General features: G+C 34.8%; 88 protein-coding genes, 1 tRNA gene and 1 other RNA gene (1 of these 90 only partly in view). 88 read left to right on the top strand and 2 right to left on the bottom strand.

Features of this window, described 5'->3' with window-relative positions; all coding sequences use genetic code 11:
• Nucleotides 1-161: 161 nt before the first annotated feature.
• From tig to pyrR, 25 genes are all read left to right on the top strand, one after another.
• On the top strand, nt 162-1,460 hold the full coding sequence (gene tig / locus P6940_RS02700; protein WP_277293124.1) for a trigger factor: 1,299 nt from the start codon (nt 162-164) through the stop codon (nt 1,458-1,460).
• A gap of 31 nt (nt 1,461-1,491) precedes the next feature.
• Nucleotides 1,492-2,085, top strand: a complete 594-nt coding sequence (gene clpP, locus P6940_RS02695) for an ATP-dependent Clp endopeptidase proteolytic subunit ClpP (protein ID WP_277293123.1) — start codon at nt 1,492-1,494, stop codon at nt 2,083-2,085.
• Between the two features lie 11 nt (nt 2,086-2,096).
• The gene (clpX, locus tag P6940_RS02690; RefSeq protein WP_028257157.1) at nt 2,097-3,323 is read left to right on the top strand and encodes an ATP-dependent Clp protease ATP-binding subunit ClpX; all 1,227 of its coding nucleotides are present in this window, start codon (nt 2,097-2,099) and stop codon (nt 3,321-3,323) included.
• A gap of 97 nt (nt 3,324-3,420) precedes the next feature.
• Nucleotides 3,421-5,736 (top strand): endopeptidase La, encoded by a 2,316-nt coding sequence (gene lon, locus P6940_RS02685; RefSeq protein ID WP_028257156.1) that lies wholly within the window; start codon nt 3,421-3,423, stop codon nt 5,734-5,736.
• Nucleotides 5,733-6,434, top strand: coding sequence for a ribosome biogenesis GTP-binding protein YihA/YsxC (gene yihA / locus P6940_RS02680; protein WP_028257155.1), 702 nt, complete (start codon nt 5,733-5,735; stop codon nt 6,432-6,434). The genes lon and yihA overlap by 4 nt, the downstream gene beginning before the upstream one ends.
• Nucleotides 6,431-7,399 (top strand): polyprenyl synthetase family protein, encoded by a 969-nt coding sequence (locus tag P6940_RS02675; RefSeq protein ID WP_038151872.1) that lies wholly within the window; start codon nt 6,431-6,433, stop codon nt 7,397-7,399. The genes yihA and P6940_RS02675 overlap by 4 nt, the downstream gene beginning before the upstream one ends.
• Nucleotides 7,400-7,401: 2 nt before the next feature.
• On the top strand, nt 7,402-8,271 hold the full coding sequence (tatC, locus tag P6940_RS02670; RefSeq protein WP_277293122.1) for a twin-arginine translocase subunit TatC: 870 nt from the start codon (nt 7,402-7,404) through the stop codon (nt 8,269-8,271).
• Between the two features lie 550 nt (nt 8,272-8,821).
• The gene (locus P6940_RS02665; RefSeq protein WP_277293128.1) at nt 8,822-11,482 is read left to right on the top strand and encodes a valine--tRNA ligase; all 2,661 of its coding nucleotides are present in this window, start codon (nt 8,822-8,824) and stop codon (nt 11,480-11,482) included.
• A 12-nt stretch (nt 11,483-11,494) separates the two neighbouring features.
• Nucleotides 11,495-12,805: a bifunctional folylpolyglutamate synthase/dihydrofolate synthase gene (locus P6940_RS02660; RefSeq protein ID WP_277293121.1), complete on the top strand. Its 1,311-nt coding sequence runs from the start codon at nt 11,495-11,497 to the stop codon at nt 12,803-12,805.
• 10 nt (nt 12,806-12,815) lie between these two features.
• A complete protein-coding gene (locus P6940_RS02655; RefSeq protein WP_277293120.1) occupies nt 12,816-14,126 on the top strand; it encodes an O-antigen ligase family protein in 1,311 nt (436 codons plus the stop codon).
• 379 nt (nt 14,127-14,505) lie between these two features.
• Nucleotides 14,506-16,014 carry an acetyl-CoA hydrolase/transferase family protein gene (locus tag P6940_RS02650; protein ID WP_028257149.1) on the top strand — a complete coding sequence of 503 codons (1,509 nt, stop codon included), beginning with the start codon at nt 14,506-14,508 and terminating at the stop codon, nt 16,012-16,014.
• A 27-nt stretch (nt 16,015-16,041) separates the two neighbouring features.
• The gene (locus tag P6940_RS02645; protein WP_028257148.1) at nt 16,042-17,688 is read left to right on the top strand and encodes an acyl-CoA mutase large subunit family protein; all 1,647 of its coding nucleotides are present in this window, start codon (nt 16,042-16,044) and stop codon (nt 17,686-17,688) included.
• Between the two features lie 30 nt (nt 17,689-17,718).
• Nucleotides 17,719-18,114 (top strand): cobalamin B12-binding domain-containing protein, encoded by a 396-nt coding sequence (locus tag P6940_RS02640; protein ID WP_028257147.1) that lies wholly within the window; start codon nt 17,719-17,721, stop codon nt 18,112-18,114.
• 71 nt (nt 18,115-18,185) lie between these two features.
• On the top strand, nt 18,186-19,124 hold the full coding sequence (meaB, locus tag P6940_RS02635; protein WP_038151868.1) for a methylmalonyl Co-A mutase-associated GTPase MeaB: 939 nt from the start codon (nt 18,186-18,188) through the stop codon (nt 19,122-19,124).
• Nucleotides 19,125-19,187: 63 nt separating this feature from the next.
• Nucleotides 19,188-19,610, top strand: coding sequence for a methylmalonyl-CoA epimerase (gene mce, locus P6940_RS02630; protein ID WP_028257145.1), 423 nt, complete (start codon nt 19,188-19,190; stop codon nt 19,608-19,610).
• 36 nt (nt 19,611-19,646) lie between these two features.
• A complete protein-coding gene (mmdA, locus tag P6940_RS02625) occupies nt 19,647-21,176 on the top strand; it encodes a methylmalonyl-CoA decarboxylase subunit alpha (RefSeq protein ID WP_028257144.1) in 1,530 nt (509 codons plus the stop codon).
• Nucleotides 21,177-21,258: 82 nt separating this feature from the next.
• A complete protein-coding gene (mmdD, locus tag P6940_RS02620; protein WP_028257143.1) occupies nt 21,259-21,582 on the top strand; it encodes a methylmalonyl-CoA decarboxylase subunit delta in 324 nt (107 codons plus the stop codon).
• Nucleotides 21,583-21,608: 26 nt separating this feature from the next.
• Nucleotides 21,609-21,785: a methylmalonyl-CoA decarboxylase subunit epsilon gene (mmdE, locus tag P6940_RS02615; RefSeq protein ID WP_169712401.1), complete on the top strand. Its 177-nt coding sequence runs from the start codon at nt 21,609-21,611 to the stop codon at nt 21,783-21,785.
• A gap of 86 nt (nt 21,786-21,871) precedes the next feature.
• Nucleotides 21,872-22,255 (top strand): methylmalonyl-CoA decarboxylase subunit gamma, encoded by a 384-nt coding sequence (gene mmdC / locus P6940_RS02610; RefSeq protein ID WP_277293119.1) that lies wholly within the window; start codon nt 21,872-21,874, stop codon nt 22,253-22,255.
• Nucleotides 22,256-22,334: 79 nt separating this feature from the next.
• Nucleotides 22,335-23,456 (top strand): sodium ion-translocating decarboxylase subunit beta, encoded by a 1,122-nt coding sequence (locus P6940_RS02605; RefSeq protein ID WP_028257141.1) that lies wholly within the window; start codon nt 22,335-22,337, stop codon nt 23,454-23,456.
• A 461-nt stretch (nt 23,457-23,917) separates the two neighbouring features.
• Nucleotides 23,918-25,183: an SLC13 family permease gene (locus P6940_RS02600; protein ID WP_028257140.1), complete on the top strand. Its 1,266-nt coding sequence runs from the start codon at nt 23,918-23,920 to the stop codon at nt 25,181-25,183.
• 889 nt (nt 25,184-26,072) lie between these two features.
• Nucleotides 26,073-26,237: an indolepyruvate ferredoxin oxidoreductase subunit alpha gene (locus P6940_RS02595; protein WP_028257139.1), complete on the top strand. Its 165-nt coding sequence runs from the start codon at nt 26,073-26,075 to the stop codon at nt 26,235-26,237.
• A 751-nt stretch (nt 26,238-26,988) separates the two neighbouring features.
• Nucleotides 26,989-27,417, top strand: a complete 429-nt coding sequence (gene lspA / locus P6940_RS02590; RefSeq protein ID WP_038151789.1) for a signal peptidase II — start codon at nt 26,989-26,991, stop codon at nt 27,415-27,417.
• Between the two features lie 286 nt (nt 27,418-27,703).
• Nucleotides 27,704-28,633, top strand: a complete 930-nt coding sequence (locus P6940_RS02585; protein WP_028257136.1) for an RluA family pseudouridine synthase — start codon at nt 27,704-27,706, stop codon at nt 28,631-28,633.
• Complete coding sequence (pyrR, locus tag P6940_RS02580) at nt 28,633-29,154, top strand: bifunctional pyr operon transcriptional regulator/uracil phosphoribosyltransferase PyrR (protein WP_038151786.1); 522 nt, start codon at nt 28,633-28,635, stop codon at nt 29,152-29,154. The genes P6940_RS02585 and pyrR overlap by 1 nt, the downstream gene beginning before the upstream one ends.
• 251 nt (nt 29,155-29,405) lie before the next feature.
• Here the strand turns inward: pyrR and P6940_RS02575 are convergent, their stop codons facing one another.
• Nucleotides 29,406-30,623 (bottom strand): tRNA(Met) cytidine acetate ligase, encoded by a 1,218-nt coding sequence (locus P6940_RS02575; RefSeq protein ID WP_277293118.1) that lies wholly within the window; start codon nt 30,621-30,623, stop codon nt 29,406-29,408.
• A 208-nt stretch (nt 30,624-30,831) separates the two neighbouring features.
• On the opposite strand from P6940_RS02575, the gene P6940_RS02570 reads away from it, so the two are divergent.
• From P6940_RS02570 to sufU, 63 genes are all read left to right on the top strand, one after another.
• Complete coding sequence (locus tag P6940_RS02570) at nt 30,832-31,374, top strand: hypothetical protein (protein ID WP_052076841.1); 543 nt, start codon at nt 30,832-30,834, stop codon at nt 31,372-31,374.
• Nucleotides 31,375-31,392: 18 nt separating this feature from the next.
• Nucleotides 31,393-32,601 (top strand): acetate/propionate family kinase, encoded by a 1,209-nt coding sequence (locus P6940_RS02565; RefSeq protein WP_038151780.1) that lies wholly within the window; start codon nt 31,393-31,395, stop codon nt 32,599-32,601.
• Between the two features lie 326 nt (nt 32,602-32,927).
• Complete coding sequence (locus P6940_RS02560) at nt 32,928-33,533, top strand: hypothetical protein (protein ID WP_038151777.1); 606 nt, start codon at nt 32,928-32,930, stop codon at nt 33,531-33,533.
• Between the two features lie 19 nt (nt 33,534-33,552).
• Nucleotides 33,553-34,116, top strand: coding sequence for a Maf family protein (locus P6940_RS02555; RefSeq protein WP_277293117.1), 564 nt, complete (start codon nt 33,553-33,555; stop codon nt 34,114-34,116).
• 218 nt (nt 34,117-34,334) lie between these two features.
• Nucleotides 34,335-35,090, top strand: a complete 756-nt coding sequence (radC, locus tag P6940_RS02550) for a RadC family protein (RefSeq protein WP_081936417.1) — start codon at nt 34,335-34,337, stop codon at nt 35,088-35,090.
• A gap of 81 nt (nt 35,091-35,171) precedes the next feature.
• Nucleotides 35,172-36,209 carry a rod shape-determining protein gene (locus tag P6940_RS02545; RefSeq protein ID WP_277293116.1) on the top strand — a complete coding sequence of 346 codons (1,038 nt, stop codon included), beginning with the start codon at nt 35,172-35,174 and terminating at the stop codon, nt 36,207-36,209.
• Nucleotides 36,209-37,126 carry a rod shape-determining protein MreC gene (gene mreC, locus P6940_RS02540; RefSeq protein WP_277293115.1) on the top strand — a complete coding sequence of 306 codons (918 nt, stop codon included), beginning with the start codon at nt 36,209-36,211 and terminating at the stop codon, nt 37,124-37,126. Before P6940_RS02545 ends, mreC begins: the two co-directional genes overlap by 1 nt.
• Nucleotides 37,123-37,614, top strand: coding sequence for a rod shape-determining protein MreD (gene mreD, locus P6940_RS02535; protein ID WP_277293114.1), 492 nt, complete (start codon nt 37,123-37,125; stop codon nt 37,612-37,614). The genes mreC and mreD overlap by 4 nt, the downstream gene beginning before the upstream one ends.
• An 18-nt stretch (nt 37,615-37,632) precedes the next feature.
• The gene (mrdA, locus tag P6940_RS02530; RefSeq protein ID WP_277293113.1) at nt 37,633-39,519 is read left to right on the top strand and encodes a penicillin-binding protein 2; all 1,887 of its coding nucleotides are present in this window, start codon (nt 37,633-37,635) and stop codon (nt 39,517-39,519) included.
• A gap of 29 nt (nt 39,520-39,548) precedes the next feature.
• A complete protein-coding gene (locus P6940_RS02525) occupies nt 39,549-40,580 on the top strand; it encodes a P-loop NTPase (protein ID WP_277293112.1) in 1,032 nt (343 codons plus the stop codon).
• A gap of 8 nt (nt 40,581-40,588) precedes the next feature.
• A complete protein-coding gene (gene rodA, locus P6940_RS02520) occupies nt 40,589-41,695 on the top strand; it encodes a rod shape-determining protein RodA (protein ID WP_038151770.1) in 1,107 nt (368 codons plus the stop codon).
• Between the two features lie 221 nt (nt 41,696-41,916).
• Nucleotides 41,917-43,800: a TIGR03960 family B12-binding radical SAM protein gene (locus P6940_RS02515; RefSeq protein ID WP_277293111.1), complete on the top strand. Its 1,884-nt coding sequence runs from the start codon at nt 41,917-41,919 to the stop codon at nt 43,798-43,800.
• Nucleotides 43,772-44,464: a TIGR03936 family radical SAM-associated protein gene (locus P6940_RS02510; protein ID WP_338116624.1), complete on the top strand. Its 693-nt coding sequence runs from the start codon at nt 43,772-43,774 to the stop codon at nt 44,462-44,464. Before P6940_RS02515 ends, P6940_RS02510 begins: the two co-directional genes overlap by 29 nt.
• A gap of 189 nt (nt 44,465-44,653) precedes the next feature.
• Nucleotides 44,654-46,081, top strand: coding sequence for an Rne/Rng family ribonuclease (locus P6940_RS02505; RefSeq protein ID WP_038151768.1), 1,428 nt, complete (start codon nt 44,654-44,656; stop codon nt 46,079-46,081).
• 115 nt (nt 46,082-46,196) lie between these two features.
• Nucleotides 46,197-46,757 carry a manganese efflux pump MntP family protein gene (locus tag P6940_RS02500; protein ID WP_277293109.1) on the top strand — a complete coding sequence of 187 codons (561 nt, stop codon included), beginning with the start codon at nt 46,197-46,199 and terminating at the stop codon, nt 46,755-46,757.
• Between the two features lie 348 nt (nt 46,758-47,105).
• Complete coding sequence (rplU, locus tag P6940_RS02495) at nt 47,106-47,417, top strand: 50S ribosomal protein L21 (protein ID WP_277293108.1); 312 nt, start codon at nt 47,106-47,108, stop codon at nt 47,415-47,417.
• A 2-nt stretch (nt 47,418-47,419) separates the two neighbouring features.
• On the top strand, nt 47,420-47,734 hold the full coding sequence (locus tag P6940_RS02490; protein ID WP_277293107.1) for a ribosomal-processing cysteine protease Prp: 315 nt from the start codon (nt 47,420-47,422) through the stop codon (nt 47,732-47,734).
• A gap of 12 nt (nt 47,735-47,746) precedes the next feature.
• Nucleotides 47,747-48,031 carry a 50S ribosomal protein L27 gene (rpmA, locus tag P6940_RS02485; protein ID WP_028257117.1) on the top strand — a complete coding sequence of 95 codons (285 nt, stop codon included), beginning with the start codon at nt 47,747-47,749 and terminating at the stop codon, nt 48,029-48,031.
• A gap of 868 nt (nt 48,032-48,899) precedes the next feature.
• Nucleotides 48,900-50,318: a [FeFe] hydrogenase H-cluster radical SAM maturase HydG gene (gene hydG, locus P6940_RS02480; protein WP_338116623.1), complete on the top strand. Its 1,419-nt coding sequence runs from the start codon at nt 48,900-48,902 to the stop codon at nt 50,316-50,318.
• A gap of 648 nt (nt 50,319-50,966) precedes the next feature.
• A complete protein-coding gene (recJ, locus tag P6940_RS02475) occupies nt 50,967-52,982 on the top strand; it encodes a single-stranded-DNA-specific exonuclease RecJ (RefSeq protein WP_277293105.1) in 2,016 nt (671 codons plus the stop codon).
• Nucleotides 52,969-55,206 (top strand): RelA/SpoT family protein, encoded by a 2,238-nt coding sequence (locus P6940_RS02470; RefSeq protein ID WP_277293104.1) that lies wholly within the window; start codon nt 52,969-52,971, stop codon nt 55,204-55,206. Before recJ ends, P6940_RS02470 begins: the two co-directional genes overlap by 14 nt.
• Nucleotides 55,206-55,655 carry a D-aminoacyl-tRNA deacylase gene (dtd, locus tag P6940_RS02465; protein WP_028257113.1) on the top strand — a complete coding sequence of 150 codons (450 nt, stop codon included), beginning with the start codon at nt 55,206-55,208 and terminating at the stop codon, nt 55,653-55,655. The genes P6940_RS02470 and dtd overlap by 1 nt, the downstream gene beginning before the upstream one ends.
• A 28-nt stretch (nt 55,656-55,683) precedes the next feature.
• Nucleotides 55,684-56,310: an MBL fold metallo-hydrolase gene (locus tag P6940_RS02460; protein WP_277293103.1), complete on the top strand. Its 627-nt coding sequence runs from the start codon at nt 55,684-55,686 to the stop codon at nt 56,308-56,310.
• An 11-nt stretch (nt 56,311-56,321) separates the two neighbouring features.
• A complete protein-coding gene (locus P6940_RS02455) occupies nt 56,322-57,386 on the top strand; it encodes an AI-2E family transporter (RefSeq protein WP_028257111.1) in 1,065 nt (354 codons plus the stop codon).
• Nucleotide 57,387: 1 nt separating this feature from the next.
• Nucleotides 57,388-57,879: a Fur family transcriptional regulator gene (locus P6940_RS02450; RefSeq protein WP_028257110.1), complete on the top strand. Its 492-nt coding sequence runs from the start codon at nt 57,388-57,390 to the stop codon at nt 57,877-57,879.
• Nucleotides 57,872-59,323 (top strand): coproporphyrinogen dehydrogenase HemZ, encoded by a 1,452-nt coding sequence (gene hemZ / locus P6940_RS02445; protein WP_277293102.1) that lies wholly within the window; start codon nt 57,872-57,874, stop codon nt 59,321-59,323. Before P6940_RS02450 ends, hemZ begins: the two co-directional genes overlap by 8 nt.
• 1 nt (nt 59,324) lies before the next feature.
• A complete protein-coding gene (gene hisS / locus P6940_RS02440; protein ID WP_277293101.1) occupies nt 59,325-60,599 on the top strand; it encodes a histidine--tRNA ligase in 1,275 nt (424 codons plus the stop codon).
• 4 nt (nt 60,600-60,603) lie between these two features.
• A complete protein-coding gene (gene aspS / locus P6940_RS02435; protein ID WP_277293100.1) occupies nt 60,604-62,403 on the top strand; it encodes an aspartate--tRNA ligase in 1,800 nt (599 codons plus the stop codon).
• 379 nt (nt 62,404-62,782) lie between these two features.
• Nucleotides 62,783-62,955: non-coding RNA, 6S RNA (gene ssrS, locus P6940_RS02430), on the top strand.
• Between the two features lie 251 nt (nt 62,956-63,206).
• Complete coding sequence (locus P6940_RS02425) at nt 63,207-64,517, top strand: replication-associated recombination protein A (protein ID WP_277293099.1); 1,311 nt, start codon at nt 63,207-63,209, stop codon at nt 64,515-64,517.
• 413 nt (nt 64,518-64,930) lie between these two features.
• A complete protein-coding gene (locus tag P6940_RS02420) occupies nt 64,931-67,852 on the top strand; it encodes an FtsK/SpoIIIE family DNA translocase (RefSeq protein WP_277293098.1) in 2,922 nt (973 codons plus the stop codon).
• 55 nt (nt 67,853-67,907) lie between these two features.
• Nucleotides 67,908-68,348, top strand: coding sequence for a helix-turn-helix domain-containing protein (locus P6940_RS02415; protein WP_028257104.1), 441 nt, complete (start codon nt 67,908-67,910; stop codon nt 68,346-68,348).
• A gap of 41 nt (nt 68,349-68,389) precedes the next feature.
• Entirely contained in the window at nt 68,390-70,336 is a 1,947-nt protein-coding gene (locus tag P6940_RS02410; protein ID WP_277293097.1) for a YgiQ family radical SAM protein, read from the top strand.
• 219 nt (nt 70,337-70,555) lie between these two features.
• Nucleotides 70,556-71,593, top strand: coding sequence for an ABC transporter substrate-binding protein (locus tag P6940_RS02405; RefSeq protein ID WP_277293096.1), 1,038 nt, complete (start codon nt 70,556-70,558; stop codon nt 71,591-71,593).
• A 1-nt stretch (nt 71,594) separates the two neighbouring features.
• On the top strand, nt 71,595-72,941 hold the full coding sequence (rimO, locus tag P6940_RS02400) for a 30S ribosomal protein S12 methylthiotransferase RimO (protein WP_038151733.1): 1,347 nt from the start codon (nt 71,595-71,597) through the stop codon (nt 72,939-72,941).
• A 20-nt stretch (nt 72,942-72,961) separates the two neighbouring features.
• Complete coding sequence (locus tag P6940_RS02395; protein WP_028257101.1) at nt 72,962-74,212, top strand: competence/damage-inducible protein A; 1,251 nt, start codon at nt 72,962-72,964, stop codon at nt 74,210-74,212.
• A gap of 1 nt (nt 74,213) precedes the next feature.
• Nucleotides 74,214-75,266 (top strand): recombinase RecA, encoded by a 1,053-nt coding sequence (gene recA, locus P6940_RS02390; protein WP_028257100.1) that lies wholly within the window; start codon nt 74,214-74,216, stop codon nt 75,264-75,266.
• A gap of 26 nt (nt 75,267-75,292) precedes the next feature.
• Complete coding sequence (locus P6940_RS02385) at nt 75,293-75,766, top strand: regulatory protein RecX (RefSeq protein WP_277293095.1); 474 nt, start codon at nt 75,293-75,295, stop codon at nt 75,764-75,766.
• Nucleotides 75,767-75,945: 179 nt separating this feature from the next.
• Nucleotides 75,946-77,496, top strand: coding sequence for a ribonuclease Y (gene rny / locus P6940_RS02380; protein WP_051211968.1), 1,551 nt, complete (start codon nt 75,946-75,948; stop codon nt 77,494-77,496).
• A gap of 351 nt (nt 77,497-77,847) precedes the next feature.
• Nucleotides 77,848-79,620 (top strand): DNA primase, encoded by a 1,773-nt coding sequence (gene dnaG, locus P6940_RS02375; protein WP_277293094.1) that lies wholly within the window; start codon nt 77,848-77,850, stop codon nt 79,618-79,620.
• A 48-nt stretch (nt 79,621-79,668) separates the two neighbouring features.
• Complete coding sequence (gene rpoD / locus P6940_RS02370) at nt 79,669-80,829, top strand: RNA polymerase sigma factor RpoD (protein ID WP_423839101.1); 1,161 nt, start codon at nt 79,669-79,671, stop codon at nt 80,827-80,829.
• 253 nt (nt 80,830-81,082) lie between these two features.
• Nucleotides 81,083-81,748, top strand: coding sequence for a hypothetical protein (locus P6940_RS02365; RefSeq protein WP_038151727.1), 666 nt, complete (start codon nt 81,083-81,085; stop codon nt 81,746-81,748).
• A gap of 110 nt (nt 81,749-81,858) precedes the next feature.
• A tRNA-Leu gene (locus P6940_RS02360) sits at nt 81,859-81,942 on the top strand.
• A gap of 56 nt (nt 81,943-81,998) precedes the next feature.
• Nucleotides 81,999-82,364 (top strand): holo-ACP synthase, encoded by a 366-nt coding sequence (gene acpS, locus P6940_RS02355; RefSeq protein WP_277293092.1) that lies wholly within the window; start codon nt 81,999-82,001, stop codon nt 82,362-82,364.
• Nucleotides 82,365-82,380: 16 nt separating this feature from the next.
• The gene (locus P6940_RS02350; protein ID WP_277293091.1) at nt 82,381-83,910 is read left to right on the top strand and encodes an NAD(P)H-hydrate dehydratase; all 1,530 of its coding nucleotides are present in this window, start codon (nt 82,381-82,383) and stop codon (nt 83,908-83,910) included.
• Nucleotides 83,911-83,927: 17 nt separating this feature from the next.
• The gene (locus P6940_RS02345; protein WP_277293090.1) at nt 83,928-84,911 is read left to right on the top strand and encodes a ComEC/Rec2 family competence protein; all 984 of its coding nucleotides are present in this window, start codon (nt 83,928-83,930) and stop codon (nt 84,909-84,911) included.
• A gap of 321 nt (nt 84,912-85,232) precedes the next feature.
• The gene (locus P6940_RS02340; RefSeq protein ID WP_038151721.1) at nt 85,233-86,339 is read left to right on the top strand and encodes an N-acetylmuramoyl-L-alanine amidase family protein; all 1,107 of its coding nucleotides are present in this window, start codon (nt 85,233-85,235) and stop codon (nt 86,337-86,339) included.
• Nucleotides 86,340-86,352: 13 nt separating this feature from the next.
• On the top strand, nt 86,353-86,928 hold the full coding sequence (locus P6940_RS02335; RefSeq protein ID WP_277293089.1) for a GerMN domain-containing protein: 576 nt from the start codon (nt 86,353-86,355) through the stop codon (nt 86,926-86,928).
• A 99-nt stretch (nt 86,929-87,027) separates the two neighbouring features.
• Nucleotides 87,028-88,011, top strand: a complete 984-nt coding sequence (gene thiL, locus P6940_RS02330; RefSeq protein WP_038151715.1) for a thiamine-phosphate kinase — start codon at nt 87,028-87,030, stop codon at nt 88,009-88,011.
• Nucleotides 88,012-88,218: 207 nt separating this feature from the next.
• Nucleotides 88,219-88,710, top strand: a complete 492-nt coding sequence (tsaE, locus tag P6940_RS02325) for a tRNA (adenosine(37)-N6)-threonylcarbamoyltransferase complex ATPase subunit type 1 TsaE (RefSeq protein ID WP_028257088.1) — start codon at nt 88,219-88,221, stop codon at nt 88,708-88,710.
• A complete protein-coding gene (gene tsaB, locus P6940_RS02320; protein WP_277293088.1) occupies nt 88,701-89,465 on the top strand; it encodes a tRNA (adenosine(37)-N6)-threonylcarbamoyltransferase complex dimerization subunit type 1 TsaB in 765 nt (254 codons plus the stop codon). The genes tsaE and tsaB overlap by 10 nt, the downstream gene beginning before the upstream one ends.
• Nucleotides 89,462-89,911, top strand: a complete 450-nt coding sequence (gene rimI / locus P6940_RS02315) for a ribosomal protein S18-alanine N-acetyltransferase (protein ID WP_028257086.1) — start codon at nt 89,462-89,464, stop codon at nt 89,909-89,911. Before tsaB ends, rimI begins: the two co-directional genes overlap by 4 nt.
• Nucleotides 89,908-90,933, top strand: a complete 1,026-nt coding sequence (gene tsaD, locus P6940_RS02310; protein ID WP_028257085.1) for a tRNA (adenosine(37)-N6)-threonylcarbamoyltransferase complex transferase subunit TsaD — start codon at nt 89,908-89,910, stop codon at nt 90,931-90,933. Before rimI ends, tsaD begins: the two co-directional genes overlap by 4 nt.
• 19 nt (nt 90,934-90,952) lie before the next feature.
• Nucleotides 90,953-92,356, top strand: a complete 1,404-nt coding sequence (locus P6940_RS02305; protein ID WP_277293087.1) for a sensor histidine kinase — start codon at nt 90,953-90,955, stop codon at nt 92,354-92,356.
• A gap of 1 nt (nt 92,357) precedes the next feature.
• A complete protein-coding gene (locus P6940_RS02300; protein ID WP_028257083.1) occupies nt 92,358-92,933 on the top strand; it encodes an ANTAR domain-containing response regulator in 576 nt (191 codons plus the stop codon).
• 407 nt (nt 92,934-93,340) lie between these two features.
• Nucleotides 93,341-93,622, top strand: a complete 282-nt coding sequence (groES, locus tag P6940_RS02295) for a co-chaperone GroES (protein ID WP_277293086.1) — start codon at nt 93,341-93,343, stop codon at nt 93,620-93,622.
• Nucleotides 93,623-93,721: 99 nt separating this feature from the next.
• A complete protein-coding gene (gene groL, locus P6940_RS02290) occupies nt 93,722-95,359 on the top strand; it encodes a chaperonin GroEL (protein ID WP_028257081.1) in 1,638 nt (545 codons plus the stop codon).
• Between the two features lie 294 nt (nt 95,360-95,653).
• On the top strand, nt 95,654-96,913 hold the full coding sequence (locus P6940_RS02285) for a diaminopimelate decarboxylase family protein (RefSeq protein WP_038151710.1): 1,260 nt from the start codon (nt 95,654-95,656) through the stop codon (nt 96,911-96,913).
• Between the two features lie 303 nt (nt 96,914-97,216).
• Complete coding sequence (gene sufC, locus P6940_RS02280) at nt 97,217-97,960, top strand: Fe-S cluster assembly ATPase SufC (RefSeq protein ID WP_028257079.1); 744 nt, start codon at nt 97,217-97,219, stop codon at nt 97,958-97,960.
• A gap of 13 nt (nt 97,961-97,973) precedes the next feature.
• Nucleotides 97,974-99,386: a Fe-S cluster assembly protein SufB gene (sufB, locus tag P6940_RS02275; protein ID WP_038151709.1), complete on the top strand. Its 1,413-nt coding sequence runs from the start codon at nt 97,974-97,976 to the stop codon at nt 99,384-99,386.
• A 9-nt stretch (nt 99,387-99,395) separates the two neighbouring features.
• On the top strand, nt 99,396-100,454 hold the full coding sequence (locus P6940_RS02270; RefSeq protein ID WP_277293085.1) for a SufB/SufD family protein: 1,059 nt from the start codon (nt 99,396-99,398) through the stop codon (nt 100,452-100,454).
• Nucleotides 100,455-100,475: 21 nt separating this feature from the next.
• Nucleotides 100,476-101,705, top strand: a complete 1,230-nt coding sequence (locus tag P6940_RS02265) for a SufS family cysteine desulfurase (RefSeq protein WP_277293084.1) — start codon at nt 100,476-100,478, stop codon at nt 101,703-101,705.
• 12 nt (nt 101,706-101,717) lie between these two features.
• Complete coding sequence (sufU, locus tag P6940_RS02260; protein WP_038151704.1) at nt 101,718-102,143, top strand: Fe-S cluster assembly sulfur transfer protein SufU; 426 nt, start codon at nt 101,718-101,720, stop codon at nt 102,141-102,143.
• Between the two features lie 379 nt (nt 102,144-102,522).
• Here the strand turns inward: sufU and P6940_RS02255 are convergent, their stop codons facing one another.
• On the bottom strand, nt 102,523-102,581 hold the end of the coding sequence (locus P6940_RS02255) for a (2Fe-2S)-binding protein (protein ID WP_028257074.1). Its footprint extends 166 nt past the window's final position; only the last 59 of its 225 coding nucleotides appear in the window; its start codon lies off the right edge, out of view; the stop codon is at nt 102,523-102,525.

Here is a 102,581-nt window from a genome sequence, read left to right as displayed (position 1 = left end):
AGAAAGACCCTTATAGGGTCAGAGCAAACCACCCGTTCTACGGGTGGTTATGATTATAGGTTTGAAAATTTGCAATCATATTCCTTTTATGATATGATGAGTAATGCATAATATACTAGAGAGATTTGGGCACTACGCCCTTCAAGGAGGACATATTTTAAATGAAAGCAACTGTAAATTCTGTTGACCAACATAAGGTAGAAATAACAATTGAAGTGCCTGCTACAGAAGTGGCAAAAGGTATTAAACAAGCATGTCAACGTATTGCATCTCAAGCTAATATTCCTGGTTTCCGTAAAGGTAAAGCACCTCGCCGTATTTTGGAAATGAACTTCGGTAAAGAAGCTATCATGGAAGAAGCATTTGAATTATTAGCGGGAACAAGTTATAACCAGGCTCTTAAAGAAAATGATATCATTCCTGTTACAGATCCAGAAATTGAAAGAATCACATTTGAAGAAGGTAAAGATTTAGTTTTTAAAGCTACTTTGACAAAACAACCAGAAGTAATATTAGGTGATTATAAAGCATTAAAAGCGACTAAACAAGATGCTACTGTTACGGACGAACAAATTCAAGAACAGTTGAAAAATATTGCAGAACAACAGGCTAAAATGGTAGTGGCAGAAGCGGGTGCAACACTTGAACAAGGTGACTTTGCAGTCATTGATTTTGCTGGTACTGTTGATGGCAAACCATTTGATGGTGGTGAAGGAAAATCATATCCATTACAAATTGGATCTGGCAACTTCATCCCTGGCTTTGAAGAACAATTGATTGGAGCTAAAGCTGGTGATGATGTAACTGTTAAAGTGACTTTCCCAGAAGAATATTTTGTTAAAGAATTAGCTGGCAAAGAAGCTCAATTTGAATGTCATGTACATGATATTAAACGTAAAGAGTTACCAGAATTAAATGATGAATTTGCTAAAGAAGCTTCCTCGTATGAAACTATAGCTGATTTAAAAGCGGATCTTCGTAAAAAAATGGAAGAAGATGCAGAACACCGTGCTATTGACGCATATAATGCTGAATTAATTAAACAAGCTGTTGAAAATGCAACTGTGGAAATTCCAGAAGTTATGATAGAACAACGAATCGATCAAATGATTCAAGAATTAGCCATGAACATGGAAGGTCGAGGATTAAAACTCGATGATTATTTGAAATTCTCTAACAAGACCGTTGATGAATTAAGAAAAGAATATGCTGACACTGCAGCAAAAAATGTTCGTACAGATTTAGTATTAGATGCAGTTGCGAAAACTGAAAATATTGAAGTGACTCCTGATGATATGAATCGTGAAATTTTTACTATGGCACAGAATTTCGGCGCAGATCCAAAAGAAGTGTGGGACATTATTACTAAAGAAGGCCGTGTATCTATGTTAGTTGGTTCAGTAGCGCGCAAAAAAGCAGCACGGTTTATTGTAGATAATGCTGAAGGTGCGACTAAATAATAATCTGATAGATATTGATTGAGGTGTAGTTATGTATGTGCCTATTGTAGTAGAACAAAGTGGACGTGGAGAACGGTCCTATGATATTTATTCCCGTCTATTAAAGGATAGAATCATCTTTTTAAGTGGTGAAGTTAATGATACAATGGCAAACAGTATTATTGCTCAATTGTTGTTTTTAGAAGCAGAAGATCCTGATAAAGATATACATTTGTATATTAATAGCCCTGGCGGTGTAGTTACAGCTGGAATGGCTATTTATGATACGATGCAGTATATTAAGCCTGACGTATCTACTACTTGTGTTGGTTCCGCAGCTAGCATGGCAGCCATTTTGTTAACGGCTGGTGCTAAAGGAAAACGTTATGCACTTCCCCATGCCCGTATCATGATTCATCAACCATTAGGTGGTGTTCAAGGTCAGGCGACAGATATTGAAATTCATGCTCGTGAAATTCTTCGCATGAAAGAAGAGTTGAATGGGATATTAGTATTACACACAGGACAGCCAATGGATGTTATTAAACATGATACAGAACGAGATAATTTTATGGATGCGGCAACGGCTGTTTCTTATGGATTGGTTGATAATGTACTAACGCGTCCTGGTGTAGCTAAAGAATAACGGAGGAGCTCTTGAAAAAAGACGAGAAAGAAGTTAGACGTTGCAGTTTTTGTGGACGTACTAGCGAGGAAGTTCGCAAATTAGTAACAGGACCGAACGTATTTATTTGTGATGAATGTATAGAAGTATGCCAACATATCGTTGATGTGGAATTAGAAGAACAAGAACATAACGAATTGGATCTAAAAAAGTTACCTAAACCAAAAGATATAAAAGAATATCTTGATCAATATGTAATTGGTCAAGATGAGGCAAAAATTTCTTTGTCAGTGGCTATTTATAATCACTATAAACGGTTGCAAACTGATAATATGGTAGATGATGTAGAACTACAAAAATCGAATGTTTTATTTATTGGCCCCACTGGGAGTGGTAAAACATTATTAGCACAAACGATTGCTAAGATGTTAGAAGTTCCCTTTGCTATTGCCGATGCAACGAGTTTAACAGAAGCTGGCTATGTAGGTGAAGATGTAGAAAATATCTTGTTAAAACTAATACAAGCAGCAGATTATGATATTGATCGGGCAGAGCGTGGCATTATTTATATCGATGAAATTGATAAAATTGCTCGTAAATCTGAAAATCCATCGATTACGCGTGATGTTTCTGGTGAGGGTGTGCAACAAGCATTATTAAAGATTTTAGAAGGCTCTGTAGCATCTGTACCACCGCAAGGTGGACGAAAGCATCCTAATCAGGAATTAATACAGATTGACACAACTAATATTTTATTCATTTGTGGTGGTGCGTTTGATGGTATGGATAAAGTAATATCGAAACGGACAGCCGTTAAAACATTAGGCTTTGGTGCTGATGTGAAAAAGAAAGAAGAAAAAAATATTTCTGAAATTTTGAAACAAGTTGTGCCAGAAGATTTACAGAAATTTGGCTTAATACCAGAGTTTATTGGTCGTTTGCCTGTTATGGTAACGCTTGATTCATTGGATAGAGATGCTTTGATAAGTATTTTAACAGAACCAAAGAATGCCTTGACTAAGCAATATGAAAAAATGTTATCGTTAGATGGTGTTAAACTTACCTTCGAACGAGAGGCATTAGAAGAAATTGCGGACGAAGCATTAAAACGTAATACAGGTGCCCGTGGTTTACGTGCAATTATTGAAAAAGTAATGAAACATGTTATGTATGAAGCTCCATCTGATAACACTATTAAGGAGTGTATCATTACTAGAGATTCTGTAAAAGGTCTAAGTGAACCAATACTCAAAAAATGAGTCGGACCAAGTATATAACTTGAAAGAATAGGTAAAGAAACTCATTTCGATTATTGGAATGGGTTTCTTTTATTAATAGGTAGGAAAAGGAGGGTTTATGAATTCTATTGATACTGTGATACCATTAGTTCCACTAAGAGGTTTGGTAGTGTATCCAAGTTTAGTGATCCATCTTGATATTGGAAGAGATAAATCAATAAGAGCCGTAGAACAAGCTATGGCGAATGATCGCATATTAGCGGTAACATCACAAAAAGATGATTCGATTGAGAATCCTGTATTATCTGATTTAGCATCTATGGGTGTTATAGTAAAAATCAAACAAATGCTTAGATTACCAGGTGGAGTACTTCGTATTCTCGTAGAAGGTCTTTCACGTATTCATGTTGATAATATTACTTCCATGGACCCCTATTATGAGGTTGCATACCATCAAGTTGATTCTCTTATGGGCGATGATATTGAATTGGAAGCATATCGACGATTGGTGCAATCAAAATTTGCTCTCTGGGCCGATGACTCTAAAACGATTGCAGAGGATGTGGCTACTAATATTTTGAATTTAACAGATCCATCTAATTTGGCAGATCAAGTTTCTTTTTTATTGCCAATAGGTAAGAAACAACATCAAGAATTATTAGATGAACTATCTGTAAGCAGTCGGTTAAATAAAGTCGTTGGTATTTTAAATATAGAATTGCAAATTAATGATTTAGAAAATTCTATTAATAATCGTGTGCGTCAACAAATGGAAAAAGCACAAAAAGAATATTTCCTACGTGAAAAAATTCGTGTTATTCATGATGAGTTAGGTGACAAAGGGGATCCTGACGCAGAAGCAGAAGAGTTACGACAAGAATTAAATAAATTAAATTTAGATACAGATATTCATGATCGAATTGATAAAGAAATCTCTCGTTACAGTCGTATGCCATCTATGATGCCGGAAGCTAATATTTTAAAAAATTATCTTGACTGGGTTCTTTCATTACCGTGGAAAAATTACTCGAAAGATTCGTTAGATATTAAAAAAGCAGAACAGATATTAAATGAAAATCATTTTGGATTGGAGCGTATTAAAAAACGAATTCTAGAATTTTTAGCGGTCCGTAAATTAAATGGTGGACAAGGCGGATCTATTCTCTGCTTAGTAGGTCCACCAGGTGTCGGCAAAACATCATTAGCAGCCTCTATTGCGGAAGCTTTAAATCGCAAATTTGTTAGAGCCTCATTAGGCGGCGTTAGAGATGAAGCTGAAATTCGTGGACATCGACGCACATATATCGGCGCTTTACCAGGGCGCATGATTCAAGGAATTAAACACGCTGGTACTAAAAATCCAGTGTTTTTACTTGATGAGATTGATAAATTAGCATCTGATTATAAGGGAGATCCTTCATCTGCTTTATTAGAAGTGTTAGATCCAGAGCAAAATAAAACATTTAGTGATCATTTTATTGAAATTCCTTTTGATTTTTCTGATGTATTTTGGATTACTACGGCTAATGTTGGAACCAATATTCCACAACCTTTAATGGACCGCATGGAAGTAATCCAATTATCCAGTTATACAGATGAAGAAAAGTTGCAAATTGCTAAGCGGTATTTAGTACCAAAACAAATTAAAGCAAATGGATTAGAATCGTATAAAGTTAAAATTTCGGATGCAGTATTGAAGAAAATTATTAGTGACTATATTCGTGAAGCTGGTGTACGGCGATTAGAAAAAGCAATCGCAAAAGTATGTCGCAAAATAGCCTACAAATTGGTTGAAGCCGATGAGTCAGTTACACCAAAAGTAACAGTTAAAAACTTACACACATATTTAGGAGCACCTATTTATTTAGAAGAAAAACGTGAAAAGGAAGCACAAGTAGGATTAGTATGCGGGCTAGCCTGGACATCAGTAGGTGGTGTTGTACTACCTTGTGAAGCCTCTACTATGGCTGGTAATGGTAAGTTAAGTTTGACAGGTAGCTTGGGAAAAGTTATGCAAGAATCAGGTCAAGCTGCTATGAGTTATATTCGTCATAATGCTAAAAATTTGGGAATTAAAGAAAATTTTTATAAAACTACAGATATTCACGTTCATTTACCAGAAGGGGCTACACCTAAAGATGGACCTTCAGCAGGTATTACGATGACATTAGCGATGATATCAGCTTTGACAGGAAGAAAAGTACGATCTGATATTGCGATGACTGGTGAAATCACATTACGTGGACGTGTATTACCTATTGGTGGATTAAAAGAAAAACTATTGGCTGCATTGGCATATGGCGTAAAAGAAGTTTTAATTCCTTATAATAATACAAAAGATATAGATGAACTACCAGATTCTGTAAAGAATGGTTTGACGATTACCCCTGTTAAAACAATGGAAGATGTATTGGCAAAGGCATTGTTAAAGTGATGAAAAGAAAAAAGAACACTAAAATATGGCAAAAAAAAACTAATTATGTAAGGAAAACATATGAAAACGGGCCAAGGATTATTGCTGCTAAGTATATTGCATCTGCGGTAAGAGAAAACCAATATCCTGAAGGTGATACTATAGAAATCGCCTTTTTAGGAAGGTCGAATGTAGGTAAGTCTTCATTGATTAATTCTTTGTGTAATCATCGAGGATTAGCTCTTGTTAGTGGATCGCCAGGTAAGACGAGAACTATTAATTTTTTTGACGTAGAGTCCAAAGAAATTATTTCTGAAGAGGAAGAGCGTAGATATCATTGGTTTTTAGTAGATTTACCTGGCTATGGATATGCAAAAACTGATAAGACGAATCGAAATATGTGGAGCTCTTTTATAGCGGATTACATACTACATTCTGAACGATTAATGTTATTATGTTTGTTAATCGATGGAAGACATCCTAATTTGCCGATTGATCAAGAGGCATTTCAGTGGTTACAAGATATGAATGTTCCGTTACAAATTGTAGTTACTAAGTCAGATAAACTTAACAACAAAGAACGTTCAAAAAATATATCAATTATTAAGGAATGTTTTCCAACAACAAATCCACCGATTCTATATAGTTCATTGAAACATAGTGGGCGCGAACTATTGCAACAACGAATTAATACAGTACTTTTAGGAGATAAAGAATGAGTGAATCACAACAAGAGGAATTGCTAGAGTCGGTTGCGTTTGATTTGATTCGTGTTGAATCATTTTTAGAAAAGGAATTGACAACTGGCTCTGAAGACTTTAATCGATTAATTGCGCCATTATCTAGTGCAGGAGGCAAACGATTACGAGCACAATTGTGTTTGCTAATTGCTTGTGCAGGACAGTCTGATGAAACAGAACGAATTCAGATTGCCGCAGCTGTTGAAATGTTGCATTTGGCCACATTAATTCATGATGATGTGCTAGACCAAGCAGACATACGTCGTGGAGAAACTACAATTCATTGCAAAAAAGGAAATAAGGTTGCTATTTTAAGTGGAGATTATTTGTTTGCTAAAGCATTTGAAATTGTATCTCGTATGTCTAATATGGAATACTTAAAGATATTTGCACACATTATAACTTGCTTGGTGGAAGGTGAGTTTATGCAAATGGAGGATGTGTATCGTCTAGATCAAGGTATTGATAGATATATGGCAAAAACTCAAAAGAAGACCGCTGATTTTATAGAGGGCTGTATGGAATTGGGGGCCATTCTTGGCAAGTGGAGTGCTAAGGATACAGCAGTATTGAAGAAATATGGTCATGCATTAGGAATGGCGTTTCAAATTACTGATGATATTATGGATTATAGAGAAACAGAAGCTACCACAGGAAAACCAGTGGGTAAAGATTTACGAGAAGGATTGTTAACGTATCCATTATTAAGTATTGTTAATGAGGATACTTACGATTTTTTACATAAAACTATCTGTAATATTCACGATGGAAATGAACGTGATTTAATCCAATACGTCATTAATCATGGAGGAATTGATAATACGTTAGTTGTAGAAAAACAGTATACCAATATGGCTGTTCATGCATTAAAGGAATTGCCTGATTTTTCTGGTAAAACTTTTTTGTATCAAGCCGTTGATGCCTTAGCTACAAGAAAGGTGTAATGATGAAATCATTTGATATACACCAATTTGAGTATCCCCCAAAAAAGCCTTCCATTAATAGCGTATTAGACTATAAAAAAAGATTAGCAACCATTAAAGAAGAACAGTTGAAAAATAAAACTACTAATTCTTCATCAGAGCCAATATATACTGATATTGAAGAAAAAATTATGAATGAAGCTGGAGATATGTCATTAGTAGGACATTTAACCGAATTACGACGACGTTTAATTGTTATGGTCATTGCTATTATTATTGGTGCGGCCATATCATATTACTATGTGGATACTTTGATCGCTATTTTAACAGCACCTGCAGGTAAGTTGTATTATATGAAACCTACTGAAGCTTTTTTTACATATTTAAAGGTTTCATTGGTTGGAGGTATACTTATTGCGATGCCTGTTTTACTGTATGAAATTTGGGCGTTTATCGTCCCAGCACTGACAAAGGGCGAAAAGAAAATTACTAATTTATATATTCCCATTGCACTTATTTTATTTTGTTTAGGAATTATATTTTCTTATTTTTTAGTATTGCCAGCGGCAGTTAAATTTTTTATTGGATTTTCTACTGATGAGTTGTTACCTCTTTTTTCTATTGGACAATATATTGATTTTGTTATTGCTTTTATATTGCCCTTTGGTGTCATCTTTGAGCTTCCCTTAATTGTCATGCTACTAGCACATTTAGGCTTAGTTAGTTCTCGTTTCTTAAAAAGTAAACGAAAACTATTTATTCTTATGGCTTTTATTATTGGTGCAGTTATATCACCAACACCGGATATGTTTTCTCAAACCATGATTGCAATTCCTATGATTTTGTTATATGAGGTTAGTGTATTCATTGTAGGTAAAATAATGAAAAAATAGAGATTTATTGACAATAAATTTATTTCTTTGTTATTATTAATATGGTTAATATGCAGATAGTAAAGACTTTGATAAGGAAAAATAATCAGAATATTTTACAGAGAGTCACAATGTGCTGAAATGTGATAAATAGAATGATTAGGGTAGCCTTGGAGTTAAAATAGTGAAGTTATTGTATTGTCATTTATACCTATGAAATATGTATAGATGTGTACTGATGATAATGCGTAATTATTTTCGGAACTCTCCGTTATAGAGTATAAAGTGATTATAACTATACGCTGAATAGTATTGATATTGTATGACGAGTATTAGTATGTGTTAACATATCTACTATTGTTTATGGTGTTATTTATAATAATATAGGTGGTATCGCGGAAGTAGAGCTCTTTCGTCCTAATGGGCGAGAGGGCTTTTTTTATAAAAATAGTATGATAGATTAGTGCTAACCATGATAGCCACAAAAGAGCAATGATTGTCTGTGAATGATTTTAACTAGCATCGTAAAAGGTGTACTCGTAATTATATATGTAGTGATGATAGGAGTAGTATAACCATGTATCAAAATTTAACAACCTATAACCCTGAAGAAATTGAAAGTAAACTATATGAAGAATGGGAAAGAAAAGGATATTTTCATGAGGAAGTAGATACAGAAAAAAAACCATTTAGTATTGTTTTGCCCCCTCCTAATGTTACAGGCATGTTGCATATGGGGCATGCGTTAGATAATACATTGCAAGATATTTTAATTCGATTTAAACGTATGCAAGGCTATAATGTTTTATGGATGCCAGGTACAGATCATGCTGGTATTGCGACGCAAATTAAAGTTGAAGAAATGCTGGCAAAAGAAGAAGGAAAAACACGTTATGATTTAGGCCGAGAAAAATTTATTGAACGTGTATGGCAGTGGAAAGAAGAATATGGAGATACTATTGTTAAACAGATACGATCATTAGGTGCATCTTGTGACTGGAGTCGTGAGAGATTTACAATGGATGAGCATTGTTCAAAAGCTGTTCGCGAAGTATTTTGTCAACTTTATGAAAAAGGGTTAATTTATCAAGGCGAACGTATTACGAATTGGTGCCCTCGTTGTCATACTGCACTATCTGATGTAGAGGTAGAACATGAAGATGAATCAGGGCATCTATGGTATATAAAATATCCAGTTATTGGAGAAAGCAATCGCTTTGTAACAGTAGCTACAACACGACCAGAAACTATGTTCGGTGATGTGGCTGTCGCAGTTAATCCAGAAGATGATAGATATAAAGATTTGATTGGTAAAAAATTATTATTGCCATTTGTTAATCGTGAAATACCTGTTATTGCAGATGATTATGTAGATTCTTCATTTGGTACAGGGTGTGTAAAAATCACACCAGCTCATGATCCTAACGATTTTGAAATGGGACAACGTCATTCTTTAGAATCAATCATTGTTATGAACTTAGATGGTTCTATGAATGATAAGGCAGGTCAATTTAGTGGCTTATCTCGTGAGAAAGCCCGTATAGCAGTTGTAGACGAATTAACTAATATGGGACTATTAGCCACTATTGAAGATCATAATCATAGTGTCGGACATTGTTCTCGCTGTCATACAACGGTAGAACCATTAACAACAAAACAATGGTTTGTGGCCATGAAATCATTAGCCGAGCCAGCTCTTAAGGTTGTGACAGACAAACATATTGAGTTTGTTCCTGAACGATTTACTAAAACATACACAAATTGGCTAGAATCGATTCGAGATTGGTGTATTTCGCGCCAATTATGGTGGGGACATCGTATTCCTGCATGGTATTGTGATGACTGTGGTGAAACTATTGTTTCTAGAGATGATATTGATGTTTGTCCAAAATGTGGTAGTATTCATATTCATCAAGATCCAGATGTATTAGATACATGGTTTAGTTCTGCTTTATGGCCATTTGCTACTATGGGGTGGCCTGAAGAAACTGCTGAATTAAAACAATGGTATCCAACAAGCGTGCTTGTTACTGGATATGACATAATTTTCTTCTGGGTCGCACGCATGATTTTTCAAGGATTGGAATTTAAAAAAGATATTCCATTTAAACATGTATTTATTCATGGGTTAGTACGCGATAGTCAAGGCCGTAAAATGAGTAAATCCTTGGGTAATGGGATTAATCCACTTGATGTTATTTCTGAATATGGTGCAGATGCATTACGTTTCACACTCGTTACTGGAAATACACCAGGAAATGACATGAGATTTTATATGGAACGTGTGGAAGCAAATAGAAATTTTGCAAATAAAATATGGAACGCTTCTAAGTTTGTTTTGATGAATCTAGATGACTTTGATGAACAGTTTACTCCTAATGATGAAGATTTAACATTAGCTGATAAGTGGATAATTGAAAAGTATAATGAAGCTGTTACTAATATTACATCTAATTTGGATAAGTTCGAGTTAGGTGAGGCGGCTAGCACAGTATATGACTTTATATGGAATACGTATTGTGATTGGTATATCGAGTTAGCTAAACCACGTTTATATAACAAACAAGGAGGTAGAGATCGTCAAACAGTTCAATATTTGCTTGTAACTATTTTACGTCATATGTTGGAACTATTACATCCATTTATGCCATTTGTAACAGAACATATTTGGCAACATTTGCCACATGAAGGTGAAAGTATTGTTATTGCAAAATGGCCTACGGCACTACACTTTAATGAAAATATAGAGGCAGCCAAAACGATGGAAATAGTTATGGATGCTATCAAAGGCATACGAAATATGCGTGCTGAAATGAATGTACCAATGGGAAAACGAAGTGAAGTAATTATATCTATTACTGATGAAAGCTTGCGTAAAACCATTACAGAGCATGATGATTATTTTATTACATTAGCATGGGCAGAAAAAGTCACTATATTAGATAAAGATGCAGTAAAACCTGAAAATGCGACTGTAACAGTTGTAAATGGATTAGAAGCATATTTATTGTTAAAAGATTTAATTGATGCAGATAAAGAAAAATCTCGCATTGTGAAAGATAAAGAATCTGTGAAAAAAGAAATTATGAGGTTAGAGAAAAAACTTAATAATGAAGGCTTTTTATCTAAGGCACCAAAAACTGTTATTGAAGGAGAACGCTTGAAACTAGATGAATACAAGCAAAAAGAACAAGCTTTGTTAGAACGTGAAGCATTTCTAGAAACTTTATAGAGGTAGATGATTATGACATATGAAGAAGCGATATCCTATTTAGAAAGTACGTCAACCTTTGGTATAAAGCCAGGTTTAACACGTATTCAATCTATATTAGATGCATTAGACAATCCAGAAAGAGCATATAAAATTATTCATGTCACAGGAACTAATGGAAAGGGATCTACAGCTGCCTACATTTCTTATGCTTTGTTTATGAGTGGTTTAAAAGTTGGTAGATTTACATCCCCTCATTTAGAGTCCTATACAGAACGTATTATGATTAATGATACTATGATTAGCGAAGAGGCATTTGCTGATGCATTGGATAATGTACGTGATGTGGTGGATACGCTAACGAAGAAAGGCATGGAATATCCTACACAATTTGAATTATTGACAGCCACAGCATTTTTATATTTTAAAATGCAAACAGTAGAATATGCTGTTATCGAAGTAGGTCTTGGTGGATTATTAGATTCAACTAATGTAGTACTCCCAGAAGTGTCGGTCATTACTAATGTGACGATTGATCATACTGCATATTGTGGAACAACTGTAGAAGAAATTGCTGAGCATAAGGCTGGCATTATTAAAGCTGGAGTGCCAGTTGTAACAGCGGCACAATCACCAGCATTAGATATCATTGAAAAGACTGCTCAAGAGAAACATGCACCTTTGTATGTATATAATAAGGCATTTACCATTGATAGTCGCAGCGCGATTACTGTGGGAGACACTAAGGGGCAAATGGTTACTATTTCTGATGAAGGCGGCAATCCAGCAATGTTGTTTACTAAATTATGCGGCATTCATCAAGCAGTGAATTTGTCATGTGCGTTGATGGCAGTGCGCTTGCTTATGACTAAAGAGAGCAAAATTAGTGAGGAAACAATGCGTGAAGGTTTTGCAAGAACTGAATGGCCTGGTAGATTTGAAATACTTTTAGTAGATGGTAGAACATTTATTTTAGATGGTGCACATAATGCAGCAGGCTCAGAAGCATTTGAAATGACATATAAAGAACTGTTTCAAAATAAACCTAAAACATTAATTATGGCAATTATGAAAGACAAAGAAATCCCGCAAATTATTAGTCAAGTAGTTAAAGAGGGTGACCGTGTATTTACTGTTGCAGCACAATCACAATTAGAACGCAGTGAAAACCCAAAAGATTTAGCCAATCGAATTGGTAATAATGCCACCCCTATTAGTTCAGTATCTAGTGCACTAGAAGAAGCGATAAGAGAAACTAATACAGGTGATATTGTTGCTATATGTGGATCTTTGTATATTTTAGGGGAAGTGCGGCGATGGCTTAGACAGAAAGCTATTGGCTGAGGAGTATTTTATGATGAATATGATACAACAGGGATCTTTTACATCACGTTTTGACGTATATATTCGTAATATGCTTTATATTATAGCTATTGCTGTTCCATTGCATCCTATATTAGGCGATGTAGCTATTTTTATTACAACTTGCATGGCTTTGTATAATCACTTTAGATTTCATAAAATATATGATATTCATTTTGATAGTTTATTTCTATCTGTACTACTTTTTGTATGTTGGACTTTCTTATCATCTCTTTTATCTTCTAATAGGTTATTTTCTGTAGCTAGTTGTTTGTATCAGATTGGTGAATGTGCAATTGTGTACTTCTTGATGCGTTTCTACTTAAAAACACCTACACAGTGGAAATATTATATATATGCGATGTTAGTCAGTTCTTTGATTGTTGCTTTAATAGGTATATATCAATATATTTTTATTACAGAAATTCAGATGCATACATGGGTTGATGCTGATAAATTTCCAAATTTAATGAGAAGAATGTATTCAACATTAATGAATCCTAATCTATATGGCGCCTATTTATTAATAATCTTAAGTGCTATTGGTAGCTTCGTATTAAAATTTATCCAACTTAAAAAATGGAAAAAGCTCATCTATATAGGAATACTAGGTGTTGTTCTTCTGATTTCTATGATACTAACTTACTCTCGAGGTATTTGGATTAGTTTTGCTTGTATTATACTTTTTTGGGGAATAATAGTGAATCGCAAACTATTATGGACATTATTGCTTATACCTATTGTGTTGTATTTTTATCATGGTGAAGTAGGGATCCGTTTATGGTCATTATTTTCAGGTAATGATACATCTGTTGCACTGCGTTGGGCCTTGTGGGATAGTACAACATATATGATTGCAGACCATCCTCTTTGGGGAGTGGGATGGAATACATTCCAGCTAGAATATCCATCGTACAATTATTTTATACAGGATTCTGAAGTTCTAATGTATCATGCACATAATATGATTCTTAATATATCTGCGGAAGCAGGTATATTGGGGATGGTATTCTTTATGTTAATCCTAGGCACACATCTTTGGTCGATGTACCGAAAAAAAGAGAAATACCATACTTCATCTTATAGAAGCGAATGCATTAGTAGTGATAGTTATAGTATTATATATGATAGTGTTAAATGGATGCTAGGAGCTATAATAGTTGGTGTTCTAATCAGTGGGTTATCTGATTATGAATTGTATAGTCATCAGATTTCTATTGTATTTTGGCAAACATTAGGACTTTGTGCCTGTGTGATAGAGTATAAAAACAAAAATGATAATAAATCTCCATATAAATGCTAAGATACTAGAGAATGGTATATTGAAAAATAACCAACAGTTATATCAAATTAACAAATAGTTATATATTAGTCATGACCATTATGCAAAAAAAGCATAATGGTCTATTTCTATTTCTAGTTAAATACATATTATGCATATTGGTTGACAATACTTTTTGAAAAGCATAAGATGTAATCGTTCAAAGAATTAATTCATCAGAATTCAATTCGAAATGCTAGTAATATTCATTGAGAAAGATTATAGCTGTAATGAAAATCTATTATTGATAATCAAACAGCTATAACTAAGAGGCATTCTCAAATTATATACTGGTAGGGATGAACAAAGAATAAGGATTGACGGTTGTTCAAACTATTCATAACTAAAGGAGATGATAGTGATGATTAACATCCTAGACCGTGTGAAGGGGAGTTCTCTTCAAGGAAAAATTGTCACTGCTGAAGAAGCAGCTAAGCTGATTAATCCAGGTGATAAAGTAGGCATTTCTGGCTTTACTCCATCTGGATATGCAAAAGCAGTTCCTTTAGCATTGGCAAAACGTATGGAATCAGATCCATTTCAAATTGATTTATGGACTGGTGCTTCTGTTGGTGATGAAGCTGATGGTGCATTAGCACGTGTAAATGGCATTCATCGTCGTTTTCCATATCAAACGAATAAGGATATGCGCAATGCATTGAATAACGAGCAAGTTCGTTATAGTGATATGCATTTAAGTCATGTAGCCCAACAAATTCGTTATGGATTTTATGGCGACTGTGATGTAGCTATTGTTGAAGCAGCTTGTATTAATGAAGATGGAAGCATTGTTCCTACGACTTCAGTAGGTAACTCACCTACATTTGTGAGTCAAGCTAAAAAGGTAATCGTAGAAGTTAATGTAAGCCAACCACTTACTTTAGTTGGTATGCACGACATTTATGAACCACTTGATCCACCTCATCGTCAACCAATCCCATTGGTAACTGCTGGAGATCGCATTGGTACAGATGCAATTCCTTGTGATCCTAGTAAGATTGTAGCGATTGTACCTTGTGATATTCCAGATACAACTCGCCCATTGGCACCAATTGATGATGATGCGAAAAAAATGAGTGGACATTTAATTGAGTTCTTCAAGAATGAAATTAAACAAGGTCGCTTACCAGAAAATCTTCTTCCATTACAATCTGGTGTAGGTTCAGTTGCTAATGCTGTTATTAGTGGTTTAGCACAAGGACCATTTAAAGATCTTTCCATTTATACTGAAGTAATTCAAGACGGTATGTTTGATCTTATTGATGCAGGAAAGGTTAATGTTTGTTCCGGTACTGCATTGAGTCCATCTCCAGATGGATTAAAACGTTTTTATGCAAATATCGATGAATATCGTAAAAAAATCATTTTACGCCCACAAGAAATTTCTAACAATCCTGGCCTTGCAAGACGGTTAGGCGTTATTGCCATGAATACGGCTATTGAATTTGATATTACTGGTAATGTAAACTCCACACATATCATGGGTAGTAAAATGATGAATGGTATTGGCGGATCTGGAGATTTCGCAAGAAATGCATATATCTCTATTTTCTGTACTAATTCTGTCGCTAAAAACGGTGACATTAGTTCAATTGTTCCAATGTGTTCTCATATTGATCATACTGAACATGATGTATTAGTATTTTGTACAGAACAAGGGATTGCAGACGTTCGTGGCATGAGTCCAATTGAACGTGCACGTACAATTATTAAAAATTGTGCACATCCTGATTACAAGCCAATGTTAGAAGATTACCTAGAACGAGCTATCGTTGCAACTAAACACGCCCACACACCTATGTTGCTAGATGAAGCTCTTTCTTGGCATAAACGTTTCACTGAAACTGGAACAATGAAAATTAAAAAGTAGTTTTACTTTAGGAGGATGATGAGAATTATGGCTAATGAAAATTTAAAAGCCCGCTTGGAAGCATATGAAGCAGCATGTGCAAAATCGTATGAAAAAACACCTGAAAGAAAGAATTTAAAACACAATAAACTATATACTCCTTTAGATATTGAAGGTTTCGATTACGAAAGAGACTTGAACGTACCAGGTGAATTTCCTTATACTCGTGGTGTTCAACCTACTATGTATCGTGGCCGTTTATGGACAATGCGTATGTATGCAGGGTTCTCTACTGCAGAAGAATCCAACAAACGTTATCGCTATTTGATTGAATCAGGTGCAACAGGCCTATCTTGTGCGTTTGACTTGCCTACACAAATCGGTTATGACTCTGATGATGCTATGGCAGAAGGCGAAGTTGGTAAAGTTGGTGTAGCTATTGACTCTTTAGCAGATATGGAAATATTGTTTGACGGTATTGATCTTGGTAAAGTTTCTACATCTATGACAATTAATGCACCTGCATCTGTATTATTGGCAATGTACATTGCTGTTGGTGAAAAACAAGGTGTTCCTTCCACAGAGTTACGTGGTACTATTCAAAATGATATTTTGAAAGAATATGCAGCTCGTGGTACCTATATTTTCCCACCAAAACCTTCCATGCGTTTAATTACTAACATCTTCGAATATTGTTCTCAGTATGTACCAAAATGGAATACAATTTCAATTTCTGGTTACCATATTCGTGAAGCTGGTTCTACAGCAGCACAAGAAATTGCATTTACCATCGCTGATGGTATTGCATATGTAGAAGCTGCATTAAAAGCTGGCTTAGATGTAGATGCGTTTGCAGGTCGTTTATCCTTCTTCTGGAATGCACATAATAATGTACTTGAAGAAGTTGCAAAATTCCGTGCATCTCGTCGTTTATGGGCAACTATCATGAAAGAACGTTTTGGTGCTAAAAAACCAAAATCCATGATGTTACGTGTACATACTCAAACAGCTGGTTCTATGTTAACTGCACAACAAGTTGATAATAATATTGTTCGTGTAGCACTTCAAACTGCTGCAGCTGTTATGGGTGGAACACAGTCCTTACATACTAACTCCCGTGATGAAGCTTTGGCTTTGCCAACTGAAGCATCTGTACAAGTTGCACTTAGAACACAACAAATTGTTGCTTATGAATCTGGTTTGGCTGATGTAGTTGACCCATTAGGTGGTTCCTACTATGTAGAAGCTATGACTAATGCTATCTATGATGAAGCTATGGATTATATTAAGAAAATCGATGAAATGGGTGGCGCTGTTGTAGCAATTGAAAAAGGCTATATCCAAAAAGAAATTCAAGAATCCGCCTATAAATGGCAAATGGAAGTTGAATCTGGATTACGCACAATTGTTGGTGTCAACAAATTCCAAGTTGAAGAACCACCAGTTGAAGGTTTGTTGAAAATTGATGCATCTGTTGGCGTAAAACAAGCTAAGAAAACTCAAGAAGTTCGCGCTCGTCGTGATCAGGCGGCAGTTGACAAAGCATTGGCAGCGTTAAAAGTCGGCGCTGAAGATGAAAATGTTAACTTGATGCCGTTAATCCTTGATGCAGTTCGTACTTACGCTACATTGGGTGAAATTTGTAATGTATTGCGTGGCGTATTCGGTGAATACCAAGCTCATTCCACATTATAATTTAAAAGCTTAGTTTGGAGGTAATTTATCATGGCAGAAAAACGTATCAGAGTAATAGTAGCAAAACCAGGTCTTGATGGTCATGACCGTGGTGCAAAAGTAGTAGCACGCGCACTTCGCGATGCTGGTTTTGAAGTAATTTATACAGGTCTTCGTCAAACACCAGAACAAATTGTTGAAGCCGCTTTATCTGAAGATGTTAATGTAGTAGCATTAAGTCTTCTTTCTGGAGCACACAACACATTGTTCCCTAAAATTGTTGAAATGTTAAAAGAAAAAGGCATGGATGATGTTTTAGTAATTGGTGGTGGCGTTATTCCTGATAGTGATATACCAGGATTAAAAAAAGCTGGGGTAGCAGCAATCTTTACACCAGGCACACCAACTGGTGACATCGTTAAATTTATTAACGAAAATGTAAAATAATTAGTAGAATAAAGGCTCAAGTGACAGATTTCCTTGGGCCTTTACCTAAATAACAGTAAGGTGGTGTTACCATGGATCTGGTGAAAGGACTATTAAGTGGTTCTAGATTAGCCCTAGCTCGAGCAATTACAGCTGTGGAAAGCGAGTATGATAACGCAGTAGAAATCATGCAAGCTATTTATCCTAAGACTGGTAATGCACGTATTTTAGGAATTACAGGTGCTCCTGGTGCAGGAAAGTCCACTTTGACAGACAAAGTCGTTAAACAATATTTAGCACAAGGCAAGCGTATAGGTATTGTCGCTGTGGATCCAACTAGTCCATTTTCTGGAGGGGCTATTCTAGGGGATCGCATACGTATGAATGATTTAACACTTAATGAAAATGTGTTTATTCGTAGTATGGGGACTCGTGGTAGTCTAGGTGGTTTATCCAAAAAAACATCTGATGTTGTAAAACTTATGGATGCATTTGGAATGGACCTAATTATTATAGAAACTGTTGGCGTTGGACAATCAGAAGTAGACATTGTCAAGAATGCAGATACCACTTTGGTTGTATTGGTTCCTGGTCTTGGTGATGACATTCAAGCGATTAAAGCAGGTATTCTTGAAATAGGCGATGTATTTGCAATTAATAAAGCTGATAGAGATGGCTGTGACCGCTTGAACGTAGAAATTGAGATGATGCTTGATTTAGATGAACGCGATGTAAAATGGCGTCCACCAATTAAGCGAACTATTGCAAGTAAAGATATCGGCGTTGATGAACTTTGTGAATCATTAGATGAGCATTTTGAATTTTTAGAAGATTCTGGTGAGCTAATAGAGCGTCGAGCTGAGCGAACTAGAAACGAAATCGTTGCAATGATTAATGAGCAAATTGGTCGCTATGTAGCAGAAAAAATTGTTAATAGCGATGAATTTAATAGCCAAGTTGATGATGTACATAATCGTAAAAACGATCCATATACAGTTGTCAACGATGTTATGGTTAAAGTGTTAAAGTAGACGGCGACTACATTAACATTTATATTATAGCCACTTATAAAAGTTATAAAGGAGAGAATTGACATGGCTTTTAAAGTATTACAAGTAGACCACATTGGTATTGGCGTTAATGATTTAGCAGCAACAAAAGAATTTTATAAAAATGCATTGGGAATTCAACATTTACCAGAAGATGAAATTGTTGAAGAACAAAAAGTAAAAGTTAGTTTTTTCCCATGTGGTGATGCTGAATTAGAGTTTTTGGAAACAACTACTCCAGATGGCCCTATTGGAAAATTCATTGAAAAAAATGGCGGTCGTGATGGCATCCAACATGTTGCGCTTCGTGTAGATAATATTGAAGCAGCTATTGCTGATTTAACAGCAAAAGGAATTCGTATGATTGATCAAAAACCTCGCTATGGTGCTGGTGGATCTTCTATCGCATTCGTTCATCCAAAAGCAACTGGCGGTGTATTACTTGAACTTTGCCAACGTATGAAATAAAATAGAAATATATCATATTTATATGGAGGTGTAATCATGCCAACTGTTCAAGAAAAAATTGATTTATTGCATGAAAAACTTACTGCTGTTAAAGCTGGTGGCGGTGAAAAACGTATTGCAAAGCAGCATTCCCAAGGTAAAATGACTGCTCGTGAACGTTTAGCTAAACTTTTTGATGATAATTCATTCGTGGAATTAGATCAATTTGTTAAACATCGTTGCGTAAATTTTGGTCAAGAAAAGAAAGAACTTCCTGGTGAAGGGGTTATCACTGGTTATGGTACAGTGAATGGCCGTCTAGTATATGCATTTGCACAAGATTTCACTGTTGAAGGTGGTTCTCTTGGTGAAATGCATGCTGCTAAAATCGTTAAAGTACAACGCTTAGCAATGAAAATGGGTGCACCATTAGTTGGCATTAATGATTCTGGTGGAGCACGTATTCAAGAAGCTGTAGATGCTCTAGCTGGGTATGGTAAAATCTTCTTTGAAAATACGAATGCTTCTGGCGTTATTCCTCAAATTTCAGTTATTATGGGGCCTTGTGCAGGCGGCGCCGTATACTCTCCAGCATTAACTGATTTTATCTACATGGTAAAAAATACTTCTCAAATGTTTATTACAGGACCAGCTGTTATTAAATCAGTAACAGCAGAAGAAGTAACAGCTGAAGCATTAGGTGGTGCAATGGCACATAATAGCGTGTCTGGTGTAGCCCATTTTGCAGCTGAAGATGAAGACGATTGCATTAACCAAATTCGTTATTTATTAGCATTTTTACCAAGCAATAATATGGAAGATGCTCCTATTGTTGATACTGGTGATGATCCATCTCGTGAAGAAGAATCGTTAAATACATTGTTGCCTGATAACTCTAACATGCCATATGATATGTATGAAGTTATTGAAAAAACAGTTGATAATGGCGAATACTATGATGTACAACCTCATTTTGCAAAAAATATCATCACTTGCTTTGCTCGTTTTGATGGACAAACTGTAGGTATTATTGCAAACCAACCACGTGTAATGGCAGGTTGCCTTGACATTAATGCATCTTGTAAATCTTCTCGATTCATTCGTTTCTGTGATGCCTTTAATATTCCAATTGTAAACTTTGTTGATGTACCAGGATTTTTGCCAGGTACTAATCAAGAATGGGGCGGAATTATTCGTCATGGTGCTAAAATGTTATATGCTTATTCTGAAGCAACTGTACCTAAAGTTACAGTTATTACTCGTAAAGCATATGGTGGTTCTTACTTAGCAATGTGTTCTCAAGATTTAGGGGCAGATCAAGTATTTGCATGGCCAACATCTGAGATTGCTGTAATGGGACCAGCTGGTGCAGCTAATATTATCTTTAAACGTGATGAAGATAAAGAAGCTAAAACAGCAAAATACGTTGAAGAATTTGCAACTCCTTATAAAGCGGCAGAACGTGGGTTTGTTGATGTAGTTATCGAACCTAAACAAACACGCCCAGCAGTTATTAATGCTTTAGCAATGTTAGCAAGCAAACGCGAGCTTCGGGCACCTAAAAAACATGGTAATATTCCTTTATAATGATAAATCATATTAGTTAAACTATATTATCATCTGATTCTTGGAAGAACTTCGTAGGTGAACGTAGAAAGGGGAGATTAGTATGACTACAAATCCTTGGTTGATCATGGCAATTAACATGACAGTCGTATTTGCTGTTCTTATTGCTTTAGGGATTTTGATGCAAATTGTTTATTGGATTGATCCAACAAAAAAAAAATTAAAAAAAACTAGTGTGGCAACTCCCACTCCATCTTCTGAATCAAGTGTAGCGACTCCAACCGTTACGACCAATGATGAAGAGGTAATAGCAGCTATTGTAGGTGCAGTTGTTGCGATGGGATATTCTTCACATCAAATCGCATCTATTCGCCCCATCATTAGTAAAACATGGCGTATGGATGGTCGACTCAGTGGTAGAAACTGATTAAACATTCTAGGAGGAGAATTTGTATGAGTAATGCTTCAACAACTTCAGCTAATACGAAACAACCAACTGAAGAAGTAATGGCTGTTATCGTAGGTGCTATTTCAGCAATGGGATACACAGCTGATCAAATTGCCTGTGTTCGTCCTATCATTAGCCAAAACTGGCGTTTTGAAGGTCGATTAAAGGGTAGAGGATGTTAATTAATTTACATATTATAATGTTAGCAATAGATAACTCTATTAAAAATAAATATGCTAATGTTTTACTATAGTAGGAGGAATTTGAAATGAAACAATTTAATGTAACTGTGAATGGTACAACTTATGATGTAGTAGTAGATGAAGTAAAAGCAGCAGCTGCACCAGCTCCAGCTGCAGCCCCAAAAGCAGCAGCTGCACCAGCTCCAAAAGCTGCACCAGCTCCAGCAGCTAAACCTGCAGCACCAGTAGCAGCAGGTGCTGAAACTGTTAAATGCCCAATGCCAGGTAAAATTCTTTCCGTAGCAGTAACTGCTGGTCAAGCAGTTAAAAAAGGCGAAGTGCTTTGCGTATTAGAAGCTATGAAAATGCAAAATGAAATTTATGCTCCTCATGATGCAACTGTAACTGATGTTCGCGTAGCTGCTAATCAGACTGTATCTACAGGAGAAGATTTAATCGTTTTAGGTTAATTTCAAAGTAGTTATTAGTTATGTTATAGCAAGCTGATAGTTCTATTAGCTTGCTCATAACGGAATAGGGGGAACGTACATGGATGCTTTTATGGTCGCATTAAACGCTGTGTGGAATGACAGTGGTTTTATCGCATTCACATGGGGTAACCTCGCAATGATCGTTGTTGGTTTACTTTTACTTTATTTAGCATTTGCTAAAGAATTTGAACCACTATTATTAGGTCCTATTGCGTTTGGTTGTATACTAGCTAACTTACCACGTAATGGCTTTGAAGAAGGTGTTATGGCCTTAATTAGCCAAGGGATTAAATATGAAATATTCCCTCCTTTGATTTTCTTAGGTGTAGGAGCAATGACAGATTTTGGTCCATTAATTGCTAATCCTAAGACATTATTGTTAGGTGCAGCAGCACAATTTGGTGTTTTTATAGCTTTAGCTGGCGCTATGTTGGTAGGATTTACTGAACAACAAGCAGGTGCTATTGGTATTATTGGCGGCGCAGATGGACCTACATCCATTTATTTAGCCTCTAAAATGGCACCAGAATTGTTGGGCGCAATTGCTGTAGCTGCGTACTCTTATATGTCTCTTGTTCCATTGATTCAGCCACCAGTTATGAAGCTGCTTACTACTGAATCAGAACGTAAAATTAAAATGGAACAATTACGTGAAGTAACTCGTTTTGAAAAAATTGTATTCCCAATTGTATCAACAATATTTATTTCCTTATTATTACCACCAATTACTTCTTTATTAGGATGTTTGATGTTAGGCAATTTACTTCGTGAATCTGGAGTTACACAACGTTTAGCAGATACATCTGAAAATGCATTAATCAACATTGTTACCATATTCTTGGCAACAGGTACTGGTTTAACAATGGATGCTGAACATTTTATTGATTTAAAAACATTAGAAATTATTGTATTAGGCTTAGTTGCATTTATCGGCGGTACAGCAGCAGGTGTAATATTTGGTAAGATTATGTGCAAATTTGATGGTGGTAAAACAAATCCACTTATTGGTTCAGCAGGTGTATCTGCTGTTCCGATGGCAGCACGTGTATCACAGGTTGTAGGTTCTAAAGCTGATCCTAGTAACTTTTTATTGATGCATGCTATGGGACCTAATGTGGCAGGCGTAATTGGGACTGCAGTAGCTGCAGGTACAATGCTTGCTATGATAATGCCTAATTAATTCGTGTTAATACTATGTATTCTCTATCCTTCATTGATAGAGAGTACATAGTATAAAGAAATCTAAAGTCCAATCATATATGAGAGGATGCATGATGTGAGATATAAAGAGGTGCTTGAATTGTTATCAGTAGAAATTAAAATTCTAATATGCACTTTATATTCACTACTTATATTTTTTGTGGCGGGCTATACGATTGGATCGTCCCGTAAGCTCCAATGGTTTCAACGACGAACTAAGTATTCTTTTTTTAACCGGAGAGGTATCATTAGTGAACATTTATTCTTTGGATATCCTAAGACAAAAGAAGGACTCTTAGTCACGTTATGTATGTGCATTGCAATACTAATAGGTTGCAGTGTAGTATGCTATTATTTGTAACGTATAGTTTTTTTGCCATCTCTTGTTATATGTTTGGATCATATAAACTATCTTTATTCTCGGTTAGGAGATGATGATGTATGGGTTCGGCAGAACAGACTTTAATTGTATTAGCTGTCATGGCGGTTTTATTTGTTACAGAAATTATTCCATTAGCAATTACTTCATTAGGCGGAGCTATAGCACTTGGCTTATTAGGTATTATACCAGCAAAACAAGTTTTTTCGGGATTATCAAATAGTACTGTAGTATTATTTGCGGGAATGTTTGTTATTGGCGGTGCTATGTTTTATACTGGATTAGCACAAAAAATAGGTACACTTGTTGTTTCAAAGGCCGGTTCTGGTGAAAACAGATTAATGTTTGCAGTTATGGTTGTTACTGCACTCATGTCCTCTGTTTTATCAAATACAGGTACTGCAGCTGCTCTATTGCCAGTAGTAGTCGGTATTTGTTCAGCTGCTAATATTTCTGCAAGTCGTCAATTAATGCCAATGGCTTTTGCTGCTAGTATTGGTGGTATCATCACTTTAGTTGGTACACCACCAAATATTATTGCAAACGGTGCATTAGGTGAAGCAGGTTTAACAAAATTTGGGTTCTTTGAATTCGCATGGATTGGTATTCCGTTAACTGTTGCTACCATTTTATTTATGATGACAATTGGTAAACGGTTTTTACCTAATAAAATTATTTCTGGTGATGTAGAAGTTGAGCAAGAAGTAGATCCTGAATGTGTATCCAATGATCCTAAAAAAATGTGGTTATCTGGTATTATTTTATTAGCTGTAGTTATATGTATGGCTGCAGAATTATTGCCATTATATATTGCCGCTGTTATAGGGGCGATTCTCTGTGTACTAGTTGGATGTATGAAAGAAAAGCAAGCTTATGCATCGATTGATTGGGTTACTATTTTCTTATTTGCTGGTATGATGCCAGTTGCCTCTGCAATGGATAAATCAGGAGCAGGGAAAATGATTGCTGATGTTGTACTAAGTGTTATGGGTAGTGATCCTAATCCTGTATTTGCAACAGCTGTATTGTTTATTTTGTCTTGTTTATTAACTCAATTTATGTCTAATACAGCATCTTGTGCTTTATTAGCACCAATTGGTATTTCTATTGCAAAAGGTATGGGCGCTGATCCTCATGCAGTATTAATGGCAATCGCTGTTGCTGCATCTTGTGCGTTTGGTACACCAGTTGGTACACCTCCAAATACTATTGTATTAGGACCAGGTCAATATTCTTTTATGGACTATGTAAAAGCGGGTGTTCCACTTATACTTGTTTGTTTCGTAGTAAGTTTAATCGTTATTCCAATAGTATGGCCTTTCTTTTAAAAGTATATAATAGAAGTGGTTATAATATATTAGATTATACGTATCATAATATATGTTGCTTAATGATATGAACTATAATTATAGTGCTCTGTATCGATTTTCTCGAACAGATAGTATCATTTACTATTTAGAAATGAGTTCGGTATGTAACCGAGCTCATTTCTTTTATTTAGGTTACTACATTCCATATTCTAGTCATCTACATAGCTATTTAATTTGTTGAAACACACTTATATGAGTAAAATATCATAAATATAGTAGATACTATTTTTTTAGAACAAGAAGTTTCTATCACGTAGGACTCTATACTTCTTAGTATTAACATATTTTGAATAATGGTTATAGGACAAAACGTGTTGTTTTAAATGCCGATGGAACTAGGAAATCACTAGCTCTATCGGTATTTTATTCTTTTAGTGAACTTTAAAGGGTGAGCAAAATACCATTACATCGGATGGAACATTTATGATTTAATTCTAAAATGAATAGAGGTATAAACATCTATTATGTTTGTTATGTAATGAATTTACTCATGAAAGAGTAATAGTTATATGGGGGATACATAGTATATATAGATAGGATTGCACAGATATAATTGATAATAAAATCATTAATATTAGGGATGAAAAAATATTAAATTGAGAATATCTAGAAAAGACATATTGTTATTAAATTAGCAAAAAATTATAAATGAATTATATTATCATTTGGTAAAATGTCTTTATAATATATGATTTTTTATAGATTTATAATTGCTAAAATTTAATAAATAATTATTATCCTTTTGTTTGACAATCCAATAGAAACATGTAATAATGAGAACATAAGTTAAGGCAGGTGCCTTTTTAAATGATAAAAAAAGTTATATTCTATATTTGGAGGTATTATCATGAGAGTTATTGCTGACGGTTGTATTAAATGTGGTTCTTGTGCTTCTGTATGCCCAGTAGGTGCTATTAATGAAGGCGAAACAAAATATGAAATTAATGACACTTGCATCGACTGCGGTTCTTGCGAATCTGTTTGTCCTTGCTCTGTTATCTCTGCTGAATAGTATAGATATGTTACGATGCAACGATGTAATATTTTATTAATAAAATAAGAAAAGTTGATTGAGACGTGTTGATCTCTATTCATTTTATTGGATAGATATTACTAGGCTATTTTAGGAATGAGTTCAGTATTTACTGAACTCATTCCTTTTAATTTTCGCTCATTATAACAACAAATAGTGTTAACTAGTACCATATATGGTTATCGATAAGTACTTAACTAACGTGTATTAGCTATTGTATACAGGGAAAATATAATTAATACAAGGAAAATTTTAATCAAGTTAGAAAGTCGAATGGATTTTAAAATAGAGCCGGTACAGGTAGGTCATGGATGAGAATTCACTAATTAGGGTGATGAAACGAAATTGATTATTTTGTAGAGTATTATGGAACTTAGGCATAAAACATAAGCTGATACGTCAATTTTCACCATGGTAACAGGGGGAACGTAAAATCATAAAGTTGATAGAGATTGGTTTTACAGAAGAAAGGTTATAAGTTTTGACGCTTTCTTAAAGGCGCATCAGCAGTATGCCAATAGATATAATAACATAGCAGAAAATATTGAATTTTACATACCTCAGGCATATATAACAAAGTACGTTTTACCTACATCGTTAGAAGTCTATGTCACACATGTTGACTATTATAGAGTATTATTAGATTTTAGATAATACATTATTTTACATTATAAGAACATGTCATGTATAATAAATATGATTAGTAGCATATTAGAAGTGAGGTGTTATATTGTTTTATGGACTTTTATTAGTTTGTTTAGTAATAGATCAAATAACAAAATATGTTGTTAGAACGCATATGATGGTAGGCGACTCAATTCCTCTTCTATCAAATGTATTCCATATTACATATATTTTAAATCGGGGTGCAGCTTTTGGAATCCTAGAGAATCAAAGACTATTTTTTTTAGGCATTGTACTTATTTTATTAGTTATATATATCATATTTCGACATACTATTCACAGAGGGCCAAGATATTTAAAGATAGGTGCAGCATTGTTAATGAGTGGTGCTATTGGTAACGGTTGGGATCGATTTCATTATAATGCAGTGATTGATTTTTTTGATTTTAGGATTTGGCCTATCTTTAATGTGGCAGATATTACTATTTGTATTGGGGTCTCTTTAGTAGCATATTATATGATACGGAGTAAATAGAAACGATTACTATATATTCTTATATATATGTTTATATATCAGTTGTTATATAGTATTATAGTATGAATGAATTGAAAATTTCTTAGTATCAATAGAGTTACCATAAGACGTGAATAATACATGTATAATTAATAATATGCATAGATAAATATTCTAGGAGGCTGACAATCACTAAGTATGTTATATCTATATCAATATAGCCTATTTTATGAGGTATGGATAATATGATTGAATGATGATAGGTCTTATATAGTATAAATAATAAATTATTAAGGAGTTATTGAAAATGGAAAGTAAAGAATTCCTTGTTAATGCTCAGGAAGCAGAGGCTCGGCTAGATATTTTTTTAATAGGTCGCATAGAAGGTTCGCGTAGTTTTATCCAAAACTTAATTAAAGCAGATCATGTTAGTGTAAATCAAAAAGTACGTAAACCTAATTATCGACTTACAGAAGGCGATGTGGTTGCTGTTTCAATACCAGAGGCAGAAAGTGTAGAAATTATACCAGAAGATATTCCTTTAGATTATATTTATGAAGATCATGATATAGTTATTGTTAATAAACCTCGAGGAATGGTTGTACATCCTGCATTATCTAATTACTCTGGTACCTTAGTTAACGCATTGCTTTTTCATTGTAAAGATTTATCTGGTATCAATGGTGCTATTCGTCCGGGAATTGTTCATCGTCTAGATAAAGATACATCAGGTGTTATGATGGCGGCTAAAAATGATATGGCACATATGGGCTTAGCAGAACAAGTGAAAGAACACAGCGCTAAGAGAACATACTTAGCGTTGGTGCAAGGTAATATTGTGGAAGAAAAAGGAACTATTAAAGCCCCTATCGGACGGCATCCTAAAGATCGTATGAAAATGGCGGTTGTATTTGAAAATAGTAAAGAAGCAATTACTCATTTCACTGTATTAGAGAGGTTCGGACATCATACTTTAGTAGAATGTGTCTTAGAGACTGGGCGAACTCATCAAATTCGAGTACACTTTGCCTATATCGGTCATCCCGTAGTGAATGATCCATTTTATGGATATCGAAAAATGGATTTTCCTATTCAAGGACAAGCCTTACATTCTCATACGCTAGATATCATACATCCTATTAGTAATAAAAAAATGCATTTTGAGGCTGATATTCCTGAAGATTTTTTAAATTGTATTGAGTTTGCTAAACAGTATCGATTAAAAAAGGGGAGCTAATGGAAGAAGAACGTGTATTAATGGATGAGCAAAATATTACGCGAGCGATTCGACGCATTGCTCATGAGATTTTAGAACGCAATCGAGGACTGGAAAATGCTATTTTGATAGGTATTGAGCGACGAGGTATTTTTCTTGCTGAGCGATTGCGCAAAGAAATTGAATCAATTGAAGGTGTTCATTTAGACTGTACATCAATGAATGTTGCTATGTATCGAGATGATCGTGATATGAGACCTAAAGAGGGAGTATCATTTGCACTAGATACAACTGGTAAATTGGTTATTTTAGTAGATGATGTATTATATACGGGACGAACCATTCGTTCGGCTTTAAATGCACTTATGGATGCAGGAAGGCCTAGGGCGATTCAGTTAGCTGTATTAGTAGATCGTGGCCATCGTGAATTACCTATTCGAGCCGATTTTGTGGGAAAAAACATTCCTACATCTCATTTGGAAAATGTTAATGTGCAAGTTAAAGAATTTGATGGGACTGACGCAGTCATATTAACTACATAGTTGAATTTTATATACATAAGTAAAATATAATATAGTCTTATTTTTACCAGTACATACAATTTGTATTTAGAATAATATGGCGTAGTTCATGATTTTTACCATAGTAGAAATAGATATGGAAATCAATAATAGATAGAAAAACTATCATGTAGATACAATTTACATGATAGTTTAAAAGACAATGAAATAATATACTTTATGATTAAAATAGCCACTTGCAATCATCATTTTAAGAAAGTATATGTTTGTAGTTAATGTTCTATAACGATAGGAGACATTATATAATCTAATCCACCTTGCCTATACTGGGAATTTTTCATTGAAAGTTGCTGTATATCAGTGGCTCGTGTATCTAATTGTGCAAGTTCATAGGGCAGACCAGATAGTTGTTTAAAAAAAGGCGCCCATTTCTTTATAATCGGTGTTTCTCCATTATAATGGCGTAACCAAATTTTTCCTTTTTTAGAAAGTCCTAATAAACGTGCATAAGGTGGAACTATTGTATTGCTTTTGCTAGCAAGGGAACATGTAATATGGAGCAGAAGATTAGCGGCGATTCTGTTAATACGTGCATAGGAATAACGCTTGGATTTTATGAGCCTCAGAGCAGAATCCCATGAGGATGCTTGGCCGGCTTTTATAAATTTATTCTCTAAACCCTCTGTCATATCCTGTATTGTTTTTAAATCGTTAATGGTATGAGTTCGTAACATGGTTAATAACATATCTTCGTAGCGTTGAAAAGATGTGTATTGGCCTTTACTCATGGTAGAAGACACGTCACTAGATATAGATGTAGGAAAATACTTTTCTAAGGACTCAATAGTTTTGGCTGCAAGGTTACGAACAAGTGCTTTTCGTAGAGCTGTACCAGATGGGTATGAAGATGATAAACTTAAAGAATGATGGTGTCCTTGACGTTGAATGAGAATTGGCTTTAATGCTAGATTGTTATTTTCTATGGCACGTAAATACTCAATAGCTAATAGATTATTTGGTTCATTCATCAGTATACCTAGATCATAGTTATAATCTATAATACTTTTTCGCAATGCATGACCATAAAAGGCTCCTGTAGTTAATAAATTTCTACAATTTCTTTGAATATCCACGTTGTTCATTAGGCTAGATAATTCTTTTAATCGTGTTAATTCATTGGTTTCGGCACCAAAAGCAAGATAATGAGCGCCCAACGCATTGGCTAATCGGAGTGCACCAGTAGCAAAATACTCAGCACTGGAAAGTGTGTAAATTGTTGGAAACTCAAATATTAGATCAGCACCATTACATAGGGCCCAACGAGTTCTATGGAATTTATTAAATAAAGCAGGTTGGCCGCGTTGTACAAAGGAACCACTCATAATGATAAGAATAGTAGCGTCTTTGTAGTTCTTTTTTAATTGTTGAATTTGGTAAGCATGACCTCTATGAAAGGGATTATATTCTGCAATAATAGCAATCGTCTCCATAATATCTCCTTAAACTATAACAAAGATTACTATTATTTTAATATATTAAAATATAGTTGACTAGGTGGCTACTAAATAGATAAAGATATGGTATAATATTCGTTGCATACACAATAAATTTATTAAATACCATATTCCTTGTAGAATATTTTTATGTGTCTATGATATAATGTGAAACGTAAGCTAATGTGCTTAGAGGAGTGATTATTTGAAAAATTTATTATTAATTGGCATTCTAAGTGTTTTTTTCCTCTTATCAGCTGGATGTAGTAGTGATAATATATTGGATTCCTATAGCTTTGGGGAGCAAGTGTTCCATGCAGGGCAATCTGAAATTACCGTGGAATTACCCTATGAGTTAGGTAAGAATAAAAATACAACAGAGTCACCAGATGGATATCCGCTAGACTCCTATGCTGGATTAGGTGAACATATAGCAGTATATATAGAAGCAAAACATCCTACTGCTACTAAAATATTACCAGATCCATCAACAATTACCGATAAAAGTGTAAGTGTATTTCAAAGTAATCAAGGTGATGTATCTCAAGATACTATTGATTTAGGTGGTGTACAAGCTCATAAAGTTACAGCCACTTTTATACAGAATAATATTAAGTATAGTTTTTTACAATATGTCTTTTTAGATAAAGGGGTATTGTGGAATATAGTCTACCAATATCAGACTGATGATGAGGTAGGAGCTGGTATCAGCAAAGAAATTGCAGACAAAATTAAGGTTACTCATTAAAGAAAGAGGGATATGTTGATGAACGTATTAGTAGTTAATTGCGGTAGTTCTTCCTTGAAATATCAATTGCTTGATATGACAAATGAAAGTGTGTTAGCAAAAGGACAGTTTGAAAAAATTGGCGCAAAAGATGCAATTTTTACACATAAACGACCTAATGCTGATAAAGTAGAACGTGTTGAATCTATCTTGAATCACAAAGAAGCGTTAACCATTCTATTAAATATTTTGGTAGATGATCAATATGGTGTTATTAAATCTATGGATGAAATTGATGCAGTTGGTCATCGTGTTGTACATGGGGCCGAAAAATTTGCTGATTCCGTATTGATTACGCCAGCTGTTATGGAAGCTTTAAACGAATGTGCTAAAATTGCACCACTTCATAATCCACCAAATATTCAAGGTATTGAAGCTTGTCAAGCTATTATGCCGAAAGTTCCTCAAGTAGCTGTATTTGATACTGCATTCCATCAAACTATGCCAAAAGAAGCATTTTTATATGCTCTTCCTTATGAAGCCTACTCTGAATTAGGTGTTCGTCGTTATGGCTTCCATGGTACATCTCATAAATATGTAGCACAACGTTGTGCAGAATTAATGGGAAAACATATGAGCGATTTGCGCATCATTTCTTGTCATTTAGGTAACGGTTCATCAGTAACAGCAATTAAAGGCGGACGCTCTATCGATACTTCTATGGGCTTCACACCATTATCTGGCCTAGTAATGGGAACTCGTTGTGGTGATATTGATCCTGCCATTGTACCTTATTTAATGAATAAATGGGATATGACTTATAGTGAAGTCGACTCTTTGATGAATAAGAAATCTGGTGTATTGGGAATTTCTGGCGTATCTAATGATTTCCGTGTACTAGAAGATGCAGCTAAAGAAGGAAATAAAAGAGCTCAATTAGCACTTGATATGTTCCATTATAAAGTTCGTCGTGTTATCGGTGCGTATGTTGCTGTTATGGGCGGTGTAGATGCCATTGTATTTACAGCTGGTATTGGCGAAAATGGTATTGGTAATCGTGATGCAATCTGTAATGGCTTAGAATATTTAGGAACTCGTTTAGATAAAGAGCTTAATAATATTCGCGGAGAAGAACGTGAAGTAAGCGTAGAAGGTTCTAAGGTAAAAATCTTTGTTATCCCTACTAATGAAGAAATTATGATTGCCCGTGATACACAACGTATTACAGGAGATTTAGTAAAAAAATAAAATAGTTAAAAAATATATGATGAGCTACCACCGAAATTGGGAAAATTTTGGTGGTAGTTTTTTATAAAGTTTATTGATCTTGTTATATTAGATTGAAACGATTTTCTATATCCTATAAGAATATAGAATTAGTAAGATATGAGTAATAGCATATTTATTCATCAATCATGAACCTTTTGTATCTAACAGATATATTCTCGTACTGGAATTAGTTAGAATATAAGAATTTATTATACTCTTTATATTCTTTGTATTTTCTACATATTCTATTGTACACCCATTAGGTTTCGCATATAATATATACTATAGAGATGAAGGAGCATGATATGAAGATTATATATCAGGAAGATTCGCAACGATCAAAAAGTGCAGAATTGTTAATAGGAATTTTAATATTAGGTGTTATTGCATTTATTATATATACGACGTATAGAAGTATTACTTCACATATTATATTGGTGGCAGAATATTTTATTGAAATTGTTACTGGATTTGTGTTGTTGAAAAATGCAGTGGGCCGTTATCGATATATTTTAACAGAGGATCAATTTATCATTGAAGAACAATCATTATTTCGAAAAAAACATTTTGAAGTACCATATACATTAATTGATGGTGTATATGCGTTTAGACAAGAAATTATGGGACAATTGAGGTTTCGTTATAAATATAGAAAGTGTTCGACAGCTGATTCTCGTCCTGTGTATGCTATGGCTTATGAGGTAGTAGACGGACGTCATGTACGACATGCAAGAGTATTGATTAAAGCAGAAGATGCATTCTTTGATTTGCTGTCCACATTTGTACCTAATCGTATCCGTGTATCACAAGAAGAGGTTGTTTTTTATGCTATTGCCCATAAAGATGCTATAAAACATGGAGAGACAGTGGAGGAGTACTTATCTTCCATGCGTTGTGATACTAATATATAATTAACTATGAGGAAAATAGATGAATACTTTATATTTGGCTTCTACATCACCACGGCGTAGTGAATTACTATCTCAAGTAGGGATTAAGCATACTGTGGTGAAGAGTAATTATAAAGAAGATAATACATTACTAACATCACCTGTGGAATTAGTGGAACGTCAAGCCTTAGGAAAGGCGAGGGAGGCTATCGGTATACCATCAGGACGACAATTAGTTTTAGGAGCAGATACAATCGTAGTTTCTGATGAACAAGTATTAGGGAAACCTATATCGATTGAAGACGCTAGGAAGATGCTTGCACAATTATCGGGAAAAGAGCACCTAGTGATTACTGGGGTAGCATTATTATGTGATGGTGTAGAACGTGTATTTCATGTAATTACAGGGGTATTATTTAAAGAGTTATCTGATGATGAAATTAATGCATATATAAAAACAGGAGAACCATTTGATAAAGCGGGAAGTTATGGTATTCAGGGAATTGGTGCTTTGTGGGTACGTGAAATTCATGGCTCCTATACTAATATAGTGGGTCTGCCTGTTGAAGTCGTGTATGATGAATTACAAAAATTATTACGATAAGATGATGCTTATCAAAAGCTATGAGCTACGGCTCATAGCTTTTCTGCGTTTTATAAGGAAAATAAGTAAAAATAAAACTGCAAATACATGGAAAGGAGGACGTGTAAATTATGATAAATCATTATAGAAGCGTGCACTTGTGATGGGAATAGTATAGTGGCAATAAATTTATAGTATCTGTGTAGGAATATATGTATTGAGAATATAATGGAGGGTATATGAGTATAGTTAATCAAGGATTATGGGATAAACAAATAGGCAATGCGACTAAATTTGAAAGTACGAGAGAACATATATGTGTAAAGCATATGGATACATTTCAAAGACCACGAGAAAAATTTATTGCTTTAGGCGGTGATAAGTTAGATATAGCTGAAATTTTAGCTATTTTATTGCGGACTGGTTGTAAAGGACAATCATCGATTTCTTTAGCAAAAGAATTATTACAAAATCTTTCAATGAGAGGATTACAGTTAAATAGTGCTACGATTGATGATTGTATGCAAGTAAAGGGGATTGGGGAAGACAAAGCAGTAACCATTGGAGCTGCTATTGAATTAGGAAGACGACTAGTAGAAACAAAGGTGCTAGAAGAACACAAGGATTTTACATCACCTGAGACAGTTGCTTTATATGTTATGGAACGAGTGAGACATTGGCGTGAAGAACATTTTATGGCCATGTATTTAACAGCAAAAAATACATTGATTTCGATTGAAGAAATATCAAAAGGGGGGCTAACATCTAGTTTAGCAGAACAGAGAGTAGTATTTCGCTATGCCATTGCCCATAATGCGGCCTCTATTATATTGTTTCATAATCATCCCTCGGGCGATAGTACACCAAGTCAGAACGATATACGAGTGACAAAAGTATTTAGAGATGCAGGACAACTCATGGGGATACCTATTATTGATCATATTGTTATAGGTGATAAAAACTATACTAGTTTATGTGAGAAAGGATATGTTTAGGCAAAATTGAAAATTTTTTATAAAATTTCTAGAAAATATGATAAAATGATATGATGATAGTACAAAGGAGACATACATCATATGAGTAAAGTATTTTCTTCATTAGGTAGAAATTTAAGTATAGATATGGGAAGTATTAATACCCATGTATATGTGGAGGGACGTGGCATAGTAGTGTCAGAGCCCTCATTGGTTGCAACGGATACAAAACAAGAAGGAATCATTGCAGTAGGAAGTGAAGCAGAGCGTTTATTGCTTAGAACACCAGATATGTTGGATGCGTTGCGTCCGTTAAAAGATGGTTTTATTGTTGATTATCGTGTAACCCATACTATGTTAAATTATTTCATCCATAAAGCTTCTAAGTCTGTGAGACGTTCTAGAGTTTTTATGTCAATTCCTTGTGGAATGACAGATGTGGAGCAACGAGCTATGACAGATGCTGTTATACAAGCGGGAGCTAGGGAAGTATATTTGCTTGAAACTCCTGTATTGGCTGCGTTAGGTAGTGGGCTTCCTATTTTCGACTCCTACGGGAGTATGGCTGTAGATATTGGCGGAGGTACTGTTGATATTGGAATATTAGCATTAGGTGGGACTGTCATCAGTCGATCTGTTCGATGTGGTGGCGGTGATTTTAATGCGGTAATTTTGCAATATATAAAGCAGTGTTTTTCTGTTATGGTAGCCGATGATACGGTAGAAGAAATTAAATGTACATTAGCGACAGCACTTATGCCAGAAGAAGATTTAGAATATACATTTTTAGGTAGAGATACATCAAATGGATTGATGAAACGTAGTGTAATCCATAGTTATGAAATTTACGAAGTACTGCAAGAGCCTATTTGTCGTATTATTAATGAAATAAAAAATGTGATTCGTCAAACATCACCAGAATTAGTAGCAGATATTATGGAAAATGGGATGGTTTTAACAGGCGGAAGTGCACAATTAACGGGATTAGCAGAATGTATTGCTAAAGAGATTGGTATTCCTGTACATGTGCCAGATAATCCATCCTTGACAGTTGCAAGGGGGCTTGGCGTTGCGGCTAAACAATTTTCTATGATGACACGTTATATTGTTGCATCTAAAAATAGAAAGGGGCGAATATAATGTTTTCATCTGAACGTAAATTGATTACTTTTATAGCGATTGCTTGCATCCTTTTAGGACTGTTGGGATATGCGTGGAAACAACGAACTCATGTTCCATTTGTAACAGTAACCTTAGAGCAAATAACTACTCCATTTTCCTATGGAGCCTCTACGATTTTACGTAATTTACATACAGGGATTGAAGTTATTGATAATGCTATCGGTAATACGACCGCGCTCAGTGATATAGAACAAGAACGCGATACAATGGCGCAAAAGGTAGTAGATTATAATGAAGTAGTGGCAGAAAATATTAGATTGAGGCAATTATTAAATTTTGAAGTAGCTCATCCTGAATTTGATATGGTAGTTGCTACAGTGGTGACTAAAGATTATGGCAATTGGACTAATACATTTACTATTGACCGTGGAGCAGAAGAGGGAATAGCGATCAATATGCCTGTGTTTGTACCTAGTGGTGTAGTAGGATTTGTAACAGATGTATTTCCTCATTCATCTAGAGTACAAACTATTTTCGATCCACGTACATCAATTGGTGTCATTGTGCAACGGCCAGAATCAAGGATTGCTTCTGTAATGAAAGGTAATGGTAATAATCCGACAGAACCTATTATGGTTAATATTGCTAAAGATGGAGATATATTAGAAGGCGATACACTTATTACATCTGGATATGGTGGTATCTATCCGAAAGGATTTCCTGTAGGACATATTAAAAAATTAGAAATAGATAGTGAAGGATTCGTAAAGAATGCGATTGTTGATGCGAATGTAAATGTTAGAAATATAGAGGAAGTATTTGTTATTATACGCTCCTCTGTAACGGCTCCGAATAGTCCTAAAGAACCGCTTAAACTTGTACCACAGACTCAACGTGATCAATTAGAAGGTGTTAAAGGAGCTGTGAAACAATGAGACTCATTGCGTATATTTTATTAGGACTGTTGACCTTACTTATACAGACACAACTATTTCCGTTTCTTATCCATCAAGTGTGGATACCAAACTTATTCTTGGTTTGGATAGTCCTTATTGCAGCTATGCATGGTCGTAAAACAGGATTAATCATGGCAACGATAGCAGGTGTGATTCATGATACGATTATTTCTAATTTTTTCGGATTACACATATTTCCATATTTACTAGTTGTGTACGTAGTAACTGTATTTCGTGTTCATATTTATGAAGAACAATGGTACATTTCATGTATCACTGTAGCTATTGCAACATTGCTAGATTCTGTGATTCGAATTGCTATATTATACGCTATTCATGCAGATATTGAAATAGGAACATACATGTGGCATCTTGTATTCCCTACTATATGGGTTAATGGAATTCTTGCAGTTTTTATACATTATTTATTGTGGCGTATGCAGGAAAAAGAAAAGTATATTTGGTAAATGATTGGAGGCATCTGCGTGCTCGAAAGTTTATATAAAAAGAATAAGACAGGCCGTTTTGATGTCTTTGTATATGTAGTAATTGTCGTATTTTTAGTATTAATTGCGCGCCTCGTATATTTGCAAATTATTGAGGGTGAATATTACCAATCTAAAGCTGAAGGCAATCGACTTCGCATGGTTTCTATGACAGCGGCTCGAGGAATTATGTATGATAGAAATGGACAAATTCTTGTGGGATCGCGTCCTGCGTATACGGTCTCCATTATGCCTACAGGAAAAGAAATCGATGAAAAAACACTTATCTCTTTAGCAAGTCTATTAAAAACTACACCAGATATATTAAAGGAAAAAATTAGTTCTCATAAAGGCGGATATGAACCAATTCGTTTAGCAACTGACATTACTATGGATGTAGTTACTAAAATTGAAGAACATCATGATGAATTCCCTGGCGTTACTATTGATGTAGAACCGCTGCGCTATTATCCTTATGATTCATTAGCTTCTCAATTATTTGGATATGTAGGCGAAATTAGTGAAGAAGAACTTGGAGAGATAAAGAAAAATAATCCTGATTCTTTAGTTAATCAAGGAACTATTTTGGGCCGATCTGGATTAGAAAAAATGTATGACTCTGTTCTACGTGGTACTGATGGAGGAAAACAACTAGAAGTTGATGCCAGTGGCCGTGTTGTTGCTGAGGTGGGACGCAAGCATACAATCCCTGGCGACGATATTCATTTGACGATTGATTTAAAATTGCAAAAAGTCGCAGAAGAAGCAGTTCATAAACAAATTTCCTTATTACGACAACAGCATATTCCCGCTAAAGGGGCTGCTGTAGTGGCTCTCGATCCTAATACAGGTGCCGTATTGGCGATGGTGAGCTCTCCAGAATTCAATCCAAATTGGTTTGCACAGGGGATTACAACACAACAATGGACACAGTTAAATACAGATGCAGGGCATCCATTTGACAATAAGGTTATTTCTGGAGAATATCCACCAGGTTCACCATTTAAAATAGTAACAGGATCAGCTGCCCTAGACTTAAAAAAAGTAACACCGGACGAGCAAATTTTTGATAGTGGTCGTCATTGGCTCATTGATAAAAGAAATGCAGAAGGAGAAGCATTAGGATGGCTTGATTTTAATACGGCTTTAGCTAAATCTGACAATGTATACTTTTATGAAATGGGCAATCGAGTTGGTATAGATAACCTTAATAAATATGCTAAATATTATGGCCTTGGAGAAAAGACTGGCATAAAATTATACGGAGAAGCTACAGGTAATTTGGCAAGTCCAGAATATAAACGCAAAGTATTTGATCAAGATTGGTATTTAGGAGAAACATTTGATGCTGCTATAGGACAATCTTTTACATTAGTTACGCCAATTCAAATGGCAGTATTAATGTCGGAAGTAGCTAATGGTGGAATACGATACCAACCATATGTTGTGAGTCGTATAGATAATGCAGATGGAACACCAGCAGAAATTTATGGACCAAAAAAAATTGGCACCTTACCTATTTCTAAAAGTGTTATGGATTTAGTCCGTAATGGATTACGAGATGTTACTGCAGAAGGGGGAACGGCAGGGGAAATATTTAAAGGATTTCCTATTTCTGTAGCTGGTAAGACGGGCACAGCTGAAAATGCAGCAGGTAAAGATCATGGGTGGTTTGTTGCATATGCACCTTATGATAAACCTCAAATTGTAGTAGTTGCACTGGTAGAACAAGGAAGCTTTGGTGCTGGCTCAGCAGGTCCTATTGTCCGAGCAATTCTAGACGCTTTTTTCAATGTACGCAGCAAAGATGATAAAGAAGCTGTGAAGCAATCAGTTGGCACTACTAGTGATAGTCAGAAAGTGATGGTAGGTCCTTCTACGATATAAATCAATTATTTTTAAGAAAGGATAGTCATATGGGAATGATAATTGCACTCGTATCTGGAAAAGGTGGTGTTGGTAAAACAACACTTACTACTTGTTTAGGGACAGCTTTAAGTCAAAATGGGCATCACGTGCTAATAACAGATGGTGATTTGGGATTACGTGATTTAGATCTAGTCTTGGGCAAAGAAAATGAAGTTGTATTTGATCTTACAGATGTTTGTGCAGATCCAGAATATATGGATGCGGCAGTTATTTCAATACATGACCGATTAGATTTCTTGCCAGCGTGTCAAAGTAAACGTTGGGAAGATATAAAGAGAAAAAATTATCGAAAGATGATGCGTCGCTTATCAAAACAATATGATTATATATTAATTGATGCGCCGGCAGGCATTGGTAGGGGTAGTGATACCATTATCGATATTGCGGATCGAGTTATTATTGTATCTCAACCATTTTGGGTATCGTTGCGTAATGTAGGACGCATTATGCAAGTATGTCATGAAAAGCGAAAATTTGATTATGCTTTAGTCATTAATGGTATGTCGCAAAGTGTGTGTAGCGAATTAGATATTAATACAATTATGTCAACTGTGGGGGCTGAAAAATTAGCTACTATTATTCCTTATCATCAGGATATCATCTCTTATACTCAAGAGGGACGATTACATGAATTAGCACCTGAGTGGCTTCTCACAATGTTAGAGCCCCTTGTTACATTTACACAAACTGGTATGGCCATCGATGAGAATCGTTTAACGCATACATATGATAATTTATTTACTAGTGTCATAGATTCACAAAAGGTAGATGCTGTAAAAACAGATACAATGATAGAAGAAAATTCTGAAGAAGATACAATCATACAGATTAATTGTGAAAATACTGCATCTAATCATCATACTCATGATGATAGTTATAGAAAAAATTATGATGAAAAAGAATCGAATGATAATCCAGCGACATCTAGTACATGGATGCATCGTATGCTTTCACCGATTAGTCAATTATTACATAAGCAAAAATCTATGAAGTGGTCTCATTTAGTACGTAGAAGATAGGAGATTATATGTGGCAACGAATATGGAGAGAATGGGACTGGACAATTGTTATTTGTACGGTTTTATTAGTTGGAATTGGTGTTACAGTCATTGGGAGTGCTACGCATGTTAATAAAGAAGGACTGGCTATTACAGGTCTAGTTACCAAACAACTTGTCTTTTTTTTCATTAATGTAATATTAGTTATTGCCTTGCAATGGTTTGATTATCATCGATTTCGAGCATTATCTAAGCCAATCTACATAATTACTTTGCTGATGTTATTAGCTGTTATGTTTGTCGGAACATCTGCTCTAGGCGCTCAAAGATGGATTCAAATAGGAAGTATTACCATTCAACCTTCTGAATTTTCTAAACTATTAATGATTATTTGTATGGCTCGATTATTAGAAAATAGGGTGGGCACATTTACGACATTTAAAAGCTTGTTACCTGTAGTTGTGTATATTGGTATACCTATGTTACTAGTATTCAAACAACCAGATTTAGGAACTTCCTTAGTATATATGGCGATTATGATAGGTATGTTATTTATTGCTGGTGTTAGAATGCGTTTAGTGCAAATTATGGCAGGTATTGCTGTTATTGCAGCACCGTTTGGTTGGTTTTTATTACATCCTTATCAAAAACAGCGTATATTGGTCTTTTTAAATCCAGATATTGATCCATTTGGATCTGGCTATCATATTATTCAATCAAAAATTGCTATTGGTTCAGGATTAATTATGGGGAAAGGGTTATTTGAAGGAACCCAAAGTCAATTGAATTTCTTGCCAGAAAATCATACAGATTTCATTTTTTCCGTAATTGGTGAAGAATTAGGTTTTATTGGATGTGTAATAGTTTTGTTGTTATTGTTTACATTAATTTATCGAGCAATTCGTATTGCTTATAGTGCCAATGATAATTTTGGCATGTTATTGGCTACGGGTATAGGTTCCATGTTTACCTTTGAAGTACTAGTTAATGTAGGCATGACTACTGGGATAATGCCTGTAACAGGGATTCCTTTGCCATTCATCAGTTATGGTGTCAGTGCATTAACAACTAATATGTTTAGTGTAGGCATTTTATTAAATATTGCTATGCAACGTAAAAAACTTATGTTCCAGTAGGTTAATGGATGAAATAAATAAAATATACTTTATAAGTGTTAAGTTATACTCGATTGATAGATATGCGTTAGAAATAGTACTACTCCTTAGTATAATTAGCATCTATAAATATATGGGGAGTAGTTTTTCTGTTTTATACATAGATTAAAATTGGGTTACTACATATCACATGGTATTATACTCATTTTGTTACTATAAAACTTTGAATATATGGAGGTATTATGATTGAATTAGATACATCTTGGTTACAACATGTAGAAAAACCAGCACGATATACTGGTGGTGAATGGAATAGTATTGTTAAAGACCATCGCCAAGTCGATGTAACCATGGCATTAGCCTTTCCAGATGTATACGAAGTCGCCATGAGTCATTTGGGGATTAAAATTTTATACTCTTTAATTAATGAACGAACCGATGCTTGTGCAGAACGTGTATTTGCACCTTGGCATGATATGGAAGCAGAAATGCGTAATAGAAGTATTCCTTTATTTTCGCTGGAAACAAGAACAGCTATTAAGGAATTTGATATAGTAGGATTTACATTACAATATGAAATGAGTTTTACTAATATCCTTAATATGCTGGATTTAGCGAATATACCTTTATTGGCAAAAGATAGAGATATGTCTTTTCCTTTAATCATTGCTGGTGGTCCTTGTTCTTATAATTTGGAACCTTTGGCTGAATTCTTTGATATTGCGTCTATTGGCGAGTCAGAAGAATGGACGAATGAGTTTATTGATTTATATAAACAAGAAAAAGAATTAGGCTTTCCAGGAGGAAAGGAAGCTTTCTTACGTAAAGTTGCATTAATTCCTGGTTCTTATGTGCCATCCTTATATGAGCCTCAATATAATGAACAAGGAGATTTTACGGGTCTACATATACTAGCACCAGAAGCACCTAATCATATTGAAAAAAGAATTATTGAAGATATGGAACATGTACATGTGGCCACTAAACCTGTTGTACCCTATTTAGATATTGTTCACGATCGAGCCGTTCTAGAATTATTTCGTGGATGTTCAAGGGGATGTCGGTTTTGCCAAGCGGGCATGATTTATCGGCCTGTTCGTGAAAAAACACCAGAACGATTAGTGGAAATTGCTAAAGAAATCATTGCTAATACAGGTTATAATGAAATTTCTTTAATGTCATTAAGTTCTGCCGATTATTCAAAATTACCAGAATTAGTTGATATGCTCATGGAAGAGTTTAAGGATAAGCAGGTGAGCGTTAGCTTACCATCATTACGAATTGACAGTTTCTCTATTGATATTGCTAAAAAAGTCCAGCAAGTTAGAAAATCAGGGCTTACTTTTGCTCCAGAAGCTGGTACACAACGTATGCGTGATGTTATTAATAAAGGTGTAACAGAAGAAAATTTACTAGCAGCTTGTACGAATGCATTTCAGTCAGGTTGGAATACAGTTAAACTTTATTTTATGATGGGATTACCGACAGAAACTGATGAAGATGTAGCAGGCATTGCAGATTTGGCGTATAAAGTACTTGATTTGCACCGGGAGATAACAGGTAAGCGAAATGGAAAAGTAACGGTTAGTGTATCTTTTTTTGTACCTAAAACACATTCTCCTTATCAATGGTATGGTCAGCAGGAAGTAGAAGAAATTCATAGAAAGCAGCAATATTTAAAATCTCTCATTAATAATCGTAATATTTCTTATCACTATCATGACGGCTATACTGGTTACATGGAGGCCGTGTTTGCTAGGGGCGATAGAAGGCTATCAGCTGTATTAATGGAAGCGTGGAAAATGGGCTGTAAATTTGATGGCTGGACAGAATATTTTAAGTACGATACTTGGTTAGCTGCATTTGAGAAGTGTGGGATAGATCCTGCCTATTATGCACGACGAGAACGCACTTTTGATGAACCATTACCATGGGATCATTTGGATTCCGTTGTAAGTAAAGGCTTTTTAAAACGAGAATGGAATCAGGCAATAGAAGCGGCACTAACACCCGATTGTCGACGTGCATCTTGTAAAGGGTGTAATGTTTGTGCTGAATTAGATACAGCTATTATCGATTATAAGGAGGGTGGACGTGTTGAGAAAGTTACGTTTGGCATTAAGTAAAGGTGAAGAATTACGTTTTTTATCTCATTTAGATTTTTCTCAAGCGGTTGAACGAACTATACGTCGAGCAGGCATACGTATGGCCTACTCTGAAGGTTTTAACCCTCATATGAAAATTAGTTTTTCGTCAGCGCTAGCATTGGGAATCACTGCGTCTAGAGAATATGTTGATATGGATACAGTTGATGAGGACTCATTAGAGAATATTATCACTCGTTTTAATACCCATGCCCCTAAAGGACTAGAAGTCATAGAAGGAAAAATTATGACTGATGAGCGCGTAAAAAAGATGATGGCTATTTGTAACTATGCCATTTATGAAGTTACAGGACCAATTACGTCCGAGATTGATTGGAAGGAATTGTTGAAGTCCTTTAATGATGCTCATGAAATAGCTTATGAAAAGATAACACCTAAAAAGATACGGACTATTGATATTAAGCATTTTATAAAAGACCCTATTACGGCAGTGGTGCATGATAATCATACAGTTACACTTGTTATGGGGATAGGAATTTATCCTGAAGGGACAGTCAAACCCAGTGAAGTTTGGAAGCTCGGGAAGAGGCAATTTGGATGGCCAGTTACTGATGCATATGAGGTACATCGAAAAGATATTTTAATAGCTAATGAAAATGGTTTATATACACCTTTAGAAATATAGTTGTGTTTATAGATCTAATATAATTAGTAGTAGGCATTTTAGAATATGACATCAGTAGTAAGAAATTTAAGCCATAGAGTTTTATTTTCATTGTAACTTGTTTTATATAGAGAGATTGATATCGTAATTGTTTATAAATAGCGAAGGAAAGCGTATTCATCATATCTAAGTATAAAAGTGGAGGCCCATATGAAACAAATTGTTATTTCAGCTATGCCAGAAGAACTTTGTATGGCAATCGTAGATGAAGAAAATCGATTAGTGGATTATATGGTCGAACGCCCTGATGAAGAACATATTGCTAATCATATATTTAAAGGAACTATAAAAAATGTCTTACCTGGTATGCAGGCTGCTTTCCTTGATATAGGTCGTTCAGATAATGCGTATTTAAATTTACAATCTGGTAAACAAAGTCAACTGTTACAAAAACTATTTGTAGGGCAACATTTATTAGTACAAGTTGTTAAAGAAGAAATGCTTGGCAAAGGTGCTAGAGTGACTAGCGATATTAGCTTAGCAGGTCGATTTATGGTTTTATTACCATATGCGAAAGGTATTCATATTTCTAAAAAGATCAAAGATCCACTTATGCGTGAGCAATTAGCGGTGATTGCAGAACCTTACTTGAACAAAGGGTGTGGATTAATCCTTAGAACTGCAGCCTCTAAAGCTACTCCGGATGAGGTGGCTGCTGATATGGAGTTTTTATGGCATACGTGGCAATCCATACATAATAGATTTTCTATTGCTAAAGGTGGCACTTGTTTATATACAGATGCTGATTTTTGGTATCGTATTTTTCGTGAACATGTTACAGCAGATGTTAGTACTATTATTGTAGATGATCCAGTTGGTTTTAAACGTATTTCAGAATTATTGGCGTTAACTAAATTAGATGACTATATTAGCCTTCAACTATATACGGATAAAGAGCCTATTTACAAAGCATATCAAGTAGATGAACAAATAGAAAGTTTGACGAATACAGAAGTTACATTGCCTTCAGGTGGAACTTTACGAATTGATCATACAGAAGCGTTAACAGTGATTGATGTTAATTCTAGTAGTTTTGTTGGACAGTCTAAAAGTGCCGAAGATTTAGCAGTTGCAGTCAATACGGAAGCTGCTAAAGAAATCTGTCGACAATTGCGATTGCGTGATATTGGTGGCATTATTGTTTGCGATTTTATTGATATGAGACAAGAGAAACATAAGAAAGATATTTTGCGAGTATTAACACGGTTAGCAAAAGAAGATAAGTCGAAAACTGTTGTATGCGGTATTAGCTCGCTAGGACTTGTTGAAATGACACGTAAGCGTAAACGACAAGGATTACAAACTATTCTCTTTGATACATGCCCTCAGTGTGGTGGCACTGGTTATATTTTTTCTGGAAAAACAGTATATTTACAAATTCTACGAAAACTACGTGATATGTATAAATTGGGACGCCTAAAAAGCGATATAGAAATAGAATGTCATCCTGATGTAGCCATATACTTTACAAAAGAAGTGTGTAAAAAACTTTCCATAGAATTACAAAAATCGATTTTTATTACTAAGAGTAAAACAATGAATCGTGAAGCCTACTCGCTACTATCGATTGGCCATTAATTGTATATATTGGTAGATATATAGGAAAAGTATTGATATTATAAAAATAATAGTGTATAATAGAGAGAATTTTCATAAAATATTGATTCTTCCTATATAAGTGAGGCGTTTTAATGTGTCATTAGTAGAAGTTATATTAATTGCTATCGGTTTGGCTATGGATGCGTTTGGTGTATCAGTTAGTAAAGGTTTAATGCTGACTGAAAAAGAAACACATAAAAAGGTAATATTACCTTTACTGTTTGGTATTTTTCAGATGTTAATGCCTATTATTGGGTGGGCAATAGGTGTACAATTTGCAGATACAATAGCAGCATATGATCACTGGATTATTTTAGTTCTCTTGAGTTATCTAGGTATTACTATGATACGCAACTCCTTTGATGACACAGAAGATCAAGAGGTAACCACTGGATGGGGCGAAATGCTAATGCTGTCAATCGCGACTAGCGTTGATGCAATGGCAGTGGGTATTACCTTCGCCTTTTTGTCGGTAAATGTAGTATATGCCTCATCCATTATAGGAATTATTACATTTTTTATTTCTTTAGTAGGAATTTATGCAGGACGTTTATTAGGTAATTTCTTTAAAAGTCGTGCAGAAATGATTGGTGGTATCATCTTACTCCTTATTGGGGTAAAAATTTTATTTCAACATTTAGGATATATAAGTTGATAATAAGAAGACGGTTAGTGCCATAGTAAATACTATGACAATGTATATGAATAGAAGTATACTATCCATATACGATAATTATATAAAAATATTACATATAGATTGACTACATCTACTATACATAATGGATGTAGTCATTTTTATAGTTAGTTTATTAACTAAAATTAATATATACATAGCATATTTATTTTATATAAGCTTTGACAAGACAGTTTTTTTGATATATACTTAATAAGTCATAGTTTGGGTACTACCTGAACTTTGTAGCCGCATGAAGGGGTTGTAAATGACTGACTCTTGGGTTAGGCTACCGTATTCAGCGAGTTCGAAAACAAGGAGGTGTTTATCGTGTACGCAATTATTAAAACTGGTGGTAAACAATATCGTGTATCTGAAGGCGATATAATTACTATTGAAAAATTGGAAGCAACTGCTAATGATTCTGTCACTTTTGAAGATGTATTGACTGTAGTTAATGATGGTGATGTTAAAGTTGGGGCTCCTCTTGTGGACGGTGCAAAAGTAACAGGTACAGTTCTTGAACAAGGTAAAGCTAAAAAGATTTTAGTATTTAAATATAAAGCTAAATCTAATTACCGTCGACGTCAAGGTCATCGTCAACCGTTCACTAAAGTTCGTATTGAATCTATTCAAGCATAATTATGATTTCTATTATAATTACTCGTAATTCTGATAAGCTTATTAGAAGATGTCAGATTGAAGGACATGCGGAATATGATGATCCTGGTTATGATATTGTTTGTGCAGCCGTATCCGTGCTATCTTGTACTGCTATATTGGGGTTACAAGATATTGCACATCAAGAAGGACACTATACAAATACGTCAGGACAATGTGATATCATATTATCTGGTGTTCTTACACAGAGTGGTCAGGATATATTAGAAACAATGATTCTTGGACTTACCGAGATCAGTAATCAATATTCTGATTTTGTAACAATTAGTGATAAGTAGGAGGTGAACGTAATGTTTACTTTTGATTTGCAATTATTTGCACATAAAAAAGGTGTATCAAGTACACGTAACGGCCGTGACAGTGAATCTAAACGTCTTGGCGTAAAATGTCATGATGGTTCTATTGTTAAAAGCGGTAATATTATCGTTCGTCAACGTGGTACCCATTTCCATCCTGGTACTAATGTTGGTATCGGTAGTGATGATACTTTATTTGCTCTAGTTCCAGGTAAAGTAGCATTTGAACGTGCTGGTCGTTATAACCGTAAGGTTAGCGTATACCCAGTAGAAGCGTAAGCAATAGTAAGAAGCTCTTAGAATTCTTAATCATATATTAAACTCTTAGTTGATATATGATAGGATTTTAAGAGCTTTTTTATATATGAATGAATATATTTAAGTTTACATACTAGATGCATAGAATATGGCTAGCATATTTTTATTATTTGATGATACTATAGATTTCAATAATATTTTCTATTTTATAGATAAGTCATCTTTTTTATATAGGAGAGATCATTTCTCCAAGATAGCAAAAGTTTTTACTATATAGTATAAGTAACTTGTTTTGATATTTCTTCAATCAATGAATAGGCATTTTGTAGAAGTAGTACAGAAAATAATATGTAAAGAAAGAGTAAAATAATCATCTGGAGCATAATTTATTTATAATATAGATGATGAGAGCTAATATTGTAGTTGTCATACGATATAATTCAGCTAATGAAGGTAATAATAGCAGAGTTAACATCGTTTACCATTTAGTAAGAAATACAGTTATAAAAATTAAATTATTATTCTGCAGGGCAACTTGATTATAATATTTACCGTGATTACACTTATTTTTGATTTTGAGTGGTGGTTTAATGATACGAAAGATTTTTTATCATTTAGAATAGTTTATATAAAATATATAGATTGTTGAGAGTTATTATACTTATAATTTATAGAAAAAATGTTATTATTTGCATTTTATTAATAATAATATAGACTATTTGATATGATCTAATATAGAAAGTCGACAAAATTCAGTATGTTTTACTAGGAATAAGTGTTATACTAAATATATCCATATAGATAATATTGGATATTATAGTATAGGTAAGGAATTATTATATACCGAAGAGGTTTCGGACTCAATAAGAGTAGTAAAGGAGTAAGTATGATGTACAATGTAAAATCTTCTAAGGCAGAAGAGTTTATTAGTCATGAAGAAATCCTGGATACCTTAGCGTATGCTAAAGCAAACTGTGAAAATCGTGAACTATTAGATCAAATTTTGGCAAAAGCAGCGACTTATAAAGGGTTAACTCATCGTGAGGCGGCTGTATTATTAGAGTGTCCTTTACCAGAATATAAAGATAAATTATTTACATTAGCGAAAGAAATTAAGAACACTATTTATGGTGATCGCATCGTTTTATTTGCCCCATTGTATTTATCAAATTATTGCGTAAATGGATGTGTATATTGTCCATATCATGCTAAAAATCGCGATATTAGTCGAAAAAAATTAACACAACAACAAGTAAGAGACGAAATTATGGCATTAACAGCTATGGGACATAAACGTGTGGTTATTGAAGCAGGAGAAGATCCTATTAATAATCCACTAGAGTATATTTTAGAATGTATAAAAACAATTTACAGTACCAAAAATAAGCATGGTGAAATTCGTCGTGTTAATGTTAATATTGCAGCTTGTGAAGTAGAAGACTATAAAAAGCTACATGAAGCTGGTATTGGTACGTATACATTATTCCAAGAAACATACAATAAAGAAAATTATGAAGCGTTACATCCACATGGTCCAAAAAGTAATTATGCATATCATACAGAAGCTATGGATCGAGCTATGCAAGGCGGAATTGATGATGTAGGAATTGGCGTATTATATGGATTAGAACACTATCGATATGATTTTGTCGGTTTATTGATGCATGCAGAACATTTAGAAGCTGTTTATGGAGTAGGCCCTCATACTATTTCTGTTCCTCGTATTTGTCCAGCTGATGATATTGATGTTAATGATTTCAGTAATGCTGTTCCAGATGATATTTTTGAAAAAATAGTGGCATTGATTCGTGTATCAACTCCATATACAGGTATGATAATGAGTACTCGTGAAAGTGCTACGATGCGTGCGAAAGGATTAGCCTTAGGAATTTCACAAATTAGTGGTGGATCTCGTACGAGTGTGGGTGGTTATAAAGAAGAGGAGTTACCAGAAGATAATTCAGCACAATTTGACACCAGCGATCGACGTACCTTAGATGAAGTTGTAGAATGGCTTCTTGAATTAGGGTATGTACCAAGTTTTTGTACTGCTTGCTATCGTTCGGGACGAACAGGCGATCGATTTATGGCACTTGCTAAATCTGGTCAGATTTCTAACTGTTGCCAACCTAATGCATTAATGACACTTAACGAATATTTAATTGACTATGCTAGTGACACAACTAAAGCTACTGGACAAGCTGTCATTGATAATCAATTAGGTGCGATACCTAATGAAGTAATTAAGGATAAAGCAAAGCAATATATAAAACAAATGGAATCTGGTGAACGAGATTTTAATTTTTAAAGAAACTTAATTAGAAGGGCTAGAATAAAATGTACCCTTAATAAAATAGAGGAAGGTTGATTTAGTAAAATATCAACTTTCCTCTATTTTTATAGTATCTACCTTAGACAGGAGGGTGGATTTATTGTTCTTTACTCAATAAACTACTCCCTATATGGATAGGAAAATAATTTCTTATACAAAAAACTAACCCATCTATAGTAAAATGTTCAAGCTATATTATATAAAAGTAAAGTAAGATTATAGTATGATGATTTTCTTTACAGTATACACTATATAAACCATGTTATAGATGTATGAAATAGAACTATTATGAAAATCCCATTTTTTGTGTAGCGTATATGCAATGTATATCATAAAAAATTGAATGTATACTAATACTGAAAATGAAAATTACAAATAATAATGTAGTGCCATATAAATTTGATTTAGTTTACTTTTATGTATAGAAGTTCCATATCTAGATTTAATGATTTCAAACCATCATAGTTTATTAATAGTTATTATTTATTAAATTCCTATATTTTCCCGTAGTTTCTTGAAATTTATCATAGATATATATTTTATTCTAGCTAAAGATAGTGTATAATAAATAAAAATGATAATGATAATACATTGATGAAATTACTATATGGTTGAGATGGCACTATGAAAGATATAAGAACTAAACGATGGCGTATTAATAAAGTCGATAGCCATAAAGAATATAATTTAATACATGAATTAGGCGTTTCATCAGTAGTGGCTCGGTTAATGATGAATCGTAACATTACGGACTTAGAGGAAGCAAAAAAATTTTTAAGTGGACCTTCCATTGAACCCTATGATCCATTTCTTTTAAAGGACATGATAAACGCGGTAGAAGAAATAGAATATAGGTTAACGAATCATGAACCAATTGTAATTTATGGTGATTATGATGTAGATGGTATTACAGCTACTTCACTGTTATATCGTTTCTTAAAAAAATTGGGCGCCAATGTTACTTATTATATACCAGAGCGACAAAGTGAAGGATATGGACTTAATTTAGAAGCCTTGGAGACAATCATTGACAAAGGGACTAAGCTAATTATTACTGTTGATTGTGGTATTAGTTCTTATGATATAGTGGAAGCTGTGCGAGATAAGATATCTATAATTATTACAGATCACCATTTAGTGCCAGAATGTGTACCACGAGCAACAGCTGTTATTAACCATAAGCAATTAGATTGTGACTATCCAGATAAAAATTTATCTGGTGTTGGAGTAGCTTTTAAAGTATGCCAAGCAATTTGGTTAAAGCGTACAGGGGAATGGTATTTTGATGATTTAGATATCGTTGCATTAGGAACCGTTGCTGACATGGTACCTCTTGTTGGAGAAAATAGAGCATATGTAGCACGAGGACTTACAAAAATGGCTATGCTACCTAATGAAGGACTTAAAGCATTAATCGATGTGGCTGGATTGACGGGAAAATCAATTACATCCGGCCAAATCGCGTTTTCCTTAGCACCACGGTTAAATGCAGCTGGACGTGTTACACATGCTACTAGAGCGGTTGAGTTGTTGATAGAGACTGATTCTGATAAAGCGTTGATGATTGCAGAAGAGTTGCAACTTACTAATTTAGAGCGACAAGAATTAGAACACTCTATTCATGATATGGCTCGAGATGATGTCGTTAATCAAGGGCCTTTGGCAGATTATGTGATTGTAGTAGCAGGAGAAGGCTGGCATCCAGGAGTCATTGGTATTGTGGCTTCAAGGCTAGTTGAAGAATATTATAAACCAACGTTAGTAATTAGTGTACATGATGGTATTGGAAAAGGATCTTGTCGTAGTATTGATAGTTTCAATATATATGAGGCGCTACAATATGCAGATGATTTATTAATTCAATTTGGTGGCCATAATATGGCGGCAGGATTTAGCATTAAAGAAGAAAATATTCCCCTATTACGTTCTCGTCTAACCGAGTATTGTCATAAAGTATTAAAGAAAACTGATTATATCCCAGTGCTCGATATTGACTTAGAGCTACCCATTCAAGATATAGATGTGTCTATTATTGACCAAGTGTCTACATTAGAACCATATGGTATAGGCAATCGAACACCGATATTTTCTGTTAGTCAGGCCATTGTAAAAGATGTATTGCTAATGGGAAAACAAAAAAATCATTGTAAAATCGTATTAGAAACTACTAATGGAACGTTAGATGCTATTGCATGGAATGCCGATTATTATCACTCACATATTGTTCCAGGTGATACTGTGAATGTGGCGTTTTCATTACAAAAAAATGAATGGCAAGGATATGTGACACCTCAATTAATGATACAAGATATTGAAGTGATACATACAGAACCCATTACATTGACGGTTGAAGGACTGAGAGATATATATGTATTTGTTAGACATATTTGTAAAAACGGTGAAGTACCTAAATATGTATTAGAAACGGAAATAGTTCATAAATATAGTACTTGTCAGAGAGCAAAGTCCAGTTTATTAGCATTAGAAGTTTTTAAAGAATTAGGTATATTAAAGGAAGAAACATCAGAAGATGGACTACTGTTGTATAAATGGTATCAAGCACAGGGAAAATTGGACTTAGTAACATCTTTAACCTTTTTGAAATACAGCTCTCAGGAGGATGTATATGAAAGAAAATGAAGAAGGCAAAGTTTTAGTAGAAAATGAAACTTTTCATAAAGAACAAGAATTAGATAATTTTATGACCTTGGTAAAATCATATTTACCAGCGAATCAATGTAAAGAAATTATACGAGCTTTTGAGTTGGCAGACAAGGCACATGCTACACAATTTCGTGTATCTGGGGAACCCTATATTATGCATCCATTGGCAGTAGCGACTATTTTAGCTCATTTACAAATTGATGACACCACATTAATTGCAGCTTTGTTACATGATGTGGTTGAGGATACAACCTATACAACTGAGGATATTAAATCTTTATTTGGTGAGGAAGTGGCGTTTTTAGTTGATGGTGTTACAAAATTAAATCAGTTTCAGTATCATACTAAAGAAGAGCAACAAATGGAAAATTATCGAAAGATGATTTTGGCTATGGCAAAAGATGTACGTGTAGTAGTCATTAAGCTAGCTGATAGATTGCATAATATGCGCACATTAAAGCACATGCGTAGTGATAAACAAAAACGTATTGCTAAAGAAACACTGGAAATTTTTGCACCTCTTGCTCATAGATTAGGTATATTCAATATTAAATGGGAACTAGAAGATTTATCATTCCGATATTTAGAACCAGATAAATACTATGATTTAGTTGAACAAATGCAACAAAAACGACAAGCCCGTGAAGATATTGTGAATGATACTATGAATCAACTGAGTAAAGCCTTAAGTGATGCTGGCATTACTGCTAATGTAAAAGGTCGTCCAAAACATTTTTATAGTATCTATAAAAAAATGAAAAAAGATAATCGTGATTTATCACAAATTTATGACTTATATGCAGTTCGCGTTATTGTAGATACGATTCCACAGTGTTATGCAGTGCTTGGCATTGCACATAGTTTGTGGAAACCGCTTCCTCATCGTTTTAAAGATTATATTGCTATGCCAAAGTCAAATATGTATCAATCGTTACATACAACGGTCATTGGTTCATTAGGACATCCTGTAGAAATTCAAATCCGCACGTGGGAAATGCATCGCGTATCTGAATACGGGGTAGCAGCCCATTGGCGATATAAAGAAGGCAATAAAAATGGAGATAAAGATTTTGATCAGAAAGTAGCATGGTTACGACAAATTCTAGAATGGCAAGATACTACTAACCCTAAAGAACTTGTGAATGCATTAAAACTAGATGCTTTTACAGGAGAAGTGTTTGTCTTTACCCCTAAGGGAGATGTGGTAAAATTACCAATTGGATCAGTGCCACTTGATTTTGCCTATCGTGTTCATACCGATGTTGGACATCAATGTGTGGGTGCTAAGATTAACGGAAAAATCGTACCATTAGATTACACATTAAAGAATGGCGATATTGTTGAGATTATTACTTCTAAAAACGGAAAGCCAAGTTTGGATTGGTTAAATATTGTAGGCTCTAGTGAAAGTAAAAATAAAATTAAAAATTGGTTTAAACGAGAAAACAAAGAAGAAAATATTGAAAAAGGGTTAGAAGCTCTTGAAAAAGAGGCTAAGCGACTTAATTATGATTGGAAAGCTTTGTACAAACAAGAATATATAGAATCAGTTTGTAATGCGCTTAATGTAGGTGGAGAAGATGAACTCCTAGCTGCTTGTGGGTATGGTGGTATACCGCTGAGTACAGTGCTCGTTAAGTTAGGGGAATTATTAAAACGAGATACCGAAAAAGAAGAATCAAAACGTTCTACGGAAGCGATTATAGAAAAATTACGGGCACATGCACCTAGAAAATCTAAGAATACTAGTGGAATTTTAGTAAAAGGTGAACGAGATGTAATGGTGAGAATGGCTCAGTGCTGTAATCCAGTACCAGGTGATGATATTATAGGTTATATTACACGTGGTCGAGGTATTTCTATTCATCGTGCAGATTGCTCGAATATTGGACATAGTAAGGAAGAACTAGATCGAATGATTGAAGTCTCATGGGATACAGATACTAGTGAAATCTTTCATGTTAGCATTGAAATTCAAGCTTACGATAGAAATGGTATGTTGATGGAAATCATGGCAGTTTTATCAGAATTGAAAATTAATATAGTAACAATTAATGCAAAAGTGGAAGAAGATACTAAAAACGTAAATATTAGTTTAGTCATTGATATTAAGGATTTATTACAATTAGATTTCGTTATGACTAAACTGAGACGCATTCGAGACGTATATGCAGTGCGAAGAGCTAGTGGAGGTGCTTAATGAGAGCTGTAGTACAAAGAGTTACGAGCGCTTCTGTTTCGGTAGATGCTATAGAAGTAGGGAAGGTAAAAGAAGGATTACTTGTATTTCTTGGCATTAGTAAAGATGATACTGAAAGTGACGCCAATTATATAGTTGATAAAATTTCACACCTTCGTATTTTTGAGGATGCGATGGGAAAAATGAATGAATCTATCATAGATAAAAAAGGGGACATCTTACTAGTGTCACAATTTACATTATATGGTGATGTACGCCATGGAAGGCGACCGAGTTTTACAGAAGCAGCCAGTCCAGAACAGGCGCAGTTACTGTATGAATATGTAGTAAATCAATGTAGATTATTAGGAATTACTATTGCTACAGGTACATTTCAATCTCATATGATGGTAGAGTTAACTAATGATGGACCTGTGACGATTTTAGTTGATAGTAAAAAAATATTCTAATATCATATTTTATCTAGGAGGTGATAATTTGAAACTTACATTGTTGAAGATTCCCTTAGGTGCATACCAAACAAATTGTTACATCATCGGTAATACGGATAATAAAAAAATCTTCCTTGTTGATCCAGGTGCACAGGGAAAAGAACTACTTGCTGAATTAAACCATAGACAACTAGAACCACAAGCTATATTATTAACTCATGGACATAGTGATCATATTGGTGCAGTTCAAGAGTTAGTTGATACCTATAACATACCTATTTATATGCATCCAAAAGAAGTACCCTTTCTTACAGATTCTGAATTGAATCTAAGTGCTTTTCAGGGATTAGACATACAAGTTCATGGAACTATACATGAAGTTATAGAAGGAGATACTATTTCTTATGAACAAGTGCCGATAAAGGTTATTGAAACGCCAGGGCATACACCTGGAGGCATTTCCTTTTATATGGATGGTATTTTATTTGCAGGGGATACTTTATTTAGAGATTCTGTAGGTCGTACTGATTTCCCATATGGATCGTTTGATGATTTAATAGTATCCATACAGACCAAATTAATGAACCTGCCAGATGATACGATTGTCTATCCAGGACATGGCCCAGAGACCACTATCGGATATGAGAAAAAATCAAATCCATTTATTGGTTAGGTGGTGATAGATTGCTATATAATAAGTCATTACAATATTGGTTGCGATTGATATTATTAGTCATTGCTATAAGCATATTAGCTCTATTGGGTCCTATTGTGTTACCATTTCTTGTATCATTCGTGCTGGCTTTACTTTTATTGCCAATTGTGAATGGATTACAATATTTTATGAGAAAAAAAGTTGGGTGGACATCGTTTCCTCGTACATTAGCTATTCTGCCAGCTTTTTTATTAGTAGCGTTACTTATCGTCATTAGTATTAATTTAGTAGTAACACCTTTTTTAACCGAATTTTCAAGATTAGTTTATAATTTACCATTTTTATTGCAACAATTTGTATTAGTCATACAATCGATTCCATTATATGAAGAATACCAAATTATGCCATCCCAGATGAATACACTTCTGTCAATGGCGATTGCAAAAGTAAGTAATTATGGTGTTGAATTAGTTCAACAAGGTGTGTCAGCAGTGTTTTCTTTGGCAGGAACATTACTGGAGTTATTATTAGTGCCAATTATTACATTTTATTTATTAAAGGATGGTCGTAAGTTACAAGAAAAAGTCATTCGTATTTTTCCAGAACCAAATGCAACGTATATACGAGAAATTAGTAATCAAATCCATCGTACAGTGGGTGGTTATTTACGAGGACAATTGTTATTAGCAACGAATATGTTTGTCATCGTTCTAATAGTGGCGTATATATTTAATTTACCATATCCTTTTGTATTAGCTTTATTAGCTTCTTTAGCCGAGTGGCTTCCTATTATCGGACCTTTTATCAGTGCCGTGCCAGCAATTATACTAGCTTCCTTAGTAAGTGGTTCGTTAGCATTGAAAGTAGCTATTGTATATTTAGTGATTCAACTAATTGATGGACAAATTACTATGCCTAAAGTATTAGGTCATGTGATAAAGTTGCACCCATTGGTTATCATTTCTGCTATTTTTATTGGTGGCACTTTTTACGGTATGATAGGGATGATGGTTGCTGTACCAATTACAGCTATTTTGCAAATTATTTTAGATAGATTATGGTATTTTAACAATTATTATAAGGATGGTGACTAATATGAATTCCACATTAGAAAAATTGAAAGAACGTATTAAAGATAAAAAATATAAGTTGACTACGCAACGGCAAACTATTTTACAAGCATTTATTGACGCAGAGGAAAATCATTTAAGTGCAGAAGATGTGTACGGACTAGTGAAAGCGGTTGCTCCTGATATTGGACTTGCTACTATTTATCGTACTCTTGATTTGTTTACGGAGCTAGATCTATTGAAACGTCTTGATTTTGGAGATGGACGTAATCGCTATGAATTAAATGATGAAGAATTTGCACATTTTCATCATCATTTAATTTGTGTGAAATGTGGGTGTGTAAAAGAATTTGAAGATGATATGTTAGAAACATTAGAGTCTATTATTGCCAAAAAATTAAATTTCCGCACCATTGACCATCAGTTAAAAGTCTATGGCTACTGTAGTGAATGCCAAGAAAAAATGAGTGAAGAAGAGCGAGAAGCGTTAGAAAGACAAACACATCGTCATGCTTAATGGATATCATTATGAGGGGCCACTACCGCTAGGTTCGGTAGTGGCTCATAATTGTGGTGCTGCTGGTCTATTTTCTAATAAAGAATCTCCACAAGTTATTATTACTGGCGAAGAACTAAATAATCAATATACGTTAAAAATAGACATTCTAGATGATACGCATACGTATCTTACGCATACAAAAGTATTCGTGGATGAGTTCACTGCATTAGGTCGACGTAAATTGGGTCAAGCATTATTATTGTATTTACGAGCATATCAGGGACTAGATATCCATAGCGAGTGGGGGACTCTAGTTGGTGTTAGACCTACTAAGTTGTACCATAAATATTTAGATACATGTTCAATAGAAGAAACACATAAACGGTTAAAAGAGGAATTCTTCATTAGTGATGAAAAGTTAGATTTATTAGCTTCTATAGCACATTATCAAAGGCCATATATTGAGCAAGAATCTTCTAATGATAAACGAGTAGCAATATATGGAGGTATTCCTTTCTGTCAAACACGATGTACATATTGTTCCTTTCCTTATGGACTCATTCAAGATTATCCGCATATACAGAATTTTAAAAAATCTTTTATAGATGATATAGAACATATGAAGTCGTTGATAGAAAGGTATCAATTAGACATTCCTGCCCTTTATATGGGCGGTGGTACACCTACTAGCTTGGACGAAGATACATTTTGTGAGATTTTGCAGTCTTTTACATCACTAGCGACTAATGATTGTGAGTATACTATAGAAGCAGGAAGACCGGATTCTATCACTAAAAGGAAAATCATGGATATGCAACGATGTGGTGTAAATCGTGTGAGTATTAATCCGCAGAGTTTGCAAGATTCTATTTTAAAAATAATTGGTCGTGGACATACAGTTTCATCGATTACATCTTTATATACATATATACGCAATCATACTACATTTTCTATTAATATGGACTTTATTGCCGGTTTACCCACACAAACTATGCAACATATGATAGAAAATATAGATTATATTTGTAAGGTACACCCTGAAAATGTTACAATTCATACGTTAGCATTAAAAAAAGGAAGTCCTTTATACAATGGTATAGGAAGGACGGACATGCCTAGTGAAATGTTGGTTAAGGAAATGGTAGCTTACACGAAAGAGCGCCTTCAAACAGAAGGTTATATTCCATATTATTTATACCGACAACAATATATGACGGGGCAAATGGAAAATATAGGATATACGTTACCTAATAAAGAATGTATTTATAATATTCACATAATGGAAGAACGGCAACCTGTTTTATCGATAGGCCCAGGTAGTTCGTCAAAATGGATGCGTGGGCCAGATTATCGTCAACAAAAGCAACATATGCCAAAAGATGTGAATGTATATATTAGCACACTAGGTACATTATTAAATAAACGAGAATCTTTATCTAAAAAGTTTTGGGAGGTTGTGTAAAGTGGCAATTCAAAAGCCTAGAGGAACACAAGATTTTTTGCCAGAACAAATTGGCAATTGGAATTATATAGAAGCTCGTATGAGAAATATTTGTAAGTCTTATGGATTTAATGAAATTCGAACACCAATTTTTGAAGAAACGTCTCTTTTTTTGAGAGGTATCGGGGAAACAACAGATGTAGTTTCAAAAGAAATGTATAGTTTTCCTACAGGCGATAAAAAAGAGCAGACATATACATTGCGCCCAGAAAATACCGCATCAGCTGTACGGGCTTACTTAGAAAATAAAATATATGGAAAAGAAAATATTACGAAATGGTTTTATATAGGACCTATGTTCCGCCATGATAAGCCACAAGCTGGACGATATCGTCAATTTCATCAATTTGGTGCAGAATTACTGGGAAATCCTTCACCATTAGCAGATAGTGAAATTATTTGTATGATATTACAGCTCTTTAAGGATTTTGGCTTAGAAGATTTACAGGTAGAATTAAATTCAGTAGGATGTCCTAACTGTCGTCCAGAATATCGCAAAAAATTAATCTCCTTTTTTGAATCAAAAAAAGATAAGTTATGTCCAGATTGTTTATCTAGATTATATAAAAATCCTTTACGAATTCTTGACTGCAAAGAGGAAACTTGCAAAGAATTGTCAATAGGTGCTCCTGCCATTCATGAACATTTATGTGATGAATGCAAGGATCATTTCGAACAGGTAAAAGCATATTTAACAGCGGCTCATGTAGATTTTCATGTAAACCCACGCTTAGTACGAGGATTAGATTATTATACGAAAACTGCTTTTGAAGTTCAATACGCCCCATTAGGTGCACAAAGTGCAATTGCAGGTGGTGGACGTTATGATGGTCTAGTTGAAGAACTAGGCGGACCAGCTACTCCTGCTATAGGATTCGCCATGGGGATGGAACGAGTGCTATTAACTCTAGAAAAACAGAATCTATTGCCTGAAACAACTATAGATCCATCAGTATTTATTGTAGCATTAGGTGAGAGAGCACAAATTGAAGCCTTCAAAGTACTACAAGTGATTCGCAGTGCCTATTGTAGTGCTGAAGTGGATGGACAAAACAAAAGTATGAAATCTCAATTAAAATATGCTAACAAAATTCATGCAAAATATGTTATTATATTGGGTGATGATGAATTAGCTCGCCGAGAAGCAATTATTCGTTACATGGAAACTGGAGAACAAGAAACAGTGCCATTAACAGAGGTAGCTATGCGAGTCATTTCAATGGTGAAAGGATGTTAATATAATGGAAACAATGAAAGGTTTACACCGTACAGATGGGTGTGGCACAATTGGTGAAGCGCATAAAGGAAAAGAAGTCGTCCTTTGTGGTTGGGTTGAACGCCGTCGAGATCACGGTGGATTGATTTTTATAGATTTACGTGATCGCTCGGGTATGGTACAAGTTGTAGCCTCTCCTGATCATAATATAGAATCATTTCATAAAGCAGAAGATGTACGTAATGAATATGTGCTTTGCGTACGTGGTACAGTAACTGAACGTGATAAAGAAGCAATCAATCCTAACATTCCGACTGGTAAATACGAAATGTATGTAGAAGAAATGCGTGTATTGAATGTAGCTAAAACACCACCATTTTATATTCAAGATGATATCGACGTAGATGAAAATATTCGCTTAAAATATCGCTATCTTGATTTGCGTCGACCAGAAATGCAGCGAAATTTAATCCTAAGACATAAAGTAACAAAAGCAATGCGTGACTTTTTTGATCAACATGATTTCTTAGAAATCGAAACACCAATGTTGACAAAAAGTACACCTGAAGGCGCACGTGATTATTTAGTACCATCTCGTGTTAATCCTGGTACATTCTATGCATTGCCACAGTCACCACAAATTTTTAAACAAATATTGATGGTAGCAGGCTATGAAAAATATTTTCAAATTGTTCGTTGTTTCCGTGATGAAGATTTACGTGCAGATCGCCAACCAGAATTTACACAACTTGATATTGAAATGAGTTTTGTGGAACAAGAAGATCTATTGCAAATGATGGAACAAATGGTAGCACATGTATTCCGTACAACATTAGGAAAAGAAATTCAATTGCCGATGCCACGCATTACATGGGATGAAGCTATGGATAAATATGGTTCTGATAAACCGGATTTACGATTTGATATGGCCTTTACGGATGTAACCGATTTAGTAAAGGACACAGAATTTAAAGTGTTCCGTTCCGTAGTAGATAACGGTGGACAGGTAAAAGCTATTGTAGTCCCTGGACAAGCTACTATTCCTAGAAGAGAAATTGATGATTTAACCAATTATGTAGGTCGATACGGTGCTAAAGGATTAGCGTGGGCTTGTATGAATGAAGATGGTACTATCAAATCTCAAGTTATGAAATTTATTGGAGAAGATACAGTTCGTGCGATTGCTGATAAGGCTGGAGCTAAATTAGGCGATTTAGTTATGATGATTGCTGATAAAAAAGCTACAGTAGCTCGTGCATTAGGCGAATTACGCTTAGAAATGGCTCGACGTACAGGCATGATTGATGACAATAAACTTGCTTTTACTTGGGTTACAGATTTCCCAATGTTTGAATATAACGAAGATGAAAAACGCTATGTAGCTATGCATCATCCATTTACTATGCCGCGTGAAGAAGATCTTGAACTACTTGCTACTGATCCAGGATCTGTTAAGGCCATTGCGTATGATATGGTATTAAACGGTGTTGAAATTGGCGGTGGATCGCAACGTATATATCAATCAACCGTGCAAGAAAAAGTATTTAATGCCATCGGTTTAACTGATGAAGAAAGTCAAGCTAAATTTGGATTTATGTTAGATGCCTTTAAATATGGAGCACCACCTCATGCAGGTTGTGCGTTTGGCCTTGATCGACTCGTTATGCTTATGGCTAATCGACAATCCATTCGCGATGTGATTGCATTCCCTAAAACACAAAGTGCCTCTGATATTATGTGCCAAGCACCATCTACTGTCGATACTAAACAATTGAAGGAATTACATATTAAACCAGCGACAGAAGAAAAAGAACGATTAGTATAACTATTATACAAAAGTAAAAGTTGGAAACTACTCCTTTGCAAACTAATTAGACTGCAAGGGAGTAGTTTTTTATGCAACAATACTATGTATTAGGAACTATAACACCTATAGAGGAACATAATTAAATAAGAATCGACATATGATAAGAACATGCATTTTTTGTAAGTAAAAGAAACTATGCTAGATGAACATTATATAATGTTAGTTTTGATAGAGGAAAAAATGGAAATAACTGTAAATTATTACTACTATACTAGTAGATACTATTCAGAATATAATAAGTGAATTAAAAATTATATTTTCCCCATCGCTATCTTTATAAATAAAGTTTGAGTATACTTGAAAATTATTTGTATTTTTGATAAGATAATGACAGAAGATATCCCTGCTGTGTGCGTGTGATATCGCAGTTTTGAGCCAACATTCAAACTTTGGGAGTTTTTACTCTCAACTCGGCGCGAAACCTTATTAGGTATGCAATGTTTTGAGGAGGACACCCACCTGCCATTGCAGGATCAAAACGCGATATTTTTACGGCATGGTGGGGTTAACCGCCTTTAGGCGGTTTTTTTATATTCTTTTTACATACATCTCTAGGAGTCGGTATGATAACTGTCTGACTACTACAGATTATTTTACTTTTATGATGAACTATGTATTGATTAGATATTTACTAGTAGATATAATAAATACCTTGTAATTGCTTATGTTATAGTGTACTTTTACAGTGACATCAATGAGTATAATTTCACATTAAATTTTTAAAGGATAATAGAAAGTAGATATTCACAAAGGAGATACTAATGGATAGCCTATTTGACGAGTTAGAGGTAACAGCATATAAACCACTAGCGGTTCGTATGAGACCAACTACATTAGATCAATTTTATGGGCAAGAAAAAGCCGTGGGGAAGGGTTCTTTTTTACGTGCTATGATAGAAGAAGATAGAATACCTTCATTATTGTTATATGGACCATGTGGCACTGGTAAAACAACGTTAGCGACGATTATTGCAAAATTAACACATAGTCGATTTGTTGCATTAAATGCGACAAATGCTGGTATTGGAGAAATTAGACATACTATCGAAGAAGCTACTAAATATATTCGTAGCTTTCAACAAAGAACAATTTTATTTTTAGATGAAATTCATCGTTTTAATAAAAGCCAGCAAGATGTTTTATTACCTTGTGTAGAAGATGGAACAGTTATCTTAATTGGTGCAACTACAGAAAATCCATTTTTTGAAGTCAATCGGCCATTATTATCTCGGTTGCGCTTAATTACGTTAGAGGAACTAGAGCCTATAGCCATAGTACAAATATTAAAACGAGCATTATCTAATTCGGAAATAGGGTTAGGGAAAAAACATATCACAGCTAATGATGATACATTACAAACGTTAGCACAATTCGTTAATGGTGATGCACGAATGGCATTAAATATTTTAGAACAAGCAGTAGCTATGTTAGAGGATGGAAGTTCATTAACATTAGATAGCTTAGATAGAATATGGGGACGACGAATTTATAGATATGACAAACATGGGGATAATCATTACGACACGATTTCAGCATTTATAAAAAGCATGCGTGGATCGGATCCACATGCTACGTTACATTATTTGGCACGAATGATTGAAGCTGGTGAGGATCCCAATTTTATAGCTAGACGTATCCTAATTTGTGCTGCAGAAGATGTGGGGTTAGCAGATCCACAAGCCTTAGTTATTGCTAATGCTGCAGCGCAGGCATCTCATTTAGTAGGTTTTCCAGAGGCTCGAATTATATTGTCGGAAGCAGCTTTGTATGTAGCGTTAGCTCCCAAAAGCAATAGTGCTTATAAAGGAATCGATAAAGCTATCGCTGATGTACGACATAAAAATTGCGGTGTTGTACCTAATCATTTAAAAGATAGTCATTATGGTGGAGCTAAATTACTCGAACATGGTATTACTTATAAATACCCTCATGATTATGTGGATGGTTATGTGAAGCAACAATATTTGCCAACTCAACTTATAGGTGCTACTTATTATGAAGGAAGTCAACATGGTCAAGAAAAAGAATTGCTTTCTGATTTACAAAAACGACGAAAAGAAAGTAATTCATAATACAGTCTTCTAATATACTAATAATACATATTTATATACAGTAATAGGGAATGTAACTCTATGAGCATGTATGTAAAACTATGAGCTAACAAACGAAATGGTACATAGTACTGTACAGTAATAATTATATAAATCGATAGACTATATAGCTAAGATGCAGCAAGAGATAGCCTAGCATATATGATTAGTTTTCAAAGTTCGTTTGTAGAGATTAGCAATCTATTGGTATAGTGAGTGGATACATCATTACTATATGGTATGCAGTTAAGTAAGCTAGTTAACTACTAGTTGACTACTATCGATGCTGTGTAAATAGTTGAATATGTCGTGATATAAACTATACTTTTATGATATAATTAAGTGATATGAAGTTTTATAATGAATTATAATATATAGAATGGGTTGCAGTATTTATGACAGAGTCTAAACAAGGAAAAGTTAGAAAAAAGAGAATAGTAAAACGTGTGAAATCAAATTCTCGGGCAAAAGGAAATTCATCGCAAAGAAAAGAGTCTGTTTCACAAAAAAAAGAAATAAAAGGATTAATTGTTGTTGTTATTGCTCTTATAGGTTTATTGGGCCTGTTTGGTGGTTCAGTTGGCCTAGGCGGCAATATATTGACAGAACTATTTGAATACGGGTTTGGTTATGGTGCTATTGTGCCTTGTTTAAGCTTATTATGGATTGGTATTCGTCAAATTTATATAGGAAAATGGTTCACCATTACAAAACGAGGCATAGTATGGTGCGCTACCTATTTCTTAATTTTAGCATTAATCACTATGATTAAAGTATCGAGTGGATCAGAGTTAATTGCCACTCATGCTATCAATTCTGGCGGATTTATAGGCGGACTCATAGCGGCTTTTCTTCATAGTATAGTAGGCGATATAGGTAGTATTATAGTTACAATCGCTTTATTACTTTCCTGCGGGCTTGTCATTAGTCGCATGTCACTTAGTAAAGGGCTACATCATGCAAAAGATAAAACACAAGTGGGCATTGAAACCGTTAGAGAAGTAGCTACGGAAAAAGCAGGAACCGTGCGTATGCAAATTTCGGATTGGCAAGAACAGCGTAAGGTTATGCACGAAACGCGAAAAGCCTATAATCGAGAAGAAGATACGCGTTTTTTAAAAACTACAGAGGCTATAGGTCAAACAAAAGATGAACAATCCGTACATGGTGCAAGTGCCAGTGATTCCGATACAAGTTCCTTACCAGTAGAAGATAGTAAGGACGTGCTATCAAATAATCATACTCTTGTATCTAAAGTAGCAGGAATAACCGCTCATGCGTTATCTACAGCAGCTACAGCAATTGGTAATTATGCTAATACAGATATTACATCAGAAAATTGCATTTCTAAAGATGAGCATTCTGATAATCATATCCATAATGCAGTAGAAGTAAATGCGCTAGACAGCACAAATTCTTCTTCATCTACAGTTGGTGATAAAGTCGATTCTACTAGTATTCCACCAGGAGAAATAAGTATAGGTGGAACAGAATCTGTAGTAGAGGAGCAAGAAACAAAAAAGGTAGCACCAGAATTAGAAATAACTAATCTTGATGCAAAGAAATCGCTATCTCCCACTACAATAGAAGATGAGATAAGTGATTCTAAAAAAAATATTATATCTAATTCTTTGGATGAGTTCGATAAAAATGATGCTACTACAGGAAAGGCAATAGGAGAACATCTTCCTAATAAGCATGAAGCGGCTAGGCGAGTAGCACAAATGGTTACAGCATCTTCTATAGGTACATGCATAACTGATGATGTTAGTGGTAATACGGCAAATACTAATCATCTAACAGTTCCATCTTCAGAAGGTGCTAAAGAAGACACAGCGGCTGTAGCTGTAGAAACAGATGGTATTGCTCGCGTTCGAAGTTTAGAGCCATATCGTTTTCCGCGATTAGATATGTTAGCCAAAGGAACTCTCAATGAAGTCGATAATGAAGAAGTAGCTCATAATGCAGAAGTATTAGAAACTACATTAAAAAGTTTTGGTATTACGGCACGTGTAGCTAATGCAACAAAAGGACCTGCCGTCACTCGTTATGAGTTAGAACCTGCACCAGGGACGAAAGTAAGTAAAATTGTTAATTTAACCGATGATATTAAGTTGAGTTTAGCCGCCGCTGATATTCGTATGGAAGCCCCTATTCCAGGTAAGTCCGCTATAGGTATTGAAGTACCTAATCGGAAAATTTCCGCTGTCCACTTGCGTGATGTACTAGACTGCGATGACTTTTCACATGCTAGTGGTGGAATTCCTGTAGGATTAGGTAAAGATATAGCAGGAACACCTATTATTACTGATTTAGCTAAAATGCCACATTTATTAGTAGCTGGATCTACGGGTTCAGGAAAATCAGTATGTATTAATACCTTAATTGCAAGTATCCTTTTTAGCCGCAAACCAGAAGAGGTAAAACTTATATTAATTGATCCTAAAATGGTTGAATTGTCCACCTATAATGGAATACCTCATTTGATGCTTCCTGTTGTTACAGATATGAAAAAAGCCGCCACGGCCTTACGTTGGGCTGTTCGGGAAATGGAAGCAAGATATCGTACATTTGCGGCTACCGGTGTACGAGATATTAAACGATATAATGAATTACATCCTAAAACTGCGATGCCTTTGATTGTAATTATCATTGATGAATTAGCAGATTTGATGATGACAGCTCCAGCAGATATTGAAGAGTCTATTAGTCGGTTAGCACAGATGGCTCGTGCTGCAGGCCTACATATGGTATTAGCTACACAACGTCCATCAGTAAATGTTATTACTGGTACAATTAAAGCAAATGTACCAAGTAGGATTTCCTTTGCTGTAGCTACACAAATTGATTCTCGTACAATTTTAGATATGGCTGGTGCCGAAAAACTATTGGGAAAAGGCGACATGCTATTTGCACCTATTGGAGCTAATAAGCCAGTTCGTATTCAGGGATGTTTTATTTCCGATGATGAAGTAGAACAACTAGTAGATTTTGTGAAAGAGCAGGGATCCCCTTCTTATGATGAAACGATTGTAGAAGATGAAGAGGATGATAGTAAAGAAGACTCTAAACTAAAAGATGATATGCAAGATGAACTATTTGAACGTGCAGTTAATTTAGTCCTTGATTCAGGGCAAGCATCAGTATCTATGTTGCAACGGAGATTTAGAATTGGATATAGTCGGGCAGCACGTTTAGTTGATACGATGGAAGAATTAAAAATTGTAGGTCCTAATAATGGAAGTAAAGCACGAGATATTTTGATGTCTAAAGAGGAGGTTATAGACACATATTTCTCGCAGCATACTAAAGAATAAATAGATACAGAAAGGAGCGTATGGTAGCTATAAATCAGCTATCTTACGATAATATATGGCGACGATTGGAGAGACATTACGCCGAGAAAGAGCTAGGAAAGGATTGACCTTACAAGAAATTGAACAATCATTACATATTCGAGCTGCCTATTTAGAAGCACTGGAAGAAGATAATTATGAAGTTATTCCTGGACATGTATATGTAAAAGGATTCATTAGAAACTATGGCAACTTTCTTGGGTTAGATGGTCAAGGATTAGTATTGACCTATAAGGATCATATTGGAGAAGATCGTGCTTTCGTTGTACGAACTAGTAAAAGTAAGTTAAAAAAAACTACTAATTCTCAAAGATTAATGAATACAGATAAGATACAAAAAATATCTATAGAAACACGTCAACGAAAACGAGAAAAAACAATTATACAAGAACGAATATTGGTAACGATGATTGTAATTCTTATTGTAATATTCTTTGTGTGGTTGCTCATATTATAAATTTATACTACAGTTAATTAGAGTTAAGGAGTCATTGGTGGATGGGAAAATTTTTAATTACTGAACGATGGGAAATGGACGCGCTAGGTTGGGCAGAGCTAGATTTTGTATTGATTAGTGGCGATGCGTATGTTGACCATCCTTCCTTTGCACCTGCTCTAATTGGACGCTATTTAGAAGCTAAAGGATATCGTATTGGTATTATTGCACAACCTGATTGGAATGATTTAAATGCTTTTAAAAAATTAGGTAAACCGCGCTTGGCTTCATTAGTTACAGCAGGTAATTTAGATTCTATGCTTAACAAATTTACAGCAGCTAAGAAAAAACGCAGTAACGATGATTATTCTCCAGGTGGACAGTCGGGCAAACGGCCTGATAGAGCGACATTAGTCTATGCTAATCGTATGAAAGAAGCTTATAGTGATGTACCAATTATTATTGGAGGTATTGAAGCTAGTTTACGACGTTTTGCGCATTATGATTATTGGTCTGATACAGTGCGTCGCTCTATTTTACATGATGCTAAAGCCGATGTATTAGTATATGGTATGGGTGAAAAGCAAATTGGCGAATTGGCGAAAGCCTTAGATCAAGGTTCTTTAGAAAGGCAACTACCGTCTATTCGTGGAATTTGTTATATAGATAAAACAATTCCTTCAGGAAGAGTTGTAGAGTGCCCCTCATTTGAAATGGTAAAGAAAGATAAACAATCTTTTAGCAAAGCTTTTAAAGTTCAATATGACGAGCAAGATCCGTACTATGGAGCAACAATTGTACAGAAACACGGTGATCGTTATGTGATACAAAATCCTCCAGCATTACCATTATCAGAGCAGGAAATGGATCAATTATATGCATTGCCATTTACTAGAACTTGGCATCCTAAATACGATAAACTTGGGGATGTGCCAGCACTTAAAGAAGTGCAATTCAGTCTCGTAAGCCAACGTGGTTGTTTTGGAAGTTGTTCTTTTTGTGCTATTACAAATCATCAAGGAAGAATTATCCAAAATCGAAGTCACGCTTCATTATTAGAAGAAGCTAAAGTTATGATTGCTATGAAAGACTTTAAAGGGTACATCCATGATGTAGGTGGTCCTACAGCAAACTTTAGACATATAGCATGTCCAAAGCAAGCTAAAGTAGGAGCCTGTAAAGGTAAAACTTGTGCAGCGCCTATACCATGTCCTAAGTTAGATACCAATCATGATGATTATATAGCGTTACTCCGCAAACTTCGAAAACTAAAAGGCGTGAAAAAAGTATTTGTTCGATCTGGTTTGAGATATGATTATGTACTGGCAGATAATAATAAGGCCTTTATTAAAGAGTTATGTCAATATCATGTAAGTGGACAATTAAAGGTGGCGCCAGAACATATTTCTGATCGTGTCACTACGATTATGGGAAAAGCAGGTAAAAAAGAATTTTTGCAGTTTAAATCATATTTTGAACGAGCGAATCGTGAATTAGGTAAAAAACAATATTTAGTACCTTATTTTATGAGTTCTCATCCTGGATGTGAATTAGTTGATGCTATTGAATTAGCAGAATTTTTACGTGATGAGCATATGTACCCTGAGCAGGTACAAGATTTTATTCCTACACCAGGTAGTTTATCTACCTGTATGTATTATACAGGTATGAATCCCCTAACAGGCGAATCAATATATGTGGCTAAAAAAGCACGAGATAAAGCAATGCAACGAGCATTGATGCAATATAAGAATATTGAAAACTATGAGTTAGTAAAAGAGGCATTGCTAATTGCAGGAAGAAAAGATTTAATTGGCTTTGGAGCAAAGTGTTTAATCCCACCACGCCCTATAAAAGGAAAGTCAACTACTATTCACAAGAAGACATATGGTCATACTAGACGAGGACCTAATAAAAAAAATATATCTCATGATAATGTATCTGTATCACAAAAACATAGAGCTATATATGCTACAAGGCATAGTAAATCGAATTGCAACATATCCTAAAATGACTTAATAGAAAAGTACTTTTAGCAAAGCGACTTGCAATCAGTGTAATTTCGCCAATCAGTTGTGCTTTTTTCTATAGGTGTGTATCTATGAATCTATTTTAGTAGTATATACTATGTTATGGTACTATGTTGTATCAGATACCGATATCCTACTAGTGTAACAAGTAGGAATCTCAGTTGTTCTGTGGAATACAATTATTAAGGAGAAAAATCTATGAAACGATGGCTTGCGCCGTGTATCTTACTAGTATTTGTATTAGGAGTGTTAGTGGGCGGAATCATTATGGCTCAACAGCGGCAAGAAGAAGATATTATATCGCCCCAAAAAGGTGAATTAATAGTTTACACTGATATACCAAATCAAATTACATCTGTCTTGGCCGATGAATATATGAAGGAAAAAAACATAAAGTTAACTATTTTACCCTTAACAGAAGAACAAATGAGTAAACGTCTATCGTCTGCTATGGCTGATCAATCTGGTGATATAGTAATTACCAGTCAAGACAATTTAGAATTAGGTGTTAAATCGCATCAATTTACTCCAGTTATTTCTGAAGGAATTGATGAAGTAGCTGATAGATTTAAAAATACAGATGGTCAATGGGTTGGAGTTTGGTATGATCCTGTTATATTTGCACAAAGTAACGCTTTCTACCAAAGAGAAGGTAAATATGTAACTACTTGGTCCACATTAGCAAAACCAGGTGATTGGAAAGTGATTCTAACTGATTTTGTAGCATCACGTAGTGCCGCTACTATTCTGTATAATTTTGTTGAAATTTATGGAAAAGAAGAAGCTATTGATTATTTTATAAGACTAAAAACACATGTAATTCAACATTCTAAATTTTTGACGACACCAGTGCGATTGGCTTCATTAGGAGAAACAGATATTGGTATAGGAAATTATTCAGATGGGAATCAGTACATGATGCATAATTATCCGGTAAAAATTATTTTTCCTAAAGATGGAAGTCCTTACACATTAACAGGTGCCGGTGTATTACATACTACTAAAAATAAAGAATTAGCTATGGAATGTATTAATTGGTTATTATCTAAACAAACAGCACAACTTTTAAATGACAATAATTTTAAATTTTGTTTTACAAATCCAGAAATGCCATTGCCAGTTGATTCTTTGGGACATGAATTAGTACTGCTTCCTGTAAGTGGTCATTATACAAGTGAAGGAAAAAAAGAATTATTAGATGCGTGGATTAGTCAAGTGCGATTTAGAAAGGATTAGAATGGAAAAACAATTAGGATATATTAGCCTTGGATGTGCTAAAAACTTAGTCGATACAGAAATTATGTTGGGAAAATTAAATGATGCAGGATATATAATTACTGAGGATCTAAGCAATGCAGACCTTATTATTATTAATACTTGTACTTTTATTGAAAAGGCAAAGGAAGAGTCGATTAATACGATCTTAGAAGCGGCTCAATACAAGCAAAGGGGACATTGTAAAGGTTTAATAGTGGCAGGCTGTTTGAGCCAACAATACCAAGAGGAACTTTTTACAGAAATACCGGAGATTGATGCCCTTATTGGTACTGGTGCATGGGATCGAATTATGCAAGCTGTAGAGGCAATTGAAGCGGGTAATCGTATTTGTATTATGGATAACATTACTAATATGTATGATGAACGTATGCCACGTATGCAAACAACACCGACTTATAGCGCCTATGTCAAGATTGCTGAAGGTTGTAATAATGGATGCACATTTTGTATCATTCCTAAAGTTCGTGGTCCATTTCGAAGTCGTACGATTGATTCCATTGTTGGGGAAGTCAAAAAACTAGCCTCTATGGGTGTCAAAGAGATTGTTTTAATTGCCCAAGATACAACACATTACGGTATCGATTTAAGTGACGATGGTAAACCATTACTAACTAGATTACTTAAAGAATTAGTAAAAATTGATGGTATTGAGTGGTATCGATTATTATATTTATATCCTCAGTTTTTTACAGATGAATTACTGGATTTCATTGTTTCTGAACCTAAAATTTGTAATTATATTGATATTCCATTGCAGCATATTAATGATGATATATTACGACAAATGAATAGGAAAGATAGTCGTCATGATATAGAAACATTACTAAAAAAAATTAGAAACCAACCTAAGCATATTACATTGCGCACATCTATTATAGTAGGTTTTCCTGGTGAAACGGATGAGCAATTCGATGAGTTATGTGATTTTGTAAAACGTATTAAATTTGATAATATGGGTGTTTTTACATACTCACAAGAGGAGGGAACTATTGCAGGCGCTAGACATGACCAAGTACCTGAGTCGATTAAAGAAGACCGTTATCATACATTAATGGCAATACAGGCGGCTATTTCTGAAGAAAATAATAAGGCTTTAGAAGGGGTAGTATGTCAAGCGATGATAGAAACCATCGAACCATCAGATGATGGTACTTTCTTGGCGAAAGGTCGATTAGAAACACAGGCACCTGATGTCGATGGTAACATGTATATTGAAAATTGTGAAAATTTAACGCCAGGCACAATATGTAATGTAAAAATTGAACAAGGCTTTGCCTATGATGTAGTGTGTAATCTAATGGACTAAATACTAAAGGATGTGATGGTATGATTGTTGAGCTAATTTCAACAGGATCTGAATTATTATTAGGGGATACTGTCAATACGAATGTATCCTGGTTAGCACAAGAGTTGAATAAGCTAGGATATACAGTTGCATATCAATCTGTTGTGGGTGACAATCGGCTTCGTATGCAAGAAGTGCTACAGATTGCTATGAAACGAGCTGATATTATTATTACAACTGGTGGATTAGGGCCTACACAAGGAGATATTACTCGTGAGGTAGTGGCCAGTGCAATAGATGTTCCTCTTGAATGTAATGAAGATGCAATGAATGAAATAAAAGCCTTTTTTTATCGCGTTAATCGTGATATGCCAGAAGCAAGCCGTAGAGAAGCTATGTTGCCATCCAGTAGCAACGTATTGCACAATCCTGTAGGCGTAGCTCCTGGAGTAGCTTTACAAGATAAGAACAGTCAAACAACCTTTATCCTCTTACCAGGACCGCCAGGAGAAATGAAAGGAATGTTTGTAGATAGTGTCATTCCTTATTTAGAAAATATATTTGGCGTGCAAGGAAATGTTCATTCCTATCGATATGCGATTTATGGGCTTAGAGAATTAGAATTAGAACGTACTGTTGCTGATTTAGTCGCCTCACAATCAAATCCAACGATTGCTTTACTCATAAAAAAAGGATATATTGAGTTGAGAATTACTGCTCATGGCAAAACAGTTGATGAAGCTAAACAATTATTGGATCCGTGGGATGCAATTATTAGAGAACGATTAGGTCATCATGTAGGTAGAGAATTACATACATCCATGGATGAATTATTAGCAAGTTCATTATTAACCGCAACTGCTACAGTTAGTACTGCAGAATCCTGTACATCGGGATTAGTAGGCAAACGATTAACTGATTTAGCTGGTAGTAGTGCCTATTATAATGGAGGCATTATTTCCTATACGAATACTATTAAGCATAATTTATTACACGTACCACAAGAATTATTGGATACAGTCGGTGCTGTAAGTCGTGAAGTGGCACAAGCTATGGCAGAAGGAACAAGACGCATAACCAATAGTACGTATGGTATTTCGACAACAGGATTAGCTGGACCAGGTGGTGGTACAAAAGATAAACCAGTTGGATTAGTATATATAGGGGTCGCAGGACCTAATGGCACGGTTGTTCATAAATTAGAATTAATTGGTAATCGTGATGATATTCGTCAAAGTGCAGCAGAATACGCACTTTATTATCTATATGAATATATGAAAGAGGTACACTAATATGTCAGATGGTAGACAAACTGCATTAGATAATGCATTAAAGCAAATCGAAAAAGATTTTGGAAAAGGCGCGATTATGCGTCTTGGTGATGTAGCCAACAAGATGAACATTGAAGTGATTTCATCTGGATCATTGGCCATCGATTTAGCAATCGGCGTAGGAGGGTTTCCACGTGGTCGTATTATTGAAATCTATGGCCCAGAATCATCTGGTAAAACCACAGTTGCTTTACATGCAGTAGCAGAAGCCCAAAAACAAGGTGGTATTGCTGCTTTTATTGATGCAGAACATGCATTAGACCCTATTTATGCTAGAAATCTTGGCGTTGATATTAATAATTTACTAATATCCCAACCAGACTGTGGTGAACAAGCACTAGAAATTACTGAATCCTTAGTTCGTTCCGGAGCCGTCGATATTATTGTTGTTGACTCGGTAGCGGCATTAGTCCCTAAAGCTGAAATTGAAGGTGAAATGGGTGATGCACAAGTTGGTTTACAAGCTCGTTTAATGAGTAAAGCTATGCGTAAACTAACAGGAATTATCAATAAATCAAAAGCAGTTGTTATTTTTATTAATCAATTGCGTGAAAAAGTAGGTGTTATGTTTGGTAATCCTGAAACTACTACAGGGGGCCGAGCATTAAAATTTTATTCATCTGTTCGTTTAGATGTACGTAAAGGTGAAATGATTAAGGCGAATAATGAAAATGTCGGCGCTAGAACAAAAGTAAAAGTAGTTAAAAACAAGGTAGCTCCACCATTTAAAGTAGCTGAATTTGATTTAATGTATGGCATAGGTATTTCTAAAGAAGGTACATTAATTGATGTTGGTGTATCGTTAGAAGTAATTAATAAGTCAGGTGCCTGGTATTCTTATAATAATGAACGTATGGGGCAAGGAAAAGAAGCTGCTAAAACCTATTTAAAAGAACATCCAGCTATAGCGGCTGAAATTGATAAAATTATTCGTGATACCTTATCGGCAGAGCCAGAAGTATTTGATGTCGGTGTGAATGCAGAATCAATAACACCAGATACTAGTGAAGCGTAATTTCTATGGCCATATATTCAGCAGATATGAACGTTAACAATCAAGATGAATACGCTAATGCAATGGCACAAGCATTACGTTTTTTAAACTATCGTTTTTTGAGTTCCTATGAGCTTAGAAGAAAAATGCAGGGAAAAGAGTATTCTGATGATGTAATTAATCGCGTAGAAGATAAATTGATAGAATTACAATATTTAGATGATAAACGATTATCTGAAGACATGGCTCGTAGATTAATGCATAAACAATTATATGGGCGATTTTATATTGAACAAAAACTAAAACTTCGTGGATTAGATATACCAGAAATACTTAATACCTATAATGAAATTGAAGCAGGATTTTCTATGATAGAGAAAAAAATGCCGAAAAAAACTGTCAGTGATATGATGACAATGAAGAAAAAAATAAGTAGGCTATTGGCAAATCGCGGATTTTCTAGTAATACTATTGCCATCATCTGTGATAAAATTAGTGCATCTATTGAGGATGATTACTAATGTAATAAGTGTATATATATTCTTTAATACATAAGGTTTATGCTGGTAATCACTCTTATTTCCTTGACATAATATCATTTACAGACTAAAATTAAATTAACCTTATAAATAGGGTTTGATAATTGAATTAGACACGGCAATACAAGGAGCCGATGAGTATCGGCTCCTTAATTTTATGTATGGAGGTGAGACCAATTTTAGAATACAGTATAATTGCCGTTGTAATGGTACTGATTGGCTTAGGCGTTGGTTATTTCTTAAGAAAAAATATTGCCGAAGGGAAATTAAAACAAGCTGAAATAGAAGCTGAACGTATCGTAGCTGATGGTAAGCGTTTAGCGGAATCGAAGAAAAAAGAGGCTTTGTTAGAAGCTAAAGAAGAAATTCATAAACTTCGTACTGACGTTGATAAAGAAAATAAAGACCGTCGTGCTGAATTACAACGCTTAGAACGACGAATTTTGCAAAAAGAAGAACACTTAGATAAGAAATTAGACAACATTGAACGTAAGGAAGAAACGTTATTACGTAAAGAGCATGAAGTAACAGAATATCGTGAACAAGTGAATGCACTTTATGAAAAACAGATGACAGAACTAGAACGTATCTCAGGCATGACATTTGATGAAGCCAAAACTACGTTGTTGACTAATGTAGAAGAAGAAATTCGTCATGAAACAGCAGTATTAGTAAAAGACTTGGAACAACAAGCTAAAGATGAAGCTGAAAAGAATGCACGAGAAATTATTGCAGCAGCAATTCAGCGTTGTGCAGCTGATCATGTAGCGGAATCAACAGTGTCTGTCGTTTCCTTACCTAACGATGAAATGAAAGGTCGTATTATTGGTCGTGAAGGTCGTAATATACGTGCTTTAGAAACCTTGACGGGGATTGATTTAATCATCGATGATACGCCAGAAGCTGTTATTTTGTCTGGGTTTGATCCAATTCGTCGAGAAATTGCACGAATTGCATTAGAAAAATTAATTGTAGATGGACGTATCCATCCTGCACGTATTGAAGAAATGGTAGCAAAAGCTCGCAAGGAAGTAGAACAAACCATAAAAGAAGCAGGCGAACAAGCCACATTTGAAGCTGACGTACATGGTTTACATCCAGAGATTATTAAGATCTTAGGGCGTTTGAAATATCGAACTAGTTATGGTCAAAATGTATTAAAACATTCCATTGAAGTCTCTCATTTGGCTGGTATTATGGCAGCTGAATTAGGAGGTGACATTGCACTTGCTAAGCGTGGCGGTTTACTCCATGATTTAGGCAAAGCATTGGATCATGAATTAGAAGGTTCTCATGTTGAAATCGGTGTAGATGTTGCTAGAAAATACAAAGAAAGTCCATTAGTTATTAATTGTATTGGTGCTCATCATGGTGATGAAGAATTTAAATCAGTAGAAGCTGTATTAGTAGCTGCTGCTGATGCCATTTCTGCCGCTCGTCCAGGAGCTAGACGAGAAACATTAGAAAACTATTTAAAACGATTAACAAAATTAGAAGAAATTGCCGAATCCTTTGAAGGCGTTGAAAAATGCTTTGCTATTCAAGCAGGGCGTGAAATCCGCGTTATGGTAAAACCAGATAAAGTAGATGAAGCTGAGTCAACTTTATTAGTTCGAGAAATTATCAAACGCATTGAATCTGAACTTGAATATCCAGGACAAATAAAAGTAGTAGTTATTCGTGAAACACGAGTTATTGATTATGCTAAATAATTAGAACTTATTACTTTGTCATTTTATTATATATATTGGGACAACATATAGTGTGTTGTCCCAATATTCTTATATAACTCTTGATAAATTACTATGAATTTATAGGGGCCCTGCTTTTAGGAACATATAGTATTCTTTCTATTGTATAGATAGATTCATTCTGTATTAAAGAAAAATAATAAAAATTTTTTCTTTAATAGAGGATTTTTTTATTATATGTCGAATATTAATAAAGTTGGACTATTTTTTATACAATAGATTAGAGAGATTCTTAGTCTTGAAAGAGGAATTATTACGTCTTTTGTAGAATATTATAATTAGTGGATATGTAATAGTAGATATAGGTGAACTATGGCTCGATATTTCGATACTGAATTAATTGAAAAAATTAAAGATGCTAATGACATTGTTTCAGTTATATCTGAACATGTACCATTACGAAAAAAAGGAAAAACCTATTGGGGGTGCTGTCCATTTCATAATGAAAAAACACCGTCTTTCAGTGTTACCCCTGAAAAAGGATTTTATTATTGCTTTGGTTGTGGCGCTGCAGGCAATGCTATCAATTTTTTGATGAATTATGAACATTGTACATTCCCAGAAGCATTAGAAAAATTGGCAAATCGTGCTAATATTCCGTTGCCTGTTGCTGATATGTCTAAGGAACAACGCGAACGCAATGAATATCGTCACAAGCTATATGAAATTAATGAACTGGCATCGAATTTTTTTCATAATTGCTTAACCCAAACATCATTGGGAAAACCAGGTTTAGACTACTTATTGAATCGTGGTTTAACTATGGAAACAATCAAAAAATTTAAACTTGGCTTTGCTCCTAACAGTTGGGACAAACTATATCGTTCATTTATAGAACGACATATTCAAGAAAGTTATTTACTCGAACTTGGATTATGCAGAAAAGGAAGTGGTGGCAAGGTTTATGATTATTTTAGAAATCGTGTTATGTTTCCTATTATGGATGGTCGTGGTCGAGTTGTTGCTTTTGGAGGACGTGTCTTAGACGATAGTACACCGAAGTATTTAAATTCTCCAGAAACATCTATATTTAGTAAAGGCCATATATTATTTGCATTCGATAAAGCGTATCCAACAATCAGAAGTACTAAACAAGTAATTTTAGTAGAAGGGTATATGGATGTTATATCTGCACATAATGTAGGTATTACTAATGTTGTTGCTTCATTAGGAACTGCTTATACAAAAGATCATGGTAAACTGTTACTGCGCCAAGCCGATGAAATCATATTAGCCTATGATATGGATGGAGCAGGGCAAAAAGCTGCTAAACGAGCTATGGAATTATTAGTGAATACAGATTTTAAAGTACGTGTATTAGCCATGCCTGACGGTAAAGATCCTGATGATTATTGCCGTCATCATGGAAAAGAGGCTTTTAAAAAGTTAGTAGAGCAAGCAGTTACGCCGTTTGAATTTTTATTAAATGACTCATTAATTCGCCATGATAGTACCGATCCTTTAGAAAAACAAGCTATATTAGAAGAGATGTTTGCCTACATCTCTCATCTAGAAAGTAGTGTAGAACGTGATAATTTATTACATGCGTTAGCATTGCCATTGTGGTTAGACACCAATACTGTATATCGATATTTTAAGAATTATCTAAAAAAAGGCAATCTCGTAACTCAATCTAATTCTCCGCCAACATCTATGTATACTATGTCCTCCATACAAGAAGAAGACCTAATAGTAGCCATGGCAATTCATACTATACAAGCATGGCGGGATATTATGCAGTATGTTCCTTTAGAAGATTTCTCAAATCCTTTGCATCGAGAAATATTGACAAAAATAGGTGACTATATAAAGGATAAAGGATCTTATACGTCTCGAGAATTAGAAAATGTATTCGAAAGAGAAGCAAAACAAGAATATATGCGTCTTATGGTAATCAGTGATAACACATATAGTAAAGATATACTATACCAATTGTTACGGGCTGTGCGCTTACGGTCATTACGAGAACAATATAAATCACACAGTATGCTGGCCGATCAATTAAGTAGATCAGGTGATATGAATTTCATTAATGAATTAAAAGAATGTCAAAAATTGCAAGACATTATAAAAGAATGGTCTTAATAGTACGTACGTGAAAGGAAGAGTGCGGTGGCTAAGAAAACAAAAGATATAACAAGAAATCAAATAGAAGAAATTATTAAAGAATTATTGGCAAAAGGTAAAAAGAATGGTAGCTTGCATCAATCAGAAATTACAGAAGCGCTAGCAGATCAAGAAGATATTTCAACAGAACAACTTGATGATATGTATGAAATTTTTAATAAGTTAAATGTTGATATCATTACTGATTTAGACGAAGATGAAATTCACGATGACACTGATTCTATAAGCGCGGAAGATGATGATGAAGATGATGAAGCCATACCAGAAAAGAAAATTAAAATTGATTTAACTGTACCAGAAGGTGTTAACATTGATGATCCTGTACGGATGTATTTAAAAGAAATAGGGCGTGTACCATTACTTTCAGGGGATGAAGAAATTATATTAGCACAACAAATTGAGGCAGGTATGCAAAATGATGCTTCTTACAAAGAAGTGATAGAAGGGCAACGGGCAAAGAAAAAATTAGTGGACGCTAATTTACGGTTAGTAGTCAGTATTGCTAAACGCTATGTAGGTCGCGGTATGTTATTTTTAGATTTAATCCAAGAAGGTAATTTAGGTCTTATCAAGGCCGTTGATAAGTTTGACTATACAAAAGGCTATAAATTTTCAACCTATGCGACTTGGTGGATTCGACAAGCTATCACTCGCGCCATTGCCGATCAGGCACGAACCATTCGTATTCCTGTTCATATGGTAGAAACGATTAATAAATTAATCCGTATTTCTAGACAATTACTACAAGATAAAGGACGAGAACCTACTCCTGAAGAAATAGCAGAAGGTATGGGGATTTCCGCAGATCGTGTACGGGAAATTCAAAAAATAGCACAGGAACCTGTATCATTAGAAACACCAATTGGCGAAGAAGAAGATTCTCATCTAGGCGATTTTATTGAAGATCATGATGCGATTGCACCAGATGATGCAGCAAGTTACATCTTACTTCGTGAACAAATCGATGAAGTGTTTACTTGTTTAACTGAACGGGAACAACAAGTGTTAATCTTGCGATTTGGATTAAAAGATGGCAAGCCACGCACATTGGAAGAAGTAGGGCAATATTTCAGTGTAACTCGTGAACGTATTCGTCAAATTGAAGGTAAAGCACTAACAAAACTTCGCAATCGAGGTAAACGCGATAAAATTAAAGATTTCTTATAATGATATACCTTAATGTATAGTAATTAGTAACGAAATGATTCTTACTACATGAATGGTATCATTAAGGTAAAAGGAAGTATACAATTAGACGTGGTAATAATGAATTTTAGCATGCCAATGACTTTTTCTATTGTATGTGATAGAATGGAGCTAATTTAATATAGATAATAATTGTTTGTTGATTATTATCTATATATTATAATTTCTTACAATCCAAGTAGGATTATGGTTAGTATTATAATAGGAGACATATATGAAAAAACAAATGACACAAATAATGATAATTGGAGCATTAGTAACAAGTGTTTGTATAGGGGGCACTTATTCTGTACAAGCCGATTATGATGCGTTGAGTATGCCAGCCCCTACTGCTACACCTAGCATATCTATAGAGGAAAAACATATATTAGTGCCAGCGCCTAGTACTTATGTACAGTCTGAAATGGCTCGCTATGTAGCGTGGTATAATGAACAAACTCGTACAGCAGACAGCCATGTACCTATGAAGATATTAGAAGATGGCACTCAATTATCGGTATCAGAAGTAATAAATCAACGATTTGTTCAAGCCTTAAAAGATCGTAAACATTTTTATGAATGGTCACATCGTTATGATATAAAAGAAAAAGAAGAACAATCGACCTATGCAATGGATACATTACAAGCTATGATTAACGATATTGAATTTGCTACTACAGGACGTTTTATAGCGACTACAGAACCACATCATATAGATTTATGGGCCGCCATTCAAGAACCAGCGACACCTAATGTAGATGAACCTGTAAATCCTGCACACATTTTAGATATTGAAAAAGAGCATATGAGTCGTGTTAATAATTCTGAGCTTCGTTCCTATGCGAATGAAATGATTCTATTTGCCATTCATGATACGATGAACGATAAAAGTTTTAAATAATATTTTTAAATAATATATTCTTACATGATCTAGTTATTTGATATAAATATTACATAAAAAACTGTTGACAGAGTCAGTGACTATCTATATAATAGGTATTGTTCCAATACGCCGGAGTGGCGGAATGGCAGACGCACTTGACTCAAAATCAAGCGGGTAACACCGTGTGGGTTCAAGTCCCACCTCCGGCACCAAATTAAGCATCAAGTCTCGTTGTAGATTTGGTGCTTTTCTTTATATGGAGGTACGTATGCGTTTAGGAATTGATATAATAGAAGTAGAGCGAATTAAGCAGGCTATAGAATGTAATGCTCGCTTTCAACAACGAGTGTATACGACATATGAAATAGAATATAGTCAGGGTAAGAAACGCCATTGTTATGAATCATTGGCTGGCATCTATGCCGTAAAAGAGGCCTTTGTAAAAGCATTAGGAACAGGATTTAGAGAAGGTTCATGGTTAGATATAGAGGTCAATCACACTCCGAAAGGAGCCCCATTTCTTGTTTTATCAGGAGTATTCAAAAAAATATATGAGAAGCAACAATTAGGTCCCATATGTGTATCAATTAGTCATACTCGGGAATTAGCGATGGCTCAAATTATTATTGAATAATGAATGGAGGTGCCCTATGCGCATACTTTCAAAAGAAGAAACTAATTATATAGACGAACAAATTCCATTACGGACTGGTTTGCCTCTTGCGTTAGTGATGGAAAATGTAGGTAGAGGTATTGCTGAAGAAATTATCAATTCCATAAACAGCACCAACAATAAAAGTGCATCACATGTTGTATTTATTTGTGGGACTGGCAATAACGGCGCTGATGGATTGGTAGCGGCCCGTCAATTATTAGAATATAAGATTCCTAGCTATGTATTCATTCATGGCGATATTTTGAAAGGTACGGACCTATTTCGCACACAGTATACTGCATGCCAGTCACTGGACATCAAGTTTGTTAATTCTATGAAAGATATTCCTTGGCATTCTGTTGGTATTGTTCTTGAAGGTCTGATTGGTACAGGTTTAACTAGCGATTTACGGGATCCGACTCAACAGTTACTTGAAGAGTTACATCATTGGCTAACAGAATATCACATTGAAAATTTATGGGCCATTGATATACCAGCTGGTGTACAAACTAATTCGGGACAAGTATCAAAGGGCACATTAACATATACTAAAACGATTACTTTTGGAGCTAGTAAATTAGGTATGCATCTCTATCCTGGGACTAGTTATTGTGGAGAAATTTCTATTAAACCCTTAGGTGTTCCATGGGAATCTATTAAGCTGGAGCCTCACGTGCATACACTGGATAAGGACTTAGTCTGTAAACTATCCCCAATACGTCCATCAAATGCACATAAAGGTGTAAATGGACACGCCCATATAATAGGTGGATCTAAGTCTATGATTGGAGCACCTATTATGGCGGCAGAAGCTTGTGTCTATACTGGTGCGGGTAAAACTACATTACATGTACCAACTGATTGTATACTTCCAGTACAATGCAAAATTATGCCAGAAACTATGGTTCAATCTTTTGAAACGAATGCCGATTTACTTCTATCATTGACTGATTGTACAGCGATGGCCATAGGCCCAGGCTTAGGACGTTCGAAAGAAGCTGAATCACTGCTTACATCACTCGTATCTTCTTTTGAGGGTCCTTTAGTGATTGATGCAGATGGATTATATGCATTGCATGAATTAAGAGCTACTAAACAATATTTTATAGATCGTAACCGTTCAGTTATCATGACACCACATATAGGAGAATTTGCTCGATTAACAGGACAGTCGATTCCATATATTCAATCACACTATGTGGATATGGCGCGTGAGTTTTCCATGGCCTATAATGTGACATTAGTACTAAAAGGTATTCCTTCTATAATTGCCCTACCATCCGGTAATATATATATAAATACGCTTGGCAATTCTGGTATGGGTACTGGCGGCATGGGAGATACATTAACAGGAATTATTGTAAGTTTATTAGCACAAGGTATGAATGAAGATACGGCGGCTATACTAGGCGTTTATTTACATAGTGCTAGTGCCGATTTCTTACATCACACAAAGCCTATCGGATATACTCCCAGTGATGTAGGCAAAGGAATTGGATATATATTAAAGCAATTACAAGTTTAATTTCATAGGAGCCTATTATGATATATAAATTAAAATACCTTGCCACTATTTGTAGCATAGTATTCACTATTTTATCTCTTACGGGGTGTACAAATCATTCAACAGCAACGACACATACACCACAGTCAATAACTAGTCAAACAGAGAATCAATCTAATTCTACAGAAAAAACATCTTCCACCAATAGCACTGGAACGATGGATATATATATCCTTGATGTAGGACAAGGAGATTCTATTTTAATAAAAGTAGGTGATGAGTATACAATGGTAGATACTGGAGATGTAGCTCATCGTCGATCAACCGTGACCACGTTAAAAAAATTAGGTGTTTCACATATAAAAAATGTAATTATCACTCATCCTCATGAAGATCATATAGGCGGTGTCTATGGAATTAGTAAAGAAATACCAATTGATACCATTTATGATGATGGCATTGCGGTAGATAATAATTTATATAAAACATATCGTGCTATGATAGAAAAAAAGCATATTACTCATAAAGTACTCCAAAAGGGAGATACTGTTGATTTAGGCAATGGTGCGAGATTTGATGTCTATGCGCCGAGTGATTCATTATCGTATGCAGAAGCGAAATCTCAAGGAGGAAAGAAATTAGGATCTCAGTCAAAATATCTTAATAATCATTCTATTGCAGGAAAACTTGTATTTGGTAACTATTCATTGTTCTTAACCGGTGATGCTGAGCAAGAAGAGGAATCACAATTAGTAAAAGATTATAATAGCAAGCTATTTAGTCGTATGTTAAAAGTTTCGCATCATGGGAGTAATCATAGTTCTATCGAAAAATTTATTAGGTCCATAAAACCGGAATCAGCACTCATTTCAGTAGGACTACATAATGATTATGGACATCCTGGTAATGAAACATTAGAACGATTTAAAAAGAATAATGTATTAGTGTATCGTACAGATACGATGGGCATGATTCACGTTGCCACAGATGGTAAACAATGGCATATCACTACTGAGCGATAATCGCATACTATACTTTATAAGTAATTGTAATCTATAAAAAACTGCCTAGTAGTGTTTAAGTAAGCATCCTATTTTAAGCCTATATGCATGTTATAATAAGACTAAACTATATAAACTACTCCTATATGTGTACAACATATTACAATTAGATAGGTAGCTACTAGATTGCCTTTATCAAAATAATACTACTTATAGACGAAGTAAATGGTATCTAATATCAATTATTTTCTAAAATGATACTAGTAGTATTCATTTCATGGTATAATATAATAGATTGAAATATTGAATAGAGAATATAAAAACGTGTTAGGAGTGATACAGTTGCGAAAACTTTATATACTATGGTTGGCCATATTAATGGTAGTTCCGTTTTTTTGTCAATCAACACAAGCTGCAACAGTAACTAATGTACGTTGGGTCACAAGGAATGATGCACCTGTACCATTTCTTAGAATGGTAGTCGATGTATCTAGTCCTGTGAAAGCAGGTGCTTCTATTAATAATAAGGGAAAATCTACAACGATTACGTTAAAAGATGCAAAACTAGGTAACGTAAAATCTTCAATTACAATGGATAAAAGTATTGCTACAAGCGCAAAAGTGCATGAAAAAAATAGCAATGTGGAGATTTCTATTGATACACCTAACGTATTAGATGTATCTGACATAAAAGTTTTTTCTTTAAAAAAAGATACCATTAATAACAAACCATATCGAATTGTCGTAGACATTCAAAAAAAAGGTGTTTCACCTCGGACTAATTATTATGAAAAGGCTGCGATTCCATCAGTAAAACCTAAAGTAGCTAAGCCAGTAGGGACACCGCCTACCTCTAGGCCCTATACAGTATCAGGTGGGATTCAAGGTAAATTAATTACTATTGATCCTGGCCACGGAGGGAGCGATCCTGGTGCGATAGGTCATAATGGATTACAAGAAAAGCAAGTAACATTACCTATCGCCATGTATTTAAAATCTGACTTAGAAGCTATGGGCGCTAAAGTTATTTTAACGCGTAGTACTGATAAGGATGTGTATGCGCCTAATGCGAGTGGTATTGATGAATTACAAGCTCGTGCTGATGTAGCAAATCAAGCTGGATCTGACATTTTCATTAGTGTTCATATTAATTCTTTCGATAATCCGTCTGTAGGCGGCATCGCTACCTATTATTATGGAAAAACATCTCATGATGAACAATTAGCACGTCACGTGCAAAATGAAATTGCTGGAGAACCTGGTTTCAATGGTGATAGAGGCATTCAACCAGGGAATTTATATGTATTACGAAATACTACGATGCCTGCTATTTTAGTGGAATTAGGATTTATATCAAATCCTACAGAAGAATCATTATTGACCAAGGATACAACACGCCGTGAGTTTGCTAAACGCATTGCCGATGGTCTAGCCGCATATTTTAAATAAAAGAGGAGTTATTATGATACTATTTAATCGCATGGTAGCTGTCAGCATAGTATCAATGTTGGTTATACTGGCTACAGGTTGCTCAGATACTAGCCAACTAGCTAATCCTGGTCAATCTACTGCAGCTATTCACACGGGAGCTACTATAGAAGAAACTAATCGAACAGGAAAAGTTGATCATCAATCTACAGTAGTTCTTACTATTTATGTTCCTTTAGAAAATGCCCAAGGTGTTAAGGCATCATCCATTGAATTATTGGCATCAGAGGCAACACCATTGCGTGCTGTACAAGAGGCAATCAATGCAGATCGTCAGCATGAGTATCCACTATTTACCAAAAATATGAAAGTACAAAAAGTGAGCGTTACTAATGGGGTAGCAACGATAGATGTGAATCAAGCTTTTATAACAACTAAGAGTAGTGACCTATCTGTTCAATTACGATTGGCTACGATTGTCAATACGTTAACGTCTATGGAAGGCATTCAATCAGTTCGTTTTACTAATAACGGTAAGCCTGTTGATACGATCGGCGCCTTTGATACACGACAACCTATATCTATGATGAAATACATGATACAACAATAGAATATATAATATATTTTAATGCGCTTTGTAGATATGGTATGATAACTACAAAGCGTATTTTATTATAATGATACACGTACTCAATAAAGGAATTTCATTATGAAAGTTAAAGATATGGGCGAATTTACACTTATTAATGCAATAAGTGATGATGTCATTTTTGATCCTACTACTGTTATCGAAGGCATTGGAGATGATTGTGCTATATATAAATCTACGGAAGATTATGAGCAATTAATTAGTATTGATACCATGGTTGAAGGAATTCATTTTACTTTTAATACAATGAGTCCCTATGATATAGGTGTCCGCTTATCAACTGCTAATATTAGTGATATTGCTGCTATGGGTGGAATACCACGTCAAATAGTAATTAGTATTGCCATTCCTCCTACAATGGATAGTGCCATTATTAAATCTATCTATGATGGTATTAAATACCAATGTAAACAATATACAATTAATTTAATAGGTGGAGATACAGTTAGTACGTCAGGTCCTTTAGTTATAACACTGACTATTGTTGGAGAAGTACCTAAAGGGAAAGCTGTATTACGACGACGTGCACAAGTTGGTGATTGTATAGGCGTTACTGGATATATGGGAAGTAGTGCAGCTGGCTTAGATGCAATTTATCATACCTATCAAGATACAAATGTAATTATTCAATCCCACAGACAACCACAACCACAAGTAGCATTAGGCACTTATCTTCGCCATATAGGTGCTACTGCCATGAATGATATTAGCGATGGATTAGCTAGTGAGTTACATGAAATAGCAGATACATCAAACATAACCATGCTCATTGAAGAAGAATTAATACCAATTCATAGAGAAACCATGCTGATAAGTAATCGATTAGGCAATAATCCTCTTGATTACGCATTGTTTGGCGGGGAAGACTTTCAACTTGTATTCACAATACCGAGTGAATCCCTTCCTGCCGTTCACAATCAAAAAGACATCACTATCATAGGACAAATTATTTCTAAAGGTGATGGAACTGTCCTAATGAAAGGAAAGGATCAGTCTATACGCGTTATTGAAAAAAAGGGATATAATCATTTTTCTCATGATTAATCCTAGAATTTCTAATTGTATAGCTACTATAGTGTGATACTATGTCCACTATGTGTAAATAAAATATATAATATATAATATGATCTAGTATATTCATTTTTCTAATTAGTTGAGTTATTGAAATCTCTTATATATAATAATCTATATTACTCATCATTTTTTGTACAAGTAAGGGTTACGCCCATACTATTTAGAAAGGTAGTAATTATGTTTAATGTAAAGAATAAAATAGAATGTCAATCACAATCTGTTGAAGATACACAGGCCTTAGGAGAAAAAATAGGTTTCTTTCTACAATCAATAACTACTCCACTATGTATTGCTATTGTTGGTGATTTAGGTACTGGTAAAACACACTTATCAAAAGGTATTGCTATAGGGTTTGGTATTACAGAGGAAGTCACAAGCCCCACCTTTTCTATTATGAATACCTATGGTGCAATCAATCACAGATTATATCATTTTGACTTGTATCGATTAACAACCGTAGAAGAGTTAGATACCATCGGCTTTTATGAATATACAGAGGAACAAAAATCTATTGTTGAATGGGCGGATATGTTTCAAGATGAATTACCTGATACCACATTGTGGGTACAAATAGAACGCATTTCAGAAACGGAAAGACGCATTACATTAGCATCAAATATAGTAGATAGTCAACAATTATCTATTATAGGAGGAAGAATATGTATTTAGCAATTGAAACAAGTAGCTTAGTGTCAAGTATTGCCATTGAGCATGATCATATATTATTAGGAGAATTAACTGTTCAATCAGGCTTAACCCATTCTGAACAATTAGTGCCACATATTCAATTATTATGTGAACAAGTGGGAATTATACCAAGACAGTTAGATGGTATTGTTGTCTCCATAGGTCCTGGGTCATTCACAGGTTTACGAATCGGTATGGCTACAGCTAAATCATTGGCATATGCCTTAAAGAAACCATTATACGGTGTTATGACAATGGACGGCCTAGCTTATAATCTTCTGTACACGAATCAACTGATTAGTGTAGTAATCGATGGACAAAAGAAGCATGTCTATGAAGGTTTATATCGATACGAAAAAGGAACACTACATTGCATACAATCGCCGATTCTAAAAGTTGCATCTGATGTAATAGACGCCTACAAGGATAAGAATATATCTGTCATTTGCATTGGTGATGGTATACGAAGAATTCAACCTTTTTTAAGCGATGATACACCTTTGATAACAATCGCGCCTAATTCGATACAGATACCAAGAGCGAGCTCACTGTTCTTAGCCGCTAAAAATCGCATAGATGCACATGATAGTGATGATCCAATGACTATGTTACCTTTTTATATCAAACGATCAGAGGCAGAAGTATTGTGGGAAGCAAAGCATGGGACAATCTTAGAAAATGAAGAAAATCCAACTGTCATCGTATCCGAAACAGTTTCACTAGGAGAGAAATCATGATATTACGACTAGCTGAAATAGATGATGCTGATGGTATTTATCAAGTGGAAACAGACTCTTTTTCTATTCCTTGGTCATTACCTTCTGTAATTCATGAATTAGAAGATAAGGAACGCAAATTATATATTGTGGCCGAAGAAGATAATACGATTATAGGATATGCAGGTGCATGGATTGTGCTTGATGAAGGACAAATTACCAATATCGCTATCAAATCATCCTACCGTCGTCAGGGGTATGGCACCATGTTAACTAGAAAGTTAATCAAAGAATTATTTACGTTAGGGATGCAAGAGATTTTTTTAGAAGTTCGCATTTCTAATATACCTGCGATTTCCTTATATCGGCGATTAGGATTTACAGTAAAAGGTGTTAGAAAATCATATTATTCAGAACCCACTGAAGATGCTTATATCATGTCATTAATAAAAGAGGAAACTTTATGAGTGTATATACGTTAGCTATTGAAAGCAGTTGCGATGAAACATCGGCCGCTGTTTTACGAGATGGTAGAACTGTTCTGTCAAATGTAATTTCCAGTCAAGTTCCTATCCATAGAAAATTTGGAGGTGTCGTTCCAGAAATTGCTTCACGTCATCATATAGAGCAAGTAATTCCTGTAATTGATCAGGCCCTAGCAGATGCTAAGATTAACCTAGAAACTATAGATCATATCGGCGTCACTTATGGGCCCGGCTTAGTGGGAGCCTTATTAGTTGGTGTAGCCGCCGCTAAAGGGTTATCCTTAGCTACAGGTATTCCGCTTATTGGCGTCAATCATATGGAGGGGCATATTTTTGCCAATTTTTTAGCTAATCCTGATTTAAAGCCACCATTCTTAAGTCTTGTCGTATCTGGCGGTCATACAATGTTAGTAGTGGTAAAAGATTATGAAGAATTTGAAGTACTCGGTCAAACACGTGATGATGCAGCCGGCGAGGCTTTTGATAAAATTGCCCGCGTTATGGGATATCCTTATCCGGGAGGACCACATATTGATAAATTAGCGATGAAAGGGAATCCACATGCAATTACGTTCCCAAAAGCATTACAAGAAGATGGGAATTTTGAATTTAGTTTTAGTGGACTTAAATCGGCCGTATTAAATTATTTAAATAGTGCTAAATTAAAGAATGAATTGATTAATGATAGCGATGTAGCTGCGTCTTTTCAAAAATCTGTTATTGATATATTAATAAAGAAAACGAAAGATGCTGCTAAACAAACAGGATATACTACTATTACAGTTGCTGGTGGTGTATCTGCTAATCGAGGATTACAGCAAGCATTAACAAACATGTGTGAAGAAGAAGGCTTTAAATTTTATAAGCCTAATTCTATTTTATCTACGGATAATGCAGCTATGATTGGTTGTCGTGCTTATTATATGGCAAAAGCCAATAAATTTGCTACTTTATCATTAAATGCGAAACCAAGTATCCCTATAGGAGATATGTCTTGGAAATAAATGACAGTGAGAACAGCCTATGAAATTATTTGATATTATTGATGAAATGACTACGCTAGATACAACGCAAATATCACTAATTATTAAATTTGCAAATTTATTGCGATTTGCAGAATCTGTCACTCATAGTACGGTTGTATTATTTTTATTGACTAGTAAAAACCAATTTATTGCGATTCAACCACAAGATGATCAACATAAGCCTTTTAGCATACAAATGATTGAACGGTATGAAATGAATTTATGGTGGCAATTATTTCATAAGCGCATTTCAATTAGAGGGCTGCAGGAACGAAGTAAGGGTAAGATGGAATTAATGCATGCATATCCAGTCATTGACAATGGTGGACGTATTATTGCCGGTATCTCTTTTGTAAATCCGCGAATAGATTCTATGAATGATATGTTTTTGCTCCAACAAGAACAAATTATAACGGAAACAATTTATATGGCTATGATGGTTCCTCAACATAATCAAGTAGATTTATATACACCATTATCATATCAAGATGGAGTCATTATTTTTGATGAAGCTGGCACAATATTATATGGCAATGAACAAGCCCATCAATTAATTGATGTATTAGGCTTTAATCGACGACTCATAGGGACATCTATTTATGGAAGTTCTTTAAAGTTATCTTTTGTAAAAAAAGCATTACAAAAGCATATTGGTGATACATATGACAGTATTTATGACGATGTAGTGATTAGGCAAACTGTTATACCAATTTTTTCTAGGACTAGAGGAAATCGAAGTTTATTATTATTAAAAGATAGAACCTTAGTAAGTCAGAAAGAAAAAGAGTTACTAGTAAAAAATTCCGTCATTAAAGAGATTCATCATCGTGTGAAGAATAATTTACAAACTGTAGCTGGATTACTTCGCATGGAAGCACGTCGATCGCAGTCACTCGAAGTAAAAGCTGCTTTACAAGAGGGCATTTCTCGCATTGAAAGTATGGCTCTTGTTCATGACATTGTATCTCACTATGAAGCTGACTATGTATCGATTCGCAGTATATACGAGGAATTAACTAGACTATTAACGAATGCATTAGTTAGTCATAAAGACCACATCACTTATATCTATGAAGGTAATGAAGTGATGATTCGTTCCAATCAAGCCAGTTATATATCCTTAATATTGAACGAACTTATATCGAATAGTATTAAACATGGCATTCAAAATGAATATGGTACAATTATCTTATCTGTAGAAGAACACGAGCATCTAATCATTCTTTCTATAAAAAATACAGGAAAACCATTTCCTCCTAATTTCTCAGTATCTACATCTAAACGATTAGGGTTACATATCATTCAAAATTTAGTTGAAAATGAATTACATGGAACCTTAACTATTGAGCAATCTACCGAAGAAGGATCAAATGTTATAATAACCATGGAAAAGGGGGACTAACATGCGTGTGTTAATTGTAGATGACGAGTCTCTCATCCGAATGGATTTAAGAGACATATTAGAGTCAGCTGGTCATGAAGTTATAGGGGAAGGAAAGACAGGAATAGATGGCATTCAACTAGCACGAGAACTTACTCCTGATATTATTTTGATGGATGTAAAAATGCCAGAATTAGATGGCATTGAAGCAGCTCGACAAATACATCACGCCCATATTGCCCCCGTCGTACTACTCACTGCGTATAGCCAAGAAGATTTAGTAAAGAAAGCTAAAGAATCTGGTATATATGGATATTTAATAAAACCATTACGGGAAGAACAATTGATACCTACATTGTTGATGGCTATTGGTAGATATGAAGACGAACAACGATTACGACATGATGTTAGCCACTTGGAACAGTCTTTAGAAGATAGAAAATATATTGCTAAAGCTACCGGAATACTCATGAATTTATATCAAATATCAGAAGAAGAAGCATTCTCACGAATCAGAAAATATAGTATGAACAAGCAATTATCAATCACTCAAGTCGCTTTAAAAATTATTAATGCTTCTAAGCATGATAAGCACTAATAGTGTGTCAACTACAATGATGCCTATGTTTAATCGCACGCATAGTGAATCGTAGGTATAAAAGATATGACTTTTAAACGATAAAGTTTAGTATACTATGTTCTATACGGTGTAAAGAATTAATAGATAGAAATAATAAGTGGTATATATAATCTATCACCACTAGAAGAGGAATGCTCCTAGTGATGATGTAAAATCAAATCGAATCATAGTACAGGAAAATAGTAGAAAACTCTTTAAATTGATAAGAAAATCTCTAATTATAATAATAAAAGTCAAAAAATCAAAAAAAGTACTTGCATTTGTAGAATAATCAGTTATAATAATAATTGTAATTAGCACTCATTAATAGTGAGTGCTAACAAGTAGAATCATTCAAATAAACGTATACAAAGGAGAGATTTATTATGATGAAACCATTAGGCGATCGTGTAATAATTCGTATTGTTGAAAAAGCAGAAAAAACACAAAGCGGTATATTCTTACCAGATACAGCAAAAGAAAAACCTTCTGAAGGTGAAGTTATTGCTATCGGAAATGGTAAAGTATATGATAATGGACAACGCGTTCCTTTGGAAGTAAAAGTTGGCGATAAAGTTATGTTTTCTAAATATGCTGGCACAGAATTCAAATTAGATGGTGCTGATCATTTAGTATTGAGTGAACGTGATATTTTAGCAATTCTTTAATCAATATAACTTTCTTTGTTGCTCATAATAATCATATATAGCGCATATAGTTATATAACACATGATGTGATATTCACATATTATAGGAGGTAATTTTTAATGGCTAAGGAAATTCTTTTTAATGAAGATGCTCGTCGTGCACTAGGTCGTGGCGTTGATCAATTAGCAAATGCAGTAAAAGTAACTATGGGACCTAAGGGTCGTAATGTAGTATTAGATAAGAAATTTGGAGCTCCATTAATTACTAACGATGGTGTTACCATTGCTCGTGATATTGAATTAGCTGATCCATTTGAAAATATGGGGGCTCAATTAGTTAAAGAAGTAGCTACAAAAACTAATGATGTAGCTGGTGATGGTACAACTACTGCTACTTTATTAGCACAAGCTATGATTCAAGAAGGTATGCGCAATGTAGCTGCTGGCGCTAATCCAATGGTATTAAAACGCGGTATCGAAACTGCAGTTAATACGTTAGTCGAAGAAATTAAAAAACGTGCTAAAACAGTTTCTGGGAAAGACGAAATTGCTCAGGTTGCTTCTGTATCTGCTGGTGACGCAGAAATCGGTGAATTAATTGCGGAAGCAATGGAAAAAGTTGGTAAAGATGGTGTTATCACTGTTGAAGAATCTAAATCTTTACAAACTGGTTTAAATGTAGTAGAAGGTATGCAATTTGATCGTGGTTATTTATCTCCTTATATGGTAACTGACCCAGATAAAATGGAAGCTGTTATGAATGAGCCATACATTTTGATTACTGACCGCAAAATTGGTGCTATTGCCGACATGTTACCAGTTCTTGAAAAAGTTGTTAAAGTAGGTAAAGAATTATTAATTATTGCAGAAGATGTAGAAGGCGAAGCATTGGCTACACTAGTAGTTAATAAATTACGTGGTACATTTAAAGCAGTAGCAGTAAAAGCACCTGGCTTTGGTGATCGTCGTAAAGCTATGTTGGAAGATATCGCCATTTTAACTGGTGGCACTGTTATCACTGAAGACATGGGACGTAAATTAGATAGCGTTGAATTAGATGATTTAGGTAGTGCTCGTCAAGTTCGCATCACAAAAGACGAAACAACTATTATTGATGGTGTAGGTGATAAAACTGCCATTGCGCAACGTGTTGCCCAAATTCGTGCGCAAGTGGAAGAATCTACTTCTGAATTTGATAAAGAAAAATTACAAGAACGATTGGCTAAATTATCTGGTGGTGTAGCAGTTATTGAAGTAGGTGCTGCTACTGAAGTAGAAATGAAAGATAAAAAGCTTCGTATCGAAGACGCATTAAACGCCACTCGTGCAGCTGTAGAAGAAGGTATCGTTGCTGGCGGTGGTACTACTTTCATTGATATTATGGATGCTTTAGATTCTTTACACGCTGAAGGTGATGTTCAAACAGGTATTAACCTTGTTAAACGTGCTATTGAAGAACCTGTTCGTCAAATTGCTTATAATGCAGGTGTAGAAGGTTCCGTTATCGTAGAAAAAGTTAAAAATACAGATAAAGGTGTCGGTTTCAATGCATTAACAGAAGAATTTGAAGATATGGTAAAAGCTGGTATTGTTGATCCAGCTAAAGTAACACGTTCTGCTCTTCAAAATGCAGCATCAATTGCTTCTTTAGTATTAACTACTGAAACAATTGTGGCAGACAAAGTAGAAGAAAATGCACCAGCAATGCCAGCTATGCCTCCAATGGGTGGCATGGGCGGTATGGGTGGCATGATGTAATTCATACATCCATATAATTTCATACACGCGCTCATAGGAGCGAATGCAAAAGCAGGTTTACTAGTATGTAAGCCTGCTTTTTTATGATAGAAGTCAATAGGTAATCAAAGTCGATACCTCTAATTGTCCGTATATTCCATATAAAACATATACACATACATAATGCATAATCTGTATATTGATACAGAAAATATGCCTATCATAATTGTAATATGCTATAAAATATATTATAATAACGAATATTAGGATAAAAATATATACATATTTAATCATATAGAGTTTGAGGAGAAATCTATGAATACAAAATCATTACCCTTTACAGAAGAAGAATTGGAATCGATAATAGCCACCCATCCAACACCATTTCATATTTATGATGAAAAAGGAATTATAGATAATATTCGTCGGTTTATTAAAGCCTTTGATTGGGCTCCAAAATTTAAAGAATATTTTGCAGTGAAAGCTACGCCTAACCCATATATTATGAAACTATTACAGAAAGAGGGAGTCGGTGCTGACTGTTCTTCTTTAGCAGAACTATTACTTTGCGAAAAAATAGGGCTTACTGGCCATGATATTTTATTCACATCGAATGACACTCCTTTTTGCGAATATCAAAAAGCATTAGAATTAGGTGCACTGTTAAATTTAGATGATATCACCATGTTACAATATTTGGTGGACAACGGAGTCGAAACATTTCCAGATACAATGTGTTTCCGATATAACCCTGGCTCCCTCAAAGAAGGTGGTAATGATATCATTGGTGTTCCGGAAGAAGCAAAATACGGTATGACCAGAGAACAAATTTTTAAAGCTATTGCGTTTGCACAAAAACGCGGTGTTTTACACTTTGGTATTCATACCATGGTTTGCTCTAATGAATTAGATGTAAATGGTTTAGTAGGAACAGCTAAAATTTGTTTTGATTTAGCTGTAGAAATAAAAAATAAATTGGGAGTAATAATTGAATTTATCGACTTAGGCGGTGGTATAGGTGTTGCATATCGTCCCGAAGAAACCCCAGTGGATTTCAATTTACTAAGCAAAGGTATACAACATGAATGGGAATCTACATTAAAATCCAATGGCATGAGCGATACAACAATAGCTTTTGAATGTGGACGCATGGTTACTGGACCATTTGGATATCTTGTAACAACAGCGATTCACAAAAAAGATATTTATAGACATTACATCGGTCTCGATGCGTGTATGGCAAATTTAATGCGTCCTGCTTTATATGGTTCTTACCATCATATAACTGTAGTCGGTAAAGAGAATGCGCCATTAGATCACATATATGATATAACTGGTTCACTATGCGAAAATAACGATAAATTTGCTATTCAACGAACACTACCTAAAATCGATATAGGCGATCGTATTGTTATTCATGACACTGGTGCCCATGGGCATGCTATGGGTTTTAATTACAATGGGAAATTGAGGTCTGCTGAATTGTTATTACACGACGATAAAAGTGTTACTGAAATCCGTCGTGCTGAAACCTATGATGACTTATTTGCAACCTTAGACTTTTCCCACCTGTAAACCATATTAAATAAGAATATATATGAAATTACACAAATTCATAGTAAATTATTAGGAATTTGTTGCAAGCCAGTAATTTACCATGTATAATAAGTATATGAGAATTATGTACATGGTGCTGAAGTGGCTTAAATTATATACTGGGCGGTATTCACTTTAGTGTATGCCGCTTTTTCTGCTTTTTTGTACATAATACTTTAGTTAAACTATGATATTGGTTTAACTGATTACTAGTATATAGAGTAATCAACATAGAGAATGATTAATGATTACTCATCGTAATATATTAAAGGAGTGAAAATTTTGACTGAATTGCTTCAAGTAAAAAATTTGAAAGTTGCAGTTGAAGATAAACCAATTCTAAAAGGTTTAGACTTAACAATTAATAAGGGAGAAATTCATGTTGTCATGGGGACTAATGGTGCTGGTAAATCTACCTTAGCCAATGCAATTCTTGGAAATCCTAAATATACGGTAACCAATGGAACTATTACATTTGAAGGCGAAGATATTACAAATGAGCCTGTTAATGAACGTGCCAAAAAAGGTATTTTCATGTCCTTTCAAAATCCTATTTCTGTACCAGGTATCACTGTAGAAAACTTTATTCGCACAGCAAAGGCTACTATAACAGGTCAACCTGTACGTGCTTTGGCATTTAAAAAAGAATTAAAAGAAAAAATGGAAGAATTATCGTTTGATACTTCCTATGCGGCTAGATATGTGAATGAAGGATTTAGTGGTGGGGAACGAAAGAAAAATGAAATTCTTCAAATGTCGATTTTAAATCCTAAATTAGCAATTCTAGATGAAACTGATTCCGGTCTAGACGTTGACGCAGTTCGTATAGTATCCGAAGGTGTACGACGCTTTCACAATGAAGAAAATGCAGTGTTAATTATTACTCATCACAACTCAATTCTTCAAAAATTACAACCTGATTTTGTTCACATTTTAATTGATGGAAAAATCGTTAAAACTGGTGATGCTTCATTAGTAGGTGAAATAGAAGAAAAAGGATATGATGCCTATAAAGCATTAGTGTAGGAGGCTATCACTGATGGAAGACATAAGAAAGAAAACACAGATTGAAGAAATGGATCGTGGCGTTTACGACATAAAAAATGACTTCGATTATTCTTTTAAATCTGATGCAGGATTAACTGAAGATATCATCCGCGAAATCTGGTCCAATAAAAATGAACCAGAGTGGATGTTAGAAAAAAGATTAGAATCTTTAAAAATTTATCACTCCCTAGATATCCCTAATTGGATGCCAGATATAAGTGGATTAAACATGGACAGTATTATTACCTATGTAAAGCCTAAAGTGGATATGAAAGGGAATTGGAATGATGTACCAGAAGATATAAAGAGTACCTTTGATCGATTAGGTATACCTGAAGCTGAAAAAACATCATTAGCTGGTGTGGGTGCTCAATATGACTCGGAAGTTGTCTATCACAGTATTCAAGAAGATTTAGTAAAGCAAGGTGTTGTATATACTGATATTGAAACAGCATTACACGACTATGAAGATATTGTAAAAAAATACTGGATGACTTTAATCCCTCCAACTGATCATAAATTTGCCGCTTTACATGGCGCCGTTTGGTCTGGTGGATCTTTTGTCTATGTGCCAGCTGGTGTAGAAGTAGAAATTCCATTACAATCATATTTCCGCTTAAATGCACCTGGAGCTGGTCAATTTGAGCACACAATGATTATTATTGAGGAAGGGGCTAAAGCTCACTTTATCGAAGGTTGTTCTGCACCTAAGTACAATGTGGCCAACTTACATGCTGGTGCGGTTGAATTATTTGTAAAAGATAACGCATCCTTACGCTATTCAACTATTGAAAACTGGTCCAAAAATATGTACAATTTGAACACTAAACGCTGTTCCGTTGGCAAAAATGGTACAATTGAATGGGTATCTGGTTCCTTCGGTTCCCATGTATCATGTTTGTATCCTATGAGTATTCTAAAAGGTGAAGGGGCCCATTGTGAATTTACTGGCGTTACCTTTGCCGGAGAAGGCCAATTCTTAGATACCGGTTGTAAAGTAGTTCACGCTGCTCCTTACACAACAAGTAATGTAAACTCTAAATCTATTTCTAAGAGTGGTGGTGCAGCTATTTATCGTGGTTTAACTAAAATAGCCGCCAATGCAGAACATTCAAAATCTACTGTATCCTGTGAATCACTAATGTTAGATGAAATTTCACAATCCGATACAATTCCAACTATTATTGTAGAAAATGATAATGTGGATTTAGGACATGAAGCTAAAATTGGCCGTATTTCCGATGAAGCTATTTTCTACTTAATGACTCGTGGTATTAGTGAAGAAGAAGCACGTGCTATGCTAGTTCGTGGCTTTGTAGAACCTATATCTAAAGAATTGCCATTAGAATATGCAGTAGAAATGAATAACTTGATTACTTTAGAGCTTGAAGGCTCTATCGGTTAGGAGGTAATGATGAACAACACATTATTGTTTAATGAAGTGCCTAGACCAACTTTCCGATGGTTACAAGTTAATCATACTGAAGGTTGTGTATGGGGTAATGATATTAATTCTGGTGTAGTAACTATAAGTGCTAATAAGGATATAATCACACCATTAGCTGATCAATCACTATTAAAGGATACCTATACAGGCGTTAATGCACATGTATTAGACGCTGTAGCTAATCACTTTTTTGAAGGCTATACGGTACATGTACCAGCTAATCATAAAGAATCTATTCAAATTGATATTGCTGTGTCTGGCAAAGGTAATGCGTCTCGTACACGTATACAATTACATGTGGACGAAGGTGCTGAATTAACTGTCACATACTATTTACACGGAAACACAGAAGAACCATCACATTTGCAGTTATTTACTGAGTTATATGCAGGATCTCAAGCTAAAGTAACTATAAAAAAAGTCCAACTATTAGGTGATAATGTACAACACTTTGAACATCGCTATGCTAATTATGGCGAACAATGCGATGTAAAATTTATAAACATTGAAGTCGGTGGTCAAGAAAATTATTATTCATTTGATAATGATTTATCTGGTAAGGAAGCTTCATTAATTCATGATCTTGCTTATATAGGTAATGAATCTCAAAAGTTTGATATTTCTATGTTAATGACTCATATTGGTAAAGCTACCTGTAGTGATATTCATACATTAGGTGCCTTGCGGGATACATCAAAAAAATCATTCCGTGGAACCTTGGATTTTCTTCGTGGTAGTGTGGCTGCTGAAGGTGCTGAAGAAGATACATGCTTACTATTAGATCCAACGGTAAAATCAGTATCCTTACCATTATTATTATGTAAAGAAGACAATGTAGTAGGTAACCATGCTGCTAGCGCCGGACAAATTGATCAAAGTAAATTATTTTATTTGATGAGTCGTGGTTTTAGTGAAAATGAAGCAAAACATATTATTGTTGAGTCTATGATTCGACCTGTTATTGATCGTATCGGAGATAAACTAATTGAAGAAGCAGCATTAGAAGCTGTACGTAAGAAGATATAAGAAGATATAAGAAGGGGTAGTATGAATTCGATTGCAGACGCATATAAAGATTTTCCCATTTTAAAAAGAAAACATAATGGAAAGCCCATAATTTATTTGGATAGTGGTGCAACAGCACAAATTCCACAACCTGTGATGGATGCCTTAATCGAACATATGTCGATGCATAACGGGAATCCTCATCGTGGCTCTCACATATTAGCAGTGGAAGCTTCCGAAGCCTATGAGAATGCACGAAACCGCGTACAACAATTTATTAATGCTAAACACCGTGAAGAAATTATATTTACTCGCAATAGCACAGAAAGCATGAATCTTATTGCTCATAGTTATGGCGTAAATAATTTAACAAAAGGTGATAAAATCGTCATCACTATAGCAGAACATCATGCGAATCTAGTAACTTGGCAATACGTAGCACATCAGACTGGTGCAACATTAGAATATATGTATTTAGATGAATCTGGTCATCTAGCTGATGGAGAAATTAATAAAATTGATAGTCACACTAAAATTGTTGCCTTTGCTCACGTAAGTAATGTATTAGGCATGGAATTTCCTTATAGAGATTTAATAAAACGTGCCCATGAAGTAGGCGCTGTTGTTGTTCTTGATGGTGCTCAATCAACGCCACATATGAAAATTGATGTACAAAATTTAGATTGTGACTTTTTTGTATTCTCTGGACATAAAATGTGTGCCTCTCAAGGGATTGGTGTTTTATATGGAAAACGCCATTTATTAGAAACGATGCCACCATTTTTGTTAGGTGGGGATATGATTGAATATGTAAAAGAACAATCGACTACATTCAATGAATTACCCTATAAATTTGAAGCTGGTACGCCCAATGCCCATGGGGCAGTAACATTACATGCGGCTATCGATTACTTAGAAAGTTTTGGTATGGATACAATCGAGGCGTATGAAGAATCATTAGTAGCCTATGTATTACCTAAAATGTTAGAAATACCGCATATTAATGTATTAGGCTCAAAAAATCCTAAAGAAAAACATGGCGTTATTGCCTTTACAGTTGATGATGTACATCCTCATGATGTAGCTACTATTATGGATAGTTTTGGCATTGCTATTCGTTCTGGTCATCACTGTGCACAACCATTAGGGGCCTTTTATCATATACCTGCTTCTAGTCGACTTAGTATGTATATTTATACTAGGAAAGAAGATTTAGATGCCTTTTTATTAGCCTTGACTAAAGTTAGATCTACTATGGGATTTAAGGATTAGGAGTTATGCCATATGGAAATGGATCAATTATATACTGAATTAATTTTGGAACATAATCAAGATAAACGTAATAAGCACGCATTAAATGAATTTACCGTATCCGAACATGGTCATAACCCAAGTTGTGGTGATGATTTGACATTACAAGTCAAAATAGAAGATGGCATGATAAAAGATGCCGCTTATACAGGCTCTGGATGTGCTATTAGCCAAGCTTCCGCCTCTATGATGATTGATATTATTAAAGGTAAATCCGTAGAAGAAGCATTGCGTTTAGTTGAGTTATTCTTAGGAATGATAAAAAAAGACGTAACTGATGATGAAAAATTAGAAGAATTAGAAGATGCAATTGCATTAAAAAATATTTCTAATATGCCTGCCAGGGTTAAATGTGCTGTACTTGCATGGCATACATTAAAAGAAGCATTGATAAAATAATAAGGGGATAAAGCATTATCAAAAAATGTGACTTTCATACAATAGAGAAAAGTTAAGGCTATTCGTTCGACTTTTCTCTATTTTTATAATATACATAAAAAAGATTCAAAATAATATGCACCATTCTCGCTGACTATCTAATAAACGGGAGATAGAAGATTATTTTCATTGGTATTTTATAACCATTAAGAATACGAATATCACTCCATGTATGTAATCAAATTGGCGAAATATAGTAATAGATTTCTATGAAATTATGATATGGATAAAAAATAGTACCTTTCTGTATTGATACAGAGAGGTACTATTTTTAGAGCAGTATATCATATATGATAAAATAAATTTTTACAGGTTTATTGCTTAATAAATAAAAATATAGTTATAATGCATCCATTTCTTTCAGCAAAGCAACAATTTTACTCGCACAATTTTTACCTT

The organism is Veillonella montpellierensis (genome assembly GCF_947090115.1).
Taxonomy (GTDB): domain Bacteria; phylum Bacillota; class Negativicutes; order Veillonellales; family Veillonellaceae; genus Veillonella; species Veillonella montpellierensis.
The sequence above is the reverse complement of the archived record's forward strand: the minus strand, read 5'-3'. Positions and strand labels throughout refer to the sequence as shown.

Bases quoted from the DNA above. Each gene is read 5' to 3' on its own strand.
- P6940_RS02660 (WP_277293121.1), top strand. From the start codon at position 11,495: ATGACATATGAAGAAGCGATATCCTATTTAGAAAGTACGTCAACCTTT.
- P6940_RS02555 (WP_277293117.1), top strand. From the start codon at position 33,553: ATGAATACTTTATATTTGGCTTCTACATCACCACGGCGTAGTGAATTA.
- P6940_RS02515 (WP_277293111.1), top strand. From the start codon at position 41,917: ATGATTGAATTAGATACATCTTGGTTACAACATGTAGAAAAACCAGCA.
- sufB (WP_038151709.1), top strand. From the start codon at position 97,974: ATGGAAGACATAAGAAAGAAAACACAGATTGAAGAAATGGATCGTGGC.
- P6940_RS02300 (WP_028257083.1), top strand. From the start codon at position 92,358: ATGCGTGTGTTAATTGTAGATGACGAGTCTCTCATCCGAATGGATTTA.
- mreD (WP_277293114.1), top strand. From the start codon at position 37,123: ATGAGACTCATTGCGTATATTTTATTAGGACTGTTGACCTTACTTATA.
- rny (WP_051211968.1), top strand. From the start codon at position 75,946: ATGGAGGTGAGACCAATTTTAGAATACAGTATAATTGCCGTTGTAATG.
- sufU (WP_038151704.1), top strand. From the start codon at position 101,718: ATGGAAATGGATCAATTATATACTGAATTAATTTTGGAACATAATCAA.
- P6940_RS02675 (WP_038151872.1), top strand. From the start codon at position 6,431: ATGAGTGAATCACAACAAGAGGAATTGCTAGAGTCGGTTGCGTTTGAT.
- P6940_RS02470 (WP_277293104.1), top strand. From the start codon at position 52,969: ATGAAAGAAAATGAAGAAGGCAAAGTTTTAGTAGAAAATGAAACTTTT.
- mmdE (WP_169712401.1), top strand. From the start codon at position 21,609: ATGAGTAATGCTTCAACAACTTCAGCTAATACGAAACAACCAACTGAA.
- tatC (WP_277293122.1), top strand. From the start codon at position 7,402: ATGAAATCATTTGATATACACCAATTTGAGTATCCCCCAAAAAAGCCT.
- P6940_RS02560 (WP_038151777.1), top strand. From the start codon at position 32,928: ATGAAGATTATATATCAGGAAGATTCGCAACGATCAAAAAGTGCAGAA.
- P6940_RS02450 (WP_028257110.1), top strand. From the start codon at position 57,388: ATGAATTCCACATTAGAAAAATTGAAAGAACGTATTAAAGATAAAAAA.
- mreC (WP_277293115.1), top strand. From the start codon at position 36,209: ATGTTTTCATCTGAACGTAAATTGATTACTTTTATAGCGATTGCTTGC.
- pyrR (WP_038151786.1), top strand. From the start codon at position 28,633: ATGGAAGAAGAACGTGTATTAATGGATGAGCAAAATATTACGCGAGCG.
- acpS (WP_277293092.1), top strand. From the start codon at position 81,999: ATGCGTTTAGGAATTGATATAATAGAAGTAGAGCGAATTAAGCAGGCT.
- P6940_RS02575 (WP_277293118.1), bottom strand. From the start codon at position 30,623: ATGGAGACGATTGCTATTATTGCAGAATATAATCCCTTTCATAGAGGT.
- groES (WP_277293086.1), top strand. From the start codon at position 93,341: ATGATGAAACCATTAGGCGATCGTGTAATAATTCGTATTGTTGAAAAA.
- P6940_RS02265 (WP_277293084.1), top strand. From the start codon at position 100,476: ATGAATTCGATTGCAGACGCATATAAAGATTTTCCCATTTTAAAAAGA.
- P6940_RS02395 (WP_028257101.1), top strand. From the start codon at position 72,962: ATGATTGTTGAGCTAATTTCAACAGGATCTGAATTATTATTAGGGGAT.
- recJ (WP_277293105.1), top strand. From the start codon at position 50,967: ATGAAAGATATAAGAACTAAACGATGGCGTATTAATAAAGTCGATAGC.
- P6940_RS02505 (WP_038151768.1), top strand. From the start codon at position 44,654: ATGAAACAAATTGTTATTTCAGCTATGCCAGAAGAACTTTGTATGGCA.
- clpP (WP_277293123.1), top strand. From the start codon at position 1,492: ATGTATGTGCCTATTGTAGTAGAACAAAGTGGACGTGGAGAACGGTCC.
- P6940_RS02345 (WP_277293090.1), top strand. From the start codon at position 83,928: ATGATATATAAATTAAAATACCTTGCCACTATTTGTAGCATAGTATTC.
- P6940_RS02385 (WP_277293095.1), top strand. From the start codon at position 75,293: ATGAACGTTAACAATCAAGATGAATACGCTAATGCAATGGCACAAGCA.
- P6940_RS02640 (WP_028257147.1), top strand. From the start codon at position 17,719: ATGGCAGAAAAACGTATCAGAGTAATAGTAGCAAAACCAGGTCTTGAT.
- P6940_RS02490 (WP_277293107.1), top strand. From the start codon at position 47,420: ATGATTTCTATTATAATTACTCGTAATTCTGATAAGCTTATTAGAAGA.
- P6940_RS02595 (WP_028257139.1), top strand. From the start codon at position 26,073: ATGAGAGTTATTGCTGACGGTTGTATTAAATGTGGTTCTTGTGCTTCT.
- rodA (WP_038151770.1), top strand. From the start codon at position 40,589: ATGTGGCAACGAATATGGAGAGAATGGGACTGGACAATTGTTATTTGT.
- tsaB (WP_277293088.1), top strand. From the start codon at position 88,701: ATGTATTTAGCAATTGAAACAAGTAGCTTAGTGTCAAGTATTGCCATT.
- P6940_RS02305 (WP_277293087.1), top strand. From the start codon at position 90,953: ATGAAATTATTTGATATTATTGATGAAATGACTACGCTAGATACAACG.
- P6940_RS02645 (WP_028257148.1), top strand. From the start codon at position 16,042: ATGGCTAATGAAAATTTAAAAGCCCGCTTGGAAGCATATGAAGCAGCA.
- P6940_RS02545 (WP_277293116.1), top strand. From the start codon at position 35,172: ATGAGTAAAGTATTTTCTTCATTAGGTAGAAATTTAAGTATAGATATG.
- radC (WP_081936417.1), top strand. From the start codon at position 34,335: ATGAGTATAGTTAATCAAGGATTATGGGATAAACAAATAGGCAATGCG.
- P6940_RS02285 (WP_038151710.1), top strand. From the start codon at position 95,654: ATGAATACAAAATCATTACCCTTTACAGAAGAAGAATTGGAATCGATA.
- rpmA (WP_028257117.1), top strand. From the start codon at position 47,747: ATGTTTACTTTTGATTTGCAATTATTTGCACATAAAAAAGGTGTATCA.
- P6940_RS02565 (WP_038151780.1), top strand. From the start codon at position 31,393: ATGAACGTATTAGTAGTTAATTGCGGTAGTTCTTCCTTGAAATATCAA.
- P6940_RS02415 (WP_028257104.1), top strand. From the start codon at position 67,908: ATGGCGACGATTGGAGAGACATTACGCCGAGAAAGAGCTAGGAAAGGA.
- P6940_RS02600 (WP_028257140.1), top strand. From the start codon at position 23,918: ATGGGTTCGGCAGAACAGACTTTAATTGTATTAGCTGTCATGGCGGTT.
- lon (WP_028257156.1), top strand. From the start codon at position 3,421: ATGAATTCTATTGATACTGTGATACCATTAGTTCCACTAAGAGGTTTG.
- thiL (WP_038151715.1), top strand. From the start codon at position 87,028: ATGAAAGTTAAAGATATGGGCGAATTTACACTTATTAATGCAATAAGT.
- groL (WP_028257081.1), top strand. From the start codon at position 93,722: ATGGCTAAGGAAATTCTTTTTAATGAAGATGCTCGTCGTGCACTAGGT.
- mce (WP_028257145.1), top strand. From the start codon at position 19,188: ATGGCTTTTAAAGTATTACAAGTAGACCACATTGGTATTGGCGTTAAT.
- P6940_RS02655 (WP_277293120.1), top strand. From the start codon at position 12,816: ATGATGAATATGATACAACAGGGATCTTTTACATCACGTTTTGACGTA.
- P6940_RS02650 (WP_028257149.1), top strand. From the start codon at position 14,506: ATGATTAACATCCTAGACCGTGTGAAGGGGAGTTCTCTTCAAGGAAAA.
- P6940_RS02335 (WP_277293089.1), top strand. From the start codon at position 86,353: ATGATACTATTTAATCGCATGGTAGCTGTCAGCATAGTATCAATGTTG.
- tsaE (WP_028257088.1), top strand. From the start codon at position 88,219: ATGTTTAATGTAAAGAATAAAATAGAATGTCAATCACAATCTGTTGAA.
- P6940_RS02365 (WP_038151727.1), top strand. From the start codon at position 81,083: ATGAAAAAACAAATGACACAAATAATGATAATTGGAGCATTAGTAACA.
- mmdA (WP_028257144.1), top strand. From the start codon at position 19,647: ATGCCAACTGTTCAAGAAAAAATTGATTTATTGCATGAAAAACTTACT.
- mmdD (WP_028257143.1), top strand. From the start codon at position 21,259: ATGACTACAAATCCTTGGTTGATCATGGCAATTAACATGACAGTCGTA.
- P6940_RS02420 (WP_277293098.1), top strand. From the start codon at position 64,931: ATGACAGAGTCTAAACAAGGAAAAGTTAGAAAAAAGAGAATAGTAAAA.
- tig (WP_277293124.1), top strand. From the start codon at position 162: ATGAAAGCAACTGTAAATTCTGTTGACCAACATAAGGTAGAAATAACA.
- hemZ (WP_277293102.1), top strand. From the start codon at position 57,872: ATGCTTAATGGATATCATTATGAGGGGCCACTACCGCTAGGTTCGGTA.
- rimO (WP_038151733.1), top strand. From the start codon at position 71,595: ATGGAAAAACAATTAGGATATATTAGCCTTGGATGTGCTAAAAACTTA.
- recA (WP_028257100.1), top strand. From the start codon at position 74,214: ATGTCAGATGGTAGACAAACTGCATTAGATAATGCATTAAAGCAAATC.
- rimI (WP_028257086.1), top strand. From the start codon at position 89,462: ATGATATTACGACTAGCTGAAATAGATGATGCTGATGGTATTTATCAA.
- meaB (WP_038151868.1), top strand. From the start codon at position 18,186: ATGGATCTGGTGAAAGGACTATTAAGTGGTTCTAGATTAGCCCTAGCT.
- dnaG (WP_277293094.1), top strand. From the start codon at position 77,848: ATGGCTCGATATTTCGATACTGAATTAATTGAAAAAATTAAAGATGCT.
- P6940_RS02350 (WP_277293091.1), top strand. From the start codon at position 82,381: ATGCGCATACTTTCAAAAGAAGAAACTAATTATATAGACGAACAAATT.
- P6940_RS02605 (WP_028257141.1), top strand. From the start codon at position 22,335: ATGGATGCTTTTATGGTCGCATTAAACGCTGTGTGGAATGACAGTGGT.
- P6940_RS02410 (WP_277293097.1), top strand. From the start codon at position 68,390: ATGGGAAAATTTTTAATTACTGAACGATGGGAAATGGACGCGCTAGGT.
- aspS (WP_277293100.1), top strand. From the start codon at position 60,604: ATGGAAACAATGAAAGGTTTACACCGTACAGATGGGTGTGGCACAATT.
- P6940_RS02525 (WP_277293112.1), top strand. From the start codon at position 39,549: ATGGGAATGATAATTGCACTCGTATCTGGAAAAGGTGGTGTTGGTAAA.
- mmdC (WP_277293119.1), top strand. From the start codon at position 21,872: ATGAAACAATTTAATGTAACTGTGAATGGTACAACTTATGATGTAGTA.
- P6940_RS02425 (WP_277293099.1), top strand. From the start codon at position 63,207: ATGGATAGCCTATTTGACGAGTTAGAGGTAACAGCATATAAACCACTA.
- P6940_RS02270 (WP_277293085.1), top strand. From the start codon at position 99,396: ATGAACAACACATTATTGTTTAATGAAGTGCCTAGACCAACTTTCCGA.
- hydG (WP_338116623.1), top strand. From the start codon at position 48,900: ATGTACAATGTAAAATCTTCTAAGGCAGAAGAGTTTATTAGTCATGAA.
- tsaD (WP_028257085.1), top strand. From the start codon at position 89,908: ATGAGTGTATATACGTTAGCTATTGAAAGCAGTTGCGATGAAACATCG.
- P6940_RS02405 (WP_277293096.1), top strand. From the start codon at position 70,556: ATGAAACGATGGCTTGCGCCGTGTATCTTACTAGTATTTGTATTAGGA.
- dtd (WP_028257113.1), top strand. From the start codon at position 55,206: ATGAGAGCTGTAGTACAAAGAGTTACGAGCGCTTCTGTTTCGGTAGAT.
- P6940_RS02585 (WP_028257136.1), top strand. From the start codon at position 27,704: ATGGAAAGTAAAGAATTCCTTGTTAATGCTCAGGAAGCAGAGGCTCGG.